The sequence below is a fragment of the Vibrio sp. NC2 genome (assembly GCF_025195005.1).
Lineage (GTDB): Bacteria > Pseudomonadota > Gammaproteobacteria > Enterobacterales > Vibrionaceae > Vibrio > Vibrio splendidus.
The window spans coordinates 456,585-571,927 of the sequence record NZ_JANVFC010000001.1 but is presented as its reverse complement, the minus strand read 5'-3'; the positions used below and the strand labels follow the sequence as shown (position 1 = coordinate 571,927).

The 115,343-nt window shown below is 43.3% G+C and carries 106 protein-coding genes, 1 tRNA gene and 1 pseudogene (2 of these 108 cut by a window edge); 27 read left to right on the top strand and 81 right to left on the bottom strand.

The window, feature by feature from the left end:
• From NX845_RS02625 to NX845_RS02590, 8 genes are all read right to left on the bottom strand, one after another.
• Window positions 1–1,864, bottom strand: partial view of a TonB-dependent siderophore receptor gene (locus NX845_RS02625; protein ID WP_102575902.1) — the 5' portion only. The gene continues 308 nt to the left of window position 1, outside the view; 1,864 of the gene's 2,172 nt are visible here — the first part of the coding sequence; it begins with the start codon at window positions 1,862–1,864; the stop codon falls past the left edge of the window.
• A 125-nt stretch (window positions 1,865–1,989) separates the two neighbouring features.
• Window positions 1,990–3,645: a multidrug ABC transporter permease/ATP-binding protein gene (locus NX845_RS02620; protein WP_102575903.1), complete on the bottom strand. Its 1,656-nt coding sequence runs from the start codon at window positions 3,643–3,645 to the stop codon at window positions 1,990–1,992.
• A 203-nt stretch (window positions 3,646–3,848) separates the two neighbouring features.
• Window positions 3,849–5,825, bottom strand: coding sequence for a Fe(3+)-hydroxamate ABC transporter permease FhuB (gene fhuB, locus NX845_RS02615; protein WP_260256497.1), 1,977 nt, complete (start codon window positions 5,823–5,825; stop codon window positions 3,849–3,851).
• A complete protein-coding gene (locus NX845_RS02610) occupies window positions 5,822–6,760 on the bottom strand; it encodes an ABC transporter substrate-binding protein (RefSeq protein WP_260256496.1) in 939 nt (312 codons plus the stop codon). The genes fhuB and NX845_RS02610 overlap by 4 nt, the downstream gene beginning before the upstream one ends.
• The gene (locus NX845_RS02605; RefSeq protein ID WP_260256495.1) at window positions 6,757–7,536 is read right to left on the bottom strand and encodes an ABC transporter ATP-binding protein; all 780 of its coding nucleotides are present in this window, start codon (window positions 7,534–7,536) and stop codon (window positions 6,757–6,759) included. Before NX845_RS02605 ends, NX845_RS02610 begins: the two co-directional genes overlap by 4 nt.
• A 316-nt stretch (window positions 7,537–7,852) precedes the next feature.
• A complete protein-coding gene (locus NX845_RS02600) occupies window positions 7,853–8,305 on the bottom strand; it encodes a GNAT family N-acetyltransferase (RefSeq protein WP_017094388.1) in 453 nt (150 codons plus the stop codon).
• Between the two features lie 66 nt (window positions 8,306–8,371).
• Window positions 8,372–8,506: a hypothetical protein gene (locus tag NX845_RS02595; protein WP_258183185.1), complete on the bottom strand. Its 135-nt coding sequence runs from the start codon at window positions 8,504–8,506 to the stop codon at window positions 8,372–8,374.
• 24 nt (window positions 8,507–8,530) lie between these two features.
• Window positions 8,531–9,661, bottom strand: a complete 1,131-nt coding sequence (locus NX845_RS02590) for a PcfJ domain-containing protein (protein ID WP_017078070.1) — start codon at window positions 9,659–9,661, stop codon at window positions 8,531–8,533.
• Window positions 9,662–9,904: 243 nt separating this feature from the next.
• Here NX845_RS02590 and NX845_RS02585 point away from each other — a divergent pair, with 243 nt between their 5' ends.
• From NX845_RS02585 to NX845_RS02570, 4 genes are all read left to right on the top strand, one after another.
• Entirely contained in the window at window positions 9,905–10,327 is a 423-nt protein-coding gene (locus NX845_RS02585) for a universal stress protein (protein ID WP_004733915.1), read from the top strand.
• A gap of 274 nt (window positions 10,328–10,601) precedes the next feature.
• Window positions 10,602–12,008, top strand: coding sequence for a DASH family cryptochrome (locus NX845_RS02580; protein WP_260256494.1), 1,407 nt, complete (start codon window positions 10,602–10,604; stop codon window positions 12,006–12,008).
• The gene (locus NX845_RS02575) at window positions 12,005–13,564 is read left to right on the top strand and encodes a cryptochrome/photolyase family protein (RefSeq protein ID WP_065681880.1); all 1,560 of its coding nucleotides are present in this window, start codon (window positions 12,005–12,007) and stop codon (window positions 13,562–13,564) included. Before NX845_RS02580 ends, NX845_RS02575 begins: the two co-directional genes overlap by 4 nt.
• Window positions 13,564–14,304: an SDR family oxidoreductase gene (locus NX845_RS02570; protein WP_065681881.1), complete on the top strand. Its 741-nt coding sequence runs from the start codon at window positions 13,564–13,566 to the stop codon at window positions 14,302–14,304. The genes NX845_RS02575 and NX845_RS02570 overlap by 1 nt, the downstream gene beginning before the upstream one ends.
• A gap of 148 nt (window positions 14,305–14,452) precedes the next feature.
• On the opposite strand, the gene NX845_RS02565 is transcribed toward NX845_RS02570, so the two are convergent.
• The 7 genes from NX845_RS02565 to NX845_RS02535 all read right to left on the bottom strand — a co-directional run bounded on the left by NX845_RS02565 (window position 14,453) and on the right by NX845_RS02535 (window position 23,645).
• Window positions 14,453–15,337, bottom strand: a complete 885-nt coding sequence (locus NX845_RS02565) for a PA4780 family RIO1-like protein kinase (protein WP_083994914.1) — start codon at window positions 15,335–15,337, stop codon at window positions 14,453–14,455.
• Window positions 15,338–15,430: 93 nt separating this feature from the next.
• On the bottom strand, window positions 15,431–15,574 hold the full coding sequence (locus tag NX845_RS02560) for a DUF2256 domain-containing protein (protein WP_083994908.1): 144 nt from the start codon (window positions 15,572–15,574) through the stop codon (window positions 15,431–15,433).
• A 363-nt stretch (window positions 15,575–15,937) separates the two neighbouring features.
• Window positions 15,938–19,654: an AAA family ATPase gene (locus NX845_RS02555; RefSeq protein ID WP_065681882.1), complete on the bottom strand. Its 3,717-nt coding sequence runs from the start codon at window positions 19,652–19,654 to the stop codon at window positions 15,938–15,940.
• 5 nt (window positions 19,655–19,659) lie between these two features.
• Window positions 19,660–20,913, bottom strand: a complete 1,254-nt coding sequence (gene sbcD, locus NX845_RS02550) for an exonuclease subunit SbcD (protein ID WP_065681883.1) — start codon at window positions 20,911–20,913, stop codon at window positions 19,660–19,662.
• Between the two features lie 212 nt (window positions 20,914–21,125).
• Window positions 21,126–21,695: a porin family protein gene (locus NX845_RS02545; RefSeq protein ID WP_017085555.1), complete on the bottom strand. Its 570-nt coding sequence runs from the start codon at window positions 21,693–21,695 to the stop codon at window positions 21,126–21,128.
• A 508-nt stretch (window positions 21,696–22,203) separates the two neighbouring features.
• Window positions 22,204–22,860, bottom strand: a complete 657-nt coding sequence (locus NX845_RS02540) for a glutathione S-transferase family protein (protein WP_065681884.1) — start codon at window positions 22,858–22,860, stop codon at window positions 22,204–22,206.
• A gap of 188 nt (window positions 22,861–23,048) precedes the next feature.
• Window positions 23,049–23,645, bottom strand: coding sequence for a LysE/ArgO family amino acid transporter (locus tag NX845_RS02535; RefSeq protein WP_017078060.1), 597 nt, complete (start codon window positions 23,643–23,645; stop codon window positions 23,049–23,051).
• A 488-nt stretch (window positions 23,646–24,133) separates the two neighbouring features.
• Between NX845_RS02535 and NX845_RS02530 the strand changes: the two genes are divergently transcribed.
• Complete coding sequence (locus tag NX845_RS02530; RefSeq protein ID WP_065681885.1) at window positions 24,134–25,852, top strand: S8 family peptidase; 1,719 nt, start codon at window positions 24,134–24,136, stop codon at window positions 25,850–25,852.
• A 328-nt stretch (window positions 25,853–26,180) separates the two neighbouring features.
• Here the strand turns inward: NX845_RS02530 and NX845_RS02525 are convergent, their stop codons facing one another.
• On the bottom strand, window positions 26,181–26,705 hold the full coding sequence (locus NX845_RS02525; RefSeq protein ID WP_065681886.1) for a GNAT family N-acetyltransferase: 525 nt from the start codon (window positions 26,703–26,705) through the stop codon (window positions 26,181–26,183).
• Between the two features lie 274 nt (window positions 26,706–26,979).
• Between NX845_RS02525 and NX845_RS02520 the strand changes: the two genes are divergently transcribed.
• Together NX845_RS02520 and NX845_RS02515 are read left to right on the top strand one after the other, a co-directional pair.
• Entirely contained in the window at window positions 26,980–28,275 is a 1,296-nt protein-coding gene (locus NX845_RS02520) for a GGDEF domain-containing protein (protein ID WP_065681887.1), read from the top strand.
• Window positions 28,276–28,563: 288 nt separating this feature from the next.
• Window positions 28,564–29,319: a class I SAM-dependent methyltransferase gene (locus NX845_RS02515; RefSeq protein ID WP_065681888.1), complete on the top strand. Its 756-nt coding sequence runs from the start codon at window positions 28,564–28,566 to the stop codon at window positions 29,317–29,319.
• 132 nt (window positions 29,320–29,451) lie between these two features.
• Here NX845_RS02515 and NX845_RS02510 read toward each other — a convergent pair whose 3' ends face one another.
• The 4 genes from NX845_RS02510 to NX845_RS02495 form a co-directional block, all read right to left on the bottom strand.
• Window positions 29,452–31,497 (bottom strand): TonB-dependent receptor domain-containing protein, encoded by a 2,046-nt coding sequence (locus NX845_RS02510; protein ID WP_065681889.1) that lies wholly within the window; start codon window positions 31,495–31,497, stop codon window positions 29,452–29,454.
• 172 nt (window positions 31,498–31,669) lie between these two features.
• Window positions 31,670–32,599 carry a LysR family transcriptional regulator gene (locus NX845_RS02505; protein WP_004733932.1) on the bottom strand — a complete coding sequence of 310 codons (930 nt, stop codon included), beginning with the start codon at window positions 32,597–32,599 and terminating at the stop codon, window positions 31,670–31,672.
• Between the two features lie 226 nt (window positions 32,600–32,825).
• Window positions 32,826–35,015, bottom strand: coding sequence for an immunoglobulin-like domain-containing protein (locus NX845_RS02500; RefSeq protein ID WP_065681890.1), 2,190 nt, complete (start codon window positions 35,013–35,015; stop codon window positions 32,826–32,828).
• A gap of 487 nt (window positions 35,016–35,502) precedes the next feature.
• Entirely contained in the window at window positions 35,503–36,501 is a 999-nt protein-coding gene (locus NX845_RS02495) for an acetyltransferase (protein ID WP_065681891.1), read from the bottom strand.
• Window positions 36,502–36,740: 239 nt separating this feature from the next.
• On the opposite strand from NX845_RS02495, the gene NX845_RS02490 reads away from it, so the two are divergent.
• Window positions 36,741–36,980, top strand: a complete 240-nt coding sequence (locus NX845_RS02490) for a PAS factor family protein (RefSeq protein ID WP_004733935.1) — start codon at window positions 36,741–36,743, stop codon at window positions 36,978–36,980.
• Between the two features lie 162 nt (window positions 36,981–37,142).
• Here NX845_RS02490 and NX845_RS02485 read toward each other — a convergent pair whose 3' ends face one another.
• The 9 genes from NX845_RS02485 to NX845_RS02445 all read right to left on the bottom strand — a co-directional run bounded on the left by NX845_RS02485 (window position 37,143) and on the right by NX845_RS02445 (window position 47,145).
• Window positions 37,143–38,792 carry a glycosyltransferase family 39 protein gene (locus tag NX845_RS02485; RefSeq protein ID WP_065681892.1) on the bottom strand — a complete coding sequence of 550 codons (1,650 nt, stop codon included), beginning with the start codon at window positions 38,790–38,792 and terminating at the stop codon, window positions 37,143–37,145.
• A complete protein-coding gene (locus NX845_RS02480) occupies window positions 38,785–39,504 on the bottom strand; it encodes a class I SAM-dependent methyltransferase (protein ID WP_083994909.1) in 720 nt (239 codons plus the stop codon). The genes NX845_RS02485 and NX845_RS02480 overlap by 8 nt, the downstream gene beginning before the upstream one ends.
• Before the next feature lie 24 nt (window positions 39,505–39,528).
• On the bottom strand, window positions 39,529–39,900 hold the full coding sequence (locus NX845_RS02475) for a GtrA family protein (RefSeq protein ID WP_017080688.1): 372 nt from the start codon (window positions 39,898–39,900) through the stop codon (window positions 39,529–39,531).
• Complete coding sequence (locus tag NX845_RS02470; RefSeq protein ID WP_065681894.1) at window positions 39,887–40,837, bottom strand: glycosyltransferase family 2 protein; 951 nt, start codon at window positions 40,835–40,837, stop codon at window positions 39,887–39,889. Before NX845_RS02470 ends, NX845_RS02475 begins: the two co-directional genes overlap by 14 nt.
• Window positions 40,830–41,963 (bottom strand): glycosyltransferase family 4 protein, encoded by a 1,134-nt coding sequence (locus tag NX845_RS02465; RefSeq protein ID WP_254657890.1) that lies wholly within the window; start codon window positions 41,961–41,963, stop codon window positions 40,830–40,832. The genes NX845_RS02470 and NX845_RS02465 overlap by 8 nt, the downstream gene beginning before the upstream one ends.
• Before the next feature lie 240 nt (window positions 41,964–42,203).
• Window positions 42,204–43,928 carry a methyl-accepting chemotaxis protein gene (locus tag NX845_RS02460; RefSeq protein ID WP_260256544.1) on the bottom strand — a complete coding sequence of 575 codons (1,725 nt, stop codon included), beginning with the start codon at window positions 43,926–43,928 and terminating at the stop codon, window positions 42,204–42,206.
• Between the two features lie 622 nt (window positions 43,929–44,550).
• Complete coding sequence (locus NX845_RS02455; protein WP_004733937.1) at window positions 44,551–44,967, bottom strand: MarR family winged helix-turn-helix transcriptional regulator; 417 nt, start codon at window positions 44,965–44,967, stop codon at window positions 44,551–44,553.
• On the bottom strand, window positions 44,945–45,952 hold the full coding sequence (gene dmeF / locus NX845_RS02450) for a CDF family Co(II)/Ni(II) efflux transporter DmeF (protein ID WP_017087819.1): 1,008 nt from the start codon (window positions 45,950–45,952) through the stop codon (window positions 44,945–44,947). Before dmeF ends, NX845_RS02455 begins: the two co-directional genes overlap by 23 nt.
• 281 nt (window positions 45,953–46,233) lie before the next feature.
• Entirely contained in the window at window positions 46,234–47,145 is a 912-nt protein-coding gene (locus NX845_RS02445; protein WP_260256493.1) for a LysR family transcriptional regulator, read from the bottom strand.
• 214 nt (window positions 47,146–47,359) lie between these two features.
• Between NX845_RS02445 and NX845_RS02440 the strand changes: the two genes are divergently transcribed.
• On the top strand, window positions 47,360–48,619 hold the full coding sequence (locus tag NX845_RS02440) for an adenylosuccinate synthase (protein WP_260256492.1): 1,260 nt from the start codon (window positions 47,360–47,362) through the stop codon (window positions 48,617–48,619).
• Between the two features lie 85 nt (window positions 48,620–48,704).
• Here NX845_RS02440 and NX845_RS02435 read toward each other — a convergent pair whose 3' ends face one another.
• The 15 genes from NX845_RS02435 to NX845_RS02365 all read right to left on the bottom strand — a co-directional run bounded on the left by NX845_RS02435 (window position 48,705) and on the right by NX845_RS02365 (window position 61,531).
• On the bottom strand, window positions 48,705–49,646 hold the full coding sequence (locus tag NX845_RS02435) for a sensor domain-containing diguanylate cyclase (RefSeq protein WP_260256491.1): 942 nt from the start codon (window positions 49,644–49,646) through the stop codon (window positions 48,705–48,707).
• A 158-nt stretch (window positions 49,647–49,804) separates the two neighbouring features.
• Complete coding sequence (locus NX845_RS02430; protein ID WP_260256490.1) at window positions 49,805–50,443, bottom strand: OmpA family protein; 639 nt, start codon at window positions 50,441–50,443, stop codon at window positions 49,805–49,807.
• Between the two features lie 8 nt (window positions 50,444–50,451).
• Entirely contained in the window at window positions 50,452–52,008 is a 1,557-nt protein-coding gene (locus NX845_RS02425; RefSeq protein WP_260256543.1) for a TadE/TadG family type IV pilus assembly protein, read from the bottom strand.
• Window positions 52,009–52,018: 10 nt separating this feature from the next.
• The gene (tadF, locus tag NX845_RS02420) at window positions 52,019–52,576 is read right to left on the bottom strand and encodes a tight adherence pilus pseudopilin TadF (RefSeq protein WP_108117470.1); all 558 of its coding nucleotides are present in this window, start codon (window positions 52,574–52,576) and stop codon (window positions 52,019–52,021) included.
• Entirely contained in the window at window positions 52,566–53,048 is a 483-nt protein-coding gene (locus NX845_RS02415) for a TadE/TadG family type IV pilus assembly protein (RefSeq protein WP_260256542.1), read from the bottom strand. The genes tadF and NX845_RS02415 overlap by 11 nt, the downstream gene beginning before the upstream one ends.
• Window positions 53,035–53,772: a lipopolysaccharide assembly protein LapB gene (locus NX845_RS02410; protein ID WP_260256489.1), complete on the bottom strand. Its 738-nt coding sequence runs from the start codon at window positions 53,770–53,772 to the stop codon at window positions 53,035–53,037. Before NX845_RS02410 ends, NX845_RS02415 begins: the two co-directional genes overlap by 14 nt.
• An 11-nt stretch (window positions 53,773–53,783) precedes the next feature.
• Complete coding sequence (locus NX845_RS02405; protein ID WP_004733948.1) at window positions 53,784–54,626, bottom strand: type II secretion system F family protein; 843 nt, start codon at window positions 54,624–54,626, stop codon at window positions 53,784–53,786.
• A complete protein-coding gene (locus NX845_RS02400) occupies window positions 54,623–55,525 on the bottom strand; it encodes a type II secretion system F family protein (RefSeq protein WP_260256488.1) in 903 nt (300 codons plus the stop codon). Before NX845_RS02400 ends, NX845_RS02405 begins: the two co-directional genes overlap by 4 nt.
• A gap of 1 nt (window position 55,526) precedes the next feature.
• The gene (locus NX845_RS02395) at window positions 55,527–56,798 is read right to left on the bottom strand and encodes a CpaF family protein (RefSeq protein ID WP_260256487.1); all 1,272 of its coding nucleotides are present in this window, start codon (window positions 56,796–56,798) and stop codon (window positions 55,527–55,529) included.
• Window positions 56,795–58,036, bottom strand: a complete 1,242-nt coding sequence (locus NX845_RS02390; RefSeq protein WP_260256486.1) for a chromosome partitioning protein ParA — start codon at window positions 58,034–58,036, stop codon at window positions 56,795–56,797. The genes NX845_RS02395 and NX845_RS02390 overlap by 4 nt, the downstream gene beginning before the upstream one ends.
• Window positions 58,036–58,515 carry a hypothetical protein gene (locus tag NX845_RS02385; RefSeq protein WP_260256485.1) on the bottom strand — a complete coding sequence of 160 codons (480 nt, stop codon included), beginning with the start codon at window positions 58,513–58,515 and terminating at the stop codon, window positions 58,036–58,038. The genes NX845_RS02390 and NX845_RS02385 overlap by 1 nt, the downstream gene beginning before the upstream one ends.
• The gene (locus NX845_RS02380) at window positions 58,512–59,882 is read right to left on the bottom strand and encodes a type II and III secretion system protein family protein (protein WP_102557991.1); all 1,371 of its coding nucleotides are present in this window, start codon (window positions 59,880–59,882) and stop codon (window positions 58,512–58,514) included. Before NX845_RS02380 ends, NX845_RS02385 begins: the two co-directional genes overlap by 4 nt.
• Entirely contained in the window at window positions 59,882–60,706 is an 825-nt protein-coding gene (gene cpaB / locus NX845_RS02375; RefSeq protein WP_061024856.1) for a Flp pilus assembly protein CpaB, read from the bottom strand. The genes NX845_RS02380 and cpaB overlap by 1 nt, the downstream gene beginning before the upstream one ends.
• Before the next feature lie 21 nt (window positions 60,707–60,727).
• Window positions 60,728–61,168, bottom strand: a complete 441-nt coding sequence (locus NX845_RS02370; protein ID WP_260256484.1) for a prepilin peptidase — start codon at window positions 61,166–61,168, stop codon at window positions 60,728–60,730.
• Between the two features lie 144 nt (window positions 61,169–61,312).
• Window positions 61,313–61,531 (bottom strand): Flp family type IVb pilin, encoded by a 219-nt coding sequence (locus tag NX845_RS02365; RefSeq protein WP_104214425.1) that lies wholly within the window; start codon window positions 61,529–61,531, stop codon window positions 61,313–61,315.
• Window positions 61,532–61,947: 416 nt separating this feature from the next.
• Here NX845_RS02365 and NX845_RS02360 point away from each other — a divergent pair, with 416 nt between their 5' ends.
• A complete protein-coding gene (locus NX845_RS02360; protein ID WP_004733957.1) occupies window positions 61,948–62,841 on the top strand; it encodes a LysR family transcriptional regulator in 894 nt (297 codons plus the stop codon).
• 353 nt (window positions 62,842–63,194) lie between these two features.
• Here NX845_RS02360 and NX845_RS02355 read toward each other — a convergent pair whose 3' ends face one another.
• Window positions 63,195–63,518: a helix-turn-helix domain-containing protein gene (locus NX845_RS02355; protein ID WP_004733958.1), complete on the bottom strand. Its 324-nt coding sequence runs from the start codon at window positions 63,516–63,518 to the stop codon at window positions 63,195–63,197.
• A gap of 139 nt (window positions 63,519–63,657) precedes the next feature.
• On the opposite strand from NX845_RS02355, the gene NX845_RS02350 reads away from it, so the two are divergent.
• A complete protein-coding gene (locus NX845_RS02350; protein ID WP_108190000.1) occupies window positions 63,658–64,071 on the top strand; it encodes a DUF4440 domain-containing protein in 414 nt (137 codons plus the stop codon).
• A 296-nt stretch (window positions 64,072–64,367) separates the two neighbouring features.
• On the opposite strand, the gene NX845_RS02345 is transcribed toward NX845_RS02350, so the two are convergent.
• Genes NX845_RS02345 through NX845_RS02330 form a run of 4 tightly spaced genes read right to left on the bottom strand, consistent with a single transcriptional unit; the run spans window position 64,368 to window position 70,055 of the window.
• A complete protein-coding gene (locus NX845_RS02345; protein ID WP_017078033.1) occupies window positions 64,368–64,931 on the bottom strand; it encodes a condensin complex protein MksE in 564 nt (187 codons plus the stop codon).
• Window positions 64,928–66,340, bottom strand: coding sequence for a hypothetical protein (locus NX845_RS02340; protein ID WP_017078032.1), 1,413 nt, complete (start codon window positions 66,338–66,340; stop codon window positions 64,928–64,930). The genes NX845_RS02345 and NX845_RS02340 overlap by 4 nt, the downstream gene beginning before the upstream one ends.
• Window positions 66,333–69,272 (bottom strand): hypothetical protein, encoded by a 2,940-nt coding sequence (locus NX845_RS02335; RefSeq protein WP_102444655.1) that lies wholly within the window; start codon window positions 69,270–69,272, stop codon window positions 66,333–66,335. Before NX845_RS02335 ends, NX845_RS02340 begins: the two co-directional genes overlap by 8 nt.
• Window positions 69,273–69,275: 3 nt before the next feature.
• The gene (locus NX845_RS02330; protein ID WP_017078030.1) at window positions 69,276–70,055 is read right to left on the bottom strand and encodes a Wadjet anti-phage system protein JetD domain-containing protein; all 780 of its coding nucleotides are present in this window, start codon (window positions 70,053–70,055) and stop codon (window positions 69,276–69,278) included.
• A 202-nt stretch (window positions 70,056–70,257) separates the two neighbouring features.
• Between NX845_RS02330 and NX845_RS02325 the strand changes: the two genes are divergently transcribed.
• The gene (locus tag NX845_RS02325) at window positions 70,258–71,118 is read left to right on the top strand and encodes a YafY family protein (RefSeq protein ID WP_017078029.1); all 861 of its coding nucleotides are present in this window, start codon (window positions 70,258–70,260) and stop codon (window positions 71,116–71,118) included.
• 26 nt (window positions 71,119–71,144) lie between these two features.
• Here the strand turns inward: NX845_RS02325 and NX845_RS02320 are convergent, their stop codons facing one another.
• The 4 genes from NX845_RS02320 to NX845_RS02305 all read right to left on the bottom strand — a co-directional run bounded on the left by NX845_RS02320 (window position 71,145) and on the right by NX845_RS02305 (window position 74,169).
• On the bottom strand, window positions 71,145–72,272 hold the full coding sequence (locus NX845_RS02320; RefSeq protein ID WP_260256483.1) for an HNH endonuclease: 1,128 nt from the start codon (window positions 72,270–72,272) through the stop codon (window positions 71,145–71,147).
• Complete coding sequence (locus tag NX845_RS02315; protein WP_017078028.1) at window positions 72,272–72,889, bottom strand: bifunctional 2-polyprenyl-6-hydroxyphenol methylase/3-demethylubiquinol 3-O-methyltransferase UbiG; 618 nt, start codon at window positions 72,887–72,889, stop codon at window positions 72,272–72,274. Before NX845_RS02315 ends, NX845_RS02320 begins: the two co-directional genes overlap by 1 nt.
• Before the next feature lie 270 nt (window positions 72,890–73,159).
• Window positions 73,160–73,236: transfer RNA gene (locus NX845_RS02310), tRNA-Val, on the bottom strand.
• 264 nt (window positions 73,237–73,500) lie between these two features.
• Complete coding sequence (locus NX845_RS02305; RefSeq protein WP_102442762.1) at window positions 73,501–74,169, bottom strand: DUF2726 domain-containing protein; 669 nt, start codon at window positions 74,167–74,169, stop codon at window positions 73,501–73,503.
• Between the two features lie 272 nt (window positions 74,170–74,441).
• Between NX845_RS02305 and NX845_RS02300 the strand changes: the two genes are divergently transcribed.
• Complete coding sequence (locus NX845_RS02300) at window positions 74,442–74,627, top strand: hypothetical protein (RefSeq protein ID WP_004734943.1); 186 nt, start codon at window positions 74,442–74,444, stop codon at window positions 74,625–74,627.
• A gap of 153 nt (window positions 74,628–74,780) precedes the next feature.
• On the opposite strand, the gene NX845_RS02295 is transcribed toward NX845_RS02300, so the two are convergent.
• A complete protein-coding gene (locus tag NX845_RS02295; RefSeq protein WP_260256482.1) occupies window positions 74,781–76,745 on the bottom strand; it encodes a GGDEF domain-containing protein in 1,965 nt (654 codons plus the stop codon).
• Between the two features lie 259 nt (window positions 76,746–77,004).
• Between NX845_RS02295 and NX845_RS02290 the strand changes: the two genes are divergently transcribed.
• Window positions 77,005–78,111 (top strand): M20/M25/M40 family metallo-hydrolase, encoded by a 1,107-nt coding sequence (locus NX845_RS02290; RefSeq protein WP_017083494.1) that lies wholly within the window; start codon window positions 77,005–77,007, stop codon window positions 78,109–78,111.
• Window positions 78,112–78,266: 155 nt separating this feature from the next.
• Here NX845_RS02290 and NX845_RS02285 read toward each other — a convergent pair whose 3' ends face one another.
• Window positions 78,267–78,689 carry a DUF3859 domain-containing protein gene (locus NX845_RS02285; protein WP_017083493.1) on the bottom strand — a complete coding sequence of 141 codons (423 nt, stop codon included), beginning with the start codon at window positions 78,687–78,689 and terminating at the stop codon, window positions 78,267–78,269.
• Window positions 78,690–78,763: 74 nt separating this feature from the next.
• Complete coding sequence (locus NX845_RS02280) at window positions 78,764–79,132, bottom strand: ATP-binding protein (protein WP_065675572.1); 369 nt, start codon at window positions 79,130–79,132, stop codon at window positions 78,764–78,766.
• Between the two features lie 273 nt (window positions 79,133–79,405).
• On the opposite strand from NX845_RS02280, the gene metA reads away from it, so the two are divergent.
• Together metA and pilW are read left to right on the top strand one after the other, a co-directional pair.
• A complete protein-coding gene (gene metA / locus NX845_RS02275; RefSeq protein WP_004734938.1) occupies window positions 79,406–80,347 on the top strand; it encodes a homoserine O-succinyltransferase in 942 nt (313 codons plus the stop codon).
• Between the two features lie 169 nt (window positions 80,348–80,516).
• Window positions 80,517–81,284 carry a type IV pilus biogenesis/stability protein PilW gene (gene pilW, locus NX845_RS02270; protein WP_260256481.1) on the top strand — a complete coding sequence of 256 codons (768 nt, stop codon included), beginning with the start codon at window positions 80,517–80,519 and terminating at the stop codon, window positions 81,282–81,284.
• A gap of 107 nt (window positions 81,285–81,391) precedes the next feature.
• Here the strand turns inward: pilW and rlmF are convergent, their stop codons facing one another.
• Together rlmF and NX845_RS02260 are read right to left on the bottom strand one after the other, a co-directional pair.
• Window positions 81,392–82,729: a 23S rRNA (adenine(1618)-N(6))-methyltransferase RlmF gene (gene rlmF, locus NX845_RS02265; RefSeq protein ID WP_260256480.1), complete on the bottom strand. Its 1,338-nt coding sequence runs from the start codon at window positions 82,727–82,729 to the stop codon at window positions 81,392–81,394.
• 4 nt (window positions 82,730–82,733) lie between these two features.
• A complete protein-coding gene (locus tag NX845_RS02260) occupies window positions 82,734–83,231 on the bottom strand; it encodes a YgjP-like metallopeptidase domain-containing protein (RefSeq protein WP_004734935.1) in 498 nt (165 codons plus the stop codon).
• Window positions 83,232–83,384: 153 nt separating this feature from the next.
• Between NX845_RS02260 and NX845_RS02255 the strand changes: the two genes are divergently transcribed.
• Window positions 83,385–83,621, top strand: a complete 237-nt coding sequence (locus NX845_RS02255) for a glutaredoxin family protein (protein ID WP_004734934.1) — start codon at window positions 83,385–83,387, stop codon at window positions 83,619–83,621.
• Between the two features lie 89 nt (window positions 83,622–83,710).
• On the opposite strand, the gene NX845_RS02250 is transcribed toward NX845_RS02255, so the two are convergent.
• The gene (locus NX845_RS02250; protein ID WP_208774211.1) at window positions 83,711–84,583 is read right to left on the bottom strand and encodes a LysR family transcriptional regulator; all 873 of its coding nucleotides are present in this window, start codon (window positions 84,581–84,583) and stop codon (window positions 83,711–83,713) included.
• 110 nt (window positions 84,584–84,693) lie between these two features.
• On the opposite strand from NX845_RS02250, the gene NX845_RS02245 reads away from it, so the two are divergent.
• Together NX845_RS02245 and NX845_RS02240 are read left to right on the top strand one after the other, a co-directional pair.
• The gene (locus NX845_RS02245) at window positions 84,694–85,893 is read left to right on the top strand and encodes an MFS transporter (RefSeq protein WP_102449907.1); all 1,200 of its coding nucleotides are present in this window, start codon (window positions 84,694–84,696) and stop codon (window positions 85,891–85,893) included.
• Window positions 85,894–85,978: 85 nt separating this feature from the next.
• A complete protein-coding gene (locus NX845_RS02240; protein ID WP_260256479.1) occupies window positions 85,979–86,545 on the top strand; it encodes a DUF1415 domain-containing protein in 567 nt (188 codons plus the stop codon).
• A 28-nt stretch (window positions 86,546–86,573) separates the two neighbouring features.
• On the opposite strand, the gene NX845_RS02235 is transcribed toward NX845_RS02240, so the two are convergent.
• A complete protein-coding gene (locus NX845_RS02235) occupies window positions 86,574–87,644 on the bottom strand; it encodes a sensor domain-containing diguanylate cyclase (protein ID WP_260256478.1) in 1,071 nt (356 codons plus the stop codon).
• A 213-nt stretch (window positions 87,645–87,857) separates the two neighbouring features.
• Here NX845_RS02235 and NX845_RS02230 point away from each other — a divergent pair, with 213 nt between their 5' ends.
• Window positions 87,858–88,433: a nucleoside triphosphate pyrophosphohydrolase family protein gene (locus tag NX845_RS02230; RefSeq protein ID WP_017059167.1), complete on the top strand. Its 576-nt coding sequence runs from the start codon at window positions 87,858–87,860 to the stop codon at window positions 88,431–88,433.
• Between the two features lie 223 nt (window positions 88,434–88,656).
• On the opposite strand, the gene NX845_RS02225 is transcribed toward NX845_RS02230, so the two are convergent.
• From NX845_RS02225 to gntH, 5 genes are all read right to left on the bottom strand, one after another.
• Window positions 88,657–89,145: a GNAT family N-acetyltransferase gene (locus NX845_RS02225; protein ID WP_260256477.1), complete on the bottom strand. Its 489-nt coding sequence runs from the start codon at window positions 89,143–89,145 to the stop codon at window positions 88,657–88,659.
• Window positions 89,146–89,455: 310 nt separating this feature from the next.
• Complete coding sequence (locus NX845_RS02220; protein ID WP_260256476.1) at window positions 89,456–89,635, bottom strand: hypothetical protein; 180 nt, start codon at window positions 89,633–89,635, stop codon at window positions 89,456–89,458.
• Window positions 89,636–89,805: 170 nt separating this feature from the next.
• Window positions 89,806–90,333 (bottom strand): hypothetical protein, encoded by a 528-nt coding sequence (locus NX845_RS02215; protein WP_108207439.1) that lies wholly within the window; start codon window positions 90,331–90,333, stop codon window positions 89,806–89,808.
• Between the two features lie 185 nt (window positions 90,334–90,518).
• Entirely contained in the window at window positions 90,519–91,034 is a 516-nt protein-coding gene (locus NX845_RS02210) for a hypothetical protein (protein WP_017068282.1), read from the bottom strand.
• A 125-nt stretch (window positions 91,035–91,159) separates the two neighbouring features.
• Entirely contained in the window at window positions 91,160–92,785 is a 1,626-nt protein-coding gene (gene gntH, locus NX845_RS02205; protein ID WP_017068281.1) for a guanitoxin biosynthesis MBL fold metallo-hydrolase GntH, read from the bottom strand.
• A 193-nt stretch (window positions 92,786–92,978) separates the two neighbouring features.
• Here gntH and NX845_RS02200 point away from each other — a divergent pair, with 193 nt between their 5' ends.
• The 3 genes from NX845_RS02200 to NX845_RS02190 all read left to right on the top strand — a co-directional run bounded on the left by NX845_RS02200 (window position 92,979) and on the right by NX845_RS02190 (window position 94,911).
• The gene (locus NX845_RS02200; RefSeq protein ID WP_017078016.1) at window positions 92,979–93,818 is read left to right on the top strand and encodes a LysR family transcriptional regulator; all 840 of its coding nucleotides are present in this window, start codon (window positions 92,979–92,981) and stop codon (window positions 93,816–93,818) included.
• Window positions 93,819–93,916: 98 nt separating this feature from the next.
• Window positions 93,917–94,618 (top strand): hypothetical protein, encoded by a 702-nt coding sequence (locus NX845_RS02195; protein WP_260256475.1) that lies wholly within the window; start codon window positions 93,917–93,919, stop codon window positions 94,616–94,618.
• Between the two features lie 59 nt (window positions 94,619–94,677).
• Window positions 94,678–94,911, top strand: a complete 234-nt coding sequence (locus NX845_RS02190; protein ID WP_108177317.1) for a hypothetical protein — start codon at window positions 94,678–94,680, stop codon at window positions 94,909–94,911.
• A 94-nt stretch (window positions 94,912–95,005) separates the two neighbouring features.
• On the opposite strand, the pseudogene cydX reads toward NX845_RS02190, so the two are convergent.
• From cydX to NX845_RS02155, 7 genes and pseudogenes are all read right to left on the bottom strand, one after another.
• Window positions 95,006–95,086: pseudogene (cydX, locus tag NX845_RS02185) on the bottom strand (cytochrome bd-I oxidase subunit CydX); the annotation flags it as partial.
• Window positions 95,087–95,096: 10 nt separating this feature from the next.
• Entirely contained in the window at window positions 95,097–96,233 is a 1,137-nt protein-coding gene (cydB, locus tag NX845_RS02180; RefSeq protein WP_260256474.1) for a cytochrome d ubiquinol oxidase subunit II, read from the bottom strand.
• Between the two features lie 12 nt (window positions 96,234–96,245).
• Window positions 96,246–97,832 (bottom strand): cytochrome ubiquinol oxidase subunit I, encoded by a 1,587-nt coding sequence (locus NX845_RS02175; RefSeq protein ID WP_260256473.1) that lies wholly within the window; start codon window positions 97,830–97,832, stop codon window positions 96,246–96,248.
• 142 nt (window positions 97,833–97,974) lie between these two features.
• Window positions 97,975–99,405, bottom strand: coding sequence for a PLP-dependent aminotransferase family protein (locus tag NX845_RS02170; RefSeq protein ID WP_260256472.1), 1,431 nt, complete (start codon window positions 99,403–99,405; stop codon window positions 97,975–97,977).
• A 225-nt stretch (window positions 99,406–99,630) separates the two neighbouring features.
• Entirely contained in the window at window positions 99,631–101,085 is a 1,455-nt protein-coding gene (locus NX845_RS02165; RefSeq protein ID WP_260256540.1) for a lytic polysaccharide monooxygenase, read from the bottom strand.
• A gap of 369 nt (window positions 101,086–101,454) precedes the next feature.
• On the bottom strand, window positions 101,455–101,814 hold the full coding sequence (locus NX845_RS02160) for a DUF6559 family protein (protein WP_017083478.1): 360 nt from the start codon (window positions 101,812–101,814) through the stop codon (window positions 101,455–101,457).
• A 165-nt stretch (window positions 101,815–101,979) separates the two neighbouring features.
• Window positions 101,980–102,906, bottom strand: coding sequence for a LysR family transcriptional regulator (locus NX845_RS02155; protein ID WP_260256470.1), 927 nt, complete (start codon window positions 102,904–102,906; stop codon window positions 101,980–101,982).
• A gap of 184 nt (window positions 102,907–103,090) precedes the next feature.
• Between NX845_RS02155 and NX845_RS02150 the strand changes: the two genes are divergently transcribed.
• Together NX845_RS02150 and NX845_RS02145 are read left to right on the top strand one after the other, a co-directional pair.
• Complete coding sequence (locus NX845_RS02150) at window positions 103,091–104,026, top strand: NADP-dependent oxidoreductase (protein WP_260256469.1); 936 nt, start codon at window positions 103,091–103,093, stop codon at window positions 104,024–104,026.
• Between the two features lie 26 nt (window positions 104,027–104,052).
• Window positions 104,053–104,466: a RidA family protein gene (locus tag NX845_RS02145; RefSeq protein WP_102444632.1), complete on the top strand. Its 414-nt coding sequence runs from the start codon at window positions 104,053–104,055 to the stop codon at window positions 104,464–104,466.
• Window positions 104,467–104,519: 53 nt separating this feature from the next.
• On the opposite strand, the gene btuD is transcribed toward NX845_RS02145, so the two are convergent.
• From btuD to NX845_RS02100, 9 genes are all read right to left on the bottom strand, one after another.
• Entirely contained in the window at window positions 104,520–105,278 is a 759-nt protein-coding gene (gene btuD, locus NX845_RS02140; RefSeq protein WP_260256468.1) for a vitamin B12 ABC transporter ATP-binding protein BtuD, read from the bottom strand.
• Window positions 105,265–106,260: a vitamin B12 ABC transporter permease BtuC gene (gene btuC / locus NX845_RS02135; protein ID WP_260256467.1), complete on the bottom strand. Its 996-nt coding sequence runs from the start codon at window positions 106,258–106,260 to the stop codon at window positions 105,265–105,267. Before btuC ends, btuD begins: the two co-directional genes overlap by 14 nt.
• 133 nt (window positions 106,261–106,393) lie before the next feature.
• Window positions 106,394–107,422: a succinylglutamate desuccinylase gene (locus NX845_RS02130; RefSeq protein WP_108189212.1), complete on the bottom strand. Its 1,029-nt coding sequence runs from the start codon at window positions 107,420–107,422 to the stop codon at window positions 106,394–106,396.
• Window positions 107,423–107,700: 278 nt separating this feature from the next.
• A complete protein-coding gene (locus NX845_RS02125; RefSeq protein WP_260256466.1) occupies window positions 107,701–109,497 on the bottom strand; it encodes a M3 family oligoendopeptidase in 1,797 nt (598 codons plus the stop codon).
• A gap of 134 nt (window positions 109,498–109,631) precedes the next feature.
• Window positions 109,632–110,249: an alpha-ribazole phosphatase family protein gene (gene cobC, locus NX845_RS02120; protein WP_065681940.1), complete on the bottom strand. Its 618-nt coding sequence runs from the start codon at window positions 110,247–110,249 to the stop codon at window positions 109,632–109,634.
• A 9-nt stretch (window positions 110,250–110,258) separates the two neighbouring features.
• A complete protein-coding gene (gene cobU / locus NX845_RS02115) occupies window positions 110,259–110,861 on the bottom strand; it encodes a bifunctional adenosylcobinamide kinase/adenosylcobinamide-phosphate guanylyltransferase (RefSeq protein ID WP_065681941.1) in 603 nt (200 codons plus the stop codon).
• Window positions 110,862–110,870: 9 nt separating this feature from the next.
• Window positions 110,871–111,677, bottom strand: a complete 807-nt coding sequence (locus NX845_RS02110) for an adenosylcobinamide-GDP ribazoletransferase (RefSeq protein WP_260256464.1) — start codon at window positions 111,675–111,677, stop codon at window positions 110,871–110,873.
• Window positions 111,677–112,750, bottom strand: coding sequence for a nicotinate-nucleotide--dimethylbenzimidazole phosphoribosyltransferase (cobT, locus tag NX845_RS02105; RefSeq protein WP_065681943.1), 1,074 nt, complete (start codon window positions 112,748–112,750; stop codon window positions 111,677–111,679). Before cobT ends, NX845_RS02110 begins: the two co-directional genes overlap by 1 nt.
• A 44-nt stretch (window positions 112,751–112,794) precedes the next feature.
• Window positions 112,795–113,406 (bottom strand): flavin reductase family protein, encoded by a 612-nt coding sequence (locus NX845_RS02100; RefSeq protein ID WP_048611861.1) that lies wholly within the window; start codon window positions 113,404–113,406, stop codon window positions 112,795–112,797.
• Window positions 113,407–114,066: 660 nt separating this feature from the next.
• Here NX845_RS02100 and NX845_RS02095 point away from each other — a divergent pair.
• Complete coding sequence (locus NX845_RS02095) at window positions 114,067–114,762, top strand: NAD-dependent epimerase/dehydratase family protein (RefSeq protein WP_260256463.1); 696 nt, start codon at window positions 114,067–114,069, stop codon at window positions 114,760–114,762.
• A gap of 184 nt (window positions 114,763–114,946) precedes the next feature.
• Window positions 114,947–115,343: the 5' end (the start) of an L-cystine transporter gene (locus tag NX845_RS02090; RefSeq protein WP_108093543.1), read on the top strand. It continues 977 nt past the right edge of the window; only the first 397 of its 1,374 coding nucleotides appear in the window; the start codon lies at window positions 114,947–114,949; the stop codon falls past the right edge of the window.

Here is a 115,343-nt window from a genome sequence, read left to right as displayed (position 1 = left end):
GAGTATTACCCACATGACTGCTGTTTACATCTTCGGTAATTTCAGAATCGATGAATGACACATTACCAATCAAGGTGAATTCATCCGTTACATCGGCCACGGCTTCAAGCTCAATACCACGATTGCGTACTTCACCAATTTGCGTTAACTGGCTGCTAACGATACGCTTTAAGTTTTCTTTCGACACTTCAAACGCGGCAATGTTGAAGTAACCTTCAAAGCTATGCGGTTGGTACTTCAAACCTATTTCATACTGTTCACCACGTTCTGGCTTCGCAGGATCTCCGTTGGCATCAATTTCGATAATTGGGTTAAACGATTGAGCATAACTTGCATAAGGTGTGAAGCCACTATCCATCAAGTAAGCAACACCAAAGTTAGTTGTCCACTCTTCATTATCGACCTTAGTTTTAGCGCCAGTGGTCGTGTTATGTGTCTTATTTTGAGAATCATCATAACGAACACCAATCTGAACAGCCCACTTGTCTGCAATCATCATTTGATTTTGTAAATAGAGGCCTAATTGATTATTTTTCGTCTTAGTCGTTTCACGATCTGATTCTGTATATGGTTGTTGATTGGTAGGATTGACCAACGCCACATTACCGCCGTAACTAGGGTTAAAAATGTTAAACAGTAAATTTCCGTCAACAGCGACAAATGGATCTGAACCAAGATTATGTGCAACTCCGTCAGTAGGATAGTCTTTACTATCAATATCAATATTTTGGAAATCAATACCAGCCAGCAGAGTATGCTCTACAATACCTGTTTCGAAATTATGTATAATTCTATTGTCAACGTTGAACGCATCTGAGGTCCCCTCCTCTGTGGTTGCTCCACGAAGTATAGAGGTTTTTGTCGGGTCTAATTGGAAGCCTACCGTATACATTTGACGAAGGTTGATATCCATCTTGCTATAACGTGTGTTCTGCATGAAGTAAGTACGTTCATTAAAATGATGTTCAAATTCATAACCCACCGACAGCTGTTCACGCTCGAACGTTTCCCAATCTGTATCACCTACCGCAGTACTATCACTGATTTTTCCGTTTGGGTTTGACGTTAAAGTCCCTTCCATTGGCAGGAATTGCAAATATGGATCAGAATCATCTTTTTGGTAACTGGTTAACAAAGTGATTTTTGTGTCGTCTGTGAATTTATAAGCAAGAGAAGGAGCAATAAAAATGCGTTCAGCTTCTACACCATCGACACGACTGCCATTTTTACGACCAAGCGCCTGCAGGCGAAACGCCATTTTATCGTTAACTTCAGAGTTCACATCTAAGCTAATTTGCTTGCGATCATCAGTACCGTATTCAATAGCAAATTGACCAGAACCACCGTCAAATTGAGGACGCTTACTGACTACGTTAATCACACCTCCCGGAGGAGTTTGACCATATAATGCAGAACCAGGACCACGCAGTACTTCTACACGTTCCAAACCAAATGGGTCAATTTGCCAACTGTAAAAACCCGATGAATACAGGCGCGTCCCATCTTGATACAAACCACTGTTAGCTTGCTCGAAGCCGCGGATAACAAACCAATCTTGCTTGTTGTCCTCACCAAAATAGTTTGCTTGGATACTTGGCGTGTACTGTAATGCATCGGCAATACTGATTGACGCTCGGTCGTCCATCTGTTCACGAGTCACAATCGAGATCGCACGTGGTGTCTCGCCTATCGCAACATCAGTTTTTGTAGCAGTACGACTACTTAATCCAACGTAACTAAAATCTGGACCTATTGAGCTGTCTTCAAGCTGCTGTCCAATAACAACAACGGTTTCATCTTCGTTGGCCTGAACCATTCCTGACGTTATAACTAAAGCGACCGCAAGTGCTGTTGGGGTGCGCATAAAGTGCCGATTCATATATTTCTCCTTCAATACGGCTATGAACCAATTGCAATAAAACACAAACAATCACTGTGATTTTTATTAATCAATTGTTTGTATTTGAGCCTAACTCGGCTCTTAAAAACTCAAGCGACAACACTTTCTAGTGCTTGGTGCGCTTGAGCCAAATTCCCTTTACTCAGCTCAATAAGATTGCCGGTATCCATTTTGAAAATGCGGTCTGCGGCATCAAAATAAGCGTCATCATGAGTAATCGCGATTACAGTCACGCCACGTTGTTTAAGCAGTGGCAATAACTGACGGTAAAACAGTTTTCTAAAGCGTGGGTCCTGATCAGCGGCCCATTCATCAAGCAGAATACAACCGCGTTTTTCGAGTACTGACATCATCAGTGCCAGTCGCTTTCGTTGACCTTGTGAATAGCGAACATCACTCAACTTACCTTGCTGGTGATCGACCTTATGTGCCATTTCAAGACGTACCATCCATTCGTCAATATCTTTGCTATCGATGTCTTGACCTTCACCATCGACAATTTGATGGAATAAATGAAAATCGCTGAATACAGCCGAGAATTGATGGCGATAATCTTGCCAATGCGCTTGAGTCACCTGATTACCATCAACATAGACTTGGCCAGAATGCGGTCGGTAGAGCCCAGTAAGCAAACGAGCAAAGGTCGATTTACCACTGCCATTGCCACCAATAATGAAGATGTGTTCACCGCGTTCTATTTTGAAATCGATTGGACCTACGCCGAATGCGTCACCATCAGAATCTGAGCGATATCGATAGCGAGCCCCCACGAGTTCTAGTGAACTGAATACTTTGGTTTTTGCCGATTTCGGACTCAAGCTTCGATCGGTACTCAACTCTAACGACGACAACTTCTTCATAGAAATATTGGCAGTAATCAAGGTTGGAATTGAACCTACTGCAGACATCAATGGTGTTCTCATAAACAACACGACCAATGCGAATGTAGACGCGACTTCTAATGTCGCCCAACCTAAGCCAGTCGATAGGTAAAAATTCAAACCAATCAGCGCCAATACCACGGTGTTCGCCATGTTGGCAGCGAAACCATTTAGGATATCGGCCTGTGTCACTTCATTTCTGTAACCTTCAGCATTGACTGAAAAAGTTTCATCAAAGTAACGCTTGGCTCTGAATGGATTTAAAGACAGCTCTTTACGTCCATCAATCAAGGACTGGTAATCGTGATACAACTTGTCGTCGTACTCACGAACCTGTTTAACGTGTTTAGTGATGCGCGTAACAAGTAGATAGCCAATGACACCGGTTAACGACAGCATTAAAACGCTGACACCAAACAGAGGCATAGACAAAAAAGCCAGGTAGACCAATGCCACCACCGTTAACACCAAGCCATAAATCAGCTCAGGCAAATGTACGAACGCGATAGTGATATTTCGAATGTCTGTGTTCAGTGACGCGAGTACCCCCGCACTTCCAACCTTCTCGACTTGTTCAATATCGGTATTCAATAGTTGAGAGACCAATTCACAACGCTTGTTATAAACGAATTTGTGTCCCAGTTTATGGAGAGCGACTTGAGCAACGGTAGCTGTCACCAACAAACCAATCAGCAGCAAACTAAACTGAATTAGGGTATTGGAAAGTGACCCATTGCTTTCAAGTAACTTATGCTGAATAAACGCGATCACGCCAACGCTCAGAAACGCACTCGCAATACTCAATAAGATCACGAACAACAGTGATTTTTTCTGTTTTTCAGCCAGCAATAGGATCAAACCCATTTCATACACACCATTCAATTAATTATTATTGTGATTATCATTATCAATAAAGAAAAAGATAAACCCGTATAAACCAAGCACGATAATCTTGTTGTTTAGTCTTGGCCTTTAAAAGCTCAACCCGTTCATTCAACAGAAACCCGTTACTAGTGTTCAGTAATCGCGATAAGTAACGACAATGACAGCAAGGACTACAGCGACTGCTATAACCTTCTTAAGCCCCACATCAAGTACATGCCACCGATAATCGAAGCGACCAAACCTGCCGGGATCTCTTGTGGGTAAAGCCACTGTCTACCGAGCCAATCCGAGAACAACATCAGTGCCATACCAATTAACGAAGAACAGATCAGATGCTCTTTAGCACGGCTATAACCAAATAATCTCGCCATGTGTGGAGCCATCAAACCGATAAAGCTTAACGGGCCCACCACCAGTGTTGCGCTCACGGTTAAACATGCCACCAGCACCAACAATATAATTCGAGATTTTGATACATTAATACCAAGAGATTGCGCACTCGCCTGCCCTAATGGCAACACATCCAACCATCGCGCACAGAGGAAACCTAACGAGATAAATACAACCGAAGATATCAGTAACGGAACGAGTGTTGCTTCGGTGACGTAATACGTTGAACCTGCCAACCAAGCCAGAACTTGATAACTTCTTGGGTCACCGCCTGCCAGTACAAAACTTTGCACAGCGTTCATCAGTGCCGTTATCGCAACGCCGGTTAGTAATACTCTTTCCGGTTGGAAACCCGACTTCTGGTTAAGCACGACAATGATGCCCAAAGTACAGACCGCGCCAATAAAGCCACCGACATAAAGGCCAACCACGCTGCTGCCAAAGCCCGCAAAGATTGCGATGATCAAACCTAATGCCGTACCAGAACTGATACCAATCACTTCTGGGCTAGCCATTGGGTTGCCACTCAAACGCTGAACGATCGTACCTGCTACTGCCAACATGCTGCCCGCCAATGCCGCTGCCGTTAATCGAGGTAAACGCCATTCAAGCATTGCCCAGTCTTGATTTTGAAATAACCAACGCCAACCTTCAGTTTGTACAGAGAACAAACTAAACACGACCAGCGATATCGCAATAAACAAGCTGGCCAATACCACTGAATGCTTGTTTAAGCGAGAAGCTACTTCCTTATGACGCGTTAATACAGTTTGTGTTTGTGACTGGCTTTTCATTGATAACTTGGGCAGCAACCACAACAACAGTGGAGCACCTAACGCAGCCGTTGCAGCCCCTGTCGGGACAAACATAGACATGATGCCCGGCAACTGTTGAATAAGCAGATCGGTAAGGCTTAACAACAAGCCGCCTAACACCATAGATACCAATAACTTAGGAACTAAACGGTGCACACCCATCAAATGTGCTAATGCGGGGGCCGCTAAACCAACGAATCCAATTACACCCACCGCACTGACAACCCAAGCCGTCAACAATACGGCTAACCCTAAACAACCAACTCTCAATTTCGGTAACGAAACACCTAAGCTCTTAGCGCCCTGTTCTGATAACTGGAGTAAACTCAGTGGTTTTACAAACAGAAACGCCATCAGAGTCGCAATCGCTAAGCGCGGAGCCAAGTACTGAACATCTTCCCATCCGGTTTGAACCAATGAACCTGCGCCCCAAATCATTAAGCCATTCAGTTTGTCTTGGTTCACCATCAATAAAACAGTACTCACAGCGCCAAAATAGAGGTTCACGACTAAGCCAGATACAATCACCACAGTTGGAGACAAAGCTCGTCGCCAAGACAAAGCAAACACCAAACCAATGGTAGTTACGCCACCAACAAGCGCCACCAGCGAATAAGACCACTCTAAAAGCCAAGGGGCGTAAAGCGTCGCTAACATAAGTGCAAAGCTCGAACCACTCGCGACACCTAACGTAGACGGTGAAGCCAAAGGGTTTCTGAGCACCTGTTGCATCAAGACACCCGCAACTGCGAGCGCTGCGCCAGATAACAGTGTGGTGAATAATCTCGGCCACCAAGCCAAATGCAGTTTCACTGAGTCTGGAGAAGTGAAATCAGCACTCCACAAGCTAGAAAGTCGGCTCAATCCGAACTGAGAGACAGATAGGTGTTGGCCTATTAACACCAGTGTAGAAACCAATAAAAGAGTCATAACACCTAACGAGAGAACTCTCATAGCACGTCTCCTTGGTTCAATTCAGAGACAATGAAGCGCGCAAAGCGTGTTGCAGAAGGTATCGCGCCGAAGCTCCACACCGCTGGTACTTGTAACGCGGGATAGCCCGACTCTTTCACAATGTATTGCCAAAACTGATTTGCTTTAAGGCTCTCTTCTGTTCCCGCTGGCATTGGAGAAATGATCACGATTTGTCCTTTAACGCCAATAAGTTGATCGACACCAACCAAACTGTAACCCCAAGCGTTGGTTTGCCCTGTCCATGCTGATTCAAGGCCAATCTTGTTTACTGAAGCTTTGTATAGGCTGTTGTCCCCAAAGACGCGAACATGGTTGGTGTCCATGAATTGCACCATCAACATTGCAGGCGCATTGTTTGGGAACTGAGATCCTAAAAAATCCATTTCAGCATTCGCTTTCTGAATCAAAACTTCAGCTTGAGGTTGTTTCTCAGAGACCTCTGCTAGCTTTCGAGTAACCGTTTCTAACGCTGACCAATCGACATCACCACTTCGATACAAGCCAATGGTCGTGACAGGGGCAATTTTGCTTAGTTGAGTCTCCAACGTTGAAAACATTGGAGAGAGTAATATTTTGTCGGGTTTGAGCTCATGAATACGTTCAAGGTTTGGTTGCGTTCGTAAGCCAACGTCAGCAACAGTTGGGGGAATTTGAGGAGACTTTACCCACGAGTTGTAATCGGGTATTTGCGCGACAGCAATAGGTGTAACGCCCAACGCCAAAAGCGTTTCAGTGTGAGTCCAATCGATGGAAACTAATCGAGGTCGATCGCCATCATTCAACTCAGATGTATCTTGATTGGCTAACGCAAGTGGAGAAAATACCAGTACGCTCGATATGACGACTCTTGAAATAAGATTACGAGTGACGTGCGAGCGATGGAATATTGATTGGAAAGACTGTTTAAGCATCATGCTGGCTCCAAATCACCAGGCATCGCGACTGGGTAACCCGCAGAGTGTTGAGTAATGTGCATAGGCACACCATAGATATCTTTCAAGGTCGATTCTTTGAACACCTCATCAACCTCACCTTCGACTAATAGCTCGCCACTATGTAAGGCAATAATGTGGTCACAGAAACGTGCAGCCATATTGATGTCGTGAATTACGATGATCACGCCAATCTCTAATGTTTTACTCAGACGCTTAATCAATGTCAGCATTTCAATCTGATGGCCGATATCGAGCGCTGCTAAAGGCTCATCGAGCAAAAGGTATTTGGTGCGTTGAGCCAACAACATCGCAAGCCACACACGCTGGCGTTCACCACCCGATAAGGTATCCACCAAACGATCAGCGTATTGCGTTGTGTCGGTAAGTTGCATCGCCTCTTCAACATACTGCTTATCTTTACTTGAAAGTCGACCCAATAAGCCGTGCCAAGGGTAGCGACCAAAGCTCACCAGGTCTTTGCCGGATAAACTGTCGGTTGCAGGTAAATGTTGAGGTAAGTAAGCAATTTGTTGTGCGAAGTCCTTATCAGACCATTTAGCGACCGCTTTATCTTTCAGGAAAATATCGCCTGAAGTGGCGTGCTGCTGCTTCGCTAACAACTTTAATAAGGTCGATTTCCCCGAGCCGTTATGCCCAACCAAAGCGTAGATTTTTCCTTGCTCAAACGACACATCAAATGTCTTGAGCAATTGCTTATCCCCTACGCTAAAACCAAGTCCCTTTGCTTCGAGCATATCTTCAACCTTAAAACACATCATTCACTAAAGAATTAATGAAATACGAACATATTCATAAAATCATTAACAGACACGCTTTTATACACTTGCAAAAACGCTAACGCAAACGATTTTCATTTAGATTAAACTGAATGTCGTACTAATTTATGCCTATATTTTAAAGAGTTAGAAGTTTAATTTAGAGAATGAATCTAAAATTGATTCAAGATCTTGTCGCAACGAAGTTTAAGCATTTATGAAAAGGTGCTCATAAATCGATGGATGAGGAAGGCAGAGAGTTTCGTGGCTGTTAGGCTGTTTCCGAATATTCAGCCTAAAACAAAACGCTCATGACGTGATGATTGGGTTCGGTTTCAATCTCGACGATTGACCAACCAAGAGAAAGGTACAAAGGCGCAATATTGGTATAGGCGTACAAGTTAGACGTTGACTCTTTCGAGGATTGAGATTGATAGTAAACTGGCATTTGTTCAACAGCTCGTTTAATCAATTCACTTGCAATACCTTGGCCACGCCATTGAGCATCAACATAAACAGCATTAATCCACACCACATCCCGAACTTGATGAGGTTCCTGAAAATGGGAATATGCCAAGCCACCAATGACCACATTATCGCGAAGCACTACTATTACTGGAGGGAGTTGTACGCAGTCTTTATAGGTATCTTTAAACTTAAAATCCGACCATTCACTTTGAAACAAGCGCTCTAATTCACTCCAATATGGCGAACTTTCATCGCAATTTCTAAAGATTACTTTCTGCATGTCTTTCCATCCTTTGAAGGGCTAATACGGCCATCCTAGCCTTGGTTTATATCAGTGTAGATAAAGTTACTCTTCTCCGTCGTAATCGTCTGCAGGGTCTTGATTGATTTCTTCGCCACACCCTAAGCATTCGGCTTGCAAATCTGTTGGCATGACAATAATCAAACCACAATGCGGACATAAATCGCCTTGTTGAAACATCCTGCTACTCCTTCTACTTCATGGCTATTGCTTAGGATACTTTTGCTTACTCGCTTCTAACCAGTCATGGATGACTTGGCGAGCAGACTCGGATGGCGGTGCATTTCGTTTCCCACAAATCTGGTCAATTTCAAACGGAAAGGCTTTGCTTGGAACACGACGTAGGCCAATGGTTAAACGCTGAGGTTTGAACATGCGGAATACCACATAGCGATCGCTCATGATTCGATTGTGATAAACACCAATGCAGTGTTTTTGCTCCATGCCTTCTTTTTCAAGGTCGTAGTAATCAGTAAGCGGATGAATATTGTCGTTACCTAGCAAAGGAACCGGGTAAGGAATGTCTTTATCCATTGGGCGGTTACCTTCTAAACGACGCAGTTGACGTTGCTCTGTCCATCTATCGTGAAGTTGTTCGAACATCGCAAATGAGTTCTGGCTGGTAATGGCGCGTAATGGATCATCCATCTCCAAATCTAGTCCTAACAATATCGCATCTTGGAACATCGCCATTTTTGAAGGCGCATTAAGCCTGCCCTCTTCCACCATCGCAATGCCCAATCGACTGCCGGTTAGAAATGGATGAACTTGATCCAAACGTAATGCTGTGTAGCCAACTTTGGAATAGTGCTTGAATTTAAGAACACGTCTTTGCAGCGGTTCGAGAATTCGTACAATGTGGTCAAGCTCATCACCGACGTTGTAATGAAGCTCTAGCTTATCGATGAATTTTAGGGTCGCTTTACTGCCGTCTAAGCCCAGTTTGGTTAAGATTCTCTTTTGCCCTAGGCGACTCAGTGCCAATGCTTTCTGATTATCGACACTGTATTTCATGCAGATTAACGCCAAGATAACCGGTCTTAACTCAAGCAGTTGAGCAGCTTCATAAGTATTCGCCGCGAGCCACAACATCTGGTATTGATACTCTGGGAAATCATCGGTGATCTCACGATAACGAGCTGGCAATGAATCTAACCAACGACCATTCACATCAAACTGCTCAACGAGGTTGAGGCTTAAACCAATACCACCATCGAGCGGTCGTCTACCATCTTCAAATACGTGAAAACCGACAAGTTTTTGAGACCAATCGCGGATCTCAATATCGTAGTCAAAGCCTAATGTTCGAGTTGGGATGGTGAGTAATGCTGTCATTAATGCCTCTTGGTTATTGACGAGTTGGACTATCGAGCTTATCTAATAGCAAAAAGCGTAAAGATCGAACTCACCTCACTATAACAACCTTTTGTAAATTTCTTATCAATCAAAGCGATATAAATACGAGAGTACTTAGAAGATCTTTGAATGATGATTTTACGCAATATGAGACCTCTTCGATATCATTTACTTAGAGAGAAACTATGCTTGTAACATCACTAATAACAAGAGGCTTTAATTATGGAATACCGACATATTCTGGTCGCACTTGAAATGTCTGATGACTCGAAAATACTCATTGATAGAGCAACCTTCTTCGCGAACAAACTAGAAACGGAACTTTCGTTTGTTTATATCGACGGTACTCACGGAGAAATCTACCCAGAACTCGTTGATATTCAGCAAAATAATGGTGACTTACCTGTCAATGATGATGCGATAAAACACTTAAGAGAGTTTGAGGCTTACGCTAAACAGCCGGTTCAGCATATTTTTGTAGGTACGGGTGATTTAAATGACAAACTCAAAGATGCTGTGAAAACGCACAACATTGATCTAATGCTCTGTGGTCATCATCATGATTTTTGGCATAAGATCATCTCGCACTCGAAGCAATTGATAGACTCTTCTCCCGTCGACATACTCGTCGTTCCTATGGACTAGAGCTCGTTCCTAAAGACTGACTGCTGCTATGGACTAGAGTTTCTATGGTTTGTCTGTTCCTAAAGACTGTCGCTCTTAGAAAATAGCTGTTTGGGCTTATAAAGCCAGGCTTCATTAGCCAACCTCTATCGGTATTATTGGTTGGCTTCTGTCCCCTCCTCAATCCTCTTCTTTCCCCAAATTCAACCAATACCCATTTGACGTAATCATTTGTGATCTTGTTTGTTCATCCACTCGTAACCGTCTAATAACTAACAAATCACGAGTGCAAGCAATGAAAAAGATTGGTCTCTATCTTTTTACGAACGACTTAAGAATCAACGACAATCAATTGCTCCATTACGCTGCGCAGAGCGTCGATAAACTCATTTGCGTGATTGTCGAACCCACTTTGGTTCGTTTCTCTGCTGATTTAGCGCAAGAGCAAAGTTATGGCGCACATTGCCAGGCTTTTGTTTCACAATCGATAGTCAATTTGAAATCGAATTTAGTAAAGCTTGGGCAGCAACTTGTCGTAATTCACAGTAACCATTTAGAACCAGGCGCTGCTGAGCATACACTTAGCCAAATCATTGTGTCACAACACGTCACTCACTTTTTCGCTAACGCACATTGCGGCTACGACGAGCTACAATTGATTCGATCAATACAAAGACAGTCCCCTAACTTAGTAATGTGTTTACCACATCACTCGACCTTGTTTGACTCACATGAGCTACCGTTCGAATTATCAAAAGTCCCGAGCTCTTTTACCAAATTTAGAAAGCTAGTCGAGCACTTGGATGTTAATCGCAATGAGACGGTTATTTCAGCTCTACCACCAGCAGTGAGACTAGCATTAACATCGACATCGACATCGACATCGACATCGACAATCTCATTATTCAGTTCACCAAATGATGAAAGCGCAGTAATAAGCGATTATTTGGGTGGAGAAGACGCAGGACTAGCGCATTTAGAAAACTACTTTTCACATGACTACGCTTTTAATTACAAGCAGACTCGAAACGCATTTGACGGCATCGAAAACTCAACCAAGTTCTCACCGTGGTTAGCGCTCGGCTGCGTTTCACCTAAAACGATTTATCGCCAATTGAAACAGTTTGAAGCCAAGCATGGCAGTAACGATTCAACCTATTGGATCTACTTTGAGTTGTTATGGCGCGAATATTTCTATTGGAAGTGTTTGTCACTGGGTTCCTCGTTGTTCAGTGAAACCTCTGACCATGAACTCAACTCTTCAAACTCCTCAGCGACGTCGAACCTGAATTTCGCCAAATGGAAAAGTGGCAATACCAACTATCCGATTGTCGATGCGTGTATGCGTCAGCTCAATACAACTGGCTATATGTCGAACAGAGGAAGACAACTGGCAGCCAGCTGTTTGATCTACGAACTAGGGATCGATTGGCGACACGGCGCAGCCTATTTTGAGAGCCAACTTATCGACTATGACGTGGCATCAAACTGGGGCAATTGGGCGTATATAGCCGGAGCGCTGAGACCTCAGGTAAGCACTCAAACCAACAAGCAAAAGAATGCCAACCAAGCACAACCCAAATCACGTCATTTTGATTTGGGTAAGCAAACGGATATGTACGACCCAGACCATGCGTTCATCAACAAGTGGAATGTCAGAAGCAAAGAACTTGTCTTAACCAACAATCAGGATGTGTTATGAATTTCAAAACCGTGCGCCTTGTCTTAGGCGACCAACTCAATATCCAGCACTCTTGGTATCAACAGGTTGATGACGAGGTCATTTACATCATCGCTGAACTTAAGCAAGAGACTGACTACGTTGCATCGCACATCCAAAAGGTGGCCGCTTTTTTCTCTGCGATGGGCTATTTTGCCGACGAACTCAAACAACAAGGTCATCAGGTACTCCACCTCACTCTTGATGACACCACGCAATTTGAAAATCTCGATGCTCTATTGCAACACTACGTACACGAATTCGGCGCTGAGAAATTCGAATATCAAAGGCCAGATGAATATCGCCTTTTAGAGCAGATGAACAAGCTAAAGCTAACTAATGCGACCAAAGGTTGTTGTGATTCCGAACACTTCCTCTTTCCATTCGAAGAGATCGAACAACAGTTTCCGAAAGACAAACACATCATGATGGAACACTTCTATCGCCGAATGAGAAAGCGCTTCGACATTTTGCTAGAAGACGGAAAGCCCGTTGGTGGAAAATGGAATTACGATGCGAATAATCGAAAGAAGCTCAAGAAACAAGACATTGAAAGCCTGCCTCAACCTCTGATGTTTGCCAACGACATTTCCGTGATTTTAGAACGCATCGAGCGTCATCAAGTTCAAACCATTGGTGAAGTTGGCGATCAATTATTATGGCCAGTTAACCGCGCACAAAGCTTGTCTCTGCTCGCTCATTTCTGCCAGGTTTGCTTACCGTTATTTGGGCAGTTTCAGGATGCGATGACTACAGAACACGACTCTAAATGGAGCTTGTATCATAGCCGTATTTCGTTTTCGCTGAACAGTAAACTGCTGAGCCCTAAAGAAGTGATTGATGCTGCGTTATCAGCTTATCAAGCTCCTTCTAAGCCAAATGCACCCACTATCGATATTGCACAAATCGAAGGGTTTGTGCGTCAAATACTGGGGTGGCGAGAGTACATACGTGGCGTTTATTGGGCGAACATGCCTGCTTACGCCAACAAAAATCACTACGCAGCAGACCGTAAGTTGCCTCATTACTTTTGGGATGGGCAAACCAAGATGAATTGTATGAAGCACGCGATTGATCAATCCCTAGAGTTTGCTTATGCGCACCACATTCAAAGGCTTATGATCACAGGTAACTTCTGCTTAATTACGGGTATAGACCCCGACCAAGTAGACAGTTGGTACCTTGGTATTTATGTTGATGCGATTGAATGGGTCGAAATGCCGAATACGCGAGGTATGGCACTTTTTGCTGATGGCGGGATCGTCGGAACCAAACCATACTCTGCCAGCGGTTCTTACATCAACCGTATGAGTGACTACTGCAAAGGCTGTCACTACAAGATAAAAGAACGCAGCGGAGAGCAATCTTGCCCTTTCAATAGCTTGTACTGGCGCTTTATGAACCAGCACCGCGATGCGTTAAACCGTAACCCACGCATGGGCATGTTATATCGCTCTTGGGACAACATGGACGAGCAAGACCAACAAGCGATACTCGAGACCGCAGAGCAACGAATCACAAACTTGGAGAATTTATAATGGTTGAGCAACTCAGATTACACATACTAGTTGTCGGTGGGAGTGGCGGTATTGGTTTCGCTGTGGTTAAACACCTATTATCTGAGCTGTCTCGGTTTGATTTTCTTGATGTGCATGTAGACGCGACTTACCACTCTCAACAGCCAGAACTAGAAAACAATCGTTTGAACTGGCACAAAGTCGATGCAACCAACGAAACTGATATCGTGCAACTCAGCAGACAGTTTGAAAAATTGGATTGGTTGATAAACTGCGTGGGTATGCTTCACACGCCAGAGCTCGGGCCGGAGAAGAACTTGTATTCTATCGACCCTGAGTTTTTCCTGAAAAACATTTCGGTGAATGCCCTACCCAGCTTATTACTGGCAAAGCACTTCACACCAGTTCTTAAAACAAGCGACAATCCAAAGTTTGCTGTAGTTTCCGCAAAGGTAGGCAGTATTTCAGACAACCGATTAGGAGGTTGGTATAGCTATCGTTCATCGAAAGCGGCGCTCAATATGTTCATCAAAACCATGTCGATTGAATGGCAACGCACCATAAAGAAAGGCACCGTGTTAGCGCTACACCCGGGCACAACAGATACCGCTCTATCTAAGCCTTTTCAGACCAATGTCCCTGAGGGTAAGTTGTTTGAGTCGAGCTATGTCGCCCATCAATTGGTGGACATCATTCGCACTGCTACACCTGATAACAGTGGGCACTTCTACGCTTACGATGGTGAGCAGCTAAAGTGGTAGTTAATATCAGTGGCCGTCTTTCATGAGTGCTAAAAAAGAAAACCCAACAGAGTTGAGGCTCTATTGGGTTATTGTTTTGAAAGAGCGCCTTAGTTTTTTAAGGCGTTATGACTGACATTTTACGAAAGATCAAAACAGATCATTACGATTACTCAGCCCAATTGAACTTGCTGTCGTCAACACCTTCTTTTTCTTCTTTAACACGCTCGCGTCGGTGTTGCTCTTCAATTCGCGCAGCGTCTATCTCTTGCATAATGGCTTCGATGTCTGCCAAATCGTCAGTTTCTGTAAACTCGCCCGTCAGCTTGCTGTCTGGCTTTAAGTCGCCTTTCTCGTACAGCGCCCACATTTCCTTGGCATACTCGGTTTTCGCCAATTCAGGGGCAAATTGAGCGTAATAATCACGGATGTTATTGATGTCACGAGCCAACATCCACTCAGCGTTGTTATTAGCCGAAGCATCGACAGCTTGTGGTAGATCGATAATCACAGGGCCGTATTCATCAACCAATACGTTAAACTCAGACAAGTCACCATGGATCAAACCCACGCAAAGCATTTTAACCACGTAAGTCATCATCACCGCATGATCTTCAATCGCTTGTTCTGGCGGCATTACAACATCGTTCAATCTTGGAGCAACATAACCGTCATCATCAGTGACTAGCTCCATAAGCAGCACGCCATCAAAACAGCCATAAGGCACAGGCACACGTACGCCCGCTTCAGCCAGTTTATACAAGGCATCCACTTCAGCGTTTTGCCACACTTTCTCTTGTTGTTCTCGGCCAAAACCAGAGCCTTTTTCTATCGCTCTGGCACGGCGGCTATTTCGGACTTTTCGGCCTTCACGATACGCCGTTGCTTTTTTAAAGCTGCGCTGGCTTATTTCCTTATATACCTTGGCACAACGGATCGTATCACCGCAGCGTACTATGTACACTGACGCTTCTTTGCCACTCATTAATTGGCTTGTCACCTCGTCGACTAAACCATCGTCAACTAAGGGCTGTATTCTTTTAGGTATCTTCATGCCGCCTTTATACATTAGTTGTCTTACAGATAGAAATATTAACTTAAGAAATGAATGACGAAACTAATAACGTGTTCTAAAAACGAACAGAAGTTATGCCAAAGTTGGCTTATAACGACGACAACGTTCAGAACAGTAGATCACGTCATCCCAACAGCGCTGCCACTTATTACGCCATGAGAAAGGCTTTTGGCAAATAGGACATGTCTTAGTTGGTAAATGAGGCTTCTTGTGCATGGCCGTTTCCTTTTTGATGAGTCCACTTCCCGCGTCTACTAGTGATTCCCTATTACGTTCGTTCCTCACTCTAGGGAATGACGAAGGTAATACGACCAACCCCAGATTCCCTATTACATTCGTACCTCACTTTAGGGAATGACGAAGGTAAAAAGAATAAATCTAGAGTCCCTACTACGTTCGTAACTCACTTTAGGGGATACCGGCAGTTACTCTAATCATTCTTTACTGCAGAACGTGACGGCGGAGTGATTGATAACAGCCCCAAAACTCCGTCATCCTCGAGAAGGAGGAACGACTGAGTCGGGGATCTGCTTAATCCGGCTCTGTTTCTATTTCTGCACTGATGAACATGACTAGAAGCTAAGCGAAAACCTTGTACTGCTTCTCCATCTCACTCACACCTAAGCCAGAGTGTTTTGTCACTTTAAGTTGCACAGGCACTCGCTCTTTCAATGCTTCAACGTGACTGATGACGCCAATCATCTTGCCTGACGCATTCAGGTTATCGAGCGCGTTTAGGGCAATGTCCAATGTGTCGCTATCCAGCGTGCCGAAACCTTCATCCAAGAACAAAGAATCAATACTGGTTTTGTAACTCACAAGATCAGAAAGCGCTAATGCCAACGCCAAGCTAACCAAGAAGCTTTCACCACCTGACAAGGTCTTAGTATCACGCATCACATCGCCCTGCCATGTATCAAGCACTTGCAGTTCTAAGCCATCATCGGCTTTACGTTTTAGCTCGTAACGACCATGCAAACGCTGTAGCTGCTTGTTCGCAAGGTACACCAAGTTTTCCAAAGTTAAACCTTGGGCAAACTTACGGAATTTATCGCCGTTCTTAGAACCGATAAGTGAGTTCAGACGTGAGATATCATCAAACTCGACTTGTTGCTCGTCGATTTTCTTGAACAAATCTTGCTGATTACTGCGGTTCTGGTTATCGGTTTCAAGATTGGCAGAAATTGCACCGATCTTTGTCGCATGGCTTTGTTGTGCGTTTTGACACTCAGTAGTCGCTTCTTCAACTTGCTGTTGGTCTTGCTCTTGCCATGCTTTCGCATTTTCGTGGTTTTGTAGCTCCACTTGCGCCGCTTTGGCGGTGTTCAACCTAGCTTGCGCACTGACAATCGCTTCGTCTAAAGACTTCTTCAGGCTTTGAAGTTGAGTTCTAACCTCTTCATCTAACAACGCCGCTTCAAAATGTACCTCATCTTCGAATGGGCTAGCTTTCAGTGCATCTAACCAAGCATTCGACGCTTGTGTGTGACTGGACTGTTTACTAAGCAACTCTTCAGAGAAGCTAATGTGTTTGGTTTGCTCAGTTCGATGTTCAAGTTCACAACGGTTAAGCACCAACTGCGCGGCATCAAATGCATTTACTGCTTCAATGACTCTTTGCTTCATCGCATTGCTGGTGGCTTGAATGTCTTTGTCACCAAACAACTCTGTTCTTTCAGCCGTTACACGAGTGAGTTCTGACACTAAAGACTCACTCTCTTGCGTCAGTGTCGCGATCTCTTTCTCCGCGCTGCTTAGCTTGTCGTCTAAGGTTTTCAATTCGGCATTTTGAGTAATCAGTTGCTTCTCAATATCGGTCTGTTGCTGTTTGGTTTGCTGCCATGTGCTTGATGCTTGCGATTTCGCAGTAAACCAATCATCGATATGTTCAAGTTCAGGCGCTTCGATAGAAGTTTGAACAATGCTCTCTTTCAGAGCGTTCCATTGTTGTTCTTTCGCTTGAGCAATCTGAGCCACTTGTTCGTTTGCGACTTGGTTTTGCTTATTCAAATCAGCTAAGCGTTGCTCGGCCAACTCGAGATTAGATTGCGCCTTGTCAGCCATAACACTTACCGACAAGCGTTGTTTCTCAGCTTCGGCATAATGCGCTTTAGCATCAGCCAATGCTTTGAGTTGCTGCGAGCTCTGACTTAGTTGAAGTTCACACTGCTGAGCAAAGGTCGCGACGGTAGCTTCATTACCTAAATCGTTAATCGTTAGCAGCGCCAGTTCAGGAGCCGTGCCAACGAAATCAGATAAGCTCTGTTGAAGCTTGCCGACAACGCCTTGCCAATTCATTTGAGCCTGCTGAATATCCGCTTGCGCTCGCTGAATGTCATCGTTAAGCGCTGCAATCATAGGGGCAAGAGAATCTAACTGCTGACGATGCTCTTGGCCTTCTTTTTTGATACCCGTTAGCTCTAGGTTTTCCCTATCTTTTTGAGCAACCAAATTTGCAATGTCTTGCGACTGTTCAATCGCATGGTCTGTTGAACCACACAGTGGGCATTCAGATCCAGATTCTAGAGCTGCACGATATTTTGCTAATTCACCTTCTTGATCAATCAAACGCGTTAATCGTTCAAGCGAAGTCTCTCTCTCTTTATATCGCTCCACCAACACTTCACGCTCTTTCGAAAGCTTGTCGACCAACTGGGTGTTGGTTTGATGTGCCTGTGTTTTTGCGTGCAGCTGTTGCTGGGCATTTAGGAAACCACGATTAATCTCAAGTAATGAGTGCGTATGGCGATTCCAAAACTCCAACAGATCTTTTTGCGCATTCAACACTTGCTCACTGGTGTTGCCTTGCAATGCTTCCCATTGTTGCTTTGCACTACTTTCTAGCACAACCAATTCAGCTAAAGTTTTATCTTGCGTTGCTTTAGCGTCTTGAGCAGATTTGATGATCGTTTGCTGTGCATCAACCGCAGACAACGCTTGCTTCGCTGAGTTTAGTTGTTCTGCATGCTGACGCTCTAGAGTACGAACTTGCTCTACCTTTGCTTGCCACTGACCTAAGTATTTTTCCAAATGCTGGTCAGCTTGATGCGTATTTAAGTACTCAGTACTGCGTTGATCTTGTTGCTTTAGTGCATCTATTTTTTGAACCAAAACGACCTGTTGATTAAGCTGCTGCGTATGTTGCTCGTTTAGCGTGTTCGCTGCATTAACGGTCGCAGTTTGCTTATCTTTGAGTACGGCAATTTGGTTGTCTAGCGGACGCACTAGATCGATGATCTTCTCTTGATCTTGTTGCTCGGTTTTTACCTGTTCGACAATTGCACTGCTTTGAGTCAGTTTAGTTTGCGCGTCTGTCTTTTCTGCATCACGAGCTTCAAGTAACTTGGCGCTGTTATCTAAATGAGCTTGAGTGGTGTTTACCTCTTGTTCGCAACGCTTTAAATCTTTGTGCACTGGGCGCAGCTTTTCAGCCGGTTCACTGTATGCCAAACGCTCTAATGAAGGTTGATTACGGTCTAGTTCATCTTGAGCTGTTTTAAGATCGTGCTCACTGGTCGCGATAGTTTGCTCAGCTTTGGTCACGTCTTTCCACCAGCTTAGATGCGCTTGCCACTCTTTTAATTGCTCGGCTAAACGCTTCTGCTCGGCTTCTAGCGTTTCTCGTTCTGCGGTTAGCTCTTTGATTTGCTCTTCAGACAGTAAGCTCACACCTTCTGCTTTCGCTTTAAGGTGATTAAGCGACTCTTCACTCGACTTGAAATGATCGTAGATGCGCTCAGAGATCAGGCTATAGACTTCTGTACCCGTCAGCTCTTCAAGTAGCTCTGCACGGTCGTTAGCATTGGCGTTTAAGAACGCTGCAAACTCACCCTGAGACAACATGATCGATTTAGTGAAGCGCGAAAAATCGAGACCAGTTACCTGCTCCACCAACTTTGTCTTCTTGGTCAACATAGTCTCTAAGACTTTATCGGTGTCCGCATCCGCAAATTCACACGTTGGCGTTTGTAATGCGCCATCGTGCTTTCCGCGAGCTCGCTTTTGGTGGAAGTTAGAGCGATACGTTTTGCCCTGCACTTCAAATTCAAGCTCAGCGAAACACTCACCCGTGCCACGCGTCATTAATTCGTTGTTGCCTTTAGCGATGCTCTTTAAACGCGGTGTGCGGTGGAACAATGCCAAACAAATCGCATCAAGAATGGTGGTTTTACCTGCCCCTGTTGGGCCAGTAATCGCGAACAGACCATTTTCTGCAAACGGTGATTGGGTAAAATCGAGCTTCCAACGCCCTTTCAAAGAGTTCAGGTTTTCAAATTCTAGGCTTAAAATCTTCATACTGGTTACTCTTCTACTTTGTTTGGCGCTTGAGCGCTCTCAGACACTTCAACCATCACTTGTTTAAACTTCACCGTCATGCGCTCTAAACGTGCTTTTTCAGAATCGGTTTCAAATTCTTCTAAGGCAATACGCTTCGTAAACACGTCCATCGGGCTCAATTCAGATAAGGTTTCTGCCGACTCTTGCTCTAATGCTTGATTACGACGTTCTCTTGCGCGGCGCAATTGAAGCACTTCCACATTCAAACCTTCGGTTAGTGTGCGCATACGCTCTTGAAGATCCGACAAGTAATCTTGCGCTTGCACTTCTATCGATAACCACACGCTTTGGTCGCTATCTAAGCCTATATATTGATTCAGTTGAGATTCGATCTCGCTCAAGTCGCCTTTGATTTCAGCTAGGGGTTGGAACGTTGGAACTGGCAATTGAGAAATGGTGCGCTCGCCCTCAACAAACTCAACCACACATACCTGCTTTTGAGATTTAAGTTCATCAAAGCTTAATGGTATAGGTGAGCCGCAGTAACGAATGTATTCACGCTTTGCCACCACTTGTGGGCGATGGATGTGACCAAGTGCAATATAATCTGCGTCTGGGAAGCCATCAGCGGCAAAACCATCAAGGTTGCCAACATAGATATCGCGTACCGAATCCGATTGTTGGACACCCATCGCCGTTAAATGACCGGTAGCGATAATCGGCATGTGCTCGCTGTTATCAAACGTCGCACGTTTTGCAACAGCGGCGTCATAGACACTTTGATAATGCTGTTTGATAGCATCTCCGAGTTGCTTCTGACGCTCAACGCCTGTGACGCCCGCCTGGCTGGTCAACACATCACGAGGGCGAATAAAAGGAATGGCACAAACCAGCGCTTCTACATCGCCGTTCTTGCCTTTTAGTTCAACTACCTGAGTCGCATGATCTTCATTGGTATTAGGAATCACGTCTGCGCCCATGTATTTGAGCAGCTGTTGTGTCTCTTTAAGCACAGACACCGAATCGTGATTTCCACCTAACAACACCAATTGACAGCCGACCTTGTTCGAATCGACCACGAACTTGTTATACATCTCACGAGCGTAACTCGGCGGTGTACTGGTATCGAAAATGTCGCCAGCAACAATGATCGCGTCAATGTCGTGCTCTGTAACTTGCTCAAGTAACCATTGTAAAAACCGTTCATGTTCATTCTTACGGCTTTTATTGTAGAAGTTTTGGCCAAGATGCCAATCGGACGTGTGAAGAATCTTCATTGCTGCTCACTGGAAGTCGGTAATACCTTTAATCTACCAAAATAGTCGACATAATTCCCTTTTATAAGCTTGTGAAAACCAACTAATTTCAGGCTTTGGACCAACTCCGCCCACAGCGTGAGCAATCGTTATTTTTGACATAAAAAACCGCTCTACGTTAGAGCGGTTATAGGTGTCCATGACATTAGCTGTAAGTTATTTCACAGAGGTCATTAAAAATTGTACGAAGCACCCAGTGTTACTGTGCTAAACGCGACATCGCGACTCGCCAGCCTATTACCATTAGGGCCGAAGAATTCGATATTTACTGCATCTGCTTGCGAGATTAAACGTAAGGTTAGGTTTTCTACTGGCGTATATTCAACACCTATACCAAAATGAAAGCCTGCACCAGAATCATCATCAATGTAACTAGAGCCCTTAGAGTTTAGATCAACGTAGCTCAGGCCTGCGGTTACAAACGGACGAATTGAATTATCAAACGTGTAACCCAAATTTGCCGCAACAGAGAAAGATGTTGGTGAAAGTACTTTAGTGCCAAATTTTTCATAATCAGCATAATCTGTGTAACCAAGTTCGATACCAACAATGCGGTTAAATTGGTAACCACCGTAAAGGCTATATCCCATGCTTTCAGCATCTAAATTACCTGCGCCGTCAGTGTCTGAGTCTTGATACACGCCAAGGCCAGCTCCAATGTATGGACCACCTTCGATACCAGCAGCAAATGTAGGAAGTGAAACTAAGCCAACTAGGCCCAATAGAAATGATGATTTAAGCATGAAAATACCCTTTTTTTGTCTGTCCTACAGCAACGTTGATCAACCGCCAATAGCTTCCGACACTATTTAACCTGTTGCGTTACTGTTTAAAATAAATTAAATAAGCAACCCCTAATGAATAATAAAACACTGTTCATTTGCGGAGCGAATGAGAAAGTACCACAAGATTTTTAGGTCATCAAACGAACAATCATAGATATTTAGTCCAGTCTTATTTATGAGACAGATGTATTTCCTGAGAAGTAACGAGTACTAAAACACGTATAAACCTGATAGTAAATCTGAGCATCATCAATATTAAGTTCTTTATAATCATGTCGTTACCGTACTAACTAAATTGTTACTCGTTCTCAAAAACAACCTGAATCTTCACGCCTAAATATAAAAACTCATCCTGATCCTCTCTTTTTCCAATAAAAGATATAAAGAGAAGAATGAGTTTAATTTTGGGAGGATATTTATTTAGAACAGCCTGCTATTAAAATATATTTCAATTTAATTCATATTATTAACGAGCTTCAGCGAGACTAGCCAAATAGTTATTCGTTAAATAAAAGCCGCTGAACTTCTCAATAAAGTCCGCAGGAACGGTTTTATCGGTCAAGCCAGATTCAATCAGCGCCACTTGCCACTTCTGTACTTTAGGGAAGCCTTCAAGCATATCAAAACCAGAGCCTTCTTTAATCACTGACGCTCGGTGTAACAGCGGTAGCCAAGCGATGTCGACGTTAGAGATGTAATCGCCTTTGAAGAAGTCGCTGTCACCCAGCTTGTTCTCGGCCTTTTGGAAGGATTTTTGAAGATTCGCTAAACGTGTCTCAAAGGTTTCTTTGTCTTTACTGCCCATCGTTCCACATTGCGGCATGTAATGTTTGCTTGCCTGATAAGACCAAGCGCGATCTAGTGCTTTTTGCTCTGCAGACACCTCTTCTATCGGCGAATATTTATCGTCTAAGTATTCAACAATTGCATCTGACTCAAACAGAACTGTGTCATTTTCTGTAATCAATACTGGCACTTGTCCGTTTGGCGAAATATCTAGGAACCATTGAGGTTTATTATTTAGCTCAATGTATTCAATTTCAAATGGGACATTTTTCATTACTAAAGCACCCATTACACGTTGAACGAATGGGCAGTTTTTAAAGCTAACAAGTTTAATCATGGTTGACTCCGAATTAGGTCATTAATTTGTATTTGTACCCCTAAGACGAACGCCAAAACCGAAAGACGAAAAATAATTCTATTTTTTTGGAAATAATTAAATGCGGAGATAATTAAAGGCAGTCACTTTAAGTCGTCACTTTCGGTAGGAACTTTAGATAATATGTTTGAATGCCTAATTACGAGCGGCTAAACGATCAAAGATATTGCAATAGACGCCATGATCATGCCAACGACAAATTCCAACACCTTCCACGCTCTCGGGTTCTTAAACATTGGAGCCAAGAAGCGTGCGCCATATCCAAGTGAAAAGAAGAACACAAACGACGCCGATACTGCACCAGCGCCAAACAACATTTGGTTAGGTTGATATTGGGTTGAGATAGAACCCAGCAATACCACAGTATCCAAATACACATGCGGATTAAGCCAAGTAAACGCCAAACACATCGCAATCGCTTTGGTTAACGAGTCTTTGGTTTCAGCAGTGGCTTCTAAGGCGTGGGTTTCAGTAAATGCTGAACGGAAGCTTAAGAATGAGTAGACACCCAAAAAGATAGCCCCGCCATAACGAGCGAGCTGCTCAATTTGTGGGAACTGTTTAACGATTGCGCCAAAGCCTGTAACGCCGAAGCTAATTAGTAAGGCATCAGAAATGGCACATACAGCACAAACTGCCAATACGTGTTGATTCTTAAGCCCTTGCTTTAAAACAAATGCATTTTGAGAACCGATTGCAAGAATCAGCGAAAGCCCAAGGGAAAAACCAGCAAAATAAGTCGTCATGGAAAAAGGTCTGTAAAAGTAGTGACGGTAATAATTGACACAATACTGCCAATTAATCAGATTGTTAACAAGTGACTCTGTTGTTTATCAATGACACGTTTGGTGTATTTTTGGCCATTAGAGTAACAAAAACACGAGGAGCAGACGCACACTTCGACTCTAACCGAAACGAGTCACCCTACCCTCAGATACAATAATTAACAATCCAATCAATTGATTTTAAACACCTTTAATTCCAAGTTTTATTTTATAAATGTTGATTTTATTAATAGAATTTAGCTCAAAGTTTGAGAATTAAAAATCGATCACAGTGAGATCTTCCTACCATTTCATTGACCAAGCGAATGATACAAGTCTGATTGCATATTACCTTTTAACTGCGTTTTGAGCGGGCATTTCCCTCTCACTCAACTGACTTACTGCGTGTTTTTTACACTTCGTTTCGAAGAAGTCAGCGTTAGTCGCACAATGATAAGGATGCACCACAGATGAATCACGGACAAAGACTTACCACTATAGCCCTAGCTATTATGGCTTCAACCCACGTATCAGCTACGACTCTGAACGAGAGTAGCCCAGAGCCACAACCTATCAACTCTCCTTTTATTCAAGATGTAAAAGGCACGATTGTTGAGGATTACTCACGAGAAACCATTCAACCTTCGTTCTTATCTATGAGAATGATGAGTAACGCCGATGAACAGCGCGGCGATTGGTTTAACTTATCGGCGAGCTACACAAGACTTCAAGGCGTGGGTTCAGATATTGTGTATGACTACCTAATGCCCCCTCTTATGCCACAGCCAGTTATCGTTGCCGTTCTTGATTCGGGTGTCGATGTTGAACATGAAGACCTAAAAAACAAACTTTGGACCAATGAAGGCGAGATCCCAGGCAACGGCATTGATGATGACGGCAATGGGTACATCGATGATGTCCACGGCTGGAACTTTCTGGGTAACTCGTTAGGTATTAACGTTGATCAAGACACACTAGAGGTTACCAGAGAATACAAAAAGTACCTTGAGTTAAAAGAAAATGGACATTGGATTCCGCGTAAGAAACGTAAGTACTATCAAGGTGTTGAATCCGATTACTTGTCGTCTCTAAAAGATGATCAAGATGCGTTGAATCGCGTAACAACAGCAACTAACCAAGCCAATGAGTACAAAGCAGAAATCCTTGAACTCACCGATCACAAAGACTTCACAGTAAACGGATTGCAACCGCTATTGAATAACGAAAATCCGAGCATTGTTACTGCAGCTGAAGGGCTTTTGAGCGTATTTGATTCATGGTATTCATTCGAATATCTAGAATCACGTCGTAGCCGCTATCAAGACTCTCTAGATTTCCACCTTAACCTAGAGCTCGATACGCGTGGCGATATTGTTTGGGATGACATTTCTAACCCTTGGGAAAAAGGCTACGGCAACAACGATGTGAAAGGCCCTGTAGGCTCACACGGCACACACGTTGCTGGAATCATCGCTGCTGAGCGTAACAACTCAGTGGGTATTGATGGTGTGGCAGATCATGCTCAAATCATGGCAGTACGTATGGTGCCAAATGGCGATGAGCGAGACAAAGATATTGCCAATGCGGTGCGTTACGCCGTCGATAATGGCGCGAAGATCATTAACATGAGCTTCGGAAAAAGCTACTCACCACGCAAATACATTGTCGACCATGCATTCCGCTATGCCGCTCGTAAAGGCGTGTTGATCGTTCACTCTGCAGGTAACAGCCGCAACGATAACGACATCAAACCAAGCTTTCCAAACCGCTACGCTAAGCACTACCGCTCGAAGCCTATTTCAACGTGGTTAGATGTGGGCGCATCAGCGAAATACGCAGACGAAACCTTGGTCGCAAGCTTCAGTAATTTCGGTCAGAAATCGGTTGATGTATTTGCACCGGGATATCGAATTCTGTCAACCACACCGGGGAATACTTACGGTTCGAAAAGTGGCACTAGTATGGCTGCGCCTGTCGTTTCTGGCGTCGCTGCGTTAGTGTGGTCGCGCTATCCTGATTTACCGGTAAAAGAGCTAAAGGCGATGTTAATGGGTGAATCAAAAATCTACCCAGAGCTGCTTGTTAAAAAGCCATCAAGCCCAGAAGATTTGGTTCCGTTCAGCACCCTTTCTATCTCAGGCAGCGTTGTGGATGCCGAAGCGATATTTGCAGAACTAGAAACACGCTAACGCTTTAACTATTAGTCATTGATACCGAATATTCGTCATTCCCTAAAGCGAGGGACGAGCGTTATAGGGAATCTCGCTTTGCGGTTAGAGATTCCACATACCTCGTCCCTCGATTCTGGAATGACGCTGGGGAATCAAGTCAATGTTGTGCACGTCACTTCCTACTGTGTGGCGATACAACCACCTCACTCTTAACAGCGAGGAACTACAACCGTGTCACTTTCTACGTAGAGATACACCCACCCTGTCATTCCCTACAGTGAGGAACGAACGTGATAGGGAATCTTTCTTTTACTTCGATCTACAATTTCGACCGCATCTACCTCATCTACCGCAACTCAATACTCATGAACTGGCTGTGCGGGTCCAACACATAGTCAGCAAAGGGTTCGCAGTATCCGAAGCCAAACTTTTCATACAGGTTACGCGCGGCCTTAAAGTAGTCTTCTGAGCCGGTCTCTAAACTGATTGTTTGATACTGGCGAACGGTTGCTGTGTCTATTACATGCTGTAACAGTTGGCTTGCAACACCTGACTTTCGAGCAAACTGTGAGGTTCTCATTGATTTCAGTTCAGCATGTTGTGCATCAAGCTCTTTAATCGCAACACACCCGAGCAGTTGGCTGTCTTTCCAAGCGCTGAAAAAGGTAATTTCTGGCGACTTAAGTCCATCAAGATCCAATGCATGAACGCTTTCAGCTGGTGACGTGGCATACATATCGGCAAGGTGTTCTTCAAGCAATTCAACGACTTCCCCACCCGACAAGTCATCATGCTTAATTTCTATTGATGTGCTGCTTTCCATTACTGTTCCGTTTCCCATTGAGTCCTTTGCTTTTATTTCTGGTTTCATTACCTCAACTCTCCTTGTTTAGTTCGCTTATTTAGCTTGAGTGATTTGGCTTTAATTACTGGCTTGATTTCCTGATTGTTTCCTTTTCAAGAACTCGGTTTGAATCAGTAAAATTACTGATTAATCATGAAATTATAAATGCCATACTGACCTTACCTAGATAGCATATTTTTCTTATCTAGTCTCTTCATAAAAGTGTTCCACAATGCCTGTGTGGTCACCACTTCGAGGAACAACACCTGTTTCAATTTAACGAATAAGTAGCCAGGTCGATATGAGCATTCAATTAGATTTAACCACCACGACACCCTGCCAGAACTTCGATTCCGCGCAAGGGCGCATGACACTGCAAAATCACCGAATTATTGATGTCGACAACGAAATCGCTCAGATCTTTGGTTACCGAACCCGTGAAAAGCTGTTATTGAACGTTGAATTTGTTTATGCGTTAGTTCCTGACAGTTACCAAGAGCTAGCCAAGAAACGTTACTTAGAGTCCATAAAAGGCAAACTAAAAAAAGGAAAGTTGTACACCGATATTCCAGTCAATGGCCGCAACATCTCTATCTTTTGCCTATCACACATTATTGAACTCAATAGTAAACCCGCCCTCCAAGTCACTATCATCGACATCACATCCGTAGTCGAAGCTCAGCGCAAACGTAACGAAACGGATCGCATGTATCGCAAGCTGCTTAATACATCGAAACAAGGGATCCTGATCCATAGAAACTTCAAACCTTTGATGGTCAACCAAGCATGGGTAGAACAACAAGGTGCGGACTCAATAGAGCAAGTGCTTACGATGGACTCCATCCTATCCATCGTACCTGAAGATCAGCGTTCAACGGCCATCAGACGCTGCGAGAACATTCTCAATGGCAATACACCCAACTTTAGTTCCGTGGTATCTAACCAATGCTTTGATGGCACACACAAATACTTCAACCTCTATGACAACGTGATTAACTGGGAAGGTGAAGACGCGATACAAGTGATCCTTGAAGAAGTCACCGATAAAGTATTACTAGAAAGGGAATTACTGCATCGAGCAATGCATGATGACTTAACGCGTGTGTTCAATCGTCGTGCTATTTACGATTGGCTCAAGAAGCCGGTTAATCAGCATATGGAGATGTCATGTCTGTTGATTGATATTGATGACTTCAAATCGATTAACGATCGATTTGGGCATACAGTGGGTGACACGGTGATTAGGCACTTAGCAGACACAATTAAAGCTCACATTGAGTTGTTAGGTGGTGTAGTTGGACGTTGGGGTGGCGAGGAGTTTATTGTGTTCATTCCAAAAGCGAAATCTGCCCATACCAAAATCATCAGCGAACGAATCTGCCACACCTTCAATCAACATACCTTCTACGGCATTAATCGCCGCGCTTTTACAACGAGCGTGAGTATTGGCGTTACCAACCAGTGCTTGTGCCACTCTGCCAACACCATTGATACACTTATTCGTGTTACCGATGATGCACTATATCGTGCGAAAGCGAATGGCAAAAATCAAGTCTCGATCAACGATGATGTGGTTTGCTATGAAGCACTAGCTTGATCGCAGTTCCCTGTTCTCCTTCATGTTCCTCTGGCTCTCCTTCATAATCCACTGGCTATCCTCCATAACCCACCAGCTCTCTTTCATAATCCACCGCCTTTTTAAGCTTGCGCTAAATGAGTCGGCTAACCGTACAAATTGAGCACAGCCACACATAATTAAAGTACAGCCACCGAGAATTAAAGCACATAACTTGATCGAATATTTGATTGCGATTTCGACATTTCGGTATATGATGCGCCACCCTCATTATATCAGCTAACGCTGTAGGCACTTATGTCCGCCAATATGTCAGCTACTATTTCTTCCAACGCACTTTATACCGACCTATCCGGTTACTACGATTTAATGTGTGTTGATATTGACTATCAAGCGCAAAGTAACTGCGTACGTAGGCTACATCAAATTTTCGGAAATGGTGGAAAGACTCACCTCGACTTAGCTTGTGGCACTGGTCCACACGTTCGTCACTTTATCGATTTTGGTTACCAAAGCAATGGACTCGATCTCAACGCGCCAATGCTAGATATCGCTCAGGTTCGCTGCCCCGAAGCCAATTTCTCAGAGCAAAACATGAGCAGTTTTGAAGTGGTGGAACCTCTGGATTTGATCACCTGCTTCTTATATTCAATCCATTACAATGATGGTTTCGAGAAGCTAAAAGAATGTGTTGAGAGCGTACATCGCGCTTTAAAACCAGAGGGAGTTTTCTGTTTTAATGTGGTGGATAAAGACAAGATCAGCAATGATCTTTTTGTTCGACACACCACCAATCTTGAACAAGATGATTTCACGTTCAGCTCAGGCTGGTATTACTCTGGCAAGGGTGACAAGCAGGCGTTAAAACTCAGTATCGAAAAAACGACTGCTGGTGAAACTCAAGTGTGGAATGATGAACACCCGATGGTGGCATTCTCGTTTAAAGAGCTCATTGAAATATTGAAACCCTACTTTGAGGTTCATATTTTTGAGCACGATTATGACAAACTGCTGCCTTGGGATACCAAATCAGGTAATGCTCTGATCGCTTGTGTAAAAATCTAGGTCAGTCGATACAAAACGAATTAGCCAGATTCAAGCACAGACAAAAAAGAACCCACACTCGCCGTACTCTTTATCGAGCATCCAGCCAGTGTGGGTTCTTTTGTATCAAGCTATCGGTGTTCGAACTCTCGATTAGAAGTCCGCTGTCATACCTACGTAGTAAGTACGTGGCTCTTCAACAAAACCCATGCTCTCTAGCTCTTGTGATACCGCTTCGTCAGTCAAGTTAGTAATGCCTGCGCGTACTCTAACCGAATCATTAATGTTGTATACCCCACCAATATTAAGCGTAGTGTAGGCTTCTTGAGTCAAATCAGTTTCGATATTACGCTCACCTCGGTAACGCGCACTAACAAAGGTGTTCAGGTCGTAAGTTGGGCTCCAGTTCAGTTTAACTAAACCCGAGTGCTTATAACGCTCAAGCAGTTCTTCACCAGTCGACTTATCTTCAGTGTCTAAGAATGTGTAGTTACCAGATACGCCCCATTCATCCGTTATTTGGAATTGACCAGTAAGCTCAGCACCTTGAACCACAGCCTCAGACACATTGGTATAAGTACGTTTGCCTTTCACATAGCCAGTTGAGCTAGAACTATCGGCACACCCTTTACCCGATTCAAACATTCCGCCGTTCTCGCAGTAGGTTTCGTCACGATCAATAAGGTCGTTGATTTCATTGCGGAACAAGGCACCTTCAACGTTCCAACGAGGTTGGCTGTATATCGCTGCAATCTCATAGTTCCAGCTCGTTTCAGGCTTCAGGTCTTCATTGCCATATAAATCACAAGCACCTTTACAACTGTTAACTGTGTAGTCGGCTTGGTTTTGAGTCAATGTTGGTGCTTTAAATGCTTTACCCACGCCACCCTTAATGATCAGGTCATTCGTTGTTTGGTGCACCAAATACACACGAGGACTGAACTCTTCACCGTACAATTCGTGCTTATCTAAACGACCACCGATGGTTGCTGTTAGTTGTTCAGTCATCAGCCATTGGTCTTGAACAAATAACGCTCCTTGATACGCTTCTGATGTGCCATTGACCAAGTTTTCTTTGTTGGTTAATTCGCTCAACTGATAGTCCATACCAAACGTTACGGTATGATTCTCACCAAGATAAGTCGTCGCTGATGCTTCTGCTATTTGAGTTAACTCTTCTACGTCACTGCTGTAGTTAGTATCAGAATCCGCAGCGTCGTTGTCAGTCACATTTTCGCGTGAGTAGCGAACTTGTGTATCACCCCAGCTCCAAAAGCCACTGTGCGTAATCGCTTGGCTCTGACGCACTACTCGTGTGTCAGACTCAATCACAGACGATACGTTTTCTGCAGATGATTCACGCTCGTCGTCACTGTAGCCAAAATCGAAATCGATGGTTTGGTTGTCTGTTGCATTCCATGTCAGGCTCGCGAGTAAGCTTAATGTCTCTCTTTCTTCTAACGCAGTAATGTCTGAACGATCGTAACCAGAGCCATGTGTACCAGAATAGGGTTGCCAAGCATCACGGCTAGTTTGGTTAACAGATAGGCGAGCAAACAACTCGTCTTCAATTAACGCGCCCGATGTTGTGAAGCCCATCGAGTACTCTTCTCCACCATCGCCGTCTAACGGAGATGAAGTGTCCATACTTAACGTAGAACTCCAATCGTTTTCTGGAGCCTTAGTGATGATGTTGATTGTGCCACCCATGCCATCTGAACCGTAAAGTGCAGACATTGGGCCGCGGATAATTTCAACACGTTCGATCGAATCAGCAGGAATGGTCGATAGGTCGAAGTCGTTACCTCGGATGATGGCACTCGCCGAGCTTAGACGACGGCCATTAACCATGATAAGCGTGTAATCTGAATCCATACCACGAATAGAAATCATCTGACGGCCAGCACGTGTGCTATCAAAGTCAGATTCGACACTGGTTGATTCTGCAACGATGTCAGCCAAAGTAATACCAGGGCTGTCTTCAATGTCTTGAGCGGTGATCACTGACATTGAAGCCGGCGCTTGTTTTAGTGCCATTTCAGTACGAGTTGCCGTAACAACCATTTGCTCATCTGTTGCTTGCGCTTCTTCTTGCGCCAACACGTTAGCCGAAAGTGAGGTACAAATAACAGCGACTGCGATCGAAAGGGGTTTACGAACCAAAAGAGGTTTGCGAATCAAAAGAGATCTCTCAGACATGATATTCATTCTTATATGTGATTGGTAATGATAATGGTTTGCATTAAACAACCAGTTACCACTCTTATCAACGAAAGTTTCATACCAAAAATTGATTCTCGTTATTCAACTTTCAAATAATAAAACCAACACATATTCATTTTAATAGCATGACCTCAATAGCATTCACCACCTAGATAGATTGGGTGTATATCTCTTTAAATAGATCACGAACCCAACGACACATAGGGTCATTATGGAAACGTTTATGCCAATAGAGATAAACATCTTCTGATGGGCTTCTGATCGCTTTGGGAACGCGTTTACAAATTAAATCTCGTTGATTGGCAGCTTGTGTCGCAAATGGTGTCGGCAAGTGAAAGATGATGTCGGTCGTCTCCGCAATATCCGCAGCAATATTGAAGTTGGACAACTGAATTGGGATCGATAGTTGGCGCTGCTTATCAATCAAACCAAGATCTTTAAATCGACTTTCGATCGAGAGCTTCTTATCCCCTTGCAGTGAGATTTGGCCAAGTTGGCTATTCAACAAATCATCAACGGTGATCTCTTTGTCCGCCAGAGGGTGGTCTTTGCTCATTAATAACCGATAATCGCGACTGATTACGAACATTCGATACAGGTTTTGTTCAGAACTTAATGGCTCATGCGTCGACAACACAAAATGCGCATCACCGGATAACAGAGGCTCAAAGTGTCGTTTAGGAATCGAGTCGATATCGACAACCATATTCGGCGCTTGCTGGCGAATTTGTGCCACTACTTTAGGCAAAAGGTGTGAAACCTGAGGAACCAAACCAAAAAAACGAACCGTACTATCACTCGTTTGTGGTTCAAACACGTCTCCGTGAACCAGTTTCTCAAGGCGCGTAAGCACAGAGTTGAGGTCTTGCTTGATGACCTCTGCTTTCGGGGTCAGTTCATAGCCATAAGCAGCTCGCACCAACAAATCATCGTTGAACACAGTGCGAAGTTTTTGTAGAGATCGGCTCACCGTAGGTTGGCTCATATCCAGCGCCAACGCCGTGTTGGAAACGTGCTTCTCTTCAAGAAGGTGTTTAAGAATAACGAGTAGGTTTAGGTCGACTTGGGCAAGATTCATTATGCAAATATTCACAACAGAGAAAATTCAGTGTGCGCATAGTGCATCTACCACCTCATTAATACAATTGATAATCACTCTTATTTTGATCTGGAGCAAAATGCAGAGCCGAGTTTGAGGTTAGGAAAGGTTTGAAGCTCTAAATCAGAAGGAGACAATTAAAAAGAGAGGCACAATGGCCTCTCTTTGATCGTCTACTTTATGCTGCTAGCGTTGAGCTATCAGACTACAGCTTTGTCCAAGCATCTTGCCAGTATTGGCTTTCTGCTGGTGCGTAAGACGCGCTTGCACACCATGCCGTGTACGGCCAAGGTTTACATTCGTACAGACCATTATCGCTGCCGACCACAATGTCACCCGCTGCGTAGTTTGTGCCCGCTTCATACGGAGGGTAATCACCTGGAGGAGGAGTCGTTCCGCCACCGTCTTTAACAGCGAACGAATCATTTACCATCACCATTTCACCGTCAGATGCTTTACCGACAACCTCAAGTGCATATTGCCCTTCCGCTACATCGTACAAGTCCATGGTAATAGCACGGCTGTCCGTTACGTTAACCTGAGTTTGCTCAACCACAGTACCTGCACTGTTGATCACCATAGCGGTAACATCTAACGCTTCATTTGATGTCAGTGTTAGGTCTAAACGAACATTGCCGTTATCTGGCGCATATTCTGACTGAAGGCCTGAAACTGCAAGCTCTAAGTCATCGCCCGGATCTGGGTTACCACCACATGAAGAGTCTGAAACTTTTCTCCAAACGCCCCACTCACCTGTTGTTCCTGGCTCTTCGCCACGAGTGTACCAACCCGCTCCCCACGTTGAACCGTCGTGAGATACTTGGTCACCTTCAACATAAACGGTGTCGGCATCCCATGCAGCAGCACAGTTAGAACCATCCGTCACAGACACTTTACGGTCAGCGGTTACAGTTTGGTTCGCGCTATCTGTTACGCTATACACAAGCGTGTAGTTGCCGATTTCATTTACATCGACACTACCAGTGTGTGTGATAGTGCTTGTTAAATCGCCATCTTCAGCATCATTCGCCGTTACGCCTGCCATAGCATCAAATGCAGTACCCAACACAACAGTAGTGTCAGACACACCATTAAATACTGGCTTCTGGCTGTAAACCTCTACCGTTCTCGCTTTAGTGGTTTCGTTGTTATCGCTGTCTTTCACTCGGTAAGTCAAAACGTAAGTGCCAATCACACTGGTTTCAACGTAACCTTCAACATCAATTGACGAAGTTAGATCGCCGTCTTCTTTGTCTGTTGCCGTTACGCCATCCATAGGATCAAACGTTGTGCCGTGAAGAACACGCGTATTTTCGATACCTTTAAGAACTGGCTCACCCTCTACTGGTGGTGGCGTCACTTGACCGTGTACAAACGGGCCGTAGTCTTTAATAAACTGCTCGTTGTATTGTTGACCGTTTTTGTTAGTACCCATATCCCAGTTGATAGACCAAGTCATCACACCGCGCAGCGGTTGGCCTTGAGTCGTTAAGGTCTCGAACGCGTCGTATAAATCTTGAGGATCTTGCACAAAGCCAGTTGCTGCAGCATCAATGCTAGAAGGAATACCAAACACCAGCTTGTCATGTGGAATTTTGTGGAAACCGCGCGTTCCGTTGATCAGAGAATCAGAGATGTAGTAGATGAATTCTTCTTTTAATGCATCGTTGTTTTGAGCAATCCAGCCCACACCGTCAACCCAGATACCGTCGCCACCTTGGTTGTAGAACTGTGGGTTAATCCAGTCGTAATAACCTTCTAGATTATCGATATAAGGAACGTACTTACCGCCTGTCGTTAGATACGGGAACTCAGGCGCCATAGTAATAAGGAAGTTTTTCCCTTCGGCACGGTAGTGGTCTTTTACTAGCTTAAGTGCGTCAGGAATAACCGTTTGGTTGTTTGCTGCGGTTACTGCTGCTTGTTCAAGGTCGATGTCTAGGCCATCGAAACCGTAACGCTCAGTAAGGCGGATTATCTCATCAGCAAAGGCTCTTTCATCGCCCGTTTCAAGTTCTACGTGTGCATCAGCACCGCCCAGCGCTATCAGTACAGAACGGCCTTGCTTGTTGAGTTCGGCAATTTGGTCAATAAATTGTTCTTCTGATAACCCAACGGTTGGGTCCAGTTTAAAAGTTGGGATTCGACCATCAGCCACATCGTAAACCTTCATGAATGACACATTCACGATGTTATACATTGGGTTTACTTCATCCAGCGTCACGCATGGCGCATTACCACCTTGGTAGCCGCCACCGTCACACCAGTTGTGCCAATAACCGACCACGACACCAGAATCTGGATTCGTCATATCTGAACCATTCGCATAAACAGCGCCAGACATTGCGGCCATGCCGACCGATACAGCTAATTGTAGAGCTTTACGTTTCAACATTAGTCCCACTTCCTTACTTAACAGCTGTGCCAATCACAACCGAACCAATTCATTGTAATCATGAATATTTATAGAGAAGTAATGGAATTTATAGGAAAAGATGACCTTTGATTTAACTTGTGATTTTAAGTCACAGATTGAATATCAAAATCAATATGATTTTGACTTTTCATTCAAATTGAAATGCTAAAAGCTGTTATTTTCGGCCGGACACATTGACCATGCAAATATTTAATCAACCTTAATTCACATAGATAATTAACCGAAAATATAAAAAATCACCAATAGGAAAAAACGAACTTTAAATCGACAAAAATCGATCCAAACACACCGTAATTACTGACCTCAGACCAGATACCATTGCGAGTGACATCACTAAAATAGCTTGGATATAGTCGTCATACATGTGCTAGAGATACACATGTATAACGGAATATAGGAGTGAAAGTTTGTGGAATTTTGGATGTATACCTCAGGAGTTTTTCAGTTAACCCTCAGCACCAGATGAATAATATGCATCCAATAATGAAATAAAATTCACCTTATCAAGTTCATTAAGCTGGTTAATACCAGCCGCTGCTTTTCTTCCTCCACCCGTTTCAAAGCTTGAGCAAATTTCGTCTGCGCCCGTTCTGTTTGATAATGGCGCCCGTAAGCTCACCGTGTAAGAGTCGCCATTTTGGTTTTTCGTTAATACTGCTTGCGCTCGGTTTGGATCTTGATTGACGATTTCATTACCAAATACGCCACTGATGCGCCTCGCCCAAGTCTCACCTGGCAGTTCAAACACACGTGCGACTTCACTTTCATAAACAGGAGCAAGGTTTGATAACTGCTGGCGATCATTTTGATAAGCAGCTCGTAGTCGATAAAACACAGAGTTTTTATCATCTAAAAGGTCAATTGGGTTCGGGTATTGATAAAGGGTTTGGTAGAGCTCAATTGGCGTGAAATGCAAATCGCTTAGTGACGAACCGTAACCATTGTAGTTAACCAAGGTACCTAGCTCTTCTAAAAACTCTGTTTGAGATTGATTGAATCCATTTTCATCCGCTAGCCGCGCGGCCACTGTTTTTAGGTTATCACCAAAAGCAGCTGCGATTGCCCAAGCCACATGCGCACCATTCAGCTTCTGGTTAATCAGCAAGCTCGTGCAGCTCTCTGGCGCGGTATCAATCAGAGTATCTAAATGATCAGAAGTTGGTACATCTCCTGTTCGGTGGTGATCGCAATAAAATACATTGATGTTGGCGTCTAGCAGTGAGTGCAATGCAGATAGGTTTTTCTCCATCGACACATCTAAAACGGTAACGGAAGAAATGTCACCTTGCTTACCCGGCTCCATCATTTGAGTAACAACTTGAGAGACCAACTTAATATCACGCTTTACACCTGTAATGAGCACGCTCTCTCTTGGCTCACTGAATCGCAGCTGTAACAACGCGATTATGCCATCTGCGTCTCCGTTGAATACGTCGTAGTGCATGTTGTTCCTCTTCCTATAGATTTAACCGTTTGCCAGAAACGCGCCAATACGTTCGTTTATTCGATAGTCTGTCATTATTTTAGTGATATTTCACAGATACTTAAGTCTATTTTGGAATGCCTTATTCTCATTAGATTCAAAAGATAAATACATTAATAATATTGTATGACTTATATCACAGTAAAAGAACCTGAAAAGATTATAAAATAAGCGCCTCCCACTTAATGATAAAGAGACGAATGAACACTACCACCACTCTTGTTTATGACACTTTGAAAAGCCTTGCTGCTCACGCTCCTGAGCAACATGCCGAGATTCGCCAGCGTTTATATGAGCAGTTGAGCCTGCCATTTAACAAGCAGCTCTCGTTATACGCTAATGTGCTTGGTCCTATCAGTTCAGGTAAGTTAGCGGGATGCGACAATATTGATAAAGCGGTTGAACTGGCACTGGATGTGCTGGAAGGCCGAAATAAGTAATTCCCCTTAAAATACGTAATATAACGGCCCAGATCGGGCCGTTTTTTCTCTACTTTTCTAACCTCTTTTTCTGTTCCCAATTTAAAGTTCTATGAACTTACTTTGTTCACTATTTTTCAGAATACAAAAAGGGCAGATTAACTGCGCTCAGCCATAACAAGACTAAGGACTATATAGATATGGTCTACCTGAACTATTACTTTGCTTCAACTCTTCCAAAGTACCTTTGGGGTAATACCACTGTACTGTGCAATATCCATGATTTGTCGCAAGTGAATATTGGCCAGCTTGTAGCAAAAATTTTTCCCCTGATGCGTACAGTTTTTTATTGAGAAAACATGTTTGGCCTTCTGAGCTTATCATCTGATATAACCCTGTTCGAAGTATGCTCCCATCACTACTCAAGTCATTAGAAAACCCCAATGTAAGTACATATGGGGCAATCTCAACATAGTGTTCATAGATAGACCTACGATCTGCTTCTAATAGCCAACTTGGTACTCGGTAGCTTTCTATGATGAGGAGAGGCTTTACTGACAAAATTTCTTGCCACACATTGTATCTACCTTCCCAATAGTTTCGGATATTGATCGCTGAAGTTCGCCAATGGTAAGTTGACGGTCGAAACAATCCAATCCCTTCATACGCAAAAACAGCATCTTGGCTTTGAGTATTATTCTGAATAAATTGGTTTAGAGCTAATTGATGTTGGTTATCTCGATAATAATGAACCACACCTCCCTTAACGATCATAATCGATATTATAATTGTTAATAACCGTATTTTAACTGCCCTATGTAGTTTTCTATCTGAGGCAAACCAGTTAATTGAAAATGCAAGGAACACAGCCAGTAGCGGATAGAGTGTCACAAGGTTATATGCGTGATAATGAGGGTTTGCCAAAATTGATAACGACAACAACGAAAATAAAGAAAATAGACAGGATTTTTGTTTATATTTCAAGCTTTCACGTTGGTTAAATGCGATGAAGAACCCCGATATCACTAGCACCCAAAATGCCACATCTTGTAAAAAATAAAGCCCTATAGTTCTCAAGCGTAATGACACGCTTTCGGAACTATGACTAACTGAATAGAACAATAAGTTTTTGGTCGTATCCAAAAATAAGCTGAATGTTGCATTTCCTACAAGAAAGTAAAAGGTAAACATGCAAAGAGAGCTTCCAAGAAGGAAAGCCAACAGATCTATCGTTATTTTTTTTGAAAAATTCGGTTTCCTAAAACCATGTAGTGCATAGATACCGATAACAACTCCAATCAGCAACGCCTTAAATTTAAAAAGCAATGCACAAGCAAACAAAAAACCAACCAAGAGCATTTTTAGTGGCGCTTTAAACTGACTAATGTATAGAATAACGATGACCTGTAACCATAGAACAAGTATCAGTAAGTCAGGCCGAAGGTCTAATCCTCTCATTAACATGGCTGTTGTTGTAAAAACAAGAAGTAAAGTGATAACCGCTATGCGGTTAGTAAAGAATAATCGAACAAGTAAATAAAGCTGAGTCGCCACAACACATAGTAGAACTATAAATATAGAGCGATAAGCGTAGACTATTTCTATACGTTCACCAATTAAGCCATACATCGGTGCTAACATATCAAATAGTAATGTATAGCTATCAACGTTAAAGTCGACGTAGGCTTCTTTTCCATCATGTAACAACCACATAGTATACAGCGCCATATAATCATCATTAATCAACACTGAGTTTAATGCGATGAGCACATAAGTTAATAGATAAAGGAAAATACTGAGTTTTATTAACCTTTGTATACATATTTCAGTCATTTTTTTTCAACAACCAAACAGTCTTAGTCTTCAGGGTATTCGGCCAAATTGACTCGAGCCATTGAAGAGAGTCCATCAAAATTTCTGGGGAAAAATTATAAACGAAGCTAGGGAGAATAAAGAGGGATTGTGACTTGATCACCGTAAAATCGTGGCAATGGGCGAGCTTTAAAATACTATTACGATTATTAATAAATACGTCTCCTCCTAGCTTTTTCGAATAAAAAGGAAGCCATTTTCGTGGTGACCAATTAAGCGTATCAAAAACAAGATAACCTTTGGGTTCTATTAATCTCGAAAACTCTTTAAAGAGCCGTTGTTGATCATCACAATGAAATAAAAAACGGCTAGATAAAATGGTATTAAAACACTGATCTTCATAAGTTGTGGTGTAAATATCTTGTTTGGATATATCTATTGAATCGAGGGGCCGGTTGGAATGGCACAGTGACAACATCTCGTCAGAGTAATCTCCGCCATAGATTTTCTCAAAACTTAATGCCTTAAGCATTGGAAACATTCGCCCGGTCCCACAAGGGACATCCAAGATGTTTCCGGATTGCTTCGTACTTTCAAGGAATTTAGCGAACGTCCGCTCTTCTAATTCGTGAACAAACTGCCCCCCTACGTTTGAGAACCTAAGCTTTTCATACTGTTCAACAGTATTAGGATCACTGTAGAATTTTTGCTTTTTCTGTTTATTAGTTTGAATAATTCCTCCCTCCTCTCTGGTTCATCAAGACGAGCGTTTAAGTCCAAAAACTACGAACTTCATAAGTAAGTAAACGAACGGAAAACGAACGATGACTACAAATATTTGAGCAATCAGCACAGGAATATCTAACTTACTTTTCAATACATAAAGTAGTAATAGACCAAATGTGAGTGATGCTAATGTTACAGAAAAGAACTTTGTAAAGTCCCAAATATTTCTTTGGACATAAAACGTATATCTAGAGTTTACGGTATAGCTAAATAAGGTTCCGACTATAAAAGACAGTCCGCTTGCAGTTAAATAATGTACGTTTAATCGAATAAGCACGACAAAAATAAGATAACTAAGCACTGTATTCATGACTCCAATAGAGCCGAATTTAAGTATTGTCATCTTTATGCTTTACATTCTTGGTATATCGAACAACGTAATCCGGTCTTTCCTGACCTTGTTCGAATATTCGGCCAACATATGAGCCAATGAGTGCAACGAAAAAGAGCAAGATTCCGGAAAAGAACACCTGAAAAAAGATAATAGATGTCCAACCATCAATTGTCGTTTCGAAAAGAAATTTACTTATTAACGCCTTACTTAAGTAGACTAGACCTAATGACCACATCAACGTCGAAACTACAAACATCAATTGGATAGGAAAACGAGAAAAGTTAAGCACGGCATCTGACGCTAGAGCTATCATTTTGGCTAACGAGTATTTACTTTTACCAGAGTGCCTAGCCTCTCTCTCATACTGCACAATTGTTTGATTAAACCCGACAATTGCGAATATGCCTCTCAAATACTTATGCTTTTCTCGATACTTAGATACGGCTTGCCTTACAGGTTTGGTGAAGGCCCGAAAATCTCCACAATCATCAATCAAACTCACAGAGGACGTAATGGATAGAAAGCGATAAAACAATTTAGCACTAATCTTTTTAAACGCAGTTTCTTCAGCTCGAGACAAACGCTGAGCATGGACAATTTCAAAGCCCTCTTCGACCTTTTGAATGAATAACTTAACAAGCTCGGGAGGATCTTGTAAGTCAATATCAATTGTTATGTTGATGTCACCTTTAGCAGCTTCGATCCCCGCGAATAAAGCAGTTTGTTGTCCAACATTCGCAGCTAAGTGAATAATAACTAGCCTAATATCTCTAGTCGCAAGATTATCCAATAACACAGCACTGCCGTCTTCACTTGCATCATTTACTACGATAAACTCGAATTCATATTCGTTGTAAGTGTCAGCTATTTCGCACAATCTTTTGTAGTAATCTTCAATGACAGATTCCTCGTTGAAGCAGGGGGCAATAAAGCTAATCTTATCCATGACTTCTCCCGTCTAGTCTCAATGCACGAGCATATCCCGTGATAAAGTGCTCTAGCGTATGGTTTTGTTTGAATTGGGATGTCTGATAGCGGGATAGATGGGATAATTGGTTTTCTTCAACAACACTTTCTATAGTTTTTGCACAACTATCTAAATCGTGAAGATCTAATTTGACCGCGTTGTAATCAAACCGAATAACTTCTCCGAGTTGCTCAAATTCGGGCACTGCAATAGGAAGGCCGCAAGATATAGCTTCGACAATCAGGTTTGGAGTTAAACTTGTTCCGACACAAGTTCTCAATGGAAGAACAAACAAATCTGCACTTGTCATTTCTTCTACAATATCTATCTTCATTTTAAATCTTACGTATTGCTCAAGCTTATGTTCGAACACCATTCGTTTTATACGATCGCTATCTCCAAAGTCGCTCAAGCAGAGTGTTAGTCGAAAGTCGACATAATTTCGTTCTCTGAGCTTTTTTACTATATCAATTAATACATCTACACCTTTTGATGGTTTTGCATGACCTATGTACAACAACTCCAATTTTTCATTATGTGGTTGTGTTGCGCCTTTAGATAAACGTTCGGAAAAAACGCCGATAGGAATGTAAGTTACTGGGAAGTTTGAACATCTGATCAGTTGATTTTTCTGATACTCATTATGTACACATACTTGATGGAAAAATCGTAATAGTTGTGCATAAATAGGCGCAGACATGAATGAATTAAAGACAAGTAAGTGTGCATAATCGGTCCAATTCCTGATGAAAAACTTATAATTATCCTTAAACTCTTGATAACTCAAGTAAGACTGCCAAATTGAAATCGTAGTATTCTTCCTATAATTCGAATCCAAAAACAAAAACACAAGTAATAACTCAATGGGCGTTGCGATATGAATATTTACATTCATGCGTTGCCTCTCTGCAAGAAGTTGGTTTAAAAGCTTGCAAAGGGAAATAAGATTATTAGCCCCTTCGAACAGAGATTCATAGCGACTCGTTTGACGAAAAGTAAATTGTTCAATAGGGAGTTGCGTAATAAAACCGGTTGGCGTAATAGTAATAATATCATTACCATTCGCGCACAAAGATTCAGAAAGGTTTACGAAATTCTTACTCATCGCTTCCTTTTGATCCCCTTTGAACCTCGCAATCGCTAAGACAACCAACCCGACCTCCATTCATATCAGTCATTGTTACTACTTAAAAATATAGACCTAACATTCTGATTAAGAAAACGTCGCCAGTTAAAATAGTGATAATGTTCATTCTAAAATAGTTCACCATAAGAAAATTATTAATCTAGAGACAAAAAAAAGGCGCAGATGATCCACGCCTTTGGTTTAGTTTACTCTAAATGTTTAAGAGGTCTTGAACTGCGCCACCGCTTTATCCATTTCATGGGCTTGCTCTGCGACTTTATCCACTTCAACTAAGCAATGTTGCGCCGAAGCGTTGTTATCACTTGAAATGGTGTTTAACTCGGTGATTGAGTCGCTCACTTGTGCCATAACAGCACCCTGCTCTTCAATCGCTGATGCAATACGCTCAGAGTTGCCCTGGATGCTGTCCATGTCGCTTAAGATAAGCTGCAGGCTAGCGTCTAGCTCTTCCGAATCTTTCAAAGTCAGTTGGCCTTGCTGATTACATTCGCCAATCTCGGTCATCGAAGCGTTCATTTGACTCTGAATCGCCGTCACAACGCTGGTGATTTCAGTGGTCGATTGGTGCGTTCTGCTTGCAAGAGCACGAACTTCATCTGCAACCACGGCAAAGCCTCGGCCTTGTTCACCGGCACGTGCTGCCTCAATGGCTGCGTTCAGTGCCAGTAAGTTGGTTTGTTCTGCAATGCCTTGGATGATGTTTACTGCATCGCCGATTTGATCAACATGATGGTTCAATGAGCTGATCGAATCTTGGCTGCTAGAAAGGCGTTCAGACAACTGAGTAATGTTGCTTATCGTATCAACCACCACTTCACGGCCTTTATCGGCATTCACTTTTGCTTGATGAACACCTTCAGCCGCAACTGATGTGCTTTCTGAGATTTCACCTATTGTGAGTACCATCTCTTGCACTGACGTTGTCATTGTAGAGGTGTGGTTTGCTTGAACTTCAAACTGTTTGATGACTGACTCTAGCTCGTCATGCATGTTCGACGTGCTTTGTGTCAGTTGCAGTGACTTAGATTGAGATGCCGCGATTAAGCCTTCCAACTGATCAAGCAATTGGTTGAAGTATTGGCCTAAAGTGCTGAGTTCGTCTTTGCCATCAAGGTGCGAACGAATAGACACGTCGTTAGAATCAACGATGTTGCGAATCACCGAGAGTAATGACTCAATCTTGCCGATAATAGAACGGACGATTAACCAACTGAACAGAATGATCGACACGAGTAGCGTGACGCAAAGGATGTTGTTGATCAACGATAGTTTGTCCATCTCTTGTTGGGTTTCTTGGTCTAATACCGCTGAGAACTCTTTAAATTGAGTTTCGATAGCATGAGAACCCGAACGAGCTTGCCCAAGCAGACCTTCGTTGTGCTTCAAGCCAATCACTCGCTTCTGTTCAACCACTTGACGTGCAGCATCTATCAAAGCAGTTGAGCTTCCAACATTAGACGTAATAGAAAGAACACTCGGATCGAACTCACCCTTTTCAATTAAGTCATTGAACAGGTAAAGCTCGATTTTTTGTTCAGCACTGGCTGTCGCGCTGATGTTATCGAGCAAAACATGAAACTCGCCTAGCATGCCTTTGTCGCGTGCTAGCCCATAGACTTCGCTCGCTTTAACTAGGTTAACAAAGCTGGTGTGGTAAGTTTCGATGTCTTCACGTAGGTGTGTGCTGTTGGCTAAGCCTAAATCACTGAGCACTGTATCTAGCTCAGATTCAGACGCTAAGAATTTGTTGTAGTTTACGTCGAACTTGGCGAGGTACTTCATATCACTACGTAATAGGAAATCTTTCTCGTTACGGCGAAGATTGAGTAGTCGCACTTCAAGTTCTTTGGTGATTTGTTTGGCTTCGCTCATTTGAGCGGTGGTGTCTGCAAATTGCGATGTGGTAAACAACAATGAAATCATGCCGAAGATGGAGAACATCCCCAACGAATAGAGCTTTTTCTTTATATTCATATACGTGGCTCGTCTTTACTAAATTAACTATGAGTATCTAATTGATCGCATCGAAGCATGGAATACAACTCGTGCGACCTGGTTATTGTTATGGTTATGGTTTTTGTATCAGTAATGAGCACTAAATCTAGCGACTGTTCAGCCCACCAGCAGTGACATTCTCAATGGTATTCAAACAGAGAATGAATCTTTTCACTAAAGATAAAAGCATCAATAACACAAATTGAATACATGTACATTAGTTGAATGATAAAAGTGAGAGACAGCTATTTGACGGAGCATAAACAGCCTGAACACCACGGCATACAAGACATTGAATTAAAAGACTTTGACGCACATTTGGACGCATTATTTATGATGACATTTTTTTGGCTCTCCAGAAGAGCACGAGCGAAGCGCAATATTGGAGGTTTTGACTTGGTTTTTAAACAGTGAATCCGTCTATTGATGATTGTACAGTAGAGCGTAAACGGAGAAAAAAATGGACCTACTCAATTCGAGTCAGGTCCATCTTTTGATTTTCTAGTCAATCGCTTTGCAGCTAAAGAGTTAGGTGCGAATTCAAGGCTGACTAAAACGCTTTTACCATCTTGGTTAGGCACTTCAATAACACCGCTTTCTCATCTTCTTCGATGTCTTGTGTTAGTCCACTAACCAAATTCAAGTGAAGCTGGTTGTGGTGAACGTGTATCTTCTGCCCTTCATCCGTCAAAGCAACCACAATCGCACGACGATCTGTTGGGTGTTCATGGCGCTCAATCAATTCAGCTTTAACCAACTTTTCGATTTGAACGGTAAGCGTACCCGTGGTGATACCAAGCTTTTCAGCGAGCTCTTTCATTCTTAACGCGCCATGCATACCAAGCACTTCAATGGTGTGAACTTGAGCAAGGGAATAACCTGTCTCTTTGACAACAGACTGCTCCCACGAAGACATTTTATCGTAGAACTCAGTCAGTATTTGGTTAAGCTGTTCTATATTTCGCATGGTCGTTTGAATGCACTTCAAGAGTAAGATGATTAATCTTATCAAACTTGGCGAGCATTTGTTTATATTCAGAGACGGTTTTATCACTGTTTGATTCAAGAGTAATCGCTGCTGAATAGTGATGCCCACTCACCTTCCACATGTGTAAGTCGGTTACGGCTGCGTAAGGAGCTAAAGCTTCAGTGATTCCGTTACGGTACTCATCATCAATATTCTGATCGAGCAAGATTGGACTTGTCTGCTTCATTAGGTTCATTGTCCATTTGGCAATCACGACAGCACCCACCATGCCCATTGCTGCATCTAACCAGTTCCAACCGTAAAACTTACCAAATAGCAGCGCAACAATCGCAAGCAGAGATGTCAAAGTATCCGCCAACACATGCATGTAGGCTGCGCGTAGGTTGTGATCATGATGGTGTCCGTGATGCTCAACATGTTTATGACCATGGTCGCTGTCGTGATCATGACTATGTGAATGACCGTGCGAATGGCCATGGTTCTTACTATGATCATGGCCATGCTCGTGTCCGTGATCATGATGGTGATCGCCGAGTAAAAACATACTCACTACATTCACGGTTAAACCAATACAAGCAACGATGATCGCTTCATTAAACTGAATCGCTTGTGGGTTAAATAAACGATGCACTGATTCCACCAGCATTAATAATGCCACAATACCCAATGCAATCGCGCTGGTGTAGCCCCCTAGCACACTAACTTTGCCAGTACCGAAAGAGAAACGTTCGCTCTCGGCATGCTTCTTCGCATAACGGTATGCAAATAAGGTGATACCAAACGCTGCAGCGTGCGTCCCCATGTGCCAACCATCGGCAAGTAACGCCATAGAGCCGTAAATAGTACCCGCAACGATCTCGACAACCATGGTGATGATAGTTAACAAGAGAACGTAGAAAGTACGCTTTTCACCTTGGCTGTTATGTGAAGAAAAGTTGTGTTGGTGACGTGTTGGAAAACTCAAAATGGCGTCCTTAGCTCGTGTGTTCAATGTTAGGAGTCGTTACTGATTAATTTTGGTCAAAAAAGTGTTTTGACTCACAAGTAGTTTGACTATCAAACCAATAAATGAAATTTAGTTTGATTATCAAACATTGTCAACGATGAATTTTAAGGCTCTGATTTGGGAAAGTAATAATTTATAGGGAGATCTAATTAGCTCGACAGCCTATTAGGTGGTGAAACAGCTGCGCTTTGCAGACACAAAAAAGCCCACACGAGGTGGGCTACTAAGATCAGAAGAAGTTATTTGTTTTGTAACAGGGTAATCTCATCATTCACCCACCCTAACAACTGCTTAGTCGCTTTCGACAACACTTGGTTCTGCCTAACAATATAACCAAGGCTGGTGCTCGAGAAGTTGGTCAATGGTGTCACAGTTGAATTCAGATGATGTTTGGTTGATACCGCGAACTCAGGGACAATCGCCACACCAAAGCCGGCTTCCGCCCAGTCGATTTGAGCGTCGACACTCCCTACTTCCATCACCCTATAATTAGGTAGATTAAGACTTGGCAAACCTTCATCAATGAAGTCACGCGTTCTCGTATCATGGCCTAGTAGAATTAAGGTGAGTTCAGAATCATCTTCTGAGCCTTTAACCTGATGTTTTATCTTTCTATCTGACCCTTGAGAATCAAACCCATCGCCAAGCGCACACCAAGAAAGCTCTTGTAGCTTAGTGAAATATAATGACTCGTTGTGCTGTTCTTTAGCTATAACAAACCCAAGATCCGCCTGAGCGTTCTTAACTAAACTCGATGCCTGAGATGACGTGGTATTCAGCAACGTGAGATCGATACCCGGGTACTGCGCTTTGAACTTTTGGAAAGGACGAATCAACAAGAATCGGGAAATAATGTCACTTACGGCAATAGTTAACGTCCCTATTTTTAGATCGTTAATGGCGTTGAGATCGGCCTGACAAATCTGAAGTTCGAGTAGCGTTCTTTGGCTCGTTTCTAATAGCCTTTCGCCTGCTTGAGTCAGTTGAAACGGACTTCGCTCTATCAACTTAATGCGTGTTTGTTTTTCCAGTTGTTTTAGGTGCAAACTCACATTGGGTTGTGTCATGTGCAGTGCATTGGCCGCTTTCCCAAAATGCTTATATTCCGCTAGCGTCACAAACGTCTTCAACAAATTAATATCGAGCATCATGTCCTCTCTCTCGTGTCACTTACATCATTCCCTAAAAGTAAATAATGCTCCATCGTCATTCCCCGCAGTGAGGAACGAGCGTGATAGGGAATCTCGCTTGTAGCTTAAGACTTTAAGGATATATGAAATCCTTATCAAGATAATAAAGATAATTAATTTCTCTTATCCACTTTGTAGGCCTAACATGATTTCTCAATCAGTTAGGAGAAAAATTATGCCATCTATCGTTGTTGTGGGCGCAAACTGGGGTGATGAAGGCAAAGGCCGCATCGTCGATTTTTTAGCAGACCAAGCTTCTGCTAGCATTCGTTTTCAAGGCGGAAACAATGCAGGCCATACCGTAGTAAACGACTTCGGTACATTCAAACTGCACCAACTACCTAGTGGTATTTTTAATCCTGATTGTACGGCAGTTCTTGGCCCAGGCATGGTGATCAGCCCTGCTGCGCTAACTCAAGAGATTGCAGAAGTTCAAGAGGCTGGCATCAAAGTGAAAATGGCGATCTCAGATCGTGCGACACTGTGCCTCCCCTTACACGCCCTTGAAGATACGCTTGAAGAAGAGCGTTTAGGCGATGGCGCTTACGGTTCAACACGTCAAGGTATTGCACCAGCGTACGGCGATCGTGTGATGAAGAAAGGCATTCTTGTGGGTTGGTTGAATCAACCTGAGATTTTAGAGCAACGCATTCAATTTTTACTTGATTGGAAGATGCCTCAACTGAAGGCTCTATACCCTCAATGTGATTTAACTCAGACTGCTTCTGAAATGACAGAGTGGCTACTTGAAGTGACTAAAGCTTGGCGCCCGTTCATTTGTAACGTAACTGAGCCGCTAAAAGCACTGCAATCACAAGACGCGAACCTATTGTTTGAAGCTCAATTAGGTGCAGGTCGCGACCTTGTTTACGGTGAATACCCTTGGACAACGTCTTCGAACGTAACCGCAGCTTATGCAGGCATTGGTAGCGGTTTACCCGCTCTTCGCCCTGAGCGTGTTATTGCCGTTGCTAAATCGTTCAGTTCATCTGTGGGTACTGGCACGTTAGTTACAGCAATGGAAGAGCAAGGCAGCTTCCGCGAAAGCTCTAACGAATATGGTGCAACGACGGGTCGCCCACGTGATATGGGTTACTTTGATGCTGTAGCTACTCGCAACGGCGTTGACCTACAAGCCGCGACTGAAATCGCACTGACTAAGATTGACTGCCTATCTGGTTTGTCTGAACTTAAGATCTGTACTGCTTACTCTGGTGAGCACACTGAGAACCCGATTTGGCCACAAACGGCTGAGCTAAAACCTGTATATGAAGATATGGCAGGTTGGGACGAAGATATCACGGGTTGCCGCACGTTTGAGAGCCTTCCTCAAGCGGCACAAGATTACGTTACGCGTATCGAAGAGTTGATGGGTGTACCAATTGTGATGGTATCGGTAGGTCCTGAGCGCGAGCAAATGATCATTCGAGCTTAGTTGAGAAGACTACTACATCTACATCTACATCTACATCTACATCTAAGCCCACACTAGTGGGCTTTTTTACGCCTGTCACGAACATCTAAATCTTGTTTTTCTTATTGAGGTACATGTTTTCATCGGAAGACTTTATTAGATTTATGATGTTGAAACTTCGGGAATCCGCCGTACCACAACCATATGAAAAACCGAGTGGCACCTCATCATCGCAACGAAAGCCGTCAATGAAATCATCGAATTCAGCGTGAATGTTATTGAGCAACTCAGAAGCATAACCAGCCTCTTCTGAGTGTATGACGACAATGAACTCATCACCACCGACCCTAGCCGATATGATGTTGTACTTTGCATTGTTTTTTATGCATGACGCAAAGCCAGAGATATAGTCATCACCTTTGAAGTGGCCATAGGTATCATTGATATACTTCAAATTATCCAAGTCGAAATACAAACAAACGATCTCACCATCGCTGATGTTTGCTTTATTGAATTCGTGGAAAAAGCCCCTTCGATTAAGCAGCGTCGTCATAATATCAAAGTGACTATTCTTGTATAAAATCCGGCTCTCTTCTTTTAATAGAATTTCAGAACGCAATAGAGTCGATATATTTTCAATCAAGCTAACTTGGCTCTCGGTATACGCTGTTGGGCTTAAATCAAAAACCAAGAGCACCGCAAACACTTCGCCATCGATATCTCTTACCGGGACGCCACAAAACGACTTATAAGCATCCGCCCCATTCGCAGAAACGGAATCACCACCAGCATGGCCACTCAAATAGACCGTGCGATTTTCGTTATGCACATACTCACAAAAGAGGCTAATTTTGCTCTTATGTTGGTTACACGATATGTTTGAGGAGCTCCACACACTCTCAGAACCAGAGCAACTCAAATCAGAGATCATGATGATGCCCGCATTCGATGCGTCCATTATGTCTCGTATGTTATCCAATATAGATACCCAAGTATCGACATCGATATTTTTTTGCATCCCTTCAGAAGAGAACTTATCAAAAAGCATTAATATTTCTTTAGTATCAGACGGTTAAACTTAATCGAATATTCATTAGTCTACGTTGTAACAAAAATCCCAAGAGCGACAATCTAGGGCGGTTATTACCTAGTACTAAGCAACAACCAAGCACTAAGCAGAACCAAGCAACAACCAAACCCTACATCTTAATTTTCTAATTCAGTGGCATCGTTCGTAGAGGCCCAGATTTCTGAGCGTCGATTCTTGGCTCTACCCTCTGGCGTTGCGTTAGACGCGATAGGTTTACTTTCACCAAATGAGCGTATAACAAGGCGATTCTTCTCTACACCATCCGCGATTAAACCATCCGATGTCGTCAGTGCTCTTTGAAGCCCCAATGCTTGGTTATAACCTTCTGCGCCGGTGCTGTCAGTGTGTCCATCTACCGTAATCGCGCTGCCGTTAGTCTTTAACTCGCCTGCAAGTTGGCTCAGTGCTTTGCTGCCCATCGGCGATAAGTTGTGTTGGTCAAAACCAAAATGAAGTCGTGCCAACAACCCGTGACGCTCTTGGTTACTGATCCAAGTCTTACATCCTGACTGGTTCATACCTAGATTGGATTGACCTGCTAACGCTTGTTTTAGCTCACTGCTGTCAGACGGCTGCTCTATTTGTAAAAAGCCCTGTCTGTGCTGTGCAATGCCAACGACATCATCAACCGTGACACTGTGTTGATACTCACTGAACGCAGTATCGCAATAAACACTGATGCCTTCTTCCGCATTGGCGATAAGGCTAAATTGCAATGTCGATATGACGATTGAACCGATCATTAACTTTTTCATATTTTCCTCTAGTACAACTTAGTTATTCCGCTTGTTTTTGAGCCTTTACGGATGAGTTCTTCTATCTTTTCAATCAATTCATCTAAGTTAGATACGTCGATGATGTCTTCATTTGGGTTGACAACGCAGTCTTGAAAACCACTTTGTTGAGAAGCTCGAAAATCGATACCAATAACACCTATGTATAAGCCCGGTATTTCCTCTCTTGCTTTGTCACACATGCCTCTATCGACTAACCCTTTGAGGATGCCGTTATTCGGACTCTCCTGCCCATCGCTTAAGATCAGCAGCATCTTGATTTTCTTGTTGTAGATTTGCTGCTCTTCTTGATCGGAACTGTTCGGGTCTCCGTCATGAAGAACTTGAGAACCTCTCAAAATACCTTGAAAAGCCGCAGTGCCACCGTCTGCCCACATAGAGTTAATCGGGTCCAAATCTGAGAGCTTGTTCGATAGACGAATATTCGAAAACTGCGATGAATTGGAAGAACCATGCGCGTTAAATAAATTTGTTCCACTCACACTATAAAAATCAGGCTGTAACCCCGACTTATCAGTAAACATCGTCGACACTGATGTCGATAAATCTACATAGTTGTATACGTCTGCAACCAAGTAGTTATCTTGATAAATCACATCCTTAATACGTTTGGCGTACTTTTGATTCTCCGATTTTGGATATGAGCAACGTGACTGCCGGTCAGCACATCTAATCACGTCATTTTGTGAATAGGTGCGCCAGTAATCCCAGTTAACATCGTTGTAGGAATAAGGTGATACGTTCGTTTTATAGTTATCTTTGTAGCTCAACTGGCTTGTCGCCCGAGCTTGATTTCCCGAAACGATCTCCCTCGTTCGAACGTTAAAAGGCACAAAGCCAACTCGGTTAAGCAACTTGTCTCCGGTTGTATCTTCTCCAGGCTCATCACAAACGTATTTCCACTCACCATCGACATAGTCCTGTTTAATCGATGTGCAAAGAATTTTGCTGGATATTGCGTCGATGGCTGTCTTTAGATCGTCGATTTTTATGTGTCGACTTGAACCCCACCTGTCGTTCATTGAACCGGAAAAGTCCGACACAAAAACAATATCGATGTTGTTATCACCAAGGTAAACCGGGTACTTTCTCGCTAACGAACGTCCCGCTAAGTCTTGCTGCTGATCAAACGAAGGGATAAAGCTACTCGCAAACCAAGAGTCGTGCGTCGTCTTGGCATTCACGGTGTATTGGATGTATTCAAGAACCCCAGCGCCCTCATCTTCCGCTTGGTGGAACCGGTCTGCTGATAAATTGGTTGATTTGATGTCCCGAACATAATTTTCGACATACTTGGTCGCGAGCCCACGAGCCTGATCCGGTAGGTCTTCAATGGTTACCGCTATCGCCGCAGCCTCTGCTGAATCTCTGAGTCGGCTGGTCTCTTGTACATAACGTGTACCCTCAACCGCCCAAAAAGTCATGCCCATGATTGGAACAAGCAATAAGCCCATCCAAACCGCGGCAACCCCTTGCTGTCTTTGGAGACTGAGATGCTGGCGATTGATATGGCGATCGTGCTGCATTTTCATTTCCTTATCTCCCAGGCATGATTGAAGAAGAGCCAATCTGAACCGTGGTACTGGTGCCACTGTTGAAGAAGGGCTTGAACCAAGAACTTTGCTCCTCACAAAGACTGATTCTGTACAGTGGATACACAACGCCCTTTTCTACCGGCGCTAAATCTGCATGCTCGATAATCGAATCGGTTTGGCAATTTAAGCTTCTGTACTTGCTGGTTGAGAATTCAGCGACATTAACTTTATTGGTCAATGACTCTATCTTGATCGCTACATTATCGACTGGTGTATTGAGCATTCGACTTGCCACTTTAGTCATGTCTTCTAACTCTGAATTAGTTACAGGTAGGTTTTGTCCTGCCAATACATCGGCTTCAAAATAGCGAGTACGCTCTTTGATAACATTGACTAAGGCAAAGCTGGATCGATCAAGCTTGGCGCGCGCGAGTAATTGATAGCTCAAGTCTGCTCCAAACAAATAAACGCCCCACAAGGCCACAAGAATGAAAACTAACTCAATGGTATACGAACCTTGCTGGCGCCTTTTAGAAAGCACACGTTGCTTACGGAGCATCATCTTTCCACCCCTCGTGTTCTAAGTTCAAAACCATGGTGCTTGAAATGTCCCTGTCAGCAGCGCCAGTCAGTTGAATCACTGGCGTGTAGCGGTAGGTCACCGTGATTTCGGCTAAGTCGTAGTTGAAGTTCAAGCCTTGATCAGAATGCCCCCTATTCGCGATGAAATCGTCATAGGTTTTGAAGTACTGACCTGCGATAGAGAACCGTGAGCTATCAATTAAGAAACTCCATAGATTGTCATCATCTTCGATTAACGATTTGAACTTAGTTTCGTACTGCTCGTTGACCCCTTTGCCTTCATATATTTTGGTATTCCTGATGGTTTCTCTCAGCGAATACTCGGTCATATTCACGACGTAGATTTGATAGCTCGATTCGAAGATCGCGAAGGTGGCGAAAAACAGAACAAGCGCACCCAGCACAAACTCAATCGCAGTCACGCCCTTCTGCCTATTAAGAAGCTTCATCATTAACTCCTAGTTGAGTTAATTCAGCGGCGATGCTCTGAATCTCTTCCGCTGAAAAGTCACCTTTGAGTAACTTTTTGGCTGAGTCGATTTGCTGAGTTTTCATTAGTGCGATAGCTAGGTTCGCTTTTACTATCTTATTCGCCGGGTCTTCTTTTAAAACCGGAGCTAACGTTTCGATCGCCTGTTGGTACTCGCCATTAGCCATTTGAATCATCGCAATGTTGTTCTTAACCACGACATCGTCATAACCGCGTAAACGTGCTCGATTCAGTTCTTGATACGCTTCGTTGAATCTTCCAACTTTGGTGTATGACACACCGAGTAAGACGTGAATTTGCCCCGTAGCATTCCCCGCATCTACTGACGCCATATAAGCAGCAATGGCACTTTCAACGTCATTTTTTGCATCAAACACTTGTCCTTCTAACTGGTACAAGTTGGGATTTTCAAACCCCTCTTTTTGCAAATGTTGGACATAGAAATCTGCCGATTCGATATCCCCTTTGTGAAAATATGCCCACGCCAGTTTCTCTTTTACCTCTGGGTTTTCGGAGCCCTGCTCTAGCTCGGATTTGTAATAACTAATCAAGCCATCATAGTTCTTCACTTTTTCCATGCTAGTGACGTCAGCAAGCTGCAAGTCTTGTGCTGAAGGGGCCGATTGACAGCCCGCTAACACACTCATCGACAACAAAATGAGACAAAAACGTTTTCCAATCATTCGTCGTCTCCCTATATATTCAATGTCATTTGCATGATGCTCGGCGCGAGAATCAAGATAACGATCGGGAACATGATGAAGAGGATCAATGGGACACTCATCTTCGCAGAGAGCTTACCTACCTTTTCCTCGACCGTAAGAATTTGGACTTTTCGCATGTCTTCCGCGAGGTCACTTAACACACTCGCCACGGATGTGCCGTATTGCAGGTTTTGAATGATGGTCAGTACAAAACTTCGTACTGGTGGCGTCGGGATACGCTCACTCAGATCATTGAGCGCCTTTTCTAAACCGTGTATTTTCGCAGAATCGGATGTGCGCTTAATTTGGTAACAGAGGTCTGAATCAAATTCAGCCAGCTCTTTCCCCAAATAAACCAGCGCCGCTTCAATCGTCATACCGGTTTGAACACATACCGACATCATGTCGAGCAAATACGGCAATTGAGCTGAGGTTCGACTGATCAACATCTTGCGGCGCATTTGAAGCATTGTATCTGGGACAACAATGACGCCAATCAGCGAGAAAATAACCACAAGCAGTTTGTTGGTTGACGTCATATCCCCCAACAGCACCAACCCAGAAACCAACGCCAATACCAACAACTTGGCCGGAAAATAGAATTTTGCCCAATCCGTGTTGTAATAACCCGCCTCTATCATTTTTTGCTCGAGTTCATGGCGATGTTCTTTACCGAAACGAACAAAAAAGCGATTTACGCGTGACGGCGCACGAGCCGAATTATCCCCGATATAGAGCGCAACCTTCTTATGTCGCTGCTCTTTACGAATAGAATCGATAATCAAAAAGAGTAGCGAAAAAAACAACACAATAAGGGAAGCCAATAACATCATGCGCGAACTCCTCTCACTAACAACCAAACAAGAAATAGACCGAACAGTTCACTACCAAGCACGTAAAACAATACAAGCCTTCCTTCTGGATCGTAGAGAACAAACTCCACATTATCGGGATTAACGTAGTTGAGAATAAGCATAAAAATCAGAGGAATAGCCGCAACTATTTTGGCGGAAATTCGAGCTTCCGAAGTCATCGCCATTTTCTTTTTCTCTAGCGTTCGAGAGTCCACTAGCACTCTAATCAGCCGCGCCATCACGCTCTTAAGTTGCCCACCTCGAGCAATATTCGCCCTGATAGTCACGGTAAAGAATAGAAACTCTGGGTAGGGGTAGTTTTTGCACGATCGCTGAAGCACCACTTCTGGTGACTCACCCAACTTAAGTCGGTCGCCCATTAGCTTAAATTCGCGGCCTATCGGGTTGTGCATCACATCGCCTACATAACTGATCGCTTGCATTAAGCTGTCACCCGCAGTGACCGCACTCATTAGAATATTCAGCGCATCTGGGAACGTATTCTCAAATTCGCGACGTCTTCTTGTCACTAGGAACCGATAACCGCAAAGTGTGAATACCATAGATGAGCCCAGCACTAACCACGTATTGGTGATTGATAGCAATTCAACAACGATGTACCAAGATGCGATGATGCTGCCCGTAATATAGAGCGCGATGTACAGAGAAGAACGCGGGCCTAACACCATTAACGTGGGTGATATGGACTCTTTGAACTTTTGCCAGTTTTGTTTACGAACCAAAGACTTGACGTTAATAGCATTGAAGTTTTCAGCTTCTACTTCTTCAATATTGAAAAACTGATTAACCTTTTTTACCTTTGAATCTCGGATCAAAAGCAGCACAAACGCAAAGAGGATTAACGAAAGCCAAAGCATGCTAAGCCCCCTTAAACGATGCTTTCAGCTCTTCATAGAGCCCGAAGAATTGCGCTTTTTTCACAAGCTCAGATCGTTGCATAATGCCGTCGGTGACGAATTCGCCTTTTACGGTTTCTCCATAATGGGCATCGTCATAACGAAAACGATAAATCTCTTCCATCACCACGCTGTCGCCTTCTAGGCCAACGATTTCCGAGATGCTTGTGATCTTACGAGACCCATCACGCAACCTGTTAACCTGAACAATCATTTGAACGGCACTCACGATCGTTCTTCTGATCGCATCAAGAGGCTGATTTAGGTTCGCCATCATCACCATCGACTCAACACGAGCAATCGCATCTCGCGGGGTGTTGGCGTGCAACGTAGACATCGACCCATCGTGCCCGGTATTCATAGCTTGCAGCATTTCAAACGCTTCAGAACCACGACACTCGCCAAGAATTATGCGGTCTGGACGCATACGAAGCGCGTTAATAACCAATTCACGCTGCGTTACCGCTCCGGTTTGCTCAACACTTGGGGTTCGCGTTTCGAGTCGAACCAAGTTGGGTTGTTGTAGACGCAGTTCGGCCGCATCTTCAATCGTAACGATGCGTTCATCTTCGGCAATGTATTGAGACAATGCGTTGAGCAACGTGGTTTTACCTGAGCCTGTACCGCCAGAAATCAACACATTGATGCGGCAACGAGAAGCGATCATCAGCACTCGCGCCATGTCTGGAGACATCGACCCAAAGCCAATCAAATCTTCGAAACCGATGTTCTGCTCTCTGAACTTACGAATCGAGATCGATGTGCCATCCAACGAAATGGGAGGAATTACGATGTTCACACGGCTGCCGTCTTCTAACCTGGCGTCGACCGTCGGCGAAAGTTCATCGACACGTCTTCCGACACGTGACGCAATGCGCTTAGCAATGGCCAACAACTGTTCTTCATTCACAAACGATACTTCGGACTTTTTCACCTTGCCGTGTCGTTCGAAAAAGATGTTGTTGGGCCCGTTCACCATGATGTCGGAAATAGACTGATCTTCGACCAAAGGCTGTAAAGGCCCTAAGCCAAACAGCTCGTCGATTAGGCTTTTCACTAACCCGGACTTCATCATCGAGGTGATCGGTCTTTGGTAGCTATTTGCTAGCAAATCAACCGCTGCTTGTATCTGCGATTCAAGGTCTCTGCGGCTCATTTTCTGAACCGCTTCCGCATCTAGGGCTTCAAATATCTGGCCACGAAACGCGAGGTATAAGTCTTTGTTAGAACTCATTTAGCACGCACCTTTTTCAACCAAGAGTTCATGCCCTTCTGATCCATAGGTTGACCATTAATCAGCTTCACCAACTGTTCCATAGAACGGCTAATGTGACGATCATGCTTATGCCCGCGTTTTCCATCGATAATGATGTGCGCCAACGCTTTGCAGTAGTCGACTTCGAGATCAACTTCTGCGCCTAGATACTTAATAAGATCAGGCTTTTGTAAAACGTAGGCATTTTCCGGGCGATGGTAGTTCACCACAGTAATCACACGAGTGCGCGACGATAACGAGAGCTGTAAGTTGGACACTTTTTCAAACAGTCGTTTTGCACTTCTTACTGAAGACACAGATGCGTCTAACACCAGCACAACCACATCAAAGTTTTCTACCAAGAGTTGAGGTTCAACTTTGAAATCCACACCACCAGAAAAGTCTTCGATAATGAAATTTGTGTTGCGCGCTAACAACTCGCACAAGGTCTGGTTGTAATTAAGAACATCGCTTTGGCTCATGTCGCCATCAATCGCCAACAGACGTAGATTCTTGCGAGCGTTGATTAGGTAACTCAACGCCCCTTCTTCATCCATTTCATGTAATGGCGCAGTGAACTCGTCAATGGTTCGCGGCTTAAAATCTTTTAGGCCGAGCAAAACATCAATGTTGGTATCGGCATATTGATGATCGACGAGAATCGTGTCCGAACCTTGTGTCGATAACAGTGAGCTCAACTCAGTTGTGATAAACGATGCGCCAACGCCACCTTTTGAACCGACAATCGCCACGCGCTTCGCTTTGCGTTTTTGGCTCACACCAGAGAAAGTCTTCAGGTTCTTGCTAACGTGATTCAAGAAGTCAGCAAATTCCTGCTTATTCACCGGCCAGAACACGTAGTAAAAACCCATGTCTTTAAGAGAACGAAGCGTAGAAATGGCATCCTCTTTACCAATCACAACCACCCCTTTGTGTGTGGGTAGTTTGCTGGCAAAGGCTTTAGCGTCTTCAACCACATTGGTCGAATCATTAAGTTCCAGAATAACGATATGGCTACTCTGTTGCTCTGTCAGTTTGGTCAAACCCGCTTTGGCTTTAACGCATGCAGGATCATTCCACCCTTCAAATCGAAAAACTTCTTGAACAAGGTCCAAACACTCTTGAGATTGATAGAACAAAGTACATCCGGCAACCCCTGTCGTTCCGGTTTGCACTGGCTTGGCCTTTGTTGTTAATGCTTTAGTCAGGTCAAACATTATTGCTCTCCTACCAATCGAGACTTGTAAGCCACTTGCTTCAAGCGCATCGATTCACCAAAGCAGTCTGGCTGCCTCAACCGAACGTGAATCTGTGCTGGCGCGCATTGTTGAGTCTTCAAACGCGTTAAGGTCACTTGAATCTTTAAGTCGCTCGGTAACAACGGAGCGCTTCGATACGAGACTCTTTGTGGCGCGATGACATGTGATGGATATTGATCGAAGATCTTTTGCAACATCGCTTTGCTGCGGGTTGATTTGTAATCCACGACATAAGTGGCTTCTTTGTCCGTTGATTCGATATCTTGAATCAAAGCGGTAATCTGCTTGGTGGTTTCAGCGCGGTTTTTCATCGCAAACTCAAAGCTGTGATGCTCTTTGTACACCAAGGCTTCAGCACCATGACCAACAAAATATTGCTCAGAGGCGCAGCCTAAAAGTGACGTGGTAAATAACGCCATTAATAGTAATTTCTTCATTGGATAAACCCTCCTTGCGACAACAGACGAATCGTTGCATCGGAAGACGTTACCGACTTGCCATCCCACTTAATGTTTAGCCAGCGCGCCAATGTAGAAGTCTTCTTGATGTAAGGCAGTTGAATGTCTTTCGGTTTCATCGGTTCAACAAGATTCACGGTAGCAACGATGATCAGTTCAGTTCGTTTTCTTTCTGTGGTTGCTTTGCGGAAGGCGGCACCGAGTACTGGTATGTCGCCAACAAAAGGGATTTTTTGCATTTTTTCCAAATCAGCACTGCTCATCAAGCCACCAAGGACGAAGCTGTCGCCATCGGCTAACTCTACGGTTGTCATCGCACGTCGTGAAGCCAGTTGCGGGACTTTGATGCCAGCCGTTTCTATATAACCTTCAACTTCGCTGACTTCTGGCGCTAATTGCATGCGGATTCTGTCTTGGCTAAGTACTTTCGCGGTGAGATCGAGTTTGATGCCGAACTCTTTGAAGGAAATGTTTACGTTGTTACTGGTAGTAACGATAACGGGCACTTCGCCGCCGACAAGGAAACTTGCAGACTCACCGGACAACACGGTTAAGTTAGGTTCAGCCAGAACTTCAGCAATCTGGTCGTTACCTAATGCCGTGATTAACGTACTCAGGTTTGCTGCATCGAATTGGTCGAAAACAAATTCGCCGACGCTTGAACCGACTGAACTCCAATCAACACCAACGGTTTGTCCAAACGACTCCGTTACCTGGGCCACAGATATTTTGACGTTAACCTGCTGGGTCGTTGCAACTTCAATTCGTTCGATGATCCCTTCCCACGTCATATTGCGGGCAAACACCATGCTTTCGGGCTCTTCATAATTTGAGTTGTCGGACTTAAACTCCAGCTTCACCGTTTTGTCCCATTTCTCTGTTTTTTCTCGTCCAAGCAGAGTGGCAACCAAACGATAGATGTCGTCGCGAGTCGCTTCGGAATCAACAAGACCACTCACGGCGACTTGCTCTCCTACAGACTGAACCTTGACTTTGGCATCAGGGAAATGGAATTTGAGTTGACGTCTGATATCCGTTAAATCCAAATCAACAATAATGCGATCGGAAAGCAGAACATCACCATCAATGCCATAGACGATCAGTCGCGATTGCCCAATAGCATTGGCGAACACAACTATCGTGTTGTCGTTGATTATTTTGTAGTCGACGATGTCAGGGTTATTAATAAACACTTGGCCAATCGGACTTTTTAACTGGATGTGCTGACCATCGTTGAGCGTGATGGAGCGATCAGCGGCAAAAGCGTTTGTTATAGAAAGTAAGCCAATCAGCGGCACTAGAATGGAAGCAAACAGTACTTGCTTGATTCGATGGTGAATCATCATCACAAAGCCTCTCTCGGGTTGTTCTCGTTACCACGTAACTCAGCAATCCCGGTATAGTTATCGATAATATTGCGCACCTCTGCATACTCAGGTTGCGTGTAGGTTTGGCTTCGGTAAATTTCGATGTGCATTGTTCGTTGCGCTAATGCAAGTTTTGGTAACTCGTCGGGGCTAACTTCGATGACCACCGTAGTCAGTCCATCCTCTTTACTCGGAGCGCGAGCGGTAATTGAGCTATCGCCAGTTGCATCATTTCCAATGTTGAGTACTTTGACGTTTTTAAGAAACATCGACGCCTTCACACCTCTAAAGCGCTTCGGCTTATCGATAATTCCGGCTAAGTTATCGTTTGGAGAACTCACAGTGAGGATATCGATGGACGTTCCAGGACGGATGTAATCGTTGATTAGGTTTTTGTCACTGACTTTAAGTGGGTATAACGTCATGCCTTCCGTGACCAAAAGATCTATGTACCCCGGCTGGCCGGGCGTCACTTGATATTCAGGCAGTACAACTTCACCTGCGTTAAGGCTGCGATTGAGCAAAATGGAGGGTGAAAAGCTGATTTGTGCGTCTTCTCTGACACCAAGCGTTAATGCTTCACTAAGAGGGAGTTGTTGTTTTACGACACCTTGCGCATCGATCGCACGTCCTTTTTCATAAGGTTCAGTGGTCATCCAAACGGCAACATGTTCTTCGTTTTTTTCTTCCACCACTTCAGCGGTCGTTGTCGATTGAGGTTCACCCTTGAACAAATCGACAACGCCTAGCGCGCCAACTATTAGGGCAGCAATGGCAACAAGTAATACCAGTCGAGATCTCATAATGTTCTCATTCTTGGAGGGTTAAATATGTGGCGTGTTTTGAGTTAAAATTACCAAGTAGAATCCAACGCTAATTGCTATCCCATATGGAATACCTTGTTGGTCGTTCGACGTTTTTCTTGTTAGCTTTTTACTTATCAGCTTGTTCTTTACAAGATAAATAACGGCTAAAAAACCGCCAGCAAACGCTGTCATAACAAACGCCCAAAGCAAATCGTTGAGAGGTATGGTAAGTGATAGAACTGCGGCATATTTAATATCACCGGCTCCAATCCAAATCAGGGCGTAAACAATCAACCCTCCCCCTAACACCAGCAGAAAGCTCATAATTTGAATGTCTAACGGTGACAAAAAACATTGTAAAAAGAGCAATATCAACAAGGTGTGATTTTGTATCTTTCGATAGAGAAAATCGGTAGCCGATACATAGACACACACGATTACCAAAATCAGTAAATACACGTCAAAACTCAAAATTAGAAATATCACCTAGATTTATATGGATTAGCGTAAGCATGTATTAATTGGTATTACCAATTAATACATGCCAGACCAATGAAAACATAGGTCTGGCACAAATACATTTTGATATTTTTACATAGAGAACTATGGCTTAGGGGCGGTACCAGCAGTCGCTATCGTTGTAGCAATCGTATCAAACGCTTTTCCTAACTCCGTGATGAAGCCACCACTACCCACGGCCACACTGACTAATACAGCCATCGCAACACCGATTAGACCATATTCAATCGCAGTTACACCGCGCTCATCGTTCTTGAATTGTGATAAAAACATGCTTGTTTTGACGTATAGCTTAGTAATCATTATGTGTTCCTATAAGGGCTGTTGAAAATTCGTCGCCATTATAATTAGCGCTACCAATCTATGGAAAATAACCCCTATCGACTTAATCAATAGGCCGGACGAAAAATGATCAAAATAAACACAATAAAAACAAAGGAATCAAAAACAAAACTATAATTAACAATGAGTTACATATAAAACCAGCCTTACAAGACAATATTAAATAAAATTTATAAACTTAAAAAAGTAAGACATCGGTCAATATTTTAACTTATCTAAACTTTATATAAGCTTTGGAACCAATCTAAGAATTAATTTACCCAGTTTTATTACTCCTTATAAAACTTGTTGAAATACAATTATCATCACGCTATTGTTCTTCAAATCAACAAACCATAAAAAATATAATTTATTTGTGTCAAAAGGTTAGTCGAATCATGAAACTACATTTCGAAAATATCATTTCGTTCATAGCGGTAGTTGAGGAAGGTTCATTTAGCTCTGCTGCTCGCAAGCTTGGCAAGTCACAATCAACCGTTAGCACGGCTGTTCAAAATCTTGAGTCCGATTTAGGTTTCAATGTATTTAATAGGGAACACTCTAAAGTTTGGCTAACAGAAAAAGGAAAACGATTATTCCAGTTATCTTTACCTGTGGTATCGAAATATCGTGATCTAGTCACGATCGCACAGCAAATGAATATATCTGACCAAATAGTCTACCGGGTAGGCATAGACCCATTAGTGTTTAATAATAATGTAAAGAAAACACTATTAGCGTTTTCAGAAGCATTCCCTAACGTTGATTTACTTGTCGTAACTAAACCAAGTTTCGTGTTAGGTAACTATATAAATGAAGGGAAGATAGATTTAGCCTTAGGTAACCCCTATCACAAGACAAATTACGACTTCAACATAGAGGAGTTGTTTCACGTCAACTGTTGGTGGGTGGCTCATGAAGACCTGGTAACCTTTAAGTCTCAAGCACCATCACAACGAGTTCTATTAATGGATGGTTGTGAAGAGCTGCTTAACTTGTCAAACATAGCATCGTATAACTTATGGCGACTGGATGACTTAGGAACCATCATCGATCTATGTAAGGCTCAAAAAGGCATCGCTTTTTTACCGGGGTTTCTCATAGAGGGAAGTGTAGAAAATAGTAAACTTAAAGTAGTTACAGACCACCCTGATTTTTTTGGTAAGCGAGTTATTGCATCCCTTTTCTGGCAATTACATTCTGACTTTAGCTTGTTCAACCAATGGATCAAAAAAGAGCTGCAAACTACTGCCAGTTACAAGCAAACATTTGTTGCTGATTTGACTCAATAATACTCGGTTGAAATCTGACAATCACACTCTATTGCACGCTTCAGCTTCGAGTGTGATATTTCAACACTATGATTCATCCTAATATAAATCCAAAATAAAACATACGAAATACAAATACCAAGACCGACATGTATTATCCAACATATGCACTGGTATTATTTTCATTATTTAGCCCCACATGTTTTTTTGACTAAATCTAATTATAAAATAACCTATTAAACGTATTCGATATTTAAGCTATGACTTCGTTTGTCACTCAATATCGAAAAGAACCGCCTAAACCATGCACACAGAAAAATCCACCATAGTAATGACGTTGAATATCAGAATAGCTTTACAACCATTACGTTAGACTAATTCCAGCTATCCGATTTTTTCACGATAATATCAACAATATCCGCCAGCTCTTTTCCTTTTTTAGTCAGACCGTAATATACCGTCACTGGAACGGTTTCTTCTTGCCTACGCCAAATGAAACCTTCTTTGCTAAGCAACTTCAGCCGCTCACTAAGTACTTTACTCGACACTAAAGCCAACTGCTTTTGAATCTGTCCAAAACGTATCTCGCTACTCTGACCTAGCAACCAAACAATGTGAGCAGTCCACTTAGTCGAAATCAGTGTCAAATATTTATCAGCGCTGCAGTAACCTTCAGGTTGCTTACCCTGTTCACTCATATCCACCTCTTAGATTATCCATAGTAACAATTGCATAGTTACCTCAAGGTAATTAGTTACTTTTAGGTAGCTAATTTCTTTTAGTAACCACCCTATCTATTATGGCTTCAACCCAAAACACAAACAAGCAGGTGGTTCCATGAAGATACTTCTATTCGTCGTTTTAAACTTAATAACTTTCTATTCTTACGCATCAACAGATTACAAAAAACCGCAGTCGCCAACAGAACTGCATCAACTTTTCGCGGAATACTTTTCAAAACAAGACATCGACGGACTAGGCACTCTGTTCCATCAAGACGCCATATTCGTCCTAGATAATCAAGGTAACCTTGCTAGAGGACCAAAGGCTATTAAGCCTATATTGAAAAGTTACCTTCAAGGCGACGTCGAAATGCTCACCCATGATGTGTCTATCCATATTAACGGCGACACGGCTCTCATAAGGTCTGATTGGGAGATAGTTGAAGGCCCCAAAGGCACCGCTCTCGAAGTGATGAAGTATATAGATGGAGGCTGGCTATACGTTATTGACAACCCGAATGGATTTTAAGTGGCTATTGCACTTTGGATCATTAAAGGACGCAGTCTAGGAGCGTTACAAGCAAGAAATTTAAGAAGCCCAAAATTCTAATTATATGATAGATATGCAAATCACAAACCTTGGGGTTTACAACATATTATGGGATATGTTGGGACTAACAATCAATTAAGAACCTTTAAAACATAAACTTACGGACACCAAAAGCCCACGGCAGGTGGGCTTTTTTACTTGTTCATAAGGAATGGATTCACAAACGCCTGGTAGATGATTAGAAATAAAACCACTCAAGCTTCGAATTGACACTCTTACTGATCTTCTGAGTATTTCTCAACATGTAAGTTCAAAAAGTGCATTCCAGCTGAACTTAGAACGTAATGTTTATCACCGCAAGGGTAGAGAAAGTTTCGATCTGCAAGATAATTTATGGCCTTTTCCCAAGTTTCGATTCCAAGCGCCTGTCGAATATCGTCATAGATGGTTTGCTCTGCAATCTCTTCTAGTGCAGTACGCCCGAGCCCAAGAACCGGCGTGGTTAGATCGTCTAGGTCAAAACCTTTATCCACCCAGTAACGGGCAATAATTAATAACATTGCCTGAATTTTGGTGGCATTAGTGTCTGCGTCTTCTTCTGCTTCACTACGGCTGATATAGAAAAACTCCCCTTCTACATTGAAATTAAGAGTGAAGCCAATATGCAGATAAAGCTGCGTAAAGTGGTCAAGGTTATTGTAAAGCTCAGTATAGAGAACGCTTTCTATAAAACTTTGCTGGTAAAGGTCATAGCCCTGCTTGGTGATCACTTTACCACTGACGAAGGTAGCGTATATCTGTTGGCTTTTAATCATGTTGATTTGAGAAAATGGAGTCATTGTTGAGGTACTCGCTCTGTTCGAATTTTACGGTATAGATAAATAGTGTCGCTTTGGGCGATACGTTGGCGGAAATTAGTCATTTTAAGTATGTGTCCATCAAGCATCACGTCACTGCGTAATAGGAAATTGAGCCCTTCCAACAGATCAACAAAATGATAGTCAACCAGTTGATCTTTTAGGCGCCGATGCAGTGAAAGTGTAAGGTTTTGATATTCCGTCATTTTCATCTGTTTCACCAATTCAAAGATCTGCTCTGCGCGAGCGAGCCTTCGCTCAGTAGAATCATCTTTAATACTAACTAACTCCACATAGTGGCTCTGCTCTAGCAGACCTTTATCCGCGACTCGCGCATCTATATCACTCACTACGTTGTTGAGGTAGGCTTCTGAACTACTGATTCGAAGCACTTTGGGTCTTGCTTGCTGCATTAAGCCCATAAATGCCCCGTTATCACGGGCAAATTGTCCATCAATCTGGCTGCGCTTTAGGTTGTGCTTTGTTGCATCTAGCTCTTTGACTAAATCACCAAATGCCGTTTCAATGGCATTAAACTGTTGAAGACGCTTCTTGGATCGGGCCAAAAACTGGTCTACCGATTGAGACACTTTGCTGATCTGTTTGTGAAAACTGTTAAAGCTTACTTCGTACCTTAGCATCGCAGTAGAACGTTGATGATCTTGATGGTGTTCAAACAGACTGCGCAAGCTTTGCAAGCACTCAAATAAGTTGGGGCCATCTTTCAGGCGGCTTTTTTCATCAAGAAACTGCCGAGTCGGTAAAATATGCCGTGATAAAAGAAGCGATATCTTTTCAATGGATTCTCGCTGCAACACAGAGAAGACTTGTGGGCTATCTGATTTTGCTGCTAGTTCACTAGCTTCACTCAGCTCTTGGTTAATCATCTGCATTTTAACTAAGTTCAAACGGATACTATTTAGCAGTTCACTTAGGCTGTGAAAGAGCTGGTCTATCAGCTCTTTAAAATCCAGGTTCTCATCGCAAAAAAGTAATGTACTTGCTTGAAGTTTGGTCAGTAGCAAACGTATCCCGCCGAGTTGGATTTTTAATGCCACGTCGGTTAAGTCTTGAAACAGACTGCGATCAAATAGCCTAAATACACCAATAACGGAACGTTCAAAGATTAGCCGGCTTTCACCACCAAATTCATCTTTATCAACCAAAATATGCGAAGCAAGTAAGTTCTCGGTCGAAAAAGCTGTCCGTAACTGTTTCTGTTTATCTCTACTTTGTCCTTGAATATAACGATGTAACCGAGCAATAAACGTCGCTTCACGTATATAAGGCTCACTCGTTTCATCCATTTCTCGGATGATGTCACGCATGATTGTGTGATGCTCAAGCATGATGGAAAAAGTCGGAATCGTTAGAAGCCGTTGCTCACTCATCAGCATCTCCAAACATATCAAGCTGCTCTCTATCCAATACACTACCTTGGGTAACAAAACTATCGGGCATACCAGTAAATGCAATGGTCCGTGCCGAACTGTAAGGCGTTGCAGTTCGCATAGCGTCTAACCGGAAGTGCTGCCCGAATTTAAAAATTATTTCGCTGGACGCTGAATTAGTAGAAGCGCTCAATACCCTAAAACCAGCTTTCTTCATATTAGGCAACAGCCAATCAAACTGAGAGCTATCAACAGAAGCACCTTCATCAATAATCAAAGGAAACTGAGTCGTACAAGCGCTATTTCTCAACCTTCCAAGTAGAATCTCAACAAGTTTGATGTTGATGAGCATAAGGGTCGAAGTGGATTGTGATTTGCTCTCCCAACCTGTTTGTCCCTGCTTTTTCACTCGATAAGCAATACCAGATACTATCTGCTCCATCGTTAATAAAGCTGCCTTTCCATCCGGGAAAAATTTCTTACTAAAGGCTTTAAGACGTTCAATAAATTGATTCGAAGCTTTTTGATCCGAATGGGTATCTAAGTGCTCTATTTCACCCACTAAATCACTAAATCTTGCTTCGACCTTAATCTTTGCCTCGACTTCCGCTAGATCATTAATCGTCACCCCCTCAAAAGCGCGATTAATACTCTGTTCAAACTGTAGGACCATTTCTCGATTGTTCTTTAACTCATTAATAATGGCGTGAACGGAATGTTTATGCTCAACAAAGTTTTTCCGTAGAATATCAAACTCTTCATCCAACCCTTGATAGCGAGACTTGAGCTGTTGGAATGCATGCTCTAGCAACTCGTCGTCTATGTGAGAACTCATTAGTTTATCATCGTTCTCAAGCACTTGAGTTCGTACAAAGCTTTGGACTCTTTCGACAATATCAATTTTAGCTTGTCGTTTATTTTGTACACTTTTAATACGAGCTATCAAGTTTTCTTGATTGAGCTCTAATTCATTATCGGGTAAAACTGAGAAATCAGTGGTCGGTAAAGTGTGAGCTTCAAGCTCTGCCTTAACTCGAATTTGATAGCTACCTAGTTTCGCTAGGTCTGAATTCATCTGGCCTACTTTAGTCTTTTGCATTTCAAATGCTTTCTTATCTTGAGCTAATACTAATTTCTGACTTTCAAGTTGACGTTTAAAGTTCTGTGCTTTGTTTTCTATTTGCTCAAGTTCTTCATTTACACTATGAAGCTGCTGTGCGTTGTTGCTAAAAGCCAGTAGCAATTCGATTTCCACCTTAGTTCGCTTAATTTCAGTTTCAAGCGCTGTGATGGCTTTAATTCGCTCAAATCGGCTTTCATTATCCATCGCACTAATTTCTGCTGCACGTCTTCGATTTTTATCAAGCTCTAATCGGACTTTATCTAGCCTGATTTGATCTGATTCTCGATTATCTACAGAAGTCGCTTCCAGCTTTACACCGAATAGGTCATAACCATGCTCATCAATTTCTACTAACTCAGCAAAAGATTCTATTGCTTGTCGCTCTGAAGAGGTCAGTTCACGCTCTGGGTTTGCCTCTGCTACAACAGAATTCATTGCAGCGAGTTTTAACCAGGTAGATTCTGATAACTGCTTAAATAGCTTAAATTCCTGCTTACTCACTGAAGCTTGGTAGCTACGTTCCATCACTTCAAACTTTGTTATCTCTTGATTAAGATCTTGTAGTTCAATCTGTCGCTGCTCAGCACTCTGTTTAAGTTCCAGCTCTTTTTCTTTGCTAGCTAAGTGCTCTCTATGACCTGATACAATCATTTCGAGGGATTCTGACTCATCGTATTGATTCACTACTAGCTGAGTTTTATTCACTAAACCATCTAACTTTGCCTGCTGACGAAGTAGAACCTTTCCCTCGCCTTCTAAACTTTTCTGTTCATTGGTTATATCGCCACAATTTTTGTTAGCTGAACGCACTTTACCTTCCATCAGGCTCAACTGAGCTTCTTCCAAAGCAAGTTCTTTACTTTCTTTACCAATACGATTTTGCGTCATCATGGCGTACTGCATTAACTCATCGTCAGCATTTCTATTTTTCGTTAGTTCTTGGTGGCTATCTGAAAGGACTTCAAAATCAGGCCTTAAACTTTCTATGCTTTTGAGCAGCTCTTCTCTACGTGCCAGTGACTCGTTATGCCCAATGAAGGCATCAATATCAAAGTTAAGCTCATCTTTACGCTCTTTTTTCTGCGACTCAATAATATTAGCGACTGCTAAACGGACGGTATCGGAGCCCGTTTTCATATCAAACAACAAACGAACTAATGCTCGAAAGGCATCTACATCAGTATCATTCGTCGTACTCAGTGGGAATAGGCAATAGCGCATTGCATCAATGTCTAACAACTGGTTCGCATAAATCACCTCTTTAATCGCTGCTGAGCGCATAAGAGTCTTATAATGCTTATCCTCTCGTTTGAGAAAGGATTGAATTTTGCTGACACTCAGATCTTCTACTCGCCCACCGATTCCATCCTCTCCAACACTTGGGTCCCAAAATAGGTGACGAATTTGTTCATAGCGTAAAGCGGTAAACATTCTGCGGTAATCCAGTTTATCTGAGTTTCCTCGATAGAGAATCTGACAATGAGGTAAGGGACCGCCTAAGTAGTTATTACACTCCAAAATCAGAAAGCTCGTACTACTTGGAAAATAATGCTCGAAGCTCTCATCGTTAGTGTAAAACTTACCCTCTTTATCTGAAAAACCAAACTTTCTGGCTGAGTCTTTGAAGTTTTCTTCAGGTAATAGAAATAACCTTATTGCATTGAGGATTGAGGTTTTACCAATATTCCCGCCGCCAATGAGTATCCCTCCTTCTCGCAAGTCAATTTCGGCGATAGCAACCCCCGCGGAATCTACGATTACAAGACGAGATATACTTATCAAAAGATTATCGATTGCATTATTAAACATGAGTTAGTCCTGTGATAATTCTGGTAACAGAGCTTCTTGCTCTAAGAAAGCGCGAGTTTGGTTCATGAGATCTGCTTCAGTATTCAATTGAAGCTCACGAGCGAGCTGTATTGCTTTAACAAGGTGAGTATTATGTTTTGGCTTTAATTTAAATTTGTTTCTGAAGATGTCCCAATTATCTGGCGCTAACCAATCGCATTGGGGAAGCGAGGATTTGAGAGTTTTGTATATTTTTAAACCACCGAGTTCGACATCTTGAGCACAATAAATCACCTCATAACAGGAAAGGAACTTTCGATTCATGTGATGACATATTTGATTACCAGAACCAAAAATAATGTCACAATTATCAGCTAAGCCAGAGTGTCCGATAAATTCTAAAAATTCTTGGTAACGATAGAAATTCTCGATATTTTCTATAAGAACAGCCCTTTTCCCAATAAGCTTTCCTTCCGTTTTGAACCCATTAACATCAGAGACAACAACAAAAGGAACCTGAGATTTAATCAAATGATTTAAAACTAAGATATGGGAAAAATTACTTGGAAAGTCATGAGATCTCCCCATGTTAGACGCACTAACTCTATCGCTTGGATCTTCCTCATAAAGTGCGTTATGCCGATCTTCATTAACAATTACTAACTTATAGCCACCGCGAACACGTGTCGCGCTATAGATTTTACGCCACTCATTCACATCAGAATATGGTAAGCATTCGATAAAACGAACGAGGTTTATCGAGCCTCCCTGTGAAATTTTCTTGAGATATTGATTAAGTTTCATTTAAGTAAATCCAGTTTAATCATGTAGATAATGTCCAATATTCCACAAAACAATAAAGAGTATTGCGAACCAGGTCGATATATTGGCGAAGTTATCCCCGTACCTGTTGACTACTATTTGCTCTAAAAATAATATGACGTCATTAGCTACGGGTAAATACTGAATACATATACACGTAGCATAACTAGGCAGGAGGTGCTCGATGAGTAAATGGCCAATTAGGTGGGATTTACTATCTCGTTATCGCATGATTGAGATTATTGCGTTGTGGGAAGGTCGATTGAATACGAGTCATCTTATTCAAAATTTTGGCATAGGAAGACAACAAGCTTCAAAAGACATAAAAACTTATCTAGCCGATATTGCTCCTGGCAACCTTATATACGACAAACAGCTAAAGGGTTATAAGCCCAGCAATTTCTTTAGCCCAAAACTTACACGTGGTCATGCTGACGAATACTTGCATGTTTTATCACGCACTGAAGATATGGCAGTTACTTTTGATGGTCTTGATATGGGCTTTGAAAATACAACAATGGTCCGCCCGGTGACGCGTAACATCGCACCTGAAATTTTACGACCATTAGCTCAGGCAATCAGAGAAAAAAAACGTGTCGATATAAGCTACACATCACTAACAAATGGTGAAGAAGTAGATAGGATAATTTCGCCACATACTCTGGTTTGCACCCCTCTACGTTGGCATGTTCGAGCTTATTGCGAGCACTCTGCTGACTATCGCGATTTTGTACTGAGTCGAATTAGGGGTATTCCTGACTTAAATGGTAGAGCAGCTTATGAAAAATCAAATGATATACGTTGGAGTACTAAACTTTCTATTGAATTAAAACCAGATCCTCGATTAACTAGTGCTCAAGCAGCAGTTGTTGCTAATGATTATGGTATGGAAAACCATTCTCTACAGATAAACACTAATGCCGCTTTAGCTCGCTACGTTATAGACGCATATAATATAGATATCAATGTGTTAGATTCAAACCCAAAAGGGCAACAGATCATCTTAGAAAACATTGAGGAACTAAGGCCATACTTGGTCTTCTAAGCCAATGGTAAACCTAAGGCAATGAATTATCGGTCCTTAAATAACTCGCCTCGATGATAACGAAGGTATGGTCTGTGATCCGGCATGATTCTAAATGCCATATCTTCCTTTAAACCGATCATATCCGGAGACTCCAAGTAGCTTGAAATAAGTACCTTTCCGTTATCATCAAAGGAGATAAAACCGAGATCAAACGCTTTATCTAGGTTGGCAAGAAGCAGCAAACCATTAAATCTATCTAATCGCTCTTCATTACTAGAATCTCGCCAGGGTTTAATGTGTGAAGCCAATAACAGCTGTGTATTTCGATACCCTGTAATGGCGCAACCTCCCCACATCTGAATCAGTTTAGATCTAAAGTGTCCCTGCCCTACTCTTGTATTAACCAAAATAGTCTTTTCAGTTTCGGACAAAGTTTTGTCAGTCATCACTTGTTTGATGTCTGCATTAACATCGACTTGAGATAGGTCAGCTAAAAACTTGTGGTAATGAGACAAAGCGGCGCTGTACATCCCCTTACCCCTAGAGTCACAAATTTGAAACTGTTCCAACTTTCTCGCTTTATCTTCATAACCAACAAACTCACGATACGAATTGATATCAGTAAGCGGTGCTTCTAACTCACCAACATCCATCAACCAATTAGATATCGAGCCTCTTATGGCTCCAAGGTAGTTCTTCGCGGTTTTTTCAGATTTACCAATATCAATCAACCACTGATGATATAACGTCGCTAGATCAGATAGATTAGAAACTAAAGCATCCTTTAGTTCGTTAGAAACGATATAGCTTTTCATGTAGCTAAACAGCTCATCGTCAATATATGCGTGGGAGACCGCCTTTACTGAATAACGACTGGTTGACGTATTGTCATAACCGTCATTGAAGAAAAGGTGCCAAAAGCCTTCACTTCTCAAATGGAAGAAAGGGTTTTCTGGGGTATTTTTATCAGCCCCTTGAGCCAAGTTGTCAAAGTGATGAGTAAACCGTTCTTTAAGGGCTTGGGTAAGGCAGATTTTATTGGTCGAAATATGCCCGGCTTGAATTAGATCCATAACAGCCAGCAACATACAGACTTTATGAGGACTTTTTTTGCCACCAGCATTGTTCATTTTCAGGTTTTGAAAACGATCTAAGTAGTACTCTAATGCCATTATCGACCCTTGTTTTTGTTAGACCTTGCATGCTCTAACACTACGGTTTGCCAAGATATACCGGTTCTCTTCAATGAATCAGTGTCTTCGGCAACGTGACAGGCTGCCAGCCCTACAGCTTCACTTAACCTTTCTAATTGTTCGACTGAAACACTGTAAGCACTACGGCCATCATTAAAGCCGCCATGACGCAATGTGATCACTAGTTTTCCATTCTCGGAAAGCAGTTCAGACAATACAGCGATCGACTTTTTTCGAACCGCCGAATTTAGATGCATCCATACCGCTGAAAGTAAAATCAAATCGTAATGACTGCACAGCTCTCTAGCTTTGCTTAAAGCAGGCAGAGCATCGTCTAACCACTGAACTTGAGTCGAGGAGTTTAAGCTCCCTAACTGTCGAAGTTCGCTTGCTGGTTCAACGGCTACCACTGAGCAACCTTGTTCAACAAACCACCTCGTATCTCGGCCTGAGCCAGCACCGACATCAAGTACCCTTGTAGCACCGCAAGGCCAATACACATGCCACGCACGGTGGACATTTTCAAATTCCAAAGAATCATATTGCTTTGAAAGCTGGACCGCGTTTTCGTTGTAATAAGAAGTGTTTACCGACATAAGTCAACTCGTATATCAATCTCACTCGATAATATCTGGGTTGGTTGCATATGACGATTTAGCATTAGATAAGTATTAGTAATTGTGATGAAGATCGCCCGCTTTCGATTAATTAACGGCAACAAGGACAAAATAACAATTAGAGGTCGTAAGCTTAATTCTTAGAATCGTTCATCATGGAAAAATTGAACATTTAATAAAGATAGGAATTGCAGACACAAAAAAGCCCACGCTAGGTGGGCTTTTTTGCTTGTTCATAAAGAACGAATTTGGTGCCCGCTACTGGACTCGAACCAGTGACACCTTGCATGTCATGCAAGTACTCTAACCAACTGAGCTAAGCGGGCAATGCTTTGAAACTTAACTAACCGCTTTACTAAGTGGCTAACGCTTCAGAACGAGATGGATAATAACGAGTGAATGGGTAGCGTGCAAGGATAAATTTGCACAAAACGGTTCGTTTGCTTTTAAAAACAACAATCAGAATAAATTTTAAACACAAAGCAGATCAATGGCTTGAAGTAGATCACATTTCGCCTCTAGTTCAATAGCTATAAACATCTGCCTGTTTCGTGTCTTATCCCTCTGATAAAGCATTTTAACCCAAGATATTAGTTAGAATCTTCATCCACATCGAATACAACGTTGTAGTTCTCTGTATACGTACAGTTTGGCTGACGGCTACAAGTGAAGAAGCGTCGGCCTTTGTAATCGCCTTGGCTGGCCAGTTTGATGATCATTGGGCTGCCACACTTCTTACAGAATCGAACTTCTTTTGATGGCTCGATTAAATCGATGTGTGCTGCCAGTAACCTCTTCAAACGGCTCACTTGGTAGCTGTGTTTAATAGATGCACCAATCAGTGGCAAGCCTGCCGATTTACACACGTGGATCAGTAGCTTTTCTCGATCGGCCTTTCCCTTGTTGAGCTCTTTGCCGTTATCAAGTTCGATGATCACGCGGGGCTCTAACGTTCTCGGGTCGCAGACGACAAAATCAAAGTAGCTACGTGAGATTTTGTTGTTGGCGATAAACCAATTCTTCTTGTTGTTCGCCTTAGCAGGAACAAGAACGTTCGACATGCTGACCTTGGCAAACACTTCGCCATGGTTGCCCACCGCGGATTTAAGTGCGTTATAAAATGTCGCCTGTTGCGCCGACATCAACGACCCTTTTTTCTGGTAAGCATGATCTTTGGTGTCGTCATGCTTCACTAGATACTTTTGGATAAAGTAAAAGAACATAACCAGAACAATTACAACGATAAAGATATTAGTCATTTTCCAACACAATCACGTCTGTATAGGGATTAAGAGAGTGGCTAGCGTATGTAGAAAAGCCTCACGTGGCAAGCAAAAGAGCGAGAGTTGCCAACCAGAATCACGACCTTTGAATGCTGTAATCAACAAGAGGTCGCTCATACGCTAGACACACCTCTCCTATTTGATAATCAAATCATCAATTACACTCTAAATTGACTTAGATCAATTTACCTAAATTTGTGATCAACTAGTCTGAAAAACGTTAGGCAAATGTTAATAAGGAAATTGATATGGAACTCAAACAAGACCCAAGATGTTATACGGACGTATGTGTAGACGGTAAATGGTTCCACTATGACCACTGCGGAACTCGAGCTTATATGTTAAAAGGCGGTGCTTCAGCGGTGATTGAACTAGCAAGAGAACCGGCTACAGAGGGCGAACTGGTTGAAATGCTGCAAGGTGCCGCTAAATAACTCATTTAGAAAATGTTGATATAGATAAACTCGACATATCGCTAAGTAAACCCCACTTCTCACTCAAGTTTTGATATTAGCGATCTCAGAGTGTTCCAGAAGCCATTCTTATCTCACGAAGATCAGAATGGCTTTTTGTTTGCTGATTAGAGATTAACTTTCAGCGATGATGACTTGATTCCTACCCGACTCTTTCGCTTGATATAATGCATCATCCGCGGCTTTGAGGTACTTCTTGTAAGTATCTTGATTGAGTTGCTCATGAGCAATACCAATCGACGCTCCTATCGATGTGGTGAGGTCTAAAGAGCCGGAGTGCGTATCAATGGGTGTTTCGGAAATAGCTAAACGGATAACGTTCAACTGTTGCTCAGGATCAATGGAACCGGACAGCAGCATAACAAACTCTTCACCACCCCAACGAGCCACTACATCATTTGGGAATAAGTGTTGTTTTACTCGCCTTGCGACTTCCACTAAAACCTCATCACCAACATCATGTCCAAAGGTGTCATTAACGCGCTTAAAGTGGTCAAGATCTAGAATGACGAGACTGATCCCAAACCGTGAAGTATTAAATGGCATTGGCTGAGTTAACAACTGCTCTAGATAGCGTCGGTTGTATAAACCCGTTAGCGCACACGTTGTAGATTGAGTCACCAGCGCTTTATTTTTACTTTGAATGCTGCGAAGCCTAATCGCCAATAATACAGCACTAATGCTGACCATTATGATCAATGCCACCACGATTCTGTTTCTCAGTTGTTCCTTTTGAAGCAGTAACTCGTTGAGGTCTTTTTCTGTATTGAGTAATTCATTTTCGTTAGCAAGTGTCTGTTTTGCATAGTCTTGTTCTAGCAAGAAAATGTCACTCTGCCTTTTATCAAACAATAACGCTTTGTTGCCATGATAATATTGTTTGTAGTAACTCAGTGCAGTATCAAGGTCACCTTGAGATTCGTAATATTCAGCCAGTGTTTTTAAGCCTAGTACCTTCCAACTTCTGCTCCCAACCACGTCAAAGATTGCAAGTGCTCGTTCAAGATCATTCAATATGGCGTCATCTTGATCCAGTCCAATGTTAGCTAACGCACGGTTTAGGTAACACTGCCCGTTTTGAAGCGTGTACTTCTTAATATTCGGCGCTTTAAGACATTGATTAGCCACTTGTAATGCTTTGCTGAAATTGCCCTCTGATAGCAGTACATCACTGTAGGTTCTCAGTAATAAGATTTTGTATCGAGCACTGACTCTTTTGCTATCGAGTGCTTTTGCCTTCTCATAAGCAATTCGGCCATTAGTCACGTCACCACTGCTCAAATGCAGAAATGATTCGTTGATGTAAAGAATGCCAATCGCGTCATCTTCAAGTAAGCCACTTTTAAAGTAGAGTTTTTTTGCTTTCTCGATAATACGCAGGGCTTTAGGCCAATCCTCTAAATAGATATAGAGCAACGCCATGTTCGACATCAGCTTGCTGTTATAAATGTGCGTTGGATACTGCTTGCCAAGTTGCAGCCCTTTATAGAAAAAGTACTGAGCGTCTTGCAAGTCGTTTCTCACGTTATTGATTGCCCCCGCGGTGTTATACGCTTTAACCAATAGCTTGTCGTAACGAATAGATTCAGCAATGCCTATCGCGGACCGAATTTCAATTTCCGCAATTGCAAGTTCGCCTTTCTTGAGATATTCAATCGCAGATTCGACCAATGATTCTGACTTCAACCACAACATACCTTCATGCTCAGACAACGCTTTTATTTGTTCTACGTAGGCCATCACGGCGTCGGCATCTCGTTGATGTTGAGCGACATTCGACAAAATCATAAGTCGATAAGCTTGGTATATTGCTTTGTCATTAACGCCAGTGGGCGGCCGTAGTAGAACAAGCTGATGTTTTGCAACAGAGGGGTCACTGCGAGATAAACCGAGAATATGAATTAACTTTTTTCCATATTCAGTTTGAGAGAGTTCTTTTTCTGGGGTGTAGACAGAAGTGTTGTCGGCTTGAGGAGGGCTCAAGTCCACATCATTGAGCGGATACAGCAAATAAAGCCCGAGTACGGCACTCATTGTTACAACGAGTAGAAACGAACCTAAAACGTTGTTTTTATTCATGTATTAAGACCGTTACAAATTGAATGACCATATCACTGCTGTTTATCTATATTAGAAACTTATTATACCCGAGCCCTACACAGATTAAAATGTTGTCATCTCGACGAACTTAACAAGGTTATTCTCACTAATTAGAATAATCAGGCAACTTTCTTGATTTAACTCAGATAATCATCTACCTCATTGGCGTTATAGTAATTTTCCTGTTCCTACCTCCGCGGCTTCTTTAGAACAAGCGGAAGCATAATGAGAATTAACAATGACCCAAATTAATGAACAACGTCTTGTAGAACATTTCTGCAATCTAGTGAAAATTGATAGTGAATCTCGTAATGAAAAAGCGATTGCTGAAGCTTTGGCTGAACAACTTGGTGAACTAGGCTTTGAAGTTCACAAACTGGCTGTCCCTACAGAAGTGTCTAACGGTTTCAACATCTACGCTCGTCTAGATGGCACTCTGCCAGGCAGCACAGTATTTAGTTGCCACATGGACACAGTAACGCCAGGTATCGGCATTGAACCAATCATTGAAGACGGTATCATCCGTTCAAAAGGCAACACAATTCTAGGTGGCGACGACAAGTCTGGTATCGCAGCTATCATGGAAGCGGTTCGTTGCATCAAAGCTGAAGGCCAAGCGCACAAAACTATCGAGATTGCGTTCACTGTATTCGAAGAAGGCGGCTTGTTCGGCTCTTTGAACTTCGATATGTCTTACATTCAATCTGAGCACGCTATCGTACTTGATACAGGCGGCCCAATTGGCACCATCGTAAACGCAGCGCCTGGCCAGCAGAAGATTGTTGCTAAAATCAAAGGTCGCCCTGCTCACGCTGGTTTAGCGCCAGAAGAAGGCATCAGCGCAATTCAAGTTGCTGCAGACGCAATCACTAAGATGAACCTACTTCGTATCGATGAAGAAACGACAGCAAACGTTGGTATTGTTGAAGGTGGTCAAGCGACTAACATCGTAATGCCAGAGCTTAAAGTCGTGGCTGAAGCACGTTCTCTAAACGGCGAAAAGCTAACGGCTCAAGTTGAGCACATGATTTCTACATTCCAAGAGAGTGCAAAACAGTTCGGCGCTGAAGTAGAAATCGAATCGACTCGTGCTTACGATGCATTCGTTATTGCAGATGATCACCCGCACATTCTTTCTATCAAATCAGCGTTTGAGAAGCTTGGCGTAACAGCAAACACTAAACGCACTGGCGGCGGTAGCGATGCGAACAACTTCAACGCGAAAGGCCTAACAACGGTTAACCTTTCTACTGGTATGGCAAAAGTTCACACCACAGAAGAGTACATTGCAGTGAAAGATATGGTCGCTATCACTGAGTTTGTTGTGGCTTACGTGACTCAATAGTCTTACTGGTTAACTAGCCAGTCTAATTTGTTAACTAGACAACCTTACTCGTTGATGAAATAGAAAATGCCATCTAGTTAATGTCAAAAAGCCGAGTTCACGAATGATCCGTGACTCGGCTTTTTTGTAGTCTGAGTTTAGCTAGAAGATTAAGCTTAAAACCCCCTACGCTTCCAGAATTGGCCTTCATCTTTTGCAACAAGGTCGAATGTCTTATCGGCAATGATGTTGCCTTTTAGCTCCACGGTCATGCGCCATTTGCCTAGCTTGTTCGAGACTGGCGCCCAGATGGTGTCGCCTAAGTAGAAATCCCAGTCGTTGTTACCGACATGCTCTTCACCATCGAACGGTTCGAGCACTTCGCCCTTATCTGTGGTGATATCCGGGTGATAGATGCAGTAGCGGATCTTTTCACCTTTGGCTTTCTTGATATTCAGGATATAGCCAAACTCTACGTCGATTTCAGCATCAACAATGGTGGTGAACTCTTGGATTTTTGGTAGATCTTTAGATTTGGAATCCCACGTGGAATAGATACCGTAAGAAGTCATGTCGACCACAACAGAGCGCTTTGCCATTTCAATCGTTACCTTGAAGTTGTTCTATTCATTTAATTCTATTTGCCATTCAGCCAAGCTGGATAAGCACGAGGCTATTCTTGCCAATCTTTTGCCATGCGCTTAATCACAGACGGTTCAATGTCGTGAATGCTACCAAACTGCTCTCGACATACTTCGATGATCAAGTCAGCTTTGTATTTTCTTGCAAGTTGACGGTAAGCCTTCATTTCCCAATGCTTAATAAAGGTATTCGAAACAACAACATCCAACCCTTGCTTCAAGCCATTCTCTGCAGTGTTCTGACACCACTCATGAGCTTGCTGTAGCTGCCTAGGGTCAAAATGGTAGTCACCTTGCTCATTCACGTAATACATATCGGCTTCAACATGCAATGCATCGTAGGTTTTTGCTTTTGTTGACTTGCCAGAACCGGGCAACCCTCGAATGAGTATTAACTTCATCTGTCACTTTACAGGCTAATTCGAAAACATGAGTTTATCGTAAATGCTAACCACTTGCTCTGATAACTGCCTAGTTCTACATAACAGAACCAAGCACTTATGCCTTACTCGGGTAGTCGTTAAACATTATAAGACTCCCTCGACGTCGGAAGGTGGCTTCTGATAGAAAACACAAATAATTTACATCTATCCATTTTGGATATCGACAAGCGTATCAAACTACTATAGATTTAGATGTATAGACGTCTACATATCTAGCTTAGGGAGAAAGCTTTGCCTATTCGCATTCCAGACCAATTGCCAGCATCTGATGTTCTTCGTGAAGAAAACATCTTCGTGATGCCGTTATCAAGAGCATCGACACAGGAAATTCGTCCACTTCGAGTCTTGATCCTCAACCTGATGCCGAAGAAGATTGAAACTGAAACTCAATTCTTACGCCTACTATCGAACAGTCCATTGCAAGTGGATGTAGAGCTGCTGCGCATTGATGACCGACCAAGCAAAAACACACCGACTGAACACCTTGATAACTTCTACCGCCAATTTGAAATGGTCAAAGGGAGAAACTTTGATGGATTGATCATTACTGGTGCACCGCTTGGCTTGGTTCAATTTGAAGATGTGATCTACTGGGACCACCTAAAAACCATCATGGAATGGGCAAACAAGCACGTGACCTCAACCTTGTATGTGTGTTGGGCCGCTCAGGCTGGTTTGAAATTACTGTATGATTTGCCAAAGCGCACTCGCAAAGAGAAGCTTTCTGGTGTTTATAATCACGAGATTCATCACCCTTACCACCCGCTTCTGCGTGGTTTTGACGATACCTTTTTAGCACCGCACTCTCGCTACGCAGATTTCTCTCAGGAATACTTAGCCGAGCATACCGACCTTGATGTTCTTGCGACTTCTGATGTGGCTGGCGTATATCTGGCGGCGACCAAAGATAAGCGAAACGTGTTTGTAACGGGTCACCCTGAATACGATGCGCATACATTACACGGTGAGTACGTTCGTGATTTAGGCGAAGGCATGGAACCCGTGATTCCAATCAACTACTACCCGAACAACAATCCAGATAATAAGCCTGTCGCAAGCTGGCGTAGTCATGGGCACTTGTTATTCTCAAACTGGTTGAACTACTGCGTTTACCAACAAACGCCTTACGATTTGGATCACTTCAGCGAAGACAACTTTACCAAAGACGATTAAGTTGTTTCTTCCGATTCACAAACACATAAAGCCGTGTTCAATAGGTTGTTGATAAAACAACAAATTGAACGCGGTTTTTTTATGGTGTTTGAGTCGCATTCCATAATAGATTTACCACTTCAATGGGTTTGATTTCATATGATGGGTTGGTGTTCATAAGGAGCTTCACATGCCCGCCAAGTCGTTATTATCTAAACCTATTTCATTATCCCGCCCCTTTTCGTTATCGAGTCTGATACTACTCGCCTCTCTTTCGTTGGTCGGTTGCGTTTCTGTCACTGAAGGCCCGCCAAAGATTGAAAGCGACCCTATTGCGATGTCTGAATCTCGTATTGAATTAGGTTTGGGTTATATGGGGCAAGGGAATATGGTGAGAGCACGTGAGAACCTAGAACTCGCCATCAAACACGCACCTAGCTACTATCGAGCTCGCCTTTCCATTGCGCACTATTACGAACAAGTTGGGGAAGTTGACGAAGCAAGAGACGCCTATAAGAAAGCGCTGAGGTTAGACGCAAGAAACGGCAACGTATTGAACAACTACGGTACATTCTTGTGTAAACAGGGCGAATACGAGCAAGCCGATAAATACTTTAACCGTGCCATCGACCAACCCTATTATTATCTCGTCTCTGCCAGTTATGAAAATGCGGCATTCTGCGCGTTTAAAGCCGGAGAGGTCGAGCAAGCAAAATACTACTTCTCTCGTGCGATTGACCACGACCCAAATCGAGCTAGATCCGTACTACAGCTTTCTAAAATTCAAGTCAGTGAGGCCGAATACAACGATGCTAGGCTCCGCTTATTCAAATTCCACCAACGTTATGGCTATCAAATTCCATCGCTTCAAATCTTGGTCGAACTCGAAAAGAAAGCGGGTAACCGAGCACTTCAACAGAAATACCAAAGTAAATTAGACGAACTGCTCTCCGTTTAAGGCTAACTGAGCTTAGAGTCGTTGCGATAAATATAAAAACGGGCTTGTTGCGTTAACAACAAGCCCGTTCGTAATTTCAGCTTAATATCTTAACTAAGTACAGTCTGTTATTTAAGCGCAATCCACTCTTGTCTTTGTTCGTCGTCCATAAAGGTCCATGCGATAAAGCGACTCACCTTCTGGCCTTGTGACATCTCAACCACTTTTACTTGTTTAGCTCTCAGCTTGCCAAGCTCTGAACGAACCATATCAACGTTGTCTTTCTTAGAGATCAATGTCGTAAACCACAATACTTGAGTAGCAAAAAGCTGGCTCTCTCTCGCCATCTTCATAATGAAAGCCGCTTCACCACCCGGACACCAAAGTTCAGACTTTTGGCCACCAAAGTTTAAGGTTGGTTTATCTTGCTTAGTTGGTTTATCTAACTTAACTGGCTTCTTATTCGTTTCAGGCTTGAATGACTGACCGGCTTTCTTAGCACGGTTTGCTGCTAGGTTATCCAGTTTACGTTGTGATCCCTTTTCCGCCTCTTCTAGAGAGCTATGGAATGGAGGGTTACAAATTGTGACATCGTAACGTTCATTATCCTTAATCACGCCCTTAAAGATAGATTCTGAGTCGGCTTGCAGGCGAGCTCGAATCTTACCTTTTAGATTAGGGTTACTTTCCGCAATGAAGTTCGCTGTTTTGATGGAGACTGAATCGACATCAGTACCTGTCCAGCGCCACTTATACTCTGTCGCACCAATGATTGGATAAATACAGTTTGCACCAACACCGATATCTAATGCTTTCACAGAAGCATGATTGTAAGGCTCACCTTGGCCATCGCTATTAAGGATGTCTGCCACTCTATGAATGTAGTCTGCACGGCCAGGAATTGGCGGGCACAAGTAGCCAGCAGGAATATCCCAATGCTTAACGCCATAGTGATGCGCCAGTAAAGCCTTGTTAAGTAGCTTAACGGCTAATGGTTCAGAGAAATTAATGGTGTCTTCGCCAACCGGGTTCTTGATCAGATGTTCTTTTAGCTCAGGCAAAGCTGCAACCAATAACACGAAGTCATAGCGACCTGTATGTTGGTTTCTTGGGTGCAATCCACCTTGAGGCTTTTCAGTCGAGCGTCTTTTCTGGGCTGCGTTTTTGTTAAAAGCCGTTTTATTGAAAGAACCCTTATTCGATGATCCTCTATTCGCACCCGGTTTACCTTTGCTATCTTTTGCAAAAGGTCGCTTTGCTTTGTTGTCAGCACCTTTGGGAGCACTGTTTTTGCGGTCTGATGTGTTCTTTGTAGAAATACGCTTGTCGCTGCTTGGCTTGCCTGCATTTGGCTTAATATCACCGTGCTTACGGTTACCTTGATCAGCTTGGTTGTCTTTTGTTTTTGTTGATGAGGTACTGTTTTTCGACAGGCTTAGCGTAGTTCTATTTTGTGATTGGCTCATTGGGCTACTTCTTTAAGTCTAAATACATCATGAATAAACGGGCATCTAACTCAAGTTGATGATATTCCGGCTCCATGTGACAGCATAGTTGGTAAAAGGCTTTGTCGTGTTCTTTCTCTTTGATGTGCGCCAGTTCATGCACCACCAGCATTCTCAGCAAAGGTTCTGGTGCATTTTTAAAAACACTGGCGATACGAATCTCGTTCTTCGATTTGATCTTTCCACCGTGATTCTTCGCGACGTAAGAGTGCAGACCTAATGCGTTATTAATTAGGTGTATCTTACCGTCATAAATCACTTTACTGATCGGTGGCGTTTTTTTCATGTAGCGATTTTTAATCTCAATCGCATAGTCAAACAGGGCTTTCTCGCTTTTGATTTCATGATTCTTTGGGTAGCGAGCTTCAAACCACGGCACCAATTTACCTGATTCAACAAGTTGAGTTACCGGGTCGAGAATGTGCTTCGGGTAGCCTTGAATATAGCGTAAAGAAGGATGCATGCTGAAAGACCGTACAAGTTACACCACGACAATATGTTGTGGTCTTGAAAATTGAGCCGCATAGTGTAACTGATCACACTTTTCTAATCACCTAGGATTCGTTACACTTTAGCGAGATTCACCAAGAGCTACACTCAAAAAGAGATTGTAAAAATGAAACGTGTTGTATTGTACGTCGCAGACAAATGCCCGCACTGTAAAGATGCACAACGCTATTTGGATTCGAAGAAAATTGAATATCGCCTAACGAATGCAAAAATGCAGCGTGGCCGTAAAGAATTACAGGCGATGGGTGCTCGCTCTATCCCTGTGCTGAAAATCGGTGACCAAGTGATGGTCGGCTGGAATCAGAAAAACTTCGATAAGATGTATAACTCAAAGAACACCTAACGTGCTCTGAGCCAGTCATACTTCTATACAACAAAGCCCGAATATCCAATCTAGGATACTCGGGCTTTGTTTATTTAAATCTTACTCAATCACACATACCGCTTAACGAAATCAATAAAGGTTCTGTCGGCTTTCGACAGATACCCTTCCTTTCTCCAGGCCAAAGATAGATTCAGTTTTACAGGGTCTTTAAATGGCACGCCTATCACGTCTTTCTCATATTCCGTCACTAAGCTCAACAGCGCGGTGATCGCAAACTCTCGTTTAACGATAGAAAGAATCATCGGGAGCAAGTTGGTTTCAAACGCAATGGTCATATCAAGATCGTACTTCTTACAGGTCGCATCAATAAAATCGCGGTGGAAATAGCCCGATTTGAACATGATCAGCTCTTGAGCAAAGAATTCTTCAAAGGTCATCGAAGGCTGTTGTGCTAACGGATGCTCCTTACCGACAACGGCGACCATCTCAGAACTTAACAGATGATCCGTTTCCAAATCATCAGGCACGTTCTCATGATTAATTACACCAATATCGAGTTCGCCGTTTAACAGCATTTCACGAATCGATGCGGTGCCAGCATCGATCAGCGTCAACTTTAGATTTGGGTATTGGCTTTTAAATGCCATCACGACTTGTGGGAAAAAATAACTGCCCATCATGCTTGGAGCGCCTAATCGAACCTCGCCTTTTTCTAGTCCCTTTAGTTCATTCATCGCGAGCTGAGTATCATCAAATTGCTGGGCGATTCGCTTTGCATGCTCAAAAAGTACCTTTCCCTCTTCCGTTAAGGTGACGGATTTATCTCCACGACGGAATAAAATCAACTCAAGAGTCTGTTCTAGTTTTTTAATGGAGATACTCAATGCAGGCTGTGCAATATGCAGCGCTTTGGCTGCTTGGGTAAAGTTACCGAACTGCGCAACAGCCAGAAAATGTCGAAGTGGTTTTGATTCAAGCATGGCGATATATTTAATATATAGAGGTGATATTTTTAATATATTTCTTTAATCGCATCTGTACTGATAACTTGTTCACAAATAGCTTACTAACTTGCGCAGGCACAACGTCAATGTTTGATAAAGGCAGTCCTCAATACAAACGTATCACCCAATCATTGGCGATTGGTTCGTTTATCATTTTCTGTAACCTTTACCTCTTTCAGCCTATCTTGCCGCACATGGCGGAGCACTTCCAAGTATCTGAAACTCAGATCAACTGGCTGTTTGCCGCGACAACGCTAGGGCTTTCCATCAGTTTGGTGCCTTGGGCAATCGCTTCTGAAACCTTTGGTCGAAAACCTATTATCCTATTCAGTTTGTTCGCTATTCCTTTGATTGGATTGAGCATGGTGTTCACGACTACCCTGCTACAACTCGTTATTGCAAGAGCTTTCATGGGAATCGCTGTCGCAGCTTTTGCTGGCGTAGCGGTTGCCTATATGGTCGAAGAGTTATCACCCAAAGCATTCGCAGTCGCGATAGGCGGCTATATTGCGGCTAACTCATTAGGTGGCATTTTCGGGCGTGTCCTTGGAGGTTTAATCACGGATTACTTTGACTGGCATGCCACTGTGTTGTTTTTCGTTGTCGGCTCTTTGCTTGGCGCACTCTATATTGCTTATAGCCTGCCTGACCAACAAAACTTCAAACCTCAAAAAGGGTTGTTCTTTCATCATAACCGCTCGGTTGTGATGCACTTAAGAAACCGTACACTTTGGCTCGCGATGTTGATTGGTGGCGCTAACTTCGCGCTATTCGTTAACCTGTATTCAGTAATGGGCTTTAGGCTAGTATCTGCGCCTCACTCGGTACCCGTTGGTTTAGCTTCACTGATATTCCTATGTTACTTGGCCGGTACGGTAAGCTCTAAGCTCTCCAACAAATGGACACTTCGCTTTGACCCGTTAAACGGTATATTGATGGGCGTGTGTATTAGCTTAATCGGAATGCTAATTTCTGCCGTCGATAAAGTCCCGTTCATGCTAGCAGGCTTGCTATTGATTAGCGGCGGCGCGTTCTTCGCCCATACCCTTGCCTACTCTTGGGTAAGTCAAAAAGCGCCGAGTGCTAAGGCAACGGCAACTGCACTTTACTTAGTTCACTACTACATTGGCGGGAGCTTAGGTGGTTTCTTACTCTTGTATTGCTGGCAACTGTTCGGTTGGAATGGCGTGATTGCGGGCGGTTCAATCTTCTATGTTGCGATATTTGCTTGGGTCTACCAATTAAAACAACTTCAAGTATCGGCCTCTAAACTCGCACAAGCATAAATACGACTGAGGTTGTAACTCAATTATTGCTTTTGATTGACGTCCGTTCTGATATCCTACGCAAAATTTCATTTCGGAACCTGTTATGTCGAACACTCAAAGTACAGATCTTCAAGCCATCCACGACCAAGTAAAACAGTGGTTAGACGATGTCGTTATTGGCCTAAACCTGTGTCCATTCGCAGCCAAGCCACAACGTAATAAACAGATTAAGATCTTTGTGAGTGAAGCAAAAACGGAAGAAGCGTTATTGGAAGATATCATGACGCATTTTGTAGAGTTAGATAACACGCCAGTCGCGGAATTAGAGACGACGTTGGTGGTTGTACCTAACATGCTGCAAGACTTCTTCGACTACAACATGTTCATTGATTGGATTGAAGCGTTGATCAAGCAAGAAGATTGGGAAGGCGTTTACCAAGTAGCAACCTTCCACCCCGACTATTGCTTTGGTGGTGCAGATCCAGAAGACGATGAAAACCTAACTAACCGTTCTCCGTATCCGGTTTACCATTTGATTCGTGAAGCGAGTATGGAAAAAGTGTTGAAGCACTACCCTAACCCTGAAGCGATTCCTGATACCAACATCGCGAGAGTTGAATCCTTAACACCGGAAGAACGTCGTCAACTGTTCCCTTACCTGTTCAGTTAATCGTTCAGTTAATCGCTAACAAGATGGCTCATATTCCTGAGCGTTCTTGATGATATGGACGAGAAATAAACTGATCTCGTCCATTTTGTTTAGCAATGTACAGGCATTCATCGGCAACTTTGATTAACGAGTCTAACGCCGACATTCTTTCTCCTTTGGTATCTCCAGTACTCAATTCAAAATGACACGCACCGATTGATATAGTGACTGGCTTTCTATCCAGCGTGATTTTCTTCATCTCTTGCAAAAGAGTCATGAACTTATCTTCAACACAACTTGGTGTTTTATTTGGATACCAAAGAATGAACTCTTCACCACCAAAACGCGCCACAAACTCACCTTCTTGAGTGTTATTGCTCAGCACGTTCGCCACTTTCTTTAAGACAACATCACCCATTTGGTGGCCATAAGTGTCATTGACCTGTTTAAAGAAATCGATGTCGACAACGGCCAAGGTTCCCTTTCCTAAAGATCCTTTTAACTGCTCCACTTCTGCGTTCAACGTTTTGAACAAGCAACGTCTATTCGGCAAGTGTGTTAGAGGATCGTACAGAGCTTGGTACTCTAACTTCTCATTCAGCTCTTTGAGTTTTCGTTCTTGCTGTCTTCTAACCAGTTCCACTTCGATCCATGAGGCCATTAACCTCATAACGTCGATATCGAACTCTTTGAATTCACGATGATAAGGAGCCGGGCTTGAAAAGTTTAAGGTGCCATAAAGCTCATCATTAACGAAAATCGGGATGCCAATATAAGACTCTAAACCAAAAGACTGGTAAGCAGGATGCGTCGCATACTTATCGTGTTTGCCACAATGCTCTATGCAGATAGGACCAATCGATTTACAGGTAATTTCGCAATAGGTTGAACGATAATCGAAGATATCGCCACTATTGAGCTCAACCCCTTCAGGTGTGACAGAGTGTTCAACTAAGTAAGTATTACCCTCGACTTTAGATAAAATACCGATATCAAGGTTGAAGCGTTCAAGCCCCATGATAAGCAGCTGAGCGATCTGAATATCGAAGCCCTTCCGGTAATCATTGGTGATTTGATACAAGCGACGTATAACAATTTCGCTTTCACTGGCTTGGTTCATAAATGAGGTCCCACTGCAGCCGAAGTTAATGGCAACATTAATATTTGGTATATTAAGAAGAGTAAAGTGTAAAAAAACATAATAATCAATTGGTTTGTATGCAAAATACCTCATTGGTCCAATGAATAAAAGTCGACTTCTTCGACTTTGCGTTAGCACCCTATTCCTAGCTTTGGTAAAATAATCCATTAACGAAACAGAATGGATAGGAAAATGAACCTTTCTCAACTAAGCCAAGAAATCTACGATCACCTTTACCGCGACATTGAAGAGTTCCGCAGTACTTTTGATCTGCCTGTTGCTGCTCCTGAAACAATGGACGAAAAAGGCGATACGCTACACACCTCTCTAGCGATCGAAGAACTAACAGAACTTGCAGAAGCTGACTCAAAAATCGAACAAGCGGACGCTATTGTAGACAGCGTTTACGTTTTGATGGGACGCTTGGTTCACCTTGGTCAAGCTAAGGTTGAAGACAACCTAGCAATCAGCTACCTGATCGACCTACTGTTGAATGTTTCTAAAAACCGCTCAATTGACTTCTTACCTTGCTGGGACGAAGTACACTCAAGCAACATGAGCAAAGTATGTCGCAACGAAACTGAATACGCAGAAACTGAAGCTTTCTATGCTGAGCAAAACATCAAGCTGATGGCGGTTCAAAAAGGCGAATACATCATCGCTAAGTGTGCGGAAGATTTCGTATCGGAAGGCAAGACAGTTCGCCAAGGTAAAGTACTAAAATCTGTACACTACCGCCCTGCGAACCTTGAGCCACTAACGGCTTAACTAAGTTTACGACTGAACTGAGGTTAAGACTGGTTGTCTAAACCGGCCAGCGCACCAAAATAGTAAACGCCACGTTTAAATAACGTGGCGTTTTATTATCTGTCAGTTAATTCTAACTGTGTTAATCGTAGCTGTGTGCTTATTGTACCCGAGTGTCAGTTGTAGCTTTGTGTTAAATACAGCTGTGTGTTAATTGTAGCCGAGTGTTAATTGCAGCTAAATGCTATACCAGTCGCGCCATATGATAAGCCGCTACATATTCGCCGTTTCTAAAGGCAAATCCTGCTGACTCCCCTTCAATCACGAAGCCAAATTTCTTATACAGGCTGATCGCTCTTTCGTTATCGGTATAGACCGTTAGCTCAAGTCGTTTGATGTTAATCCAGTTATCACACAAGTCGATCGCGGTCGCGAGCAGCTGACTACCCACACCTTTGCCTAACACATCGTCTTTAACACCCATACCAAATGAAGCAACATGTCGTCTTCTTGGGTTCACACACACTTCCATTCCCAAGTTGCCAACAATCTCATCGTCGATCATCGCGACATACGAGTACACGTTGTCAGGCATATTAGAGATTCGTTTTTGCCAGCTTTCCAGAGATGGATTTGGGAGTTGCAGCGTACTGGTATAAGCATTAGTGCATTCGTAAACTTCTTTGATTCCCTTTGCATCTGACGGTTCAGACCGTCTCACTATAATACTCATCGCAACTCCTAATATTTCTTCGCTAAATATGAAACACATCCTTAATGTGCACCTAGACACACTATCAAATAGTAAATAATTAACAATAGGTTAGATGAAATTGTTTTTATTGGGGCTGATGTGGGGAATGTATATAGATGATCTGAAGAAGTACATTTGAGGAATCAAGGTTAGTTAAACTGGAGGTAATTCGATATGGGCACCTCGGGTGTGCCCACGCCGCCAAATCTATGGAGTTAGTTAGCTTTGGTTCGTCATGATCTAACTAATTCTGTTCTGGTTAATCATGAACGAGTTCATCCTGATCTAGTTAATCACGCTCACATTGAACTTGCATGACTTTAAGGTCTGTTGCATTTAGCTTCTCAGCTAGCGCTGCGCCTTCTTCATTACATTGCTCAAGAGTCGTAAATTGGGTGTTAACTTCCATTTCTGCTGTGCTGTCAGCGCCACCCATCATTAGGCTTAGAACCAGTGTGAGTTCGTACATAAAACAATCCTCTTTCGAGCTTTCAAAGCATCCATTCGAATAAGATAAAGTGACTAGAATCCGCCCTAATTCACTTGTTTCGTTTGAGATAATTCTAGTCATTCACTCGATTCGAGTCTTACCATTTTATGCCAAGAGGTAACAAAGTAAGTACGCTTATCTTATTGGGCTTAATTGATACTGAGTAAACGACCTCGTTCGATGTCTTGCTCAAGCACCTCTGGAGTCAAGTCGCCATGTCCATGGTGATCGTGATTATGGTTATGGTTATGGTTATGGTTATGCCCATGATCGTGGCCGTGTGAATGACTTTGATGTTCATTTGATCTTTGAGCTAACTTATCTGAATCCAAATAAGTGTCAGTCAAATCAGCACAATAATCTTGAGTCCATAAGCGACGAGCGTCGTCATCACTCATGATTTGCTCAGCTTTAGGGCCCAACTTATCCATGTAGTACATCCCCAGCTCCTCACCTTCTACATTGGCGTGGTTGATAAGGTTCATAAACGCAGGCTCTTGATTCTCATCTGATAGATGCCCATTTTTGTAACACACGGTTAGACCAATAATGTCGTCGCCAAGCTTCTCTAATTCAGGGTTAAAATGATTGTGACTGTGGTTATGTTCGGCAGCGGCGACAAGCATTGGAGTAAGTAAAACACATGCGATAGCCAGTAGCTTAATGGTATTTTTCATGGGATAGACCTTATGTATTTTCGAATACAAATTTGATTAGTTGGCTGACTTAGCTTCTTGTGAGATGAGCTAAGTTAAGGGGAACTTCAAGACCATTTCAGCCTGAGTACCCCTCTGTCTCACTACAAATAATCAATATGATTGGATAACGAGGCTCGATATAATGAGCGTTCTGTATACAAAAATCACTTATCAACCACGATTCTTGCTGGTGCGATGGTGTAAGTCATTGGCTTCACCTCCCATTCACCTTTTGCTTCCAATGCAACCGCTAGTGCTTGCGCCTCTTCACATACCTTCGCTGGTTTTCCGTCAGCCCAATATGATGGACCCGAGGTGTAGCCGCACATCACTGAAAACGTGTGTTGCCCATTCTTTGTGGTGTATTCCGTCATAATGACACCACCTTCTCCATGCGTTATTTTTAGCGAGCCTTCATCGGCTACATGCATTGCATCGGAAGGATTCGGTTTGACATACGTTGTGTAGGTCCCGCCATCTGACATGGATTGGTTGTCATACATGGTGTAGCCTTCTTTTTCTGAAGGTAAGGTCAGTTCGTAGTTAGGATCAATATCCGCTAAACGTTCTGAGTTATTCGTCGCACCAGGTTGATAGTTGTGAGCATTGGATTGTCCGTTAGCGAAAACAGACGCTGACACTAAAGATAGAATGACGACCGCTAAAATTGATTTTTTCATAATGAACTCCAGATATTCTAAGCAAAGAAGTTGTAAGCAATAGTTTTATGATTGAGTAAGAGAATGGGTTTGTTTACCTAACTTTTTAGGATGTGAGGGCAATATCAGCCCTCACTACAAATACCCTATTTGTTGTCGGTTCCTGCTCCTTCACCAGGCTCAGTTGGACGACTTACCGACTTGCGCTCAAGATTGTGGTGAGCACGCACTCTATCCATGTATTCTTGCTTGGTGTTCATACCTTGCTTCATTGCTTCTGGTACTTGTTCAGCTGGGATCACGATGTCACGGTCGACTGGCCACTCTGTTAACAGCTCTGGGTGGTAGCCTTCTGGGTAGTACAGCTTTGGATCCAACTCTAAATCACGAATCTCTTGTTCTTGTATGTCTTCACGGCTGTTTTTCGGCAGCGGGATTCTAAAGTCAGACCCATCTGCCATATCAAATTGTGGCGCTCTCGCATTCGGGAAATCAGGTAAAATACCTTCACGAACCCACGCATTATCTTTGGTCATGTTCACGACAATGCCATCTGGCGCACCGAAGTGGTAAGGCCCTTGCCAATGGTGGCGAACCTCTGCAACAGTTTCCTCATTGAGATATGGGTCGAATGTCATGTGCGTTGTCATGAACAAGCGCGGTTGTACTTCATTCGCCACATAACCAGCCGCGTACGCTGGTGTATGGTGAGTATCAACGGTGTAACGTGCTAAGAATGGCGGCACACCTTGAATAATCGAAGACACGCCAAACGTTTCGGTTTGCAGTTCAGTAATGAACAAGTCTGCACCTTTTGCGTATTTCAAATCCAACTCTGTTGGGCGACCATCTCCTGTCCAAACAAACGAAAGCACTCGACCGTCATCTTGAGTCCAATTTAAGCGATAGCCAGACGCGCCATCTTTTGCATGGCTGCGTCGCCAGTGAATGACTTCGACATTGTCTTGGTCATAGATAACGCCTCCGTCATCGCGGAAATCAAACTCGTGTACCACAATGTCGTTGCCTGATGGGAACACATCAAATGCATCGGTGTGCCAGTTCAACATTTGCTGCATGCCTTCAATCATATGACGAGTGCCATATTCTGGAGTCGCACCACTCGGACCATAAATGTTAAGCGGCTTTTCCCAGCGACCATTCCAACCACCAAATTGATACAGGTAAGGTAACGAGCCGTAATGGTCTACGTGTAAGTGAGTAATGAAGATATGGTCGAGTTCATTCATCGCGACACCCGCCGCTACGTAGTTCGCAATTGATCCTTCACCTAAATCAAAGACAAAGTTCGAGCCGTTACCCAATTCGACGTATATCGAGGTGTTTGCCTGCCCCGGGCGAATCATTGGTGATGTCCCCATGAACGTGACACGCATTTCATCCGGTTGAACTTCTTCAGTGCGTGGGAACCAGTTGGCGCCAGACACCATGTGATCGCCATAAGGTGCAATGCCCTCAAACATCAGGCCTTCTTTCCAACCTGAATTGGTTTCTTTGCGATAGTCACCATTGTTTACACCGCCCATTAACACAGAAAGCACTTCTTCTTCTGAAGAGTACAAGTTCCCCTTAGGTTGAGTGCTCAGATACTCTTCAAGGGTTTCACCCTCGTGATATTCAAATTTCTCGAGTTTTTGAATATCAGAGTTAGTCTGCTTGGTGTTGTATTGCATCATTGGGTCAGCAGCAAAAGCGGTTGTCGTGATGATCATTGCTGTAGAGATGATTGATAATTTTGCGAAAGTTCTCATAGTTTCACCTATCGGTCTGAGTATTTAGTAAATGAATGAAGTTCCTTCCTCACTCCGATGCAAACAAGTTTATTAATAAACAGAACCTTGATATATAGTGTAAACTTTACTTAAAACCTCCATTTCATTTATGAGTTAATAACGACTCCACCATGATTTGGATGAGTGGCAATAAGAATAGAGGGAACTGAATTTGGACCTTAATCTACTGACTACATTTTTGGCCGTTTACAAACACAGCTCTATCACCGTGGCATCAGAGCAGCTCGATATTTCTCAGCCCGCGGTAAGCGCGGCTATTAAGAGACTCGAAGGTGTCGTGGGCAAAGCTTTATTTGTGAGAGAAGGACGAGGTATCGCGCCCACTGGAGCAGCGGTATCACTCGCTAATAAGATAGAAGACCCATTGAACATCATTGGAACGGTTGAACAGCAAAAGAATGACCTTAAAGTCTATTGCACAGAGAGCTTGCTTCATTTCGTTAGCCAGGTTGAAGGCGTAAGCTTTACGGAAGCGCCGCTCGAAGAGGAAGAACTGTTTGATGCGCTTACTGCACAAAAAGTGGATATCGTCATTGATGTACTTTCGAGTAAGAAACACTCATTGATTGAAGAAACCATCGTCGATGAGGAGCCCGTGTGTCTGACTCGAATCAACCACCCTCGAATTGGTGAGACACTAAGTAAAGAAGAGTATTTCCAAGAGGAGCATATTGCGCTCAAGATCAAACGCGCCAACATGAACACGGTCGAGTTTTTATCAGAGAGCGATATCGAGCCGAGAAAAGTCAGAATTGAAACCAGCTCAATTTCAAGCATGCTGATTTTGGCAAGCACGACAGATTACATCGCCGCTTCTACTCGTTCTTTTGCAGAAATGCTCGCACCAGCGCTTGGCTTACGCGTTCACCCTATCCCTATCAAATTAAAACCGCTCACGTTTCGAATGCTCTATCACCGCCGTTATGCTAACGACGAGCAACACATCAAAACCCGTGAAGCAATCAAGTCAGCATTAAGAAAACATAAATGAAACTGAGGTTTTAACTAAAGTTAACCCTATTAATATAAATTCAGTTTAATCACATACTCTCCAGCAAGTTAATTCAATAGAACGACACTGGAGAATCCATGAAAAAGCTTAACCTTATTGCTCTACCACTTACGTTACTCAGCAGCGCAGCGTTTGCGACTTCGACTCAAGTTTACATAGAACAAAACGTTGCCTCTAATGCTGCTGATAATGGTGTCTACACCACAGAAGCTGGCGCATTAATCGATACCTCAGAAAATGGACAAGTCTATATAGGTTTTGATGACCAGGGTTGGCTAGCCGCGGGTTACGGCCACGACTTTCACATCAGCGAGTCTTTCACGTTCAACCTATACGGTGAACTCGGTAAATGGGATAACGGTGAAGAGTTATTAATCGAAGGTATTATTGATTATCAAGTGAACGACAACTTCAATGTATTCAGTGGATTGGGATATAACCAGTCAGGGCAAGTACCTGAAAAACTAAGCGACACCACGATCAACACCAATAAGTTCATCGCCGGTGCGGGGTATTCTCTCGCAGGTTGGGATTTAGCTTACCAATACACTCACGAGAACCGTGACGGATCCAATGTTGGCGCCGATCTCATTGACCAAGACGATTACCGCACTAACGAACACGAAGTCGTCCTATCAAAGAGCATTGACGACTGGACACCCTACGTGAAATACACCTACTTCAATACCAACGAGGGTGACTTACAAATTGGCTGTGGTCCAATGATACCAATCGACAACGACAGCATCATCACACTTGGTTTGTCTTACGACTTCTAAATATCTCAGATTCAATTCTCATAGGCAGATGGATTTGCCCACCTTTCGAGGGCACTACTATGAAAATTACGTCTCAACGTAACAAAGTCATTAATATCGCTGCAGCGATCAGTATCGTTTTGTTTTCTGCGATTCCCACCTACGCAAGTGCTGATCACTTAGATTTCCATTATCTAGAACCGAGTTATCTAGAAACCGGCTATCTAGACTCCTCCTCCGTCGAATTCATGACACCAGATTTTGGTCAGGGGTATCTTAACGATGAGATTAAAGAAAACCTTACTCTGGAATAATTCTTCAACACATTACAAAGCGTAAAAGACCAGAAACTCACGCTTTTGGTTTTTTCTTGTCGCTCTTGGTCAAACGTTCAACACTCCGTTTCACACTCACTTCTAGGTTGATAACGTTCAATATTGCGAATGCAGAGGCTAAAAATAAGCCTAATATCCAAACAAAATACCACATGAAAAACTCCTTAATACAGTGAATGGCCATTACGTTCGACATACTCGCTATCAAGTCGCCCAAACATGGTTCGATAACTGAACGCGGTATAACACAGAATGATTGGCACCATCACAAACGCCACGCCAGTCATGATGTTCAAGGTCAGTTCACTCGATGTCGAATCCCACAGCGTTAGGCTATTACTCGGGTTAACGCTAGACGGGATAATGAACGGGAACATTGAGAAACCAGCCGTTAAGATGATGCAAGCGTTAGTCAGGCTTGAACTAATAAAAGCTATTACATCCCATTTCAACCTTGCGCCAATCAAAGCCAGTAATGGAATGGTCACGCTGCCGATTGGTGCAAACCACATCCAAGGGTACGTAACGAAGTTGGTTAACCAAGCGCCTGCTTGTGTAACGACTTCTTTGTTCAAAGGATTCGAAGCCGAGCTATGATCCATCGCACTGACTATCAGATACCCGTCAATATGGTTTATCGCCATACAGCCAATCACCATAAGGAAAGCGACAAATACAGCACTCGCCTGCGTCACCGTTCTTGCCTTTTTGTACACTGCGTCTGTGGTTTTCATCATCAACCACGCACTGCCTTGTAACAGCGCCATCAATAACCCAACCAGACCACACAAAAGCGCAAATGGGTTAATCAAATCGATAAACGAACCATGGTACTCAACCATCAAGAAGCTATTGAGCGTAAAAGGTAAGCCTTGCATCAAATTGCCAAACGCCACACCAAACAAGATAGGAGGAAAGAATCCAGAAAACGAGATTGCCAAGTCACATACTTGTCGCCACAGATCGCTGTCGATCTTTGCTCGATACTCAAGCGCCAAAGGACGTAACCACAATGAAATAAGCACCAAATACATCGCCACATAAAGGCTTGAAAACGATGTCGCATAAACCAAAGGCCAAGCCGCAAACAACGCGCCACCTGCGGTAATTAACCAAACTTGGTTGCCGTCCCAATGAGGTGCGATGGAGTTGATCATGACTCGTCTTTCAGCGTTCGTTTTACCAATAAACGGTAACAACGCCCCCACTCCCATATCAAAACCATCGGTGATCATAAAACCAATCAGCAGTACACCAATCAGAACCCACCAAATTAAACGCAATGTGTCATATTCGAACATGAGTCAGTCACCTTATTGTTGAACTTGTTGTGCCAATTTGGCTTCAAGTGAAGTTGTATTTTGTTCATAGTGATAGCGACCCGTTTTTAAACTGCTTGGGCCTTTTTTAGCCACGGTAATCATCAAGTAACTTTCAACAATGATAAATACGGTATATAGGCTGATAATGAGAGCAAGAGACGTAAGCAGGTTTTCAACGGTTTGAGAAGACGCCGCGACCGTCACAGAAAGGATTTCACCCACAGCCCAAGGCTGACGACCGTATTCCGCAACAAACCAGCCAGCTTCAATCGCAATCCAAGGTAATGGAATCGACCATAGCGCCGCTTTCAGTAGCCAAGGCTTTTGCGTAATATTTTTACGGTAGGTTTGCAGGAAGGCCGCACCAAAGACAAACAACATAATGAAGCCACAACCCACCATGATTCTGAATGACCAGAACAAAGGCCAGACAGTTGGAATGGAATCATCTGCCGCTTGTTGGATTTGCTGTTCAGTCGCATCGGTTACGGTATCGGTGTAACGCTTAAGTAATAAGCCATAGCCGAGATCGTGCTTGGTTTGATCGAATGCTTGTTCTGTCTCATAGGAGGTATCGCCAGCTCGTAAACGTTCTAGCAATTCATAAGCGATGATTCCGTTGCGAATCCGGACGAGGTGTTGGTCGCGCAAATCGTGAAGGCCAGTTACTTGCTCATCCAAAGATCGCGTTGCAATAATTCCCATCACATAAGGGATTTTTACCGCGAAGTCGGTTTTGCCTTCTTCTTGGTTTGGTAATCCAAACAAGGTAAACGCCGCAGGTGCCGGTTCTGTGTGCCATTCCGCTTCAATTGCTGCGAGTTTCACTTTTTGAACGTCACCCAGTTCATAGCCCGACTCATCACCTAATACGATCACCGAGATAATAGAAGCAATACCGAACGAAGCTGCGACAGCAAACGAACGTTTTGCAAAAGCAATGTCTCGCCCTTTCAACAAGTAGTAAGAGCTCACACCAAGGATAAACATCGAGCCACAGGTATACGCTGAGGCCACGGTATGCAGGAATTTAACTTGTGCGACAGGGTTGAGCACCACTTCGGCAAAGCTGGTCATTTCCATACGCATAGTTTGGTAATTGAACTCTGATCCAATTGGGTTTTGCATCCAACCATTGGCAACCAAAATCCATAGTGCAGAAAAGCTCGAACCCAGAGCCACCAGCCAAGTCACCACAAGGTGTTGGCGTTTCGATAGCCTTTCCCAACCGAAGAAGAACAATCCAACAAAGGTGGATTCTAGGAAGAACGCGACAAGCGCTTCGATGGCTAAAGGTGCACCGAAAATATCGCCGACATAGTGAGAATAGTAAGACCAGTTAGTGCCGAACTGGAATTCCATTGTTAAACCGGTCGTGACACCCAACGCAAAGTTAATGCCGAACAGTTTGCCCCAGAATCGGGTCATGTCTTGATAAATTTGTTTACCGGTAAGTACATAGATCGACTCCATGATCGCCAGTAAGCACGACATACCGATAGTCAGAGGGACGAAAAGAAAGTGGAACATAGCGGTTAGCGCAAACTGTAAACGCGACAATTCAACTACATCAAACATTTAAGCTCCAAACATCATAATGATGGCTTTCATATTAAGAATTGGAGCGTATTTCAGCACAGTTCTCACGAACCAAACTAGAACAGATTGATTGTTAAAAAACAGAACAGATTAAATTATTTGACGAACTATCGGTGAGAGCTTAACTGCATCTGATAGCTTGTGATTCCATTGTATGAATCAAGCCACCTAATGTTTGAATGGCTTCTGCTATTTTGTCATCACAAGCGTACGAACAGTTGAGACGAATGTGATGGGAGAACTTCTTGTCACTGCTGAATATGATTCCCGGTGCGACAGAGATGTTTTGTTCAAGGGCTAGTTCATACAACTTCTCAACACAAACAGAGTGAGGCAGTTCTATCCAAATGAAGTAGCCACCTTGGCTTTTATGCAGCATCGCACTTGAAGGTAAGCTAGATTCTAACAATGCAATATGTGCCTTCTTCCTTTCATTCAAAAGCTTGCGAAGTTTTTTAAGATGGTTGTCATAACTATAAAACGTCAGGTAGTGAGACAAGCCAAGTTGAATAGGAATACTGCTTGAGAGTGTCGATAAGTGTTGTAATCGTTGAATCTTTAGCGCATGTTTCCTTGCAACTACCCAACCGATTCGAAAGCCGGGCGACAATGATTTGGAAAACGAACCACAAAGCATGATCTGTTCGCCAGTGTCATAGGCTTTAGCAGGCAATGAGCTTTGATTACCGACGTGCAGTTCTCGATACACATCGTCTTCGATCATCGGGATCTTATATTGATTCACCAACTCGGCCAATCGCTGCTTGTTGCCATCACTCATCCAATAGCCTACTGGGTTTTGCGACTCTGTCATGAACCAACATGCTTTGATGTCCATTGAAGCGAACACCGACTCCAACACATCCAAATCAATCCCTGTTGTCGGGTCTGTTGGAATCTCTACGGCAGTGAGGTTTAGCCTTTCAATAGTCTGTAACACACCGTAAAACGCAGGGTACTCTATCGCGACCAAGTCACCCGGCTCGGTACAGGATTGTAGGCATAAGTTAAGTGCCTCCATCGCCCCAGAAGTAATCACAATATCGTCTGGCAGTACGTTCAAACCTTGAACTTGATAACGTTGGGCAATTTGCCTGCGAAGTGTTTCACTGCCTGGAGGTAAATTGGTGAGCATACTGTTGTCAGGCATTTGACGACTGGCATTAGCTAAACTGCGTGACAATGCTTGATGCGGAAACAAAGCAGGGTCTGGGAATGCCGAGCTAAGTGGAATGATGCTAGGGTCTTTGGCACGTTGGAGCACATCGTAAAGCAAATCACTGATTTTAACGGGATACGGCTTGATGGCTTTTTGTTGTGCGAGTTCTGAGGTGAACACATTTCTACGCGGTAACACGAAATAGCCGGACTTGGGCTTTGAGCGCACATAGCCTTGATCCTCAAGCTGCTGATAGGCTTGTAGTACCGTCTCGATACTGAGTTTATAGCGCTTACACGCATCTCTAATTGATGGGATCTTCTCACCACTCAACCAGATGTTTTGCTCTATCTGATTCTTAATTGTATTGGCGAGTATCTGTGATTTTTTCATCAAAAAGTTCTTTCTTATCCAGTGCGCTTAAGCTTCCCGAACTCCCGATATTCAAAGCATTCGAGGTGAACTGAGCATTCGAGGTAAACCAAAGCCCTACCCTAAACGCAATTCTCTTCACGGTCGACTTGTTTATCTCTCCCATAAGAAAAGACACCACACTCGTAAAAAAAGTGTGGTGCCTTGGTTATTACTTTAAAGCTAACTAACTAACGTTAATTGAGATTAGTTGGCTGGACGCCACACGCCCCACTGATCATTTTCGTAGGTCGCTTTAGGGTTTGTACCACCTTGAACCCACCATTGTGCTTTCCATGACTGGTTTGAGTACGTTACTACTTCACCGCCTAGGTAAGTTGCTGATGAGTCCCACGTGCCTGGGTCCGGAGTCGGATCTGGATCCGGCGTTGGATCTGGGTCTGGTGTTACGCCACCGTCATCGGCAATCACTTCAAAAGTGAAGGTTTCAACACTGTCGCTTTCAATCGAGCTAGCCATAAACGATAAAGTTTCGTTTGCAGTGATGCCAGTGGTATCAACTACGATAGAAGCCGTGCCGTTATTTTGAATGCTTACTGAAGAGCCTTGTGTCTGAGTCAATGTCGCCGCTTCGCTTGTTGCAATCACAACTTTGTCGCCAGCATTCACTACGTTGTCACTCTTCACTAGCTCGTAGATGTCGCCTTTCAATGGTTCAACACCACCGTCGCCACCATCAATCAGCGTTAACTGACCAGAAGCACGGCTATCTTTTGAGTTGAAGAAGTTGCGTGAAGAATCATTTTGGAAGTACATGTAGTGCTGCATTTCAGCGTGCCAGTCACCAATGAAGATCGCGCCATCCTTAAACTCTTCGTGCCAGCCGTTAATTTCTGAAGCCAACAAACGAGCCCAATCGTTAACGTTTGAAGCGTCGATGACGATGTCGAAGCTGCGCGCTACTTCACCGTACTTGTTGATGATGTCGTACTTAACGGTGTCGCCAACTTGTGGAGTACCAAATTGGTCAGAAACAAATAGGTCACCACGCACGAGATCAGGTTCAGGACCCGGCTCTGGTGGAGGGGTTGTACCACCTGCGATAGTGATGTCAGAACAGTTATAGAAGCCTTCACCCGCGGCATCGTCACGTTGCCAACGTACGTATAAGATTGCGTCGCCAGAGCGGTCTGAAGGAATCGTCACGTTGATACGGTATTTGCCACTGCTTACAGGAACATTCCCTACTTCTTGGATAAGATCTAAGTCCCCCCACGCTAGGCCTTTGCTCAGATCGGCGTTTGGTTTCGTTAGGTAGAACTCCCAGAATGACGGGTTGTGTGGTGCAGTCGCGTTGAATACATATTCAAACGTACCAGTGCTTAGCTCAGTGCGAGTCCAGCCAGTATGAGGTGCACCCATACCACGTTTTTGCGAATCATTGGCATAACACAAAGTGCCGTCAGGAATCGCCGCTTTTACAGCATTGATGTTGTTGAAATCTTGGATATTTTTCGCGTACTCGTTACGTTGAACGAACGGGTATGAACCAGAAATATCTTTCGCTTGAGCACATGCAGCATTTGGTGGTGTACCCGACCAAACCCCGCCTTGCTCGTAACACGTGTTCTGACGTGCACTTGGAAATTCAGACCAGCCATGAGCATTTGCCACTGACGGCACACTCGATAGCATAGCCATACCTACTGCCATTTTTAGAATATTATTATTTATTGTTGTCACTTTCCCACTCTCTATTATTTTACCCTAAACACAAAACCAATTGGTTACTAACCAACCAGCACTGTAATTCGAAGGTTTATAGTTTCTGACTTAAAGAACAACGAAAAATATATACGTCAATTTTATCAATAACAGCGGGTTTTATATTGATAGGAATCAGCATCACACAACTCAAACAAATGCGTTGTAGATAGATGATGTTGCTTCGAATTATGACATTTCAGTATTCTGTGTTGATTGAGGGAACATTATACAGAATGAATAAAAAAACGGCTTAATGATTAAGCCGCTTTGGGGATATAAAGGCGTTCGGTAGTAAGAAGATATTTAATAACGGCTGTTCATACCAAAGCGATGTGACATGTCATCGTCCATACGACCGCCTTTCCAACCGCCGCCACCCAAAAGATTGAGCACATCACGCGCGGTGTAATTCTCGCCGCCGAAGAAATCATTAGACACATCATTACGTAACAGCTGGATAGTGGGAACCAATTCAACATCTAAATCTTGTGGATCAGCAAACAAAGCCAATGCGATTTGTTGTTGGCGCTTACTCAATTCACGAGAACTCGTTTCTACCTGACCAATCGAGAAAAAGTCACGGCTTCCATAACTCTTTACCAACCTTGCAGACAGTAGCTTAATCACCTTTTTGATTCTTCGTCGCTGAATATATCTAAACACTCTAATTCCCCTTCCAATTTACAAATATCACATCAAATGTTGTTCAGATTTGAGCAACACTTAGAATGTCACTCTTTATGATCATGCTCAATATATAACGTCAGTAATATACTGATTAACAATGCGAAAAAGCAATTTCGAGACGAATACTCTTTGCACAGCTTCTCATTGAAACGGATCAAAAAGTAAATTCTTAGGTAAACCATGATTCAGAACACTAAGTACTTTCTCACGCAACCATAACGTACCTTGGTCACGTTGATGGCGCACATGCCAAGACATCGAAATGGGCCCCGGCTGCATGGTGAATGGCGTTTTCTTAATCACCAGTTCTCCCTTGCTCACGCTATCCGATATTATCGGTAATGGAATCGTCGTGATCATATCAGTATTGATTAACAACTTAGGTATGGAGTAACAGTGGTTCACCGTCATGGCGATGCGCCGCTTCATCCCCTTCTGTCCTAGTAGCATGTCTACCCCGCCCGTCGCTTCACCTGATAACGAGAGCAACAAATGATCAGCATTAGCAAACGCACTTAGCGATAGCTCTTCACTGGCTAACGGGTGATCTGCACGCATTGCGCATACAAAGTGATTATCAAATAGATGCTGAGTTTGTACTTGAGCTGAGTTGCCTTCGAAATAATCCAAGACCATATCGACATCGGCACTGAGCAATAACTTTTCTCCATTGACGTTGTAAGGTACGGCGTGAATATTAACGTCAGGCGCTTCACGCTCTATTCGTTGCTTTAACGGCAACCAAAACAGATCTGCCATCCAATCTGTGGTTGCGATTCTAAACGTGCGCTTTAACGTCGCAGGATTAAACTCATCACGCTCAGTTGCAATCCGTATTGCCTCTAACGGCTCACCAATCGTTTTCCACAACTCGACGGCGTAAGGGGTTGGACGAATCCCTCTTCCTTGTTTAACAAATAAAGGATCTTTCCAAGCATGACGCATTCGAGAGACTGCGTTCGATACCGACGGTTGCGTCATCGACAATCGTTCTGCGGCCACGGTAATCGAGCTTTCCTGCATGATTGCATCAAAAATAACCATTAAATTCAGATCGACATTCGCCATCTTACTTGCCTAATTACACAGGGAGTTAGTGAATGAGTATCGACAAACCCATCATATTAATCAATGCATATTATACCAATCATCAATTAGACGATAAGTAACAAGTTGGGCAAAGTGAGTTCCACAAGCAGATTAACCCGCTGTTAGAAAAACAAATCAGATGACTCACTTATAAGGAAATACGATGAAAGCCGTGTATTTAGAAGAGTATGGAAATGCGCAGAACTTAACCTTCGGCGATATAGCCAAACCGACCATCACCCCAAATCAAGTGCTGATCAAAGTACAAGGCGCGGGGGTAAACCCTGTAGACTGGATGGTAAGACAGGGATTCTTAGAGTCTACTGGTCAACATGAAATGCCACTCATTGTTGGCTGGGATGCAGCAGGACAAGTTGTCGAAAAAGGCAACAATGTAAGCAACCTCAAATTGGGGGAGCGGGTCTATGTATATGCGCCCATTTCTGAACAAGGCGCCTACGCCGAATATCTTGCTGTCGATAGTGATTTAGTAGCAAGAGCGCCCAAGTCTCTCGACATCGTGACCGCTGCAGCAGTGCCATTGGCCGCAACAACAGCATGGCAAGCACTTGTTGAAGGCTGCCAACTCAAAGCCGGTCAACGTGTCCTTATTCACAATGCATCCGGAGGTGTAGGCAGCTTTGCGGTTCAAATAGCGAAAGCGCTCGGTGCTTATGTTATCGGAACAGCATCATCTAGCAACAAAGCCTACTTAATGGCTTTAGGGGTCGATCAATTCATCGATTACCAAACTCAACGCTTTGAAGACCTTGTTGATGAGTTAGATGCTGTGCTCGTCGCTGTTGGGGGGGATGGCATCGCGGAGCGTTCACTCGAAGTCGTACGAAAAGGTGGCAACGTAGTTTCACTATTAGATGACATTGAAAGCGCGTTACCACTGCAACTAGGCGTAAATTTTCAACGTTGGTGGGTTTCACCCAATGCCAGAGATCTACAACGTATTGCTGCTTTAATTGATGATGGCGTAATTAAAGTGAACATCGATAAGGTGTTCCCACTATCTAAAGCCGCTCAAGCACAGGAGTTAAGTCAATCGAAACGTGCTCGTGGCAAAATCGTATTGGAAGTTTCGCTGTAAACACGATCAAGTAAAGAGGATATAAAATGGCCATTAAACAAGCTTTTCGTAATAAGAACCTACCCGATATGAGGAATGCGTTTAGTTGGGGACTGAAACTAAGTGAGTTCAGCGAAGTATTCTTTGTGACAGGACATGCTGACTGTAACCCGGACTTTATCACTCAACACCCTAATGATCCTGTTGCTCAAACACGATTGATTTTAGACCAAATGAAGGCATTCTTAGAAGAAGCTGGCTTTAGTGTTAACGACATTGTCAGGACGGATTGGACATTTACCAACGAAGTAAACTCTGCACAATTCGAAGGCATTGCTCATGTCTGGGAAGAATTTTTAGGTGATGTTGAAGTAAAACCAGCGACAGGCACGTTGCGCTATGTTCAGCGTTTAGGGATGCCAGATATGATGGTTGAATATGAGATGATGTTAGCCCGATAACTGCCGAGCTTTCCAATCCTAAGATTCAACCGTCTTACCCAAACGATAAAGGCTTAACCAAACAACAGATAAGTTTGATTATCGACTGAGATACTTTTGACTTCAGTGTTGAACACGGACTCTAGCTGTTCAGGCGTAAGAACTTGTTCTGCACTACCTGATGCTTGAAGTACACCTTTATCGAGCAACAACACTTGGTCTGCGTGTCTTAAGGTCCGGTTCAGGTCGTGGTTAGCCATGATCACGGCGATACCCTTCTCTGCCACTCGTTCAATGAGTTTGTATAACAAGGCTTCTTGAGCAATATCCAATGGAGCTGCGGGTTCATCGAGGATCAGCAGCTTTGCGTAAGGATTAAGCGTCGGCCAATTTTGCAGGCACATTCCGGCCAAACGAACGCGTTGCCATTCACCACCAGACAGTGTCTGAATTGAACGATGAAGTTTGTCTGTGATGTCTAGCATCTGACTAATTTCTTCCAAAGCTGCGTTGATTTCAGCATCAAGGCCGTGTGAGGAGCTTGGCAGTGACAACGCAAGGTATTGAAACACTTCCAAGTTGAAGGCAGGTCTTGCACTTTGACAAAGATAAGCACGATGCAATGATAAATCTTGTAGAGACAGTTCAGACAAATCCTGCCCGTCGAGCTTTATATCCCCTTTGTAGCCATCACCAACGCCAGATATCGCTTCGAGTAAGGTACTTTTACCACTGCCATTAGGACCGATGACATGAGTCACCTGCCCTTGCTTGAGCTCAAATGATAACGGTAATAAACGAGCGCCGACGCTCAGGCTCTTAATTTGAATCATGATTTTTAATTAACATCCAAATGAAGATAGGCGCACCGATACTGGTGGTCATCACACCCAAAGGCAGCTCTGCTGAATCTAATAAAGTTCTTGCACAAATATCAGCAAACACCAGTAACGCAGCACCTGCAACGGCAGACAAAGGAAGAAGGTATCGGTTATCGGTACCAATCGCTAAACGGAGTAAGTGTGGCACAACCAAACCCACAAAGCTGATCACGCCACCTAACGCTACTGCGCAACCTACTAAAATAGACACAGCGAAGATTAGACGCCAACGTAATCTCGGAACATTCACGCCTAACTGTGCAGCATGAGTCTCGCCAATCATTAACTTATCTAGCTTACTACCTTGCAGGCACAACCAAATAATCACGGGGATCATCACTAACGTGAGCGAGTGTTGATACCAAGTCACGCCACCCAAGCTACCCATCAGCCAATACATCAATAAGCGTAGGCTTAAGTCATCACTAAAATAGAACGCCCATGTCACCATCGCACCAGAAAGAATGCCCAACGCGACACCGACTAGCAGTAATTTAGCCGTGGTGAGTCGCATGGTTTTTACCATGCTCACTAGAATCACGGTAAAACAAAGTGAACCTAAAACGGCGGCAATCATGAACAGTTCTGGTGTAGGCGCAAACGGCAAGAAGAACAGTACGATAACCATCGCCAAGCTTGCGCCACCAGAAATACCGAGCACACCGGGCTCTGCTAATACATTACCCAATAAGATTTGTAGGCTTGCGCCAGATACAGCTAACCCTGCCCCGATGGCAATAGCCGCCAATAATCGAGGTAAGCGTAAATCAATCAGTAGTTTTTGTTCTAACGTGGACAAGGTACCCAGCGGGGAAATGAAAAGATCGCCAACCATTAGGTAAATCGCACTCAGCGCGACAAGCAGTGCTGTCATCAGATAAATGGCTCGGGTCCATTTGCGCTGTTTTTGGTGAAGAAGTTGTTGGAAATCCATATCAAGCTACTTTGAAATTGTTCGCGTAACCTTACCTGTATCCCTAAATAAACTCAAGGCTCACACCGTAATGTGAACCTTGATATTTCAACCAGTTGAGCGGTTGTTTTCGTCGCTTTAACCCGGCTCGGTATTAATCGTACACAAGCTGACCGTGGTCGAATCGTGTTTCAACTTCGCACACCATTAAAGCCGCTCGTTGACCGATAGCCACGTTACGATTTGGGAATACCACCGCTTCGTTTTCATTCTTCGCCATCAATGGCTTATCACCATCATGACCAAACACTTCACCGTGCTTGAATGCCGTAAAGTTTTCTACGTCATCAGAGAACATGAAATCAAAGTCATCGTGCAAACGAACAATGGTTCGGCTTACGCGATAAGTAATGGTTTTCTTTGGTAAATGCTCTGGTTCTATTTCAGCAATCAGATTGCGCATTGCCAAATCGAAAGCCGTTAGCTTATCAAGCTGGTTCTCACCAATTCGTGCTACCTGCCCTAGCTCCATTGTCAGAGCTTGCGCTTCGAAGTTTTCAGCGCTGTACCAACTGAAAGTGCTCGTTGGCGCATTCGACAACAACACCGCTTCAACGTGAGCACTGTTAATGAAATCGAACAAGGCTTTACTGCGAACTTCGTGGCGAACCTTAGGGCTTACGGCGAAAGAGTAATGCTTAGACAAACGGATCGCACAGTGCAGATCTAAGTGCCAACGAGTGGCTGGTACCGTTTCCTTGTAAAACTCAGTAACCAAGTACTTGAGGTTCTTCGCGATATCCACTTCTCGATTACTCTCGTGCTGTTTTTCATCAAACAGACGGTTCATATTCACATCAAGAAAACGAGTATGCGCGTTGGTTGCTTCTGGGTGAGCAATGATGAACAAACACCTTGCTGTCACTACTTGGAAGCCTGTTTCAATATCCTCAATGAGCTTGTCTATCAGCTCCATTGGTGAAGTTTCGTCCCCATGAACACCTGTTGAAAAGATGATGTTCTTGGTTTCAGAATTATACTCCACGGGAATCACTTCCAATACACCGCGTTGATGAAGCTTAATTTGAACACCGTTACTCAGTACGGTCTGTCCTGCAACCACTTCTTGCTCAAGATCTAGGCTGTCAAAAAGAAATGATTGGCGAAAGAGGGTCTTCGTCATGCGTTACTCCTTAATTGCACGGCCGTATGTTAATAAATTGTACATAGAAATTGTGTTGCTAGGATCGCACTTATCAATAGAAACTCCGTTATCACTCACAAATACTACCCATATATTTTTATATTACCTGCTGACTTTACTAACCGACATCTGTTCCAAATAACTTTCTCTATTTAAAGCAACTTTTGGCTGTCTCAGCTTTTCTCAAGTCATGTCAGCAAGATAAGAGCCACGTAAGCTAACACAGCTCTTACCTGCCATGAACAGATTGAGATCAATTAATCTTCCTGATCGAGCAATCTTTCAAATTCATCGATTTGAACTTTGACCATGTCGATGCTTTGTTGCCAAAAATCAGCTTGAGTCAGGTCCATTCCTAAGTGCTTTTGAACGACTTCTTCCGCCATCATGCTGCCCGTATCACGAAGCAACGAAACGTAATCGCCGTAGAATTGCTCACCTTTCGCATCGCGCTGAGCGTAAACACCTTTACTGAACAGGTAACCGAACAAGTATGGGTAGTTGTAGAAGCTTACTTGAGAGATGCTGAAGTGCAGCTTGCTCGCCCAGAAGTAAGGATCGGCTTCTGTCATTGCAGCGCCGTACCACTCTTTCCAAGTCGTTTCCATCAGGTCACACAGCTGCTGAGCCGTGAGTTCACCTTTTTCACGCTGCTCGTAGAAGGCTTTCTCAAACTCAAAACGAACGGGAATGTTCACCATTAATGCCAAAGAAGAAGAAAGCTCTTCCCACAGCATTTCAAGTTTCTCATTACGTGTTTCTGCTTGCTTCAATAGATGGTCACGAACGATGTTTTCGGCAAAGATTGAAGCGGTTTCTGCTAACGTCATTGGGTAGCGTGTTTGACACAACGGCATGTCTTTCATCACCCAGTTGTGGAACGCGTGGCCTAGCTCGTGCGCCAATGTCATTAAGTCTGAGCGGCTACCACTCCATGTCATGAACACAAGCGGGGTGCGTGTCGCAGCAAACTTGGTGCAGTACGCGCCTAAACGTTTATTGGCAGCTGGTGCGGCATCAATCCAACCGTTCTCAACCATTAATGCGACGAAATCAGCCATCTCTGGATTTACTTCAGCGAAGGCGGTTTTAATCACTTCGATCGCTTCATCAAATGGGTAAACCTTAGATTCAGCGTCACCAAGTGGTGGCATGGCTGCTAAATGATTCCAAGGCTTCATTTCATCGAGCCCGTGAACTCTTGCCATCAACAGGCCTGCTTTCTGGCCTACTGCTCGATTTGCCTTTGCTACCGACATCATGGTGTCTAGCGTTTCTGGCACAATGCGGCTGCCGTGTAGGCTTGGATCTAGGAAATGTACATCGCTAATCTTCGAGCGCTTTTTGTTTTCAGTCAGTCGCCAACCCGCCAATGCATTTAGGATCGAAGCAAAAGACTCTTGATGCGTTTTCATCGCGCCTTGAACGGCGCGCCATGCTGGTTCTTGTTTGTCGAATTCGCTGCCGTACAACAGGCTCGCAGCTTGTGAAAAACCTAGAGCTTCGTCTTCACCGTCCAGCTTTAGCGACAATTTTAAAGATCCGGTTAGGTTATCGTATAAACGACCCCACCCATCACGGCCATCAACCTTCATAGCTGCCAATAACTGCTCTTCAGCAACACTGAGTCGACTGCTTGATAACTTACGTGAGCTTTCGATAGCAAAGCGTTGCCCTGCAACATCCGCGCTCTCATGCTCTAATACTGCATCAATAAATTCTGGTTCTGCGTGAATTAGCGTGTCTTCGTAAGGGCTGAACGCTTGAGACATTTCAGAGTTCAGCTTCGCTACACGACCAAGCAGTGCTTTGGCTTCTGTGTGCGTCGCGTCTACCGATGCGTGGCAATTAGCGAAGGTGTTGATTGTGCTCAGTAACGTGCCTGCCGCTTCAGAAGTTTGAATGGCGTTTTGCATCGCTAGGATAATATGACGCTTTTCAACGTGTAGGTACAACAGCTCAATACATTGTTGAATGAGTTCAATGTCCTGTTCGATTTTTGCATCATTAAGATCGCGATAAGCAATGCTTAGATCCCAACTCGGTGTTGTCATGACTAAATTCCTTTCACGTAGGTAGTAATACCAATCTGGTATAGCGGCTGTAAACGCCGCTTTATACTTCTATTTCTATTTCCATTTACAGTTCTAATAGATTGTTAATTCTTAAAACCGTGTATTTTTAACACTCAGAGAACAGGTAGCCCTATCGATTTAACGCTGATAAAGCTCTGCGCAAACTGAGTGATTTGAATATGAGTTATCGATGCATTTTCTATCGATAACTTCGAGTACAAACTCGGGTTTTTCCAATCAATATCAAGGCAGTGTGCTAACAATATGCGAATCACACCACCATGAGTAACCAACAATATGTTGTCACTTGGATCATTCAAAAGTTGCGACCAAGCTTGAGTTACTCTGTCGTGGAAGCCCTGTAAACTTTCTGCGCCAGTTAATTGATGATTAGCAGGATCTTGCCAAAAGGTTTCTAGCATTCCCCATTTGTCTTCAAGCTCATCAAATGGGACACCATCTACTTCACCGAAGTTCATTTCCTGAAAGCCTGGTGCAACAGATAAAGGCACTGACATACGCTCTGCAAACAAGCTCGCGAGATCACCACATCGTCTGAGTGGCGAGGAAACCACACTATCAAAGATAATGTCTTGTTTAGCGAGAGCTCCACAGATCTGATATTGAAGATCAGGGTTGACTAACACGTCTGACAATCCGTTAAGTGCTGCCTCCCCTTCGACCTTGCCATGTCTTAATAAATAGATGTTTTTAGTTGTTCCATTAACCATGTGTGCGACCTAGCCTTGAGTATCAAGCAAGTGATTAGATGGTTTTAAGCTCAGTGGTAATCCTGCTGCAACCAGCGTAACGCGTTCAACGACGCGAGCTAACGCTTGGTTCATGCGTCCCGCATTGTCTACAAATAAGCGCGACACTTTACCCAGCGGCACCACACCTAAGCCAACTTCGTTAGACACCATGATAATTTGCGCTGGGCTTTGCTCTACGCTTTTGACCAATACTTCAACCACGGCTTCAACCTGTTCATTGGTTGCATCATCACCCAGTTCAAAGATGATGTTGTTCAACCACAATGTTAGGCAATCAATCAACACCACATCTTCTTTCTCAAAAGACAGCAGTTTTACGGCTAATTCGACGGGTACTTCATGCTCAATCCACTGCTCGCCACGACGTTGTTGATGGTGCGCGATTCGTTCTCGCATTTCGTCGTCCAAATAAGTGGCCGTTGCAATATAATTGAGGCGTCCATTTGAACATGCTTCAAGCGCACATAATGCTTGTTGCTCTGCAAAACTCGACTTGCCAGAACGAGCCCCGCCCAATACCAGATGGCTGTTTCGCTGTCTTGCTTGATTAGTTTGATTGGTGTTCGTCATAGGGAACCGTTATAGAAAGCCATTGTAAAATGCAGTAATGAATACAAGGTAAGTCAGCAACTCCATTAACTGTTGAGCAGCCCCCAAGCAGTCGCCAGTAAAGCCACCAATTCGAGCCATTAACCACTTTTTGAAACCTGTTCTGAACAGATAGGCGACGACAGATAAAACCAAAGCGAATTCAAGACCAAACCACAGGCTAGGCAGCACGCCTACAAGTAATAAGAAGGTAAGTTCACCTTTGGTTTGCTTGTTGGCCAATGGTTTACTTTTACTGGTATCTAAATCGCTGACATAAGGCATGTCGTAAATTAGCGATGCAGCAATCGCGCGGCTAAAGGTATAACTGGTCACGATAACCATAAACAGAGCCGTCATGTTGACCAGCTCATTCAACAACACCCACTTGCCAAGCAAAGCCATAACCAGTGCAGACGCGCCATAAGTGCCAATTCGACTGTCTTTCATGATGGTCAAACGACGTTCTAGAGTCATGCCGCCACCAATGCCATCCGCCATATCAGTCAAACCATCTTCATGGAATGCACCTGTGAGCATCAGGCTAAAACTCATCATCAAGAAAATCGCCACTGCACTCGGCAGTACCGTATCAAGTAGCAAAAACACACCGCCACACAGAACACCAAGTAACAAACCAACCGTTGAAAAGTAGCGACCCGAACGGTTCATTCGCTCTGATGAATAGGGCGTATTCTTCGGCATTGGCAAGCGAGAAAAGAAACCCATCGCTAGCGCAAACAGCTCCCACTGATAAGTAACTCGATCTTTCAACGATCTTTCTGGTACATCACTCATTAAACCGTGACTCCAGCACTTTCGAAGCTCGCCATGTTGTTGTAAAACTCGGCTGCCGCACGAATAATTGGCATAGCTAGCGCAGCACCTGTGCCCTCACCTAATCTCAATCCAAGATCGAGCAGTGGCTCAGCGTCTAGCAGCTCTAACAGAATTTTGTGCCCTGACTCTTCAGAGCGATGTGCGAAGATCATATAGTCACGGCAACTCGGTTCAATTAAAGTCGCGGCATACGCAGCGACTGACACGATAAAACCATCGACCAATACAGGGGTTTTGTTTTGATAAGCGCCAAGGAAAGCACCGACCATTTGAACGATTTCATAACCGCCGACTTGTGCTAGTACCTCTTTAATATCTTTAAGCCCTTTAATATCTTTAAGATCTGTAAGCTCTTTAAGCTCTAAACCTTTGCAACGCGCGACACCTTGCTCAACCACAGCCACTTTACGTGCAAGCTGTTCATTGTTGATGCCAGTGCCTAGGCCAACACACTCCGCTGCAGCACGATTCGCTAATGCACTTAAGATCGCTGATGCGCTGCTGGTATTACCGATGCCCATTTCACCAAACATGATGATATTAGTGCCATTCGAAATGGTTCTAGATACAAGCTCTGTACCCAGTTCAATTCCACGTTCAACTGTTTCTAAACTCATTGCCGCTTCATTGGCAAAGTTATTGGTTCGCGTACCCAAGCGCTGGGATATCAGCATGTCACTGTCAGATTCCACAGGCAACAATATCCCAGTGTCGACTACCGTGATATCGATATTATTCACCGCACAGAAGCAATTGATCGCCGCGCCACCGCTTAAGAAGTTCAACACCATCTGCTGTGTGACGGCACTTGGAGCAATACTCACGCCTTCATCTGCTATGCCATGGTCGCCAGCAAAAATGATGATACTTGGCTTATTCAATTCGATGTGTTCAACCGCAGCTTCTTTGCCTTGGCTCTGAATCAATGCCAATTGATGTGCGACTTTTTCTAGTAAGCCAAGCGCACCGAGTGGCTTGGTTTTTTGGTCAATTCGGTGTTGGATGAACTGCGAGTATTGGGTATCTAACATAGTTTTTAAAAACGCTTATTCTGGGTACGTTAATTTAGGATTGGCTATTTTGGGCGAGCAACTGAGAACACATTAGAAAGCGTCGCGTATTCTCCGCCACCAAGTCGAGACAGTGGGTCCAATGCCAACGCATCAACCTTAAGACGTTCACTCTCTTCATCGATCACATCTTCGGAAATGTACACGGTTTCGACTTGAGCAAAGATAAGGCTTTGTGGCACCTCTCCAACTTCTTTTACTTCGTACAAGGTACAGCCAAAAGCGACCGCGCACTCTTTTACTCTTGGTAAAGAAAAGCCTTCAAATTCAACCAGCTCAATATCATTCGCGGTGACTTCAGAATCACCATGATCGAGAGTAGCAGCTGTTGCTGTCATTGTTTCGGCAGAACTTGAAGAAGCAATGTGAATCACTAGCTTACCCGTTTCTAGGGCGTTACGAGTGGTATCTTTGATTTCGCCAGACGGTTTCTTCCCGACCGATAACATCAGTAGCGGCGGATTACTGGAAACAGGCGTGAAATAAGAGAAAGGCGCTAGGTTGTACTCTTGTTCAGAAGATTCCGTCAATACCCACGCAATAGGGCGAGGAACAACGGTTTGTGTCATCAGGTGATAAATCTGAGTGGGAGCAAGAGTATCAAGCTTGAGGTTCATAGCACGTCCTTGGTCTATGTGAATTACGACTCAGTTTACGTGTTAAGCAATGCTGTATCTATGCCTAATCAACAGAAACCGTAGAGAGTGTTCTTAATTTAAACAGATCACACTGGTTTTTTCTCAAATTGACAATCAAATTGACGAACCCTAAAACACCTACAATACTGATAATAGATTTATCAATAACTTACATTTTGGCATCGTTTATGCTTTATCTAAAGTACTTGTTAATCTCTCCATTGATAAGTACCCATACAGTGAATGCCCACAACACTGACGCTACACAAAGAAAGACAATCGATTGAAAGACAAAACAGAACAACGATTTAGGAGGTGTAATGATTCCAAACTCAAGTAAAAGAAAACCAAATAAATCAAGTAAGAAAACCAGCAAAAAGGTAAGGAAAATCCCACTATCCTTCACCTAGTAAGAAGCAAGAAAAGTAACAAAGCCCGTCGCCCAGCGGGCTTTGTTATATCTGGCACTACATTAATATTGAACATTAGATTTTCGACCACCAGCCCCGTTTTAACTTATTGTTTGACTTCCATCCTATCAACCACGCAACTGACCACTCGTTGTTCAAAAGTTTTATTCGCTTAAAATTCAAACACTGTTTATATTAAACAAGCACTTGCAAAGGGTTAAGGATAGCTATGAGTATTTCAGGAGACAAAACATCGGTTGTTGTGGCTGGTGCAACAGGGCTAATTGGTCATCATGTGATGAGGCAACTCATTGATGAACCCGCGGTCGACAATATCTATGCGTTATCCCGCAGATCCCTCAATGCAAAGTTTGACTCCAACAAGCTCCACACCCTTATTAACAACGACCTGCAAGTTACCAGTTGGGATGATACGAATGCGACGCCTAAACTTGGCGTTATCTGCTTAGGTACGACTAAGAAAAAGGCAGGATCAAAAGAAGCACTTCGCAAAGTCGATGTTGAATTGGTTAGCCAGGTTGCACAGTCGATGAAGTTTCTTGGGGTACAACGCGTTGCCGTCGTTTCGAGCTATGGAGCTTCGCCAGATTCTTATTCACACTACCTTCGTTGCAAAGGGCAAATGGAACAAAACTTAAAACGTATTGGCTTCAAGCAGCTTTTCATCGCACGTCCGGGGCCGCTGGTTGGTGAACGTGATGAACCAAGAGCCGATGAAAAACTCCTGCAAAGCATCTTTCCTTTAGTCTCTCCCTTTATGTTTGGTCAGTTCAAAAACCTACGCCCTATTCAAGCGGAAGACGTCGCGAAGGCAATATTGTTCCGATTATTCGAAAATAATTTCAAAAATACCGAAATTTACTCGTCAAGTGACATGCTCAATTTATTGGCAAAATATCGCTAAAAAGCTCACCTATTCATCACAATGTTGAATATCCACCCATACCATTGAGTGGATATTACTAATCGTTCTAATAAATTACTTTTCCTTATTTTACGTTTTGTAACAGAACGTTATTTTAGCAGCAGTACTGACACCTATACATCTAGGTGACTAATTGATTTAGAGTTATTCATAAGGAAAACAAATGTCATTTTCAGCTATCGCTGCCTTAGCGGTATTCACTGGTATCCTCTTTTTTCTCTACGGACAGCAGAAAAAAGAAAACACACTTTCTCGCCTCGTTTTACTCGGTTTAGTTTTTGGTAGTGCATTTGGCCTTGGTCTACAGCTGCTATTTGGTGAAGGCAATCCCATCATCAAAGAGACACTAGACTGGGTAAACATCGTTGGTCGTGGTTACGTTGGATTACTTAAAATGGTAATCATGCCATTAGTATTGGTTTCAATGATTGCTGCCGTGGTGAAGCTTGAGAAAGGCGGTTCACTGGGCAAAATTTCTGGCATCACTATTTCAGTATTACTGGCAACAACAGCGATCTCTGCAATTGTTGGTATTGCAGTGGCTCAGGCATTCGGTCTTT

What these genes read in the sequence shown, in the direction of transcription:
- NX845_RS02620 (WP_102575903.1), bottom strand. Translation starts at nt 3,645, where the DNA reads ATGGGTTTGATCCTATTGCTGGCTGAAAAACAGAAAAAATCACTGTTG.
- fhuB (WP_260256497.1), bottom strand. Translation starts at nt 5,825, where the DNA reads ATGAGAGTTCTCTCGTTAGGTGTTATGACTCTTTTATTGGTTTCTACA.
- NX845_RS02610 (WP_260256496.1), bottom strand. Translation starts at nt 6,760, where the DNA reads ATGATGCTTAAACAGTCTTTCCAATCAATATTCCATCGCTCGCACGTC.
- NX845_RS02605 (WP_260256495.1), bottom strand. Translation starts at nt 7,536, where the DNA reads ATGCTCGAAGCAAAGGGACTTGGTTTTAGCGTAGGGGATAAGCAATTG.
- NX845_RS02600 (WP_017094388.1), bottom strand. Translation starts at nt 8,305, where the DNA reads ATGCAGAAAGTAATCTTTAGAAATTGCGATGAAAGTTCGCCATATTGG.
- NX845_RS02595 (WP_258183185.1), bottom strand. Translation starts at nt 8,506, where the DNA reads ATGTTTCAACAAGGCGATTTATGTCCGCATTGTGGTTTGATTATTGTC.
- NX845_RS02590 (WP_017078070.1), bottom strand. Translation starts at nt 9,661, where the DNA reads ATGACAGCATTACTCACCATCCCAACTCGAACATTAGGCTTTGACTAC.
- NX845_RS02585 (WP_004733915.1), top strand. Translation starts at nt 9,905, where the DNA reads ATGGAATACCGACATATTCTGGTCGCACTTGAAATGTCTGATGACTCG.
- NX845_RS02580 (WP_260256494.1), top strand. Translation starts at nt 10,602, where the DNA reads ATGAAAAAGATTGGTCTCTATCTTTTTACGAACGACTTAAGAATCAAC.
- NX845_RS02575 (WP_065681880.1), top strand. Translation starts at nt 12,005, where the DNA reads ATGAATTTCAAAACCGTGCGCCTTGTCTTAGGCGACCAACTCAATATC.
- NX845_RS02570 (WP_065681881.1), top strand. Translation starts at nt 13,564, where the DNA reads ATGGTTGAGCAACTCAGATTACACATACTAGTTGTCGGTGGGAGTGGC.
- NX845_RS02565 (WP_083994914.1), bottom strand. Translation starts at nt 15,337, where the DNA reads ATGAAGATACCTAAAAGAATACAGCCCTTAGTTGACGATGGTTTAGTC.
- NX845_RS02560 (WP_083994908.1), bottom strand. Translation starts at nt 15,574, where the DNA reads ATGCACAAGAAGCCTCATTTACCAACTAAGACATGTCCTATTTGCCAA.
- NX845_RS02555 (WP_065681882.1), bottom strand. Translation starts at nt 19,654, where the DNA reads ATGAAGATTTTAAGCCTAGAATTTGAAAACCTGAACTCTTTGAAAGGG.
- sbcD (WP_065681883.1), bottom strand. Translation starts at nt 20,913, where the DNA reads ATGAAGATTCTTCACACGTCCGATTGGCATCTTGGCCAAAACTTCTAC.
- NX845_RS02545 (WP_017085555.1), bottom strand. Translation starts at nt 21,695, where the DNA reads ATGCTTAAATCATCATTTCTATTGGGCCTAGTTGGCTTAGTTTCACTT.
- NX845_RS02540 (WP_065681884.1), bottom strand. Translation starts at nt 22,860, where the DNA reads ATGATTAAACTTGTTAGCTTTAAAAACTGCCCATTCGTTCAACGTGTA.
- NX845_RS02535 (WP_017078060.1), bottom strand. Translation starts at nt 23,645, where the DNA reads ATGACGACTTATTTTGCTGGTTTTTCCCTTGGGCTTTCGCTGATTCTT.
- NX845_RS02530 (WP_065681885.1), top strand. Translation starts at nt 24,134, where the DNA reads ATGAATCACGGACAAAGACTTACCACTATAGCCCTAGCTATTATGGCT.
- NX845_RS02525 (WP_065681886.1), bottom strand. Translation starts at nt 26,705, where the DNA reads ATGAAACCAGAAATAAAAGCAAAGGACTCAATGGGAAACGGAACAGTA.
- NX845_RS02520 (WP_065681887.1), top strand. Translation starts at nt 26,980, where the DNA reads ATGAGCATTCAATTAGATTTAACCACCACGACACCCTGCCAGAACTTC.
- NX845_RS02515 (WP_065681888.1), top strand. Translation starts at nt 28,564, where the DNA reads ATGTCAGCTACTATTTCTTCCAACGCACTTTATACCGACCTATCCGGT.
- NX845_RS02510 (WP_065681889.1), bottom strand. Translation starts at nt 31,497, where the DNA reads ATGTCTGAGAGATCTCTTTTGATTCGCAAACCTCTTTTGGTTCGTAAA.
- NX845_RS02505 (WP_004733932.1), bottom strand. Translation starts at nt 32,599, where the DNA reads ATGAATCTTGCCCAAGTCGACCTAAACCTACTCGTTATTCTTAAACAC.
- NX845_RS02500 (WP_065681890.1), bottom strand. Translation starts at nt 35,015, where the DNA reads ATGTTGAAACGTAAAGCTCTACAATTAGCTGTATCGGTCGGCATGGCC.
- NX845_RS02495 (WP_065681891.1), bottom strand. Translation starts at nt 36,501, where the DNA reads ATGCACTACGACGTATTCAACGGAGACGCAGATGGCATAATCGCGTTG.
- NX845_RS02490 (WP_004733935.1), top strand. Translation starts at nt 36,741, where the DNA reads ATGAACACTACCACCACTCTTGTTTATGACACTTTGAAAAGCCTTGCT.
- NX845_RS02485 (WP_065681892.1), bottom strand. Translation starts at nt 38,792, where the DNA reads ATGACTGAAATATGTATACAAAGGTTAATAAAACTCAGTATTTTCCTT.
- NX845_RS02475 (WP_017080688.1), bottom strand. Translation starts at nt 39,900, where the DNA reads ATGACAATACTTAAATTCGGCTCTATTGGAGTCATGAATACAGTGCTT.
- NX845_RS02470 (WP_065681894.1), bottom strand. Translation starts at nt 40,837, where the DNA reads ATGGATAAGATTAGCTTTATTGCCCCCTGCTTCAACGAGGAATCTGTC.
- NX845_RS02465 (WP_254657890.1), bottom strand. Translation starts at nt 41,963, where the DNA reads ATGAGTAAGAATTTCGTAAACCTTTCTGAATCTTTGTGCGCGAATGGT.
- NX845_RS02460 (WP_260256544.1), bottom strand. Translation starts at nt 43,928, where the DNA reads ATGATTTCATTGTTGTTTACCACATCGCAATTTGCAGACACCACCGCT.
- NX845_RS02455 (WP_004733937.1), bottom strand. Translation starts at nt 44,967, where the DNA reads ATGCGAAATATAGAACAGCTTAACCAAATACTGACTGAGTTCTACGAT.
- NX845_RS02445 (WP_260256493.1), bottom strand. Translation starts at nt 47,145, where the DNA reads ATGATGCTCGATATTAATTTGTTGAAGACGTTTGTGACGCTAGCGGAA.
- NX845_RS02440 (WP_260256492.1), top strand. Translation starts at nt 47,360, where the DNA reads ATGCCATCTATCGTTGTTGTGGGCGCAAACTGGGGTGATGAAGGCAAA.
- NX845_RS02435 (WP_260256491.1), bottom strand. Translation starts at nt 49,646, where the DNA reads ATGCTTTTTGATAAGTTCTCTTCTGAAGGGATGCAAAAAAATATCGAT.
- NX845_RS02430 (WP_260256490.1), bottom strand. Translation starts at nt 50,443, where the DNA reads ATGAAAAAGTTAATGATCGGTTCAATCGTCATATCGACATTGCAATTT.
- NX845_RS02425 (WP_260256543.1), bottom strand. Translation starts at nt 52,008, where the DNA reads ATGCAGCACGATCGCCATATCAATCGCCAGCATCTCAGTCTCCAAAGA.
- tadF (WP_108117470.1), bottom strand. Translation starts at nt 52,576, where the DNA reads ATGCTCCGTAAGCAACGTGTGCTTTCTAAAAGGCGCCAGCAAGGTTCG.
- NX845_RS02415 (WP_260256542.1), bottom strand. Translation starts at nt 53,048, where the DNA reads ATGAAGCTTCTTAATAGGCAGAAGGGCGTGACTGCGATTGAGTTTGTG.
- NX845_RS02410 (WP_260256489.1), bottom strand. Translation starts at nt 53,772, where the DNA reads ATGATTGGAAAACGTTTTTGTCTCATTTTGTTGTCGATGAGTGTGTTA.
- NX845_RS02405 (WP_004733948.1), bottom strand. Translation starts at nt 54,626, where the DNA reads ATGATGTTATTGGCTTCCCTTATTGTGTTGTTTTTTTCGCTACTCTTT.
- NX845_RS02400 (WP_260256488.1), bottom strand. Translation starts at nt 55,525, where the DNA reads ATGCTTTGGCTTTCGTTAATCCTCTTTGCGTTTGTGCTGCTTTTGATC.
- NX845_RS02395 (WP_260256487.1), bottom strand. Translation starts at nt 56,798, where the DNA reads ATGAGTTCTAACAAAGACTTATACCTCGCGTTTCGTGGCCAGATATTT.
- NX845_RS02390 (WP_260256486.1), bottom strand. Translation starts at nt 58,036, where the DNA reads ATGTTTGACCTGACTAAAGCATTAACAACAAAGGCCAAGCCAGTGCAA.
- NX845_RS02385 (WP_260256485.1), bottom strand. Translation starts at nt 58,515, where the DNA reads ATGAAGAAATTACTATTAATGGCGTTATTTACCACGTCACTTTTAGGC.
- NX845_RS02380 (WP_102557991.1), bottom strand. Translation starts at nt 59,882, where the DNA reads ATGATGATTCACCATCGAATCAAGCAAGTACTGTTTGCTTCCATTCTA.
- cpaB (WP_061024856.1), bottom strand. Translation starts at nt 60,706, where the DNA reads ATGAGATCTCGACTGGTATTACTTGTTGCCATTGCTGCCCTAATAGTT.
- NX845_RS02365 (WP_104214425.1), bottom strand. Translation starts at nt 61,531, where the DNA reads ATGATTACTAAGCTATACGTCAAAACAAGCATGTTTTTATCACAATTC.
- NX845_RS02360 (WP_004733957.1), top strand. Translation starts at nt 61,948, where the DNA reads ATGAAACTACATTTCGAAAATATCATTTCGTTCATAGCGGTAGTTGAG.
- NX845_RS02355 (WP_004733958.1), bottom strand. Translation starts at nt 63,518, where the DNA reads ATGAGTGAACAGGGTAAGCAACCTGAAGGTTACTGCAGCGCTGATAAA.
- NX845_RS02350 (WP_108190000.1), top strand. Translation starts at nt 63,658, where the DNA reads ATGAAGATACTTCTATTCGTCGTTTTAAACTTAATAACTTTCTATTCT.
- NX845_RS02345 (WP_017078033.1), bottom strand. Translation starts at nt 64,931, where the DNA reads ATGACTCCATTTTCTCAAATCAACATGATTAAAAGCCAACAGATATAC.
- NX845_RS02340 (WP_017078032.1), bottom strand. Translation starts at nt 66,340, where the DNA reads ATGAGTGAGCAACGGCTTCTAACGATTCCGACTTTTTCCATCATGCTT.
- NX845_RS02335 (WP_102444655.1), bottom strand. Translation starts at nt 69,272, where the DNA reads ATGTTTAATAATGCAATCGATAATCTTTTGATAAGTATATCTCGTCTT.
- NX845_RS02330 (WP_017078030.1), bottom strand. Translation starts at nt 70,055, where the DNA reads ATGAAACTTAATCAATATCTCAAGAAAATTTCACAGGGAGGCTCGATA.
- NX845_RS02325 (WP_017078029.1), top strand. Translation starts at nt 70,258, where the DNA reads ATGAGTAAATGGCCAATTAGGTGGGATTTACTATCTCGTTATCGCATG.
- NX845_RS02320 (WP_260256483.1), bottom strand. Translation starts at nt 72,272, where the DNA reads ATGGCATTAGAGTACTACTTAGATCGTTTTCAAAACCTGAAAATGAAC.
- NX845_RS02315 (WP_017078028.1), bottom strand. Translation starts at nt 72,889, where the DNA reads ATGTCGGTAAACACTTCTTATTACAACGAAAACGCGGTCCAGCTTTCA.
- NX845_RS02305 (WP_102442762.1), bottom strand. Translation starts at nt 74,169, where the DNA reads ATGACTAATATCTTTATCGTTGTAATTGTTCTGGTTATGTTCTTTTAC.
- NX845_RS02300 (WP_004734943.1), top strand. Translation starts at nt 74,442, where the DNA reads ATGGAACTCAAACAAGACCCAAGATGTTATACGGACGTATGTGTAGAC.
- NX845_RS02295 (WP_260256482.1), bottom strand. Translation starts at nt 76,745, where the DNA reads ATGAATAAAAACAACGTTTTAGGTTCGTTTCTACTCGTTGTAACAATG.
- NX845_RS02290 (WP_017083494.1), top strand. Translation starts at nt 77,005, where the DNA reads ATGACCCAAATTAATGAACAACGTCTTGTAGAACATTTCTGCAATCTA.
- NX845_RS02285 (WP_017083493.1), bottom strand. Translation starts at nt 78,689, where the DNA reads ATGGCAAAGCGCTCTGTTGTGGTCGACATGACTTCTTACGGTATCTAT.
- NX845_RS02280 (WP_065675572.1), bottom strand. Translation starts at nt 79,132, where the DNA reads ATGAAGTTAATACTCATTCGAGGGTTGCCCGGTTCTGGCAAGTCAACA.
- pilW (WP_260256481.1), top strand. Translation starts at nt 80,517, where the DNA reads ATGCCCGCCAAGTCGTTATTATCTAAACCTATTTCATTATCCCGCCCC.
- rlmF (WP_260256480.1), bottom strand. Translation starts at nt 82,729, where the DNA reads ATGAGCCAATCACAAAATAGAACTACGCTAAGCCTGTCGAAAAACAGT.
- NX845_RS02260 (WP_004734935.1), bottom strand. Translation starts at nt 83,231, where the DNA reads ATGCATCCTTCTTTACGCTATATTCAAGGCTACCCGAAGCACATTCTC.
- NX845_RS02255 (WP_004734934.1), top strand. Translation starts at nt 83,385, where the DNA reads ATGAAACGTGTTGTATTGTACGTCGCAGACAAATGCCCGCACTGTAAA.
- NX845_RS02250 (WP_208774211.1), bottom strand. Translation starts at nt 84,583, where the DNA reads ATGCTTGAATCAAAACCACTTCGACATTTTCTGGCTGTTGCGCAGTTC.
- NX845_RS02245 (WP_102449907.1), top strand. Translation starts at nt 84,694, where the DNA reads ATGTTTGATAAAGGCAGTCCTCAATACAAACGTATCACCCAATCATTG.
- NX845_RS02240 (WP_260256479.1), top strand. Translation starts at nt 85,979, where the DNA reads ATGTCGAACACTCAAAGTACAGATCTTCAAGCCATCCACGACCAAGTA.
- NX845_RS02235 (WP_260256478.1), bottom strand. Translation starts at nt 87,644, where the DNA reads ATGAACCAAGCCAGTGAAAGCGAAATTGTTATACGTCGCTTGTATCAA.
- NX845_RS02230 (WP_017059167.1), top strand. Translation starts at nt 87,858, where the DNA reads ATGAACCTTTCTCAACTAAGCCAAGAAATCTACGATCACCTTTACCGC.
- NX845_RS02225 (WP_260256477.1), bottom strand. Translation starts at nt 89,145, where the DNA reads ATGAGTATTATAGTGAGACGGTCTGAACCGTCAGATGCAAAGGGAATC.
- NX845_RS02220 (WP_260256476.1), bottom strand. Translation starts at nt 89,635, where the DNA reads ATGTACGAACTCACACTGGTTCTAAGCCTAATGATGGGTGGCGCTGAC.
- NX845_RS02215 (WP_108207439.1), bottom strand. Translation starts at nt 90,333, where the DNA reads ATGAAAAATACCATTAAGCTACTGGCTATCGCATGTGTTTTACTTACT.
- NX845_RS02210 (WP_017068282.1), bottom strand. Translation starts at nt 91,034, where the DNA reads ATGAAAAAATCAATTTTAGCGGTCGTCATTCTATCTTTAGTGTCAGCG.
- gntH (WP_017068281.1), bottom strand. Translation starts at nt 92,785, where the DNA reads ATGAGAACTTTCGCAAAATTATCAATCATCTCTACAGCAATGATCATC.
- NX845_RS02195 (WP_260256475.1), top strand. Translation starts at nt 93,917, where the DNA reads ATGAAAAAGCTTAACCTTATTGCTCTACCACTTACGTTACTCAGCAGC.
- NX845_RS02190 (WP_108177317.1), top strand. Translation starts at nt 94,678, where the DNA reads ATGAAAATTACGTCTCAACGTAACAAAGTCATTAATATCGCTGCAGCG.
- cydB (WP_260256474.1), bottom strand. Translation starts at nt 96,233, where the DNA reads ATGTTCGAATATGACACATTGCGTTTAATTTGGTGGGTTCTGATTGGT.
- NX845_RS02175 (WP_260256473.1), bottom strand. Translation starts at nt 97,832, where the DNA reads ATGTTTGATGTAGTTGAATTGTCGCGTTTACAGTTTGCGCTAACCGCT.
- NX845_RS02170 (WP_260256472.1), bottom strand. Translation starts at nt 99,405, where the DNA reads ATGAAAAAATCACAGATACTCGCCAATACAATTAAGAATCAGATAGAG.
- NX845_RS02165 (WP_260256540.1), bottom strand. Translation starts at nt 101,085, where the DNA reads ATGGCTATGCTATCGAGTGTGCCGTCAGTGGCAAATGCTCATGGCTGG.
- NX845_RS02155 (WP_260256470.1), bottom strand. Translation starts at nt 102,906, where the DNA reads ATGGCGAATGTCGATCTGAATTTAATGGTTATTTTTGATGCAATCATG.
- NX845_RS02150 (WP_260256469.1), top strand. Translation starts at nt 103,091, where the DNA reads ATGAAAGCCGTGTATTTAGAAGAGTATGGAAATGCGCAGAACTTAACC.
- NX845_RS02145 (WP_102444632.1), top strand. Translation starts at nt 104,053, where the DNA reads ATGGCCATTAAACAAGCTTTTCGTAATAAGAACCTACCCGATATGAGG.
- btuD (WP_260256468.1), bottom strand. Translation starts at nt 105,278, where the DNA reads ATGATTCAAATTAAGAGCCTGAGCGTCGGCGCTCGTTTATTACCGTTA.
- btuC (WP_260256467.1), bottom strand. Translation starts at nt 106,260, where the DNA reads ATGGATTTCCAACAACTTCTTCACCAAAAACAGCGCAAATGGACCCGA.
- NX845_RS02130 (WP_108189212.1), bottom strand. Translation starts at nt 107,422, where the DNA reads ATGACGAAGACCCTCTTTCGCCAATCATTTCTTTTTGACAGCCTAGAT.
- NX845_RS02125 (WP_260256466.1), bottom strand. Translation starts at nt 109,497, where the DNA reads ATGACAACACCGAGTTGGGATCTAAGCATTGCTTATCGCGATCTTAAT.
- cobC (WP_065681940.1), bottom strand. Translation starts at nt 110,249, where the DNA reads ATGGTTAATGGAACAACTAAAAACATCTATTTATTAAGACATGGCAAG.
- cobU (WP_065681941.1), bottom strand. Translation starts at nt 110,861, where the DNA reads ATGACGAACACCAATCAAACTAATCAAGCAAGACAGCGAAACAGCCAT.
- NX845_RS02110 (WP_260256464.1), bottom strand. Translation starts at nt 111,677, where the DNA reads ATGAGTGATGTACCAGAAAGATCGTTGAAAGATCGAGTTACTTATCAG.
- cobT (WP_065681943.1), bottom strand. Translation starts at nt 112,750, where the DNA reads ATGTTAGATACCCAATACTCGCAGTTCATCCAACACCGAATTGACCAA.
- NX845_RS02100 (WP_048611861.1), bottom strand. Translation starts at nt 113,406, where the DNA reads ATGAACCTCAAGCTTGATACTCTTGCTCCCACTCAGATTTATCACCTG.
- NX845_RS02095 (WP_260256463.1), top strand. Translation starts at nt 114,067, where the DNA reads ATGAGTATTTCAGGAGACAAAACATCGGTTGTTGTGGCTGGTGCAACA.